Here is a 114036-nt window from a genome sequence, read left to right as displayed (position 1 = left end):
CTCGATCCAGCACGCCATCCGGATGCTGGTCCGAGAGGTCGCAGTGGTGGAAGAGGCGCACGGAGAGCGGACCATCGGCCCTTTTCCGGTTCCGCGCGTACTGCGCCTGGTCCGGTACGTCGTCACCCATTGGCGCTACGCGGCCGGGCGGATGAAGTACAGCAAGCACGGTGTGCTCCGGCGTGACAAGTTCCGGTGCGCGTACTGCGGCCTCGACAATGCCGACACCATGGATCATGTTCAACCCAGATCCAGGGGCGGCCGCACCGAGTGGCTGAACGCCGTGGCCGCCCATGCCACCTGCAACGAGCGGAAGGGCAACCGCACACCCGCCGAGGCCGGCATGCCGCTCCTCTGGCAACCCTGGGTTCCAACCCGCGCAGAGCTCGTCATACAGACATGACGGGCTTTTTTCATGCCCGTTGCCAGGCGCATTGAACTACCGTCCGGACGGCTCCTGGAGATCACCACGGTTGCCGAGCGGCCGGAGCTGGCCGGTGCAGAGGTCGGCGTCGCGGGCTGGCCCGAGTTCATGCGCCACAACCGAGTGTCCGAGGGCTACTTCTGGCAGACGCTCGAGACGTTCCCAACGACGTGCCTGGTGGCGACAAGTGATGGTGTAGTCGTCGGCGACGCCCACGCCGTACAGCTGACGAGTCGCGCGGAGCTCCCGGCCGGAGGGTGGGAGCAGGCGGTTGTCTGGGCGTTCGCGGACGCCCAGCGTGGACTCGAACCGGACGTCGCCTGCGCGCTCAACATCAGCGTCGCCCAAGACCTCCAAGGACAGGGTGTAGCCGGCCACCTCCTGGCCGCCCTCCGGGACGCTGCCACCGACCTTGGACTGGGGCAGCTCCAAGCGCCCGTCCGACCGACCCACAAACACCTCGAACCCGGTACGCCGATGCAGGAGTACGCCGCCCGGACTCGCGCGGACGGCCTGCCGTTCGACCCGTGGCTTCGGACGCATGTCCGGGCCGGTGGGGAGATCGTCGGCCTGGCACCGACGTCCTGGGTAGTCGCCGGGTCGCTGGAGGAGTGGCGTCGATGGACGAGCCTGCCGTTCGACCAGGACGGCCCGGTCGAGGTTCCAGGTGCTCTCGTCTCCGTGCGGTGCGACGTCCAGGCCGGATGTGCTGTGTATGTGGAGCCGAACGTGTGGGTTCGGCATCGGCTGTGATCCCCAGGTTCTCCACAGGTTCGAAGTCGTGGTCCGCGGAGGGGGCTGATCGCGGCAGGTTCTAGGGCATGAATCCTCAACTTGCTGTGATGGCCTCGATTCGGGGCGGCGTGTTCACTCGGGCTGATGCTCGGGCCTGTGGTTACCCCGATCCGGATATCGACTCCTTGCTGGACACCGGCGGCTGGCGCCGGATCCGGCCGGGCACGTATGCCGAGCGCCGGTCGCTCATCCTGATCACTGAAGAAGTCCTGCATCTGCGGAAGGTGTCGCGCGTTCTCCGCTCCGGCGGGCCCAACGTCTACGCCAGTCATCAATCCGCCGCGGCCCTGCATGCCCTACCGGTCTGGGGGCTCGACCTGTCCCGCGTGCACGTGACCGCGCCCGCCGGTCGCCCGGGCTGCGTCGGCGGCGTGCACCGTCACATCCGCGACCCAGTCGGCCCAGGCATCCAGCTGTGGAACAAGCTCCGGATGGTCTCCCCCGCCCGCGCGGTTGCCGAGGTGGCGGCGACCGCGCCCAAGACGCCGGCCGTGGTCCTGGCCGACGCCGCGCTGTACGCCGGTCTCGTCACCAGACGCTCGCTGAAACGCGCAGCCCACGACCACGGCAATGAACGCTCGGTCGAGATCTCGTCCCTCGCCTGCACGAGCTCGGCGTCGGTGGCCGAATCACGTCTGCGCTTCATCCTCGCCGGAGCCGGCTTCCCGACGCCGTCACCGCTTCCTGCCCCGGACGCGGACACACCCGACCCAGGCCAGCCCGAGACCACGTCCCTCTGGTTCCCGGAGGAACGCACAGTGCTCGAGTTCGAGCCGCGCTTCCCCTTCTGGTACGACGAATTCGTGCCGGACGAGGACGAGTCAGCCGCACCCACCCCACTCCCCGACCCGTCCGCCCCGTTGCCGATCGAGCACTGCTGGATCCCCTGGGCCGATCTCAACGATCCACCGGCCGTCATCGACCGCGTCCGTTCCACCTTCGCCCGAGCATCCCGCCGTACCGGCGTCCGCCGGTTCGATCTCGTCCGTGCCCGGATGTGAGTGAGGGGCCCACCGCTCTCGGCGGTGAGCCCCTCGAAACCCCAGATCTGTCAGGAGCAACAGATGTCAGGTGTTCAGTACCGAGCGTCAGGCGTTGATCGCCGTACCCGCCGAGCGGAGGCTCTCGCAGGCCTCCACGACGCGCTTGGCCATACCCTCCTCGGCCGCCTTGCCCCACGCGCGCGGGTCGTAGGCCTTCTTGTTGCCGACGTCGCCGTCGACCTTCAGCACACCGTCGTAGTTCGTGAACATGTGCGCGGCGGCCGGCCGGGTGAATGCGTACTGCGTGTCGGTGTCGACGTTCATCTTGATCACACCGTGGTCGACCGCGGCCCGGATCTCCTCCAGGGTCGAGCCGGAGCCGCCGTGGAAGACCAGGTCGAACGGGCGCTCCTTGCCGACCTTCGCGCCGACCTGGTCCTGGATCTCCTTCAGGATCTCCGGCCGCAGCTTGACCGCGCCCGGCTTGTAGACGCCGTGCACGTTGCCAAAGGTCAGCGCGGTGATGTAGCGGCCGTTCTCGCCGGTGCCCAGCGCCTCGACCGTCGCGAGGCCGTCCTCGACCGTGGTGTAGAGCTTCTCGTTGATCTCGTTGGCGACACCGTCCTCCTCGCCGCCGACGACACCGACCTCGATCTCCAGCACGATCTTCGCCGCGGCCGTCTTGGCCAGCAGATCCTTGGCGATCTCGAGGTTCTCGGTCAGGGGCACGGCCGAGCCGTCCCACATGTGCGACTGGAACAGCGGGTTCTCGCCCCGGGCGACGCGCTCGGCAGAGATCTCCAGCAGCGGCCGGACGAAGAGGTCCAGCTTGTCCTTCGGGCAGTGGTCGGTGTGCAGCGCGATGTTCACGCCGAAGTTCTTGGCGACCTCGTGCGCGTACGCCGCCAGGGCGACCGAGCCGGTCACCATGTTCTTCACGGTCGAGCCGGACAGGTACTCCGCACCGCCGGTGGAGACCTGGACGATGCCGTCCGAGCCCGCCTCGGCGAAACCGCGGATCGCGGCGATCAGCGTCTGCGAGGAGCTGACGTTGATGGCCGGGTAGGCGAAGCGGTTCTGCTTGGCCTTGTCCAGCATCTCGGCGTAGACCTCAGGGGTGGCAATAGGCATGTCTCGCGGTACTCCTCACAACACAGTTCTTGTGGGTCGAGCTCCAGTATTGCCGCCCGGTACCTCGTCGTATCCGGCGGCCCGCCTGCCGGACCGGCCGGGCGGCCGGGGAGCGATCGGCAGGGATGTAGACCAGTTGATGAACAGGACAGATCCAGTTCGTTGCGGCCGGATGTCCGTCGGGGGTCCGGCCGCGGCCACTCAGGCCGACCCGGATCGCGGGCCCCGCGGGGTCAGAGCCATATGCAGCCGGTAGCGATCGGCCCGGTAGGCCGACCAGGACAGCTCCACGACCTTGCGGCCGGCGAAGGTGGTCCGCTCGAGGACCAGCAGGGGTGCCCGCCTGGCCACACCGAGGACCCGGGCGACGTGACCGTCGGCGTTGTCCGCCCGGACGGTCTGCTCACCGGAGGTGACGACGACGTCGTACTCGCTGGCGAAGACGTCGTACAGGGTGCCGAGCTCACGGCCGAGCAGGCCTGGGAAGAGCGCGGACGGGTAGTAGCCGACCTCGTAGGCCATCGGCGAGGCGTCGGCGGTGCGCAGCCGTTCGACCCGGATCACCTTGGTGCCCTTGGCGACCCGGAGACCCTTCGCGGTCTCGTCCGATGCCTCGATCTCGGTGGCCGACAGCACCACCGTGCCGGGCTCCAGGCCACGGGCCCGCATCTCCCGGGAGAACGAGGTGAGGTGCAGTTGGGAGTCGACCTGCGGCCCGGTGACGAAGGTGCCCTTGCCGTGCACGCGTTCCAGCGCGCCGGACTCGACCAGGTCGCTGATCGCCTGCCGGACGGTCACCCGGGAGACGTTCAGTTTGTCCACCAGGGCGCGTTCGGAGGGGATCGGATCTCCTGGATGCAGCTCGACATCGATCAGCCGTTCCAGTACCGATCGGACCTGGGCCCGCTTGGTCGCCACCATAGCTTCTCGATCCTCCAGACCTGGGCGAGCCTCGGGGGTGCCCCGGGGCGCCGCTCACTGCTATCGTGCGCAGCATACCTGTTAAGACCAGATAGGACCAGTGATCGCAGTGGTGTCTGTCCCCGCTCAGGAAACCCAGATGGCGCGCGAGATCGCCGAGCAGCCGGCCGCCCTGGCCGCGACGTTCGAGCATGTGCTGCCGCGGCGGCACGACATCACCCGGCTGGCCGCGGGGCGCCGGCACGTGATCTTCGTGGCTCGCGGATCGTCGGACAACGCTGGCGTGTACGGCCGCTACCTGACCGAGATCCACGCCGGCCGGCAGGCATCACTCGCCGCCCCGTCGGTGGCGACGCTGTACGGCGCCAACCTCGACCTGTCGAACTCGCTGGTCGTCGCGGTCAGCCAGTCCGGTGCGACCCAGGAGATCGTCGACACCGCCGAGTGGGCCAAGCGCAACGGCGCCGCGATCGTCGGGATCACGAACGACGGCGACAGCCCGCTGGCCTCGACCGCCGACGTTGCCCTGATCACCCAGGCCGGCAAGGAGCTCGCGGTGCCGGCCACGAAGACCTACACCACGCAACTCGCGGCGATCACGGTCGCCGTCGATGCGCTCGCGCAGAGGCCGGGCACACTGGACGCGGATATCGCCCGGGTCCCCGACGCCGCGACGAAGATGCTGGAGAACTCCGTCGAGGCCGCTGCGGACCTGCTCGCCGGCGCGCACGACGTACTTGCCAGCGGGCGTGGGCTCACGTTCGGTACGACGCTCGAGGTCGCCCTCAAGCTGGAGGAGACCTGTCTCCAGCCGGTCCGCGGCCTCTCGTACGCCGACCTGAAGCACGGCCCGATCGCGGTCGTCGACGCCGACCTGGTCACCATCCTGGTCGCGGCCGGCGAAGGCCCCGCGCTTCCGGGCATGATCGAGCTGGCCGGCATCGTTCGCGAGAAGGGCAGCAAGATCCTCGGTATCGGCGGCGACCCCACCTTCGCCGCCCGCTGTGACGTCAACCTGCCAGGCCCCGACCTCCCCGAAACCCTGGCTCCCCTGGCCCTGGTCATCCCAGCTCAGCGAGCCATCGAGTCGCTAGCCCGCAAGCTGGGCCTGAACCCCGACGCCCCGCGAGGCCTCCGCAAAGTCACCCAAACCGACTGACCCAGGTCGGCCCCGCAGCTCCTCGGCGACGCAGCTCCTCGGCCCCGCAGCTCCTCGGCGACCTCCTTCGAAGATCTCCTGGAAAAGTGCTCATTTGGTGAGCAGTTTGGCTGAGAGGGTTGTGGTCAAGAGCAACCGAGGAAGGGGCAGGACCATGATGCGAGGGTTTGCGACCGTGAGTTTCTACGCCGACGACGTGAAGGCGGCGCGGGAGTGGTACTCGAAGCTGCTCGGGATCGAGGCGTACTACGCGGTGCCGTCGGCGGAGGAGCCGGCGTACGTCGAGTTCCGGTTCGGGGACTTCCAGTGCGAGCTGGGGATCATCGACGCGAAGTACGCACGGCATGACGTCAGTCACGGCCCCGCCGGCGCGGTCGTCCACTGGCACGTCGACGACCTCGAGGGCGAACTCGAACACCTGCTGGCGCACGGGGCGACCCTGCTCGAAGGAATCGTTGAGCGAGGCAACAACACCGGCTTCCGCACGGCGTTCGTGGTCGACCCCTTCGGCAACATCATCGGCATCATGAACAACCCGCACTACCTCCAAATCCTCGCCGACCTCAAGGCCTGAGCACCCGCCGCGCACCGCGAGCGGGGACCGCGCACCGGGAGCGGCGACCGCGGACATGTCGTGACTTGTCCGAGGTCCCCACTTCCTGTCCGAGCCCTCTGGTCGTCCCGCCCGCGTGCCGGATGCTTGTGCCCTCGATCCTGCTCCCGCCCACTTCCCGTCCCACTTCCCCCGCGCTCCCCGAACCCCCGTTCGCTGGCGAGCCGAGTCGGGACCACGTTCGTCTCGACCCACGTCCCCCGCACTTCCCAGCCCCCCGTTCACTGGCGGGCCGTGGCGGGACCACGTTCGCGTCGACCCACCTCCCCCGCGCTTCCCAGCCCCCGTTCACTAGCCGGCCAGGCCGGGACCGCGTCCGTGTCGACCCACCTCCCCCGCACTTCCCAACCCCCCTTCGCTGGCGAGCCAGGCCGGGACCACGTCCGTGTCGACCCACCTCCCCCGCACTTCCCAACCCCCCTTCGCTGGCGAGCCAGGCCGGGACCACGTCCGTGTCAACCCACCTCCCCCGCACTTCCCAACCCCCCTTCGCTGGCGAGCCAGGCCGGGACCACGTCCGTGTCAACCCACCTCCCCCGCACTTCCCAACCCCCGTCGCTGGCGAGCCAGGCCGGGACCACGTCCGTGTCAACCCACCCCCTGCACTTCCCAACCCCCGGTCACTGGCCGGCCGTGGCGGGACCGCGTTCGTCTTGACCTGGTGCACCAGATCCGCATCTGAGCGGCGATCCGGTACGCACACGGCGCACAAAGTCGAGGATTCCGCCGCGCCGGGCGCCGGCGGGGCTCGGGGCGAGCCGGTGCGGCGGGGGCCGGGGCGGGTCGGCGGGCGGCGGCAGAGCTGCGGCGCGGCGGGGCCGGGGCAGGGCCGGGCTGCGGCGGGGCAGGGCGGGGCCGCGGCGGGTCGGCGGGGCGCGGCGGGGCAGCGCGGCAGGGCAGCGCGGCAGGGGGCGGCGGGGTGGGTTAGAGGTGGCCTCGGTGGGTTAGGGATGTGGTGATTTGGGCGGCGGCTGTCTGGAGGTGGGGGAGGACGTCGGTGCGGAGGGTGGCTGGGGTGGAGCGGGAGGCGTGGGCGGAGACGTTGAGGGCGGCGATGGTTCGGCCGCGGGCGTTGCGGATGGGGGCGGCGATCGAGCGCAGGCCGAGCTCAAGCTCCTGATCGACGAGGGCGTACCCGTCGACGCGGGCGCGGTTGATGCTGTCGCGGAGCTTGTCCGCCGACGTCACAGTCCGGGGGGTGAGCGACTCGGCGTCCAGCGTCGACAGGTAGGTCGTCAGCTCCTCCTCCGGCAGGCCGGCCAGCAGGACACGACCCATCGAGGTCGGGTACGCCGGCAGCCGCGCGCCGACTCCGAGAGCGACGGTCATGATCCGGCTGGTCGGGACGCGGGCGACGTACACGATGTCCGGCAGGTCGAGCGTCGCGATCGAGCACGACTCGCGGGTCTTCGCGGTGAGCTCCTCCATGAACGGTCCCGCAAGCTCGCCGAGATCGAGCGACGACAGGTACGCCCACCCGAGAGCGAGCACCCGCGGGGTGAGCGAAAAGCGCCGGCCGTCGCTGCGGACGTATCCGAGTTCGCCCAGCGTGAGCAGGATCCGCCGTGCCGTCGCCGGCGTGATCCCGACGTCGCGCGCCACCTCGCTGAGCGTCAGCGACGGCGCGTCCGCCGAGAACGCACGGATCACCGCAAGCCCACGCTCGAGCCCCTGCAGGAAGGTCCCGGTAGACGTCTCAGCAGCCATCGGCTAGCCTACTTTTCGTTGAAAGAAGAACTTTTCGCTCAGCGAAATCCTAGCGGAGCCCGCATGCCAAGTCCAGTTCCTCTCAGCGAAGCGATCGCGGCGCACGTCCACGACGGCGACACCGTGGCGCTCGAAGGCTTCACCCACCTCATCCCCTTCGCGGCCGCGCACGAGATCGCCCGGCAGGGCCGGCGCCACCTGACCCTGGTCCGAATGACGCCCGACCTCGTGTACGACCAGCTGATCGGGCTGGGCGTCGCGGACGAGCTCGTCTTCTCGTACGGCGGCAACCCGGGGGTCGGTTCACTGCACCGGCTCCGCGACGCGGTCGAGAAGCACTGGCCGCACCGGCTCGTCGTCCACGAACACAGCCACGCCGGCCTTGCCAATGCGTACGTCGCCGGCGCCGCGCGGCTGCCGTTCGCCGTACTGCGGGGATACCGCGGCACGGATCTCGAGGAGCAGCGGGACATCATCAGCCGGGTCACCTGTCCGTTCACCGGGGAGGAACTGGCCGCGGTGAAGGCGGTCAACCCCGATGTCACGGCGATCCACGCGCAACTGGCGGACCGGGACGGGAACGTCATGCTCTGGGGCATCACCGGGGTGCAGCGCGAGGCGGTGCTCGCGGCGGAGCGGGCGATCGTGACGGTCGAAGAGGTGGTCGACGAGTTCCCCGAGCACACCGGCGCGGTGATCCTGCCGAACTGGGTGCTGTCGGCGGTGAGCGTCGTACCGGGTGGGGCCTGGCCGTCGTACGCCGCCGGGTACTCCGGGCGCGACAACGACTTCTACCAGCGGTGGGACGCGGTGTCGCGGGATCGTGCAGCGTTCCTGCGGTGGGCTGAGGAGAACGGCCTGCCGGCGGCCCAGGAAGAGGTGACCGCGCATGCGTGAGCAAGACACCGTGGCGCAGACATCTAAGTGGAACTCCGCGGACATGATGAACGTGGCGGCAGCCCGGGAGTTGCGGGACGGGGATGTGTGCCTGGTCGGCGTCGGGCCGCCGAATCTGGCCGCCAACCTGGCACGGCGGACGCATGCGCCGAACTGCCGGCTGGTCTACGAATCCGGGGCGATCGACGCGAAGCCGCGCCGGCTGCCGTTGTCGATCGGGGACGACGATCTGGCCGCGACGGCGACTGCGGTGGTGTCGGTGCCGGAGATGTTCAACTACTGGGTCGGGGCCGGACGGATCGACGTCGGGTTCCTCGGCGCGGCGCAGATCGACCGGTTCGGGAACATCAACACGACCGTCATCGGCGAGCACAGCGACCCCAAGACCCGGCTGCCGGGTGCGGGCGGTGCGCCGGAGATCGCGGCGGCGGCCGGGCGGGTGATCGTGATCGTCAAGCAGTCGCCGCGGACATTCGTCGAGCAGGTCGACTTCGTGACCTCGGTCGGGTACGGCCCGACCGGCCGCGAACGCCAGGCTCCCGGCGCCGGTCCGACCCTGGTCATCACCGACCACGGCGTACTCGAGCCCGACCCGGACACCAACGAGCTGACGCTGACCCGTCTGCACCCAGGGGTGACCGCCGAGCAGGCGCGTGCAGCAACCGGCTGGCCGCTGAAGGTTGCCGACAGCATCAAGTCTGTCGAGCCGCCGTCCGAGGTGGAGCTGACAGCACTGCGCAGTCTCCGCGATCGGGAGGCCGCCGATGCCTGAGGCGGTGTACGCCGCAGGGCCCACCGGTGACTGGGGCGGGCGAGGTGGTCGTGGATGACGAGCGACTTCGTGCACACGTTCTTCCCCGGGCGGGTGGTGTTCGGGGCGGGATCGCTCGATCAGGTGGCGGCCGAGGTCGAGTTGCTCGGGGTACAACGAGCCCTGGTGGTGGCGACCAATTCGGCGCGGGACGCGGCTGACGTGGTCGAGGTCGAGCTGAAGGATCGGTTCGCGGGCCGGATCGACGGGGTGACGCAGCACGTGCCGACCGAGGTTGCGGAGAACGCGCGAGCGAAGGCGCGGGAGATCGACGCCGACGGGCTGGTCGCGATCGGCGGTGGCTCGGCGATCGGCCTGGCGAAGGCGGTTGCGCTGACCGGAGAGCTCCCCATCGTGGCTGTTCCTACGACGTACGCCGGATCCGAGATGACCCCGGTCTGGGGCGAGACGTCCGGAGGCAGCAAGACCACCGGCACCGATCTGAAGGTGTTGCCGAAGGTTGTGGTTTACGACGCGGTGCTCAGTCAGCATCTGCCGTTGAAGGTGACGGCCGCCAGCGTGGCCAACGCCATCGCACACTGCGTCGAGGCGGTGTGGACACCCAAGGCCGACCCGATCACCGAGACGACAGCCGTCGAAGGAGCTCGAGCCCTCGCAGCAGGACTGAGAGCGATCCTCCAGGATCCCACCGATATCGATGCCCGGAGCAACCTTCTGTACGGCGCCTGCCTCGGAGGCTCCGCACTGGCGACGGCCGGCACCGGGCTGCACCACAAGCTGTGCCATCTCCTCGGCGGCGCCTACAACCTCCCGCACGCCGAGACCCATGCCGCGGTTCTGCCGCAGGTGACCCGTGTCAAGGCAACAGAAGTACCGCAGGCCATGGCACGGCTCGAGGCGGCGCTCGGCACCGACGACCTGGCGACCGGGCTGTATGACCTATTCACCGACGCCGGCATCTCCACCAACCTGAGGGACCTCGGCCTGACCGAGGACCAGGCTGAGGAAGCCGCGCGCACGTTCCGGGGAGCTCCGCCCGAGCTCCTGCACGACATCCTCACCCGCGCATGGGCCGGTATCCGGCCCGAAGGAGCGACCCGATGAGATCCGCCTTCCTGCTGGACGCGGTCCGCACCCCCGTCGGCAAACTCGGTGGCGCGCTCGCGGCAGCCCGTCCCGACGACCTCGCCGCGGCGACCCTCCAAGAACTCGCCGGCCGCACCGGCATCGACCCGGCCGAGCTGGACGACGTCTTCCTCGGCAACGCCAACGGCGCCGGCGAGGAGAACCGCGACGTCGCCCGAATGGCCGCACTCCTGGCCGGCTTCCCCACCAGCGTCCCCGGTACGACGGTCAACCGTCTCTGCGGATCCGGGCTCGAAGCCGCGATCCAGGCAGCGCGGGCGGTCGAGACGAACGACGCCAGCCTGGTCATCGCCGGTGGCGTGGAGTCGATGAGCCGCGCGCCCTGGGTACTCCCGAAGCCCGAACGCGCCTATCCGCACGGCAGCATGACCGCCGAGTCGACCTCCCTCGGCTGGCGGCTGGTCAACCCGAAGATGCCGAAGGACTGGACGATCTCGCTCGGCGAAGCGACCGAGCGACTGGCCGAGAAGTACGGCGTCACCCGCGAAGCGCAGGACCTGTTCGCGCTCGAGAGCCACGAGAAGGCCGCGAAGGCGTGGGCGGCGGGCGCGTTCGACGCGGAGATCGTGCCGTGGGAGCACCTCGCTATCAAGGGGCAGCCGCTCACCCGCGACGAGTCGATCCGCGACGGCGGCACCCCCGAGGTGATGGCCAAACTCAAGCCGGCCTTCCGCACCGACGGCACGGGGACGGTGACCGCCGGCAACGCATCCACGTTGAACGACGGCGCATCCGCCGTACTGATCGCCGATGAGGACACCGCCGGCCGGCTGGGCCTGGCCCCGATGGCGCGGATCGTCAGCAGGGCAGTACACGCGGTGGATCCGCAGTACTTCGGGATCGGACCGGTCGAGGCGTCGAACAAGGCGCTGAAGAAGGCGGGCATCGGCTGGGACGATCTCACCCTGGTCGAGCTCAACGAGGCGTACGCGGCCCAAAGCCTTGCTTGCCTGCAGCAATGGCCAGACCTGGATCGGGACAAGGTGAATGTGAACGGCGGAGCGATCGCGCTCGGGCATCCACTGGGCAGTTCGGGAACCCGCATTCTGACCACTCTCGCGCACGAACTGAAGCGGCGCGGCGGTGGCTTCGGCCTGGCGACGTTGTGCATCGGCGTCGGCCAAGGCCTCGCGATGGTGATCGAGGCATGAGGAGCAACCGGATGGATCTGCAAGGCGACGACCTGACCGATGCGGTGGTGGCCAGCTTCGACGGCAGCCCGGACCCGCGGACCAAGGCGGTGATGAGCGCGCTGGTGCGGCACCTGCACGAGTTCGCGCGGGAGGTGAAGCTGACCGAGGCGGAGTACTTCACCGCGATCGACTTCCTGACCCGGACCGGGCAGATCTCGACGGGCACCAGACAGGAGTTCGTCCTGCTGGCCGACGTACTCGGGCTCTCGATGCTCACCGTCGGCCTCGGCAATCCGAAGTCGACGGGCGCCACCGAGTCCACTGTTTTCGGGCCGTTCTTCGTCGAGGGCTCGCCCGCGGTCGAACTCGGCGGGGACATCTCGAACGGCGCTCCCGGACATCCGTGCCTGGTGAGCGGCCGGGTCCTGAGCACCAAGGGCGAGCCGATCGCGGGAGCGCTGGTGGAGACCTGGCAGGCCGACGAGGACGGCTTCTACGACGTTCAGAAGGACACCGACGGTCCGCAGAACCGCGGCCATCAGACGACCGATGCCGAGGGCAACTACTCGTTCTGGGCAGTGCGACCGGTTGCCTATCCGATCCCGGACGACGGACCGGTCGGCGGGCTGCTGAGGGCAGGCGGCCGCGGCGCGATGCGGCCGGCGCACGTCCACTTCATGGTGACCGCACCTGGTTACGCCCGACTGATCACGCACGTGTTCGCGAGAGGTGACGAGTACCTCGCGAAGGATGCGGTCTTCGGCGTCAAGGACTCGCTGATCGCCGACTTCGTCGAGCATCCTGCCTGTACGGCGCCGGATGGCAGGACCTTCGACGAACCCTTCTACACCGTCGACTACGACCTGATTCTCGCGACCACCGAGGAGGCCGAGCAGTGATCACGACGGATGTTCTCATCGTGGGCACCGGCCCTGCCGGTGGCGCCGCCTCGCTGTTCCTGTCCACGTATGGCATCGACAACATCGTCCTGACCCGCTACGGCTGGACGGCCAACACCCCGCGCGCCCACATCACGAACCAGCGCACGGTCGAGTTGATGCGCGACATGGGCATCGAGGATCAGATCATCGACAAGGGCACGGCGCATCATCTGATGGGCCAGACCGCGTTCTGCACCAGCCTGGCCGGTGAGGAGATCGGCCGGATCCGCACCTGGGGTACGCACCCGCGCCGGCTGGCCGACTACACCGAGGCGAGCCCGACCCTCCCCTGCGACCTGCCGCAGACGCTCTTCGAACCGATCCTGGTGAGTACGGCGGCAGGCCGTGGTGCGCGAGTCCGGTTCGACACGGAGTACGTGTCGCTGGAGCAGGACGATGACGGAGTCACTGCGACGGTCCGCGACCGGCTGAGCGGAGAGACGTACCAGATCCGTGCCAAGTACCTGATCGGCGCGGACGGCGGGCGCAGCAAGGTCGCACAGGACATCGGGCTGCCGATGGCGGGCGCGATGGACATCGAGGGCTCGATGAACATCGTCTTCGAGGCCGACCTGTCCAAGTACGTCGCCCACCGCCCGAGCGTGCTGTACTGGGTGCTCCAGCCGGGTGCACAGATCGGCGGCATCGGCGCCGGCCTGGTGCGGATGGTCCGGCCGTGGAACGAGTGGCTGATCGTCTGGGGCTACGACATCTCCCAGCCCGCGCCGGTGGTCGACGAGGCGATGGCGACTGAGATCGTGCACAACCTGGTGGGTGACGACACGATCGGCGTGAAGCTGAAGAGTACGTCGGTGTGGAGCGTCAACCACATGTACGCCGAGAAGGCCTCGAACGGCCGCGTGTTCTGCATGGGTGACGCGATCCACCGGCATCCGCCGAGCAACGGACTCGGCTCGAACACGTCCATCCAGGACGCGTACAACCTGGCCTGGAAGCTGGCGCTGGTCCTGCGCGGCCAGGCGGACCCGAGCCTGCTGGAGACGTACGACGCGGAGCGGACGCCGATCGCGCAGCAGATCGTCGAGCGGGCCAACAAGAGCCGCACCCAGTTCGGCCAGATCTTCCGCGCGCTCGGCATGACGCCGGACGCGCCGGCCGGACGGACGATCGAGTCACGTAAGGACGACACCCCGGAGGGCGCCGCGCAGCGCGACGAACTGCGGACCGCGATCGAGCTCAAGGACTACGAGTTCAACGCGCACGGCGTCGAGCTCGGCCAGCGGTACCACTCGGCCGCCGTGATTCCGGACGGTACGCCGGAGCCGGCGTACGAGCGGGATGCTGAGCTGTACTACCACCCGACGACCTGGCCGGGCGCCCGGATCCCGCACTGCTGGCTGACCCGCGGCTCGGAGACCGTCAGCACCCTCGACGTGGTCGGCAAGGGCCGGTTCACGCTGCTCACCGGGATCGGTGGCGAGGCCTGGGTGAAGGCCGCGCAGTCCGTGTCCGAGCATCTCGGCGTACCGATCGAGCCGTACGTGATCGGGCCGGGCCGCGAGCTGGAGGACCTGTACGGCGACTGGTCGCGGGCGCGCGAGATCCCGGACCACGGCTGTCTCCTGGTCCGCCCGGACGCGCACATCGCCTTCCGCGCGTCCGAGCTTCCCGACGACGCCACCGACGCCACCGACGCCCTCCAGCAAGCCTTCACGCAGTTGCTAGGCCGCTGAGGTCGGCTGGGCCTCCCGCAGGATCTGGTCGAGAATCGCCGAGATTTCGGCGGCCTCGGCGTCGAGGAGGGTGATCAGCGCCACCCGCGACGTTTCCGTGCGCGCCTCGAGTGCAGCAGCGCTCAGGGCGCGCACGGTCCCGAGCTCATGAATCAGTTCGTCCCACAGAGAACTCATCAACTACCCCCTGTTCCCGTCACAAACCCAGTACGACACCGACGATGCGTGCCGCCCCGCCCGAGTTGGGGCTGACTTTGGTCGAGAAGCCTCACTTCTGTCACTGGGACAACGCGGCACCCTCGCCGGGGGTTACGCGTTCCGTCAACAATCTCCAGCTGTGCGCCGCCACGGTCAGCGGATCACCGGCCTCCACAGGGAAGTCGTAGGCCTCGTCCGAGACGTTCAGCAGAAGCAGCACCGAGTCGTCGCCACTGCCGGACCGCAGAGCAATCGCCGTGTTGGTCAGGTGCTCGACCTTCGTCCGGCTCCGCGTCAGCCATGCGTGCTGCCGCCGTACGCCGATCAGCCATTGATGCAGCTCGTACGTCGGCCAGCCGGACGGATCCAACTCTGCGGTCGTCGCCGGGAACTCCGGCCGGATCGCGTCGTCGCCTCCCTCGCGATCCTCCTTGAGCCCGCGGAAGGCCTGCTCGTCGCCGTAGTACACGCTCGGCACGCCGGCGACGGTGAACAGGATCGCCAGCGCGTGACCGAGGTGCCGCTCGTCGTCCAGGCGGGTCGCGAGCCGCGTCACGTCATGATTGCCGACGAACGTCTGCGGCACGAACGTGTCCAGCAGCGCATCATGCCGCTCGAGGGCGTAGGCGAGCTCGAAGAAGTTGCCGTCGTTCAGCGAGCTCCAGATCGCCTTCCACAGTTCGTACTGCGTCACCGAGTCGAGCCCGCTCCTCGTGACGTACCCGGAGTAGTCGCCGTGGATCACCTCACCGAAGAACCACGCCTCCGGGAATCGGTCCCGCGGCAGCGCCGCCTGCCAGAACTCGGGCGGTACGGCGTACGCCGCATCCAGCCGCCAACCGTCGACACCTCGCTCGAGCCAGTGACCGAGCACCTCGGAGACGTACTGCGCCACCTCGGGCCGGCTGTGATCCAGCGCGACAAGGTGGTCGTGGCCCTCGAAACTGTCGAGCGATCCGTCCGGACGACGCCGGAACCACTCGTCGGGCCCGTTGAAAGACCGCGCGACGTGGTTGAACACCCCGTCCAGCGCGATCCGCAGACCACGGTCGTGCGCGGCCGCGACCAAGCGGTCGAAGTCCGCTTCGTCACCCAGCCGGGGATCGATCCGGAAGTGGTCGATGGTGTCGTAACCGTGCGTCTCCGCGGCGAACACCGGGCCCAGTAGGAGCCCTGAGCAACCAAGTTCGACCGCGTAGTCGAGCCAATTCTCCAACTGGGGCAGGCGATGCACGACCGACGTACCCGCGGTCTTCTCCGCGCCGGCGAAGCCGAGGGGGTAGACCTGCCACCAGATCACGTGGTCAGCCCACATCAGGTCTCCTGACCGAAGGTGTGGCGACGGACCCACGCGTGCATGGCGATCGCCGCGGCCGCGCTCGCGTTGATCGACCGGGTGGACCCGAACTGCGCGATCGACAGCACGTCGGCGCAGATCTCGTGCGCTTCGGCGGTCAGCCCCGGCCCTTCCTGACCGAACAGCAGCACGCATCCGGCGGGCAGGTCATACGTCTCCAGCGGGACCGAGCCGGGCAGGTTGTCGATCCCGATCACCGGGAGATCCCGCTCGGCGGCGTACGACGCCAGGTCCTCGAGGCGCGGGTGGTGGCGGACGTGTTGGTAGCGGTCGGTGACCATGGCCCCGCGGCGATTCCACTTCCGGTTGCCGACGATGTGTACCTCGGCCGCCAGGAAAGCGTTCGCCGTCCGGACCACCGAGCCGATGTTCAGGTCGTGCTGCCAGTTCTCGATCGCGACGTGGAACGGGTGCCGCTGCTGGTCCAGATCTTCGACGATCGCGTCGAGTGTCCAATAGCGGTACTTGTCGACCACGTTGCGCCGGTCACCGGACGCGAGCAGCTCCGGGTCCAGCCGCGGGTCCTCGGGCCACTCGCCCTGCCACGGGCCGACGCCGACCTCGTTCGGCCCGACCAGGTCGGCTCCGATCAGGTCTCTCTTCTCCTCGCCACTCAGCTCCTGCACAGCTGGGGACGCTACCCTGTCGGCGTGCTTTCTCTTGTCGCGATGCTGATGCCGAACTGGATGGATCCGGAGTACCTGCTGAACTGGCTGGGTGACTGGGCCCTCTGGGGTACGGCCGCGGTGGTGTTCATCGAGTGCGGATTGCTGTTTCCGATCCTGCCCGGTGACTCACTGCTGTTCGCCGTCGGCCTGTTCATCGCGCACGGCACGATCGACGTACCGCTGTGGCTGGCCTGTGTGATCCTGACCGTCGCGGCGTTCGCCGGGAACGTGTCGGGCTACTACATCGGCCGCGCGCTCGGTACGACGTTGTTCAAGAACCCGAATGCGCGGTTCCTGAAACCGAGGTACATCGAGCAGACGCACGAGTTCTTCGAGCGGTACGGGCCGCGCGCGCTGGTGCTGGCGCGATTCGTGCCGATCGTGCGGACCTTCATCACGATCGTGGCGGGCGCCGGCAAGATGGACCCGCGGAAGTTCTTCCTCTGGACCGGTATCGGCGCGGTCCTCTGGGCGACCGGCATCACCCTGCTCGGCCACGCGCTCGGCCGGGTCAAGTTCATCCACGACCACCTCGAGTCGGCGCTGATCCTGCTGGTCCTGATCTCACTGATCCCGATGGTCGTCGAATACATCCTGGCCAAGCGCCGCACCCGCCGCGCCCAGCCCGCCGACGAGACCCCAGCATCCCCGAAGCACGCCGCCACCACCAACCACCTCAACGACTGACGATCAGCCCGAGGCACATTTCCAGCGGGACGGACGGCGCTCCGAGGCCGAGTGCTCCGAACCGCTCCCCCGCCAGCAAGCGCGCGACGTCCCCGGGTGAGATGGGCTCGTGCTGGCCGATGTACGCGAGCTCGGACTCGTGGATGTTTAGGTCGAGGTCGGACATGGCGGCGTGGATTCGGGTGGTGCCGTAGAACTCGGGTTTGCCGCCTTTGTCGAGCCAGCGGGCGAAGCCGAGGACGGTGGTTTCCATGGGAATCTTGCGCATGGCGGGCGTGAGGAGGCCCAGTTCCTCGCGGAGTTCGCGTTCCATGCCGGTGGAGACTGCCTCGGGGAGGCGGGTCTTGCCGATGATGTCCTTCGGCTCCAGGCTTCCGGAGCCGCTGGGGGCGACCAGACCGGGTGACGATCGCGAGCCCAGGCCCTGATGGAGCAGGAGCATCCAGCCGTCGGAGGTGAGTGCGACTGTCGAGACGCCGATCTGGTTGCTGAGGTCGTTCTTGCTCAGTGGGACCAGCCGGCCGTCAGCGGTGAAGAGGTGGTGCGTGATGTCGGCGCTGACTCCGGCCAGCGTGCCGGTCCGCCACTGCTCTCCGGCGAGGTAGGTGGACGCCATCGTGTCGAAGTACTGGACCGGCTGCAGGCGGATCTCGCCACCGGCAGAATCCAGGTCTTCGCTCAGGCCGGCGTTCAGACCGTTGAACGACGGCGCACCCGGGCCTGACCGGTCCAGCGCGACGACCTCGGGCTGGATCGCCGCCAGGTCTGGCGGCAGGACGTACGGCCGCTCAGCAAGTACGACGGGCCTGTCCAGGCTGCGGTCGACCGACGGGCTGGTCACCACCGTGCCGCGGGCGCACCGCACGACGCGCCAGTCACCGTCGACGGTGACTGGCTGGTTGATCGGAGTACTCCTCGGTGGGCGAATCAGTGGGCGAACGGGAAGTGCGGGTCCGACCATACCCAGTCGGTGCTCAGGTCGGTGAGCGTAGCGACCTGCACCGAGCCGGCAGGCAGCGGACCAACCATCTGACCGGAGCCGACCGCGCAGGCGACCCGGATCCGGTCAACCGCCTGGTACCAGACCAGCGCCCCCCGTGGCGCCGCCCCTTCGTGCAGAAGAGCATGGTGGTCGAGCCACCGCACCGCGTCGGCCGAATCCTGCCAGCCGCTGTCGTGCGCATAACCGAAGGCCATCCGCTGGAACTTCAGCGTCCAGTCCTGCCACGCCGTCGATCCCACCCGTTCCAGCTGCCAGTTCAGCGCCGCCTCGGTGTCCCGCGGGTTCGCCACCCGCGGGACGATCCGGCGCTCCACAACTGCCTCCCCCCAGGCCATAGGTTCCATCCCCCGACTCCCCCGAACCCGCCGGCCTGTGCCGTCGTGTGCAAGCGAGTCTGCCGAAGCCGGATACAGCCGCCGTACATTCAGCCGGCGGCCACTCCGGTGTCGAAGGCAGCCAGTTCGCGGCGGCACTCGGCTGCCTGCTCGTCGTTGCCGGCCTGCTGCCACACCCGCGCGGCGCGGTCGAGCGTACGCCGGGCCGAGTCGAGATTGCCCGTGGACACATACAGTTGCCCGAGTTGCTGCGCGGCCTGACCTTCGACGCTGCGATCGCCCAACCGGTGTCCGATATCCATCGCATCCAGCAGCATCTTCCGCGCCGCCGCGACTTCACCGCGCGCCACCAGCGCCTTACCGAGCTCGGCCCGCGTGTACGCCGCACAGTGGTCGTCACCCATGCCGTTGAAGATCTCCAGCGCACGCCTCAACTGACGCACAGCCTGGTCGGACCGCCCTTGTTGCACCCGCAGCGCCGCGATCCGGCGCCGTACCTTCGCCTCACGGTGGCTGTCGACCCGCCGTACCGCGAGCAGGAACGCCTGGGCGAGATAACGGCCGGCAGTGTCGGTGTCGTCGCGGCGCAGCCACATGTTGGCGGCCGCGGTCCGCGCCAGTGCCTCGCCGTTCGCGTTGCCTGCCTCGAGGAACGCCTCGATCGCGGCCTCGTACTGCACCAATGCTTCGTCGCGCCGGCCGCGTTCGCGCAGCCAGGTGCCCATCCCCACCGCGGTGACGCCGGTCCCGAGCCGGTCTCCGATCTCGCCGAACACGCGCGCGGCCTCGTCGAGATGGTGCCAGGCAGTGTCCCAGTCGTCCTGATACAGCGCGAGCTGGCCGAGGTTGCGGTGCATGATCGCCTCACCGCGCCGATCCCCACAGGAGATCGCACTGAGCAGGCCCTGATGGTGCGACCCGTTCCAGTCGTCGAACCCGGCTCGCATGTCCAGGTACGGCGCCCAGGCGCAAGCGATCCGCCAGGCGTAGTCGTGCAGACCGTTCTGCGCCGCCGCACGGATCGACGGCACGAACGTACTGCGCTCGCTGTCGAACCAGGCGATCGCGTCCGTCGCGGTGAACGGCGCGGGATCTGGCGCGTCCAATGGGCCGTAGTGCTCGAGGACACCGAAGTACTCGAAGTTCAAGGCGGCGTTGGCCCGGCGGATCTTGTTCAGAATCGCGTCGAGCACAATCTCGACATCCCGGACCGCCCGCGCCTTCTGCTCCTCGTCACCGACACCGATCGCATGCAGCCGGAGCAGGTCGTGGACCCGGTAGCGCGCCGTACCGCGGTGGTCGACCGAGCTGATCCGGACCAGGTTGACCTCGATCAGGCGATCCAGGCTGCGGCGGACCGAGGCCGGCGAGGCCACCGCCTCCAACGCGCGAGCAGAGAAGACGCCGACGGCGAAGTGACCGATCAGCCGGTACAGCCGGGCCTGTTCCGGACTGAGTGCGTCGTAGCTGAGGTCGGCGCTGGTGCGGACGGCGAGCTCGCCGATGCTCAGCTCGTCCAGGCGCGAGGTCTCGTCGCCCAGCCGCCGGGCGAGCTCTCGCAGGCTCAGGTCCGGCCGCTGCGCCAGCCGGCTGCCGGCGATCCGGATCGCCAGCGGCAGGTTCCCGCAGGCGGTCAGAATCTCCTCGGCAGCAGTCGACGTACGGTCGACCCGGCCGGCACCGGCGACCAGCTCGAGCAGCTCGGCCGCCTCGCCGTCGTCGAAGGTGTCGAGCGGCAGGCTGTCCGCGCCGGCCAGATCCATCAGCCGGTTCCGGCTGGTGACGACCACCGCGGACGCACCGGTACCCGGCATGAGCGGAGTCACCTGGCCGGCCGTCGCGACGTCGTCGAGGATGATGAGCACCCGGCGACTGGCCAGCTCGGACCGCAGCATCGCCGACCGGCGCTCCGGGTCGGCCGGGATCGCGAAGTCGGGCAGGTTGAGGCTGAGCAGTACATCGGTGAGTGCTCCGGCGGGATCACGCGGCTGCGTCGCGCCGTGCATGTCCAGATAGATCTGCCCGTCCGGGAACGAATCCCGGACCAGATGACCCAGCCGGACGGCCAGAGAGGTCTTCCCGGTGCCCGGCGCTCCGGAGATGACGGCGATCGGCGGACGCACCGGATCGCGGCCGCAGACCAGGTCGCGCAGCTGCTCCAGGTGCTCCTCCCGGCCGCTGAAGTCGGCCAGGTCGAGCGGCAACTGGCTCGGCGGCCGGTGCGGATCGGTCAGCTCGGGCGCGGCCATCGGACCCGGTTGTGCGACCTCGGGCTCCGCCGTACGGACCGAGGGAATGCCCGGGTTCGGCCAGTTGGCGGAGCGGCCGTTCTCGGCGCGAGCGCCGGCGGCTTCGAGCTCAGGGCCCGGCTTGATGTCGAGCTCGTCGGCGAGGGTCTGGACCGCCTTGCCGTACGCCGCCCGCGCTTCGCCGACACGACCGGCGGCCAGGAGCGCGTCGACGAGCCGCCGCCACAGCTGCTCGTCGTACGGGTCTTCGGTGAGTCGGGCGCTGAGCAGGACGGCCGCACCACTCGCGTCGCCGTGCTCCAGGCGCAGGTCGAGCAGGGTATCCACCAGGCCGCGATGCTGCGCTTCCAGGCGGGCGATCGAGCCCTCCCAGGCGGCGGGGACCGGCAGGCCCTCGAGTGGCCGTCCGCGCCAGAGCGAGTAGGCGCGGGACAGGACCTGCATGGCATGGCGGCTGTCGCCGGCGTCGCGGAGGTGGCCGCCTTCGGCCAGCAGCGTCTCGAACAGGCTGGCATCGAGCTCGTCGACGCCGACCTCGATGCTGTACCCGGCGGCCGAGGTGTCGATCGGCGCCGGCAGCCCGGCCTCCTGCAGGACGCCGCGGAGCGCCCGGACGTAGGTCCGGATGTTCGCCACGGCGGACCGCGGCGGGCTGTTCTCCCAGAGCGCGTCGGCGATCAGATCGGTCGAGACGAACCGATTGGGGTGCAGGAGCAACGTTGCCAGCAGCTGCCGTGGCTTGGCGGCGCGCAGCGGCTGGCCCTGGACGTGAACAAGGCGCAGGGGTCCGAGGATTGCGTACCTCAGACTGTCCACTGCTGTGCCCTCTCCGTGATGAACCGACCTATGGTTTCATCCCCTGTGCCCGGCGTGAAGGCCGATGTACGCCGGATGTATCTCAGTCGGTCACAGTTGACTCAGGTACCGGGGGGAGGCAGGGCTCGGGAGTGGCGACTTGACCGCCGTCGCACCCGAGCCTGGCACTGGTAGGGAGTCCGGGTTCGGGGGTCCTGGTCTACGGGAAACCGGTGCCTAGTGGCCACCGGTGAACGGCGGCTGTCCGTCCTGCGGGCTGGGGGAACCCGCAGGCGGGCCGCCCACCGGTGGCTGCACCTGCGGCTGGCCCTGGTACGGCGGCTGACCCGGCTGCTGGTAGCCCGGCATCTGCGGCTGGCCCTGATGGTTGCCCTGCTCACCCGGAATCTCCGGCTGGATCTGGCCCGACGACTGCGGCCCGGCCTGCATCTGCGGCGGCGCCTGCTCACCGGCGACCGAGCCGATGGTCCCGAACGACACCTGCGGCACCGACCGCACCTGCTCGTCGCGGACCTCGAAGTACCCGGCCTTCTCGAACTTGAAGCCGTTCGCGATCAGGTTCGACGGGAACGCCTCGACCCGGGTGTTGTAGTCGCCGACGTTCGCGTTGAAGAACCGCCGGCCGGCCGCGATCCGGTCCTCGGTGTCGGTCAGCTCGCGCTGCAGGTTCAGGAAGTTCTGGTTCGACTGCAGCTGCGGGTACGCCTCGACCGAGATCATCATCTGACGCAGCGCACCGGACAGCTCGCCCTCCGCGGCGGCCCGCTGCTCCGGCGGCGCGCCCTGCACGTTCACCGCCTGGGTCCGCAACCGGGCGACCTCCTCGAACACGTGCCGCTCGTGCGCGGCGTACGCCCGGACGGTCTCGACCAGGTTCGGGATCAGGTCGTACCGGCGGTGCAGCTCGACGTCGATCTGCCGCCAGGACTCCTGGATCAGGTTCCGCTGCTTGACGAAGCGGTTGTACGAGACCATCAGCGCGATTCCCAGAATCACGATGATCGCGACGACCGCGATGATGACGAAGGTCATGCCCTGCTCCCGAGTGTCGGTGATGCTGCGTGCGACTCTACGGGTCCTCGGGTCCGCCGTACTGTCAGTAGCCCTGTGGTGGCTGTACGCGAGGGTCGACGCCGGCATAGTCGCGCCAGACGTACGGCGGGACCTGCTCGAGCACCTGTTGCAGCAGGGTGAGGCGGTTCATCACCTCGGTCGGGTTGTGATCGCCCTTGTCCCAGCCGAGCAGCGAGTTGCCCTCGATCCGCCAGCCGATCTCGCCGCGGGCCAGTAGCAGCTCCATCATCCGCGGCGTCACCACCGCGTGCCCGTACCGCTCGTCGTCCGCCTTCACCCGGAACGCGCGGTTGAACTGCTCGCTCTCGAACTGGAGGTCACGGAACCCGAGTGCGTTCGCCACCACGCCGCCGAAGATCCCCTCGTGGGTGACCTCCAGGTGCGGCAGCGCGCCCGGCAACTGCACCACGACCACGCCGAACTTGTGGGTGGTCGTCGTACGACGGCCCTTCGAGTCGGTGGAGTGCGTCTGGTAGCTGTAGTCGAAGGCAACCATCTGATGGCCGTTGTACGCACCGGACAGCACGTTCTTGACCCGCCAGTTGTCACCGGTCTGGAACGGCGTACCCGACCACTGCCCGGCCAGCGCGTTGTTGTCGGGCAGGTAGGACCAGCCCTGCTGCGAGGCGAACCCGGCGAAGAGCTCGCGCCGCTTCTTCGCGGCCAGGTAGTTGAAGTAGAAGATGCCGCCGGCGACGACCAGCGCGACCAGGACGATCAGGACCGGGCTGATGTTCATCAGCCGAGGCCCAGGTCCTCGAGCCCGAACACCGCCCGGTACGGCAGGCCCTCGGCCTCGACCTTCTCCTGCGCGCCGGTCGAGCGGTCGACGATCACCGCGACCGCGACCACCTCGGCCCCGGCCTCGCGCAGCGCCTCGACCGCGGTGAGCACCGAACCGCCGGTAGTGGAGGTGTCCTCGACCGCGAGCACCCGGCGGCCCTTCACCTCCGGACCTTCGATCCGGCGCTGCAGGCCGTGTGTCTTCTCGGCCTTCCGTACGACGAAGGCGTCCAGCGTCCGGCCCTGCTGCGCGGCCGCGTGCAGCATCGACATCGCGACCGGGTCGGCGCCGAGGGTCAGCCCGCCGACGGCGTCGTACTCCAGGTCCTTGGTCAGCTCGAGCATCGCCGGGCCGATCAGCGGCGCGGCGGCCGCGTCCAGCGTGATCCGGCGCAGGTCGACGTAGTAGTCGGCTTCCTTCCCCGACGCCAGCGTCACCCGGCCGTGCACGATGGCCTTCGACTTCACCTGCTCCAGCAGTCCGTCCCGGTCGTAGCTCATAGGCGTCGAGCTTAGATGACGGAGCAGTTCACGATTTCTCGCCGGCCTTCAGGCGGAACAGTATGCAGTTGAACTGCACAGGCTGTGTACGACGTGTCGATGGACGCCGGTGGTTGCCCGGGACGACGATGTGGACGATCGTCGTCAGTGGAGGTGCGCGTGAAGGCGCTGGTGAAGGCTGAGGCCCGGCCCGGTCTGTGGTTGCAGGACGTCCCGGAGCCGAAGATCGAGGCCGACGAAGTACTGATCAAGGTGCTCCGCACCGGTCTGTGCGGCACCGATCTGCACATCCAGAGCTGGGACACGTGGGCACAGAAGAACGTGCCGGTGCCGATGGTGACCGGGCACGAGTTCTGCGGCGAGGTGGTCGAGATCGGCGTCGGTGTCCGCGACGTCGCGGTCGGTGACCTGGTCAGCGGAGAGGGCCACCTGGTCTGCGGCCGCTGCCGCAACTGCCGCGCCGGCCGCCGGCACCTCTGCATCAAGACCCGCGGCCTCGGCGTCCACGTGCCGGGCGCGTTCGCCGAGTACGTCGCCCTGCCCGCGAGCAACGCGTGGGTCCACAAGGACCCGGTCGACCTGGACGTCGCGGCGATCTTCGACCCGTTCGGGAACGCCGTACACACGGCTCTGTCCTTCCCGCTGGTCGGCGAGGACGTGCTGATCACCGGGGCCGGACCGATCGGGGTGATGGCCGCGGCAGTCGCGCTGCACGCCGGTGCGCGCAACGTGGTGATCACCGACCTGTCGGAGTACCGGCTGGATCTGGCCCGCAAGATCGGCGTCACCCGGGCGGTGAACGTGGGCTCGGAGACCATCGCCGACGCGCAGCGGAGCCTGGGCATGCGCGAGGGTTTCGACGTCGGCATGGAGATGTCCGGGAAGCCGGCCGCGCTGCGGGACATGCTGGCGAACATGACGCACGGCGGCCGGATCGCGATGCTCGGGCTGCCGGCGGACGAGATCGCGATCGACTGGAGCACGGTGGTGCTCAACATGCTGACGATCAAGGGCATCTACGGCCGGGAGATGTTCGAGACCTGGTACTCGATGTCGGTGATGCTGGAACGCGGCCTGGACCTGACTCCGGTGATCACCCACCGGTTCGGGTACGCCGACTTCGAGCGGGCCTTCGACGTGGCCCGGCAGGGACACTGCGGCAAGGTGATCATGGACTGGACCACTGAATCCCTGGAGGAGAAGCACTGATGTTCGGGCGGATGCGGGACGACCTGACGGCGGCCATCGGCGAGATCCGGGATGCCGGGCTGTACAAGTCCGAGCGGGTGATCACCTCACCCCAGCAGTCCCTGATCTCGGTTGCCTCGGGCAAGGAGGTGCTGAACTTCTGCGCGAACAACTACCTCGGCCTGGCCGACCACCCCGAGGTGATCGCGGCGGCCCGCGCGGCGCTCGACCAGTGGGGCTTCGGGATGGCATCGGTCCGGTTCATCTGCGGGACGCAGCAGATCCACAAGGACCTGGAAGGTGCCCTGAGCACCTTCCTCGGCACCGAGGACACGATCCTCTACAGCTCCTGCTTCGACGCGAACGGCGGCCTGTTCGAGACCCTGCTCGGCGCCGAGGACGCGGTCATCTCCGACGAGCTGAACCACGCCAGCATCATCGACGGCATCCGGCTGTCCAAGGCCAAGCGCTACCGGTACAAGAACCGCGACATGTCCGACCTGGAGGCGCAGCTCAAGGACGCCGCCGACGCCCGGTACCGGCTGATCGCCACCGACGGCGTGTTCTCCATGGACGGGTACGTCGCTCCCCTCGACGAGATCTGCGACCTGGCCGAGCGGTACGACGCCCTGGTGATGGTCGACGACTCGCACGCGGTCGGCTTCGTCGGATCGGACGGCGCGGGTACGCCGTCCCTGTTCGGGGTGAAGGACCGGGTCGACGTCGTCACCGGCACCCTGGGCAAGGCGCTCGGCGGCGCCTCCGGTGGCTACGTGTCCGGCCGGCGCGAGATCGTCGAACTGCTCCGGCAGCGGTCCCGGCCGTACCTGTTCTCCAACTCCCTCGCACCGTCGGTCACAGCGGCCTCGCTGAAGGCCCTCGAACTCATCGGCGGCTCGAGCACGCTGCGCGACAAACTGGCCGCCAACACCAAGCTCTTCCGCACCAAGATGACCGAGGCCGGCTTCGACGTACTGCCCGGCGAACACCCGATCTCGCCGGTGATGATCGGCGACGCCGCGCAGGCCGGCCGCCTGGCCGACAAGCTTCTCGACCTCGGCATCTACGTGATCGGTTTCTCCTACCCCGTCGTACCGCACGGCAAGGCCCGCATCCGCGTCCAGCTGTCCGCCGCGCACTCCACCGAGGACGTCGAACGCGCCATCGCCGCCTTCATCGAAGCCCGCGCCGCACTGGCCTGAGGACTACCTTCGATTCAGGAAAAGGTTGACACGCTGCCGATCACGTACTGTCGCAGATCAGCTACGATCGCACCGTACTCAACAGCACCGGCGTAGGGAGTTTTTCGATGGCCGACAGCGACGAATCCACCCTGACCGAACGGCTCGGGATGGACCGGCCGCACCCGGCCCGCGTCTACGACTATTTCCTGGGCGGCAAGGACAACTTCGCGGTCGACCGGCAGGCCGCGGAGCATCTGCTGGAGGCGTTTCCCGGGTTCCGTACGGCGGCGATGTCGAACCGGATGTGGATGCACCGCGCGGCCCGCTACGTGGCCGAGCAGGGCGTCACACAGTTCCTCGACATCGGCACCGGCATCCCGACCAGCCCGAACCTGCACGAGGTCGTGCAGGAGACCGTGCCCGCGGCGCACATCGTCTACGCGGACAACGACCCGATCGTGCTGTCCCACTCCCGCGCCCTGATGACGAGCCGGCCCGAGGGCAGGACGGCATACCTCGACGCCGACGTGATCGAACCGCAGTCGATCATGGGTTCGGACGAGGTGAAGGACCTGCTCGACCTGAGCAAGCCGGTCGCGCTGAGCCTGGTCGGCGTCTTCCACTACCTGCCCGACGCGCTCAAGCCGTACGACCTGGTCAAGGAACTGCTCGAGCCGCTGGCGTCGGGGTCGTACCTGATCTTCTCGCACTGCACTCCGGACTTCGCCCCCGACTTGTGGGAGCAGGCGATCCAGGTCTACAAGGCCGACGGCGGCGACGCCCAGGTCCGCAGCAAGGAGGAGGTCTCCCGCTTCTTCGACGGCCTCGAACTGGTCGAGCCCGGCGTGTCCGCCCCCTTCCGCTGGCACCCCGACGACGAAACCGACGCCCTCGTCGCCAAGGGCGTCTTCACCGACATCTCCTGCAGCCTCTGGGTAGGCGTAGCCCGCAAACCCTGACCGGTCTCTCACTCGCTGGGCCGCTCGCAGCCGACCTGCTATCGCAGGTATTTCCTCGCGGTAGCGTGCAGACGTGCTGATGAACCTGAGGCTCACCCCCGAAGCTGCGGCGGCGCTCCAGGCCGAGGCTGAGCGCACCGGCCGGTCCCAGCAGGAGATCGTCCAGGAAGCAGTCGACCGTCATCTGCTCCTGATCGGAGACGAGGCCCGCACGAGCGATCGAGAGCAGGCGAGGGCTTCGCAGGTTGTGCATCCGGCCCGGGTTTCTGATGCGGTTCAGCTTCCACCTACGACGATCGGCTGGCGGATGCTTGTCGTCGCAACTCCCTTGCGGTCGAGTCGCCCGGCCGCGGCTGACGTACGCGGCGGTCGACTGACTTTGTCGATGGGGTCCGGCAGGATGCGGGCATGGTGGTGATGAGTGGGCGGGCTGTGAACCGGGCGACGTTGGCTCGGCAGATGCTGGTTGAGCGGGCGGACGTGTCGGTGGTGGACGCGGTCGGGCGCTTGGTGGGAATGCAGGGGCAGGAGCCGAAGCATCCGTACGTCGGGTTATGGTCGCGCGTCGGTGGGTTCGAGGAGGGGCAACTCGACGCGGCGGTGCAGGAGCGTGAGGTGGTGCGGGCGACCATGTTCCGCGGGACCTTGCATCTGGTGACTGCGGCGGACTACCTGCGGTTCCGGACCACGGTCGCGCCGGTGCTCGAGGCGGGGCTGCGGGTGCTCGGTGATCGGGGCGAAGGACTCGAGCCGGACAAGGTGGTCGCGACGGCGCGGAAGCTGCTCGCGAAGGAGCCGCTGACGTTCACCGAGGTGCGGGACGCACTGCAGCAGAAGTTCCCGGCGGTGAACGAACGGGCACTCGGGTTCTGCACCCGGATGCTGGTCCCGCTGGTGATGTACCCGACCGACGCCCGCTGGAGCTGGCCGGCGAACGCACGCTTCACTCCGGCCGAGGACTGGATCGGCGGGAAGCTCCACGCGAAGGCAGAAGCCCAGGAGCTCGTCACCAGATACCTGCAAGCCTTCGGTCCGGCCACACCCGCCGACTTCCAGACCTGGTCAGGGCTGCAGAAGGCGAAGCCACTCTTCGACGCGCTCGACCTGGAGACGTTCACCGACGAGGCCGGCAAGACGCTGTACGACGTACCGGATGCGCCGCGGCCGGACCCGGACACCGCGGTCCCCGTGCGGTTCCTGCCGGAGTTCGACAATCTGCTGCTGGCACACGCGAAACGCGAGCGGATCATCGCCGACGAGCACCGGCCGGCCGTGTTCACCAAGAACCTGCGGATCAAGTCGACGTACACGGTCGACGGCCTCGTCGCCGGGCTGTGGAACGCCGAGAAGAAGCGCGGTGTGGCCACTCTCACGCTGACGCCGTTCGGCCGCACGCTGAAGAAGACACTGACCGAGCTGGAGCGGGAAGGGACCGCGCTGCTGCGGTTCCTGGAGCCGGACGCGAAGACGTACGAGGTGGTTACGGCGGGTGAATGAGGTTGTTGTCACACGTCGGATGACTGGGCCAGAACCAGTGGACCCGGTGGAATAGACAAATGAACACAGCCCCCACCATCACTCTGGACAACGGCGTCGAGATCCCGCAGCTGGGCCTGGGGGTCTGGCAGGTCGAGGACGAGATCGTCACCGATGTCGTCACGACCGCGTTCGAGACCGGCTACCGGCACATCGACACCGCGGCCGCCTACGGCAACGAGGCCGGTGTCGGGCGAGCGATCGCCGCATCGGACCTGCCGCGCGACGAACTGTTCATCACCACCAAGCTGTGGAACAACGACCAGGGCTACGACACCACCCTGAAGGCGTTCGACAAGAGCATCGACCTGCTCGGCCTCGAGTACGTCGACCTGTACCTGATCCACTGGCAGTCGCTGAAGCGGGACAAGTACGTCGACACCTGGAAGGCGTTCGAGCAGCTGTACGCCGACAAGCGGGTGCGCGCGATCGGCGTCTCGAACTTCCACGAGCCGGCGCTGCGGCGGCTGTTCGACGAGACCAGGATCCGGCCGGCGGTCAACCAGATCGAGCTGCACCCGGCCCTGCCGCAGGACGAACTGCGCGCGTTCAACGCGGAGAACGACATCGTCACCCAGGCGTGGAGCCCGCTGGCGCAAGGCGAACTGCTCTCGCAGCCGGCTCTGCGGACGCTGGCGGACAAGCACGGCAAGACGCCCGCGCAGGTGGTCATCCGCTGGCATCTGCAGCTCGGCAACGTGGTGATCCCGAAGTCGAAGACGCCGAGCCGGATCCAGGAGAACTTCCAGGTCTTCGACTTCCAGCTGGACAACGACGACATGGCCGCGATCGCCGACCTCGAGACCGGCGTACGCACCGGCGGCGACCCCGACGTCTTCGGCTGAGCCTGCTCTCAGAGCACTTCCAGGAACCGGGCCAGCGCCGGTGATCGGTTGTCCGGCGACCAGACTACGGAGAGTTGCCAGGGTGGTAGGTCGTCGGACAACTCGCGGTATACGACCGAATCCGGGTTCGAGGGCGGGGTCGGACTGATCAACAACGAAACGCCGAGCCCGGCGGCGACGAGCGAGACGATCGTCTGCACGCCGGCCGCCTCCTGCTCGACCCGCGGCGTGAACCCGGCCTCCCGGCAGAAGCTGACGATCGTGTCGTGCACCGCTGGTCCGCTGGCCCGCGAGTAGAACACGAACGGCTCCCCGGCGAGCTCCTCCAGGCGCAAACGCTTGCGCTTGGCCAGCCGATGCCGCGCCGGCAGCGCCGCGACCAGCGGATCCAACGACACCACCCGAGACGACAGCCCAGGAGCCAGCTGTACGACGGCCGTCCCGCCATTTCGCTCACCTGACGATCGGTGCGACGTACCTGCCCCAGCCTCGGGTGTGTTCGGACGCAACATGCCGACGTCGATTCGGCCGTCACGCAGGGCCTCGGTCTGGCGCAAGGTCGTCAGCGACTCCAGGTCGAGCACGACCTCGGGGTACGCGGCGCGGAAGGTGCCCAGGATCCGCGGCAGCACTTCGAACGTCGCCGACTGCACGAATCGGATTCGCAACGTCCCCAGCTCCCCGCGCTGCGTGCGTTGCGCCGCCCGCACCGCCTCGTCGGCGCGCCGCAGCAGATCCTTCGCCTCGGCCAGGAAGGTCTCCCCCGCCGCCGTCATCACGAAGCGCCGCCGGACCCGGGCGAACAACTCGACGCCCAGATCGTGCTCCAACGCCGCGATCTGCCGGCTGAGCGACGGCTGGGTGAGGTGAAGCCGGATCGCCGCGCGACCCACGTTCATCTCCTCGGCGACGACCACGAACGACCTGAGTTGGCGTAGCTCCATAAGAAGATCATGCACCAAACACATCAACTCTGCGAAAAGAATCCATTGGACGTATAGAGGGTTTGGTTTCTACCGTTGAAGGGTCGAAAGGAACCCACCATGCACTACGTCCCCTTCTCCGTGGTCAAGTCGATCCACGAGCAGACCCACTCAGCAATGCCGAACGCACCGGTCGTCCCGCACATACGGCGCGGTCCACGCCGGCACCCGCTACGCGCCTTACGGCAGCTGATGCAGCGGCCGACCACCGTGACCAAGGCGGCACCCGTCGCCGAGGTGGCGCCCGTCGCCAAGGTGGAGGCGCCGGCGTTGACGCTGGTCTCATCCACGGCCGGCCCGAACGGGTCTGCCATGGAGCTGTGCGAAGCTGAGGTTCGTGATCGAGGTACGACGACTGCGAGTGCTGCGCGCGCTTGCTGATCACGGCACCGTGACTGCGGCCGCCGAGGTGCTTCACCTGACGCCCTCGGCGGTCTCGCAGCAGTTGGCCGCACTGGAGTCCGAGGTCGGCCAGGAACTGCTCGAACGTCGCGGCCGCCGGGTCGCGATCACCTCGGCCGGCCGCCTGCTGCTGGCCCACACCGATACGATCCTCACCGAGGTCGAACGCGCCGAAGAGGCGATGCGGCTGCACGCGAACGGCAGCACCGGCGAGGTCCGCATCACCGCGTTCGCGACCGCGATCAGTCTGCTGGTCGCGCCCGCCCTCGCCCGGCTTCGCGCAACGAACCCCGGCCTCGACCTCGTCATCCGTGATGCCGAAGGTCATCAAGGCATCACCCAGTTGCTGGACGGCGACGTCGACATCGCGATCGCGGTCGAACACCGCGGCTCGCCACGCCCCGACGACCGGCGCCTGGTCCGGATCCCCTTGTACGCCGAGCCTTTCGTCGCCGTCCTGCCGCCGTCACATCCGGCCGCGGCCCACGACACCATCGAACTGGCGATGCTCGCGGGCGACGACTGGGTGATGACCGCGCCCGGCAATCCGATCCGGGATGTGGTCGTGCTGGCCTGTGAGCAAGCCGGCTTCCAGCCGCGCGTCGTCCATCAGTCCGACGACTTCCGCGCCGTCGCCGCGCTGGTCGCCGCCGGCGCTGGTGTGTCACTGGTCCCACGCCTCGCCGTACCGGCTCCAACCCTCGCCCTCATCCGCCCGCTCCCCGACCCCGTCCCCACTCGGCGGGTGTACGCCGCGGTCCGCCCAGGTCGCGCCGACCACCCACTCGTGACCGCCACCCTCGCCGTCCTCACCGAGGTAGCCGAAAAGCTCTGAGGCATCCCGAGTCGTTGCCGCAGGCCACCAAAGTCAGCGGCGACGGCCGTCCAGACCCACCGTGGAAAGGCGCGCGATGAGCGTGCGCGGGGTGTAGCGGGCGGCGGCCATCAGGAGCTTGTAGCGGAGACTCGGGATCGAGATCGCCTTCCCGCGCATGAGGTCCTTCCAGGCCGCGTCGACCATGTCGGTCGCGTTCAGCCACATGAACGAGGGGATGACCGACTTGTCCATCCCCATCCGGTCGTGGAACTCGGTGTGCACCAGGCCCGGGCACAACGCCATCACCGCGACCCCCTTGGCGTGCAACTGGATCGCCAGGCCGGCCGAGAAGGTCGTCACCCACGACTTGTGCGCACTGTAGGGACCGCGCTGCAGGAACCCGGCCACCGACGACACGTTGATCACCGCACCCGACCCCCGCTCGATCATCGGGAGTACGGCGGCGTGCGTCAGCCGCAGGACGACACGCACCAGCAGGTCGAGCTGCTTCTCCTCGGTCTCGACCGAGTTCGCCCAGAACGGCTTCTTCTGCCCGAAGCCGGCGTTGTTCACCAGTACCTCGATCGGCCCGGTCCGGAACCGCTCCTCCACCCTGGCCAGGTCGTCCCGATCGGTCAGGTCGGCCGCGATCACCTCACAGGCCACGCCATGCAGGCGGGTGAGGTCCGCCGCGACCTCCTTGAGCCGCGCCTCGTCCCGCGACACCAGCACCAGGTCGTATCCCTCCACCGCCAGTTTGTCGGCGAAGGCCCGGCCGATCCCGGTCGCGGGTCCGGTGATGAGCGCAGTCGGCACGTTCGATCCTCCCGTCGGTGACGCACCCAGTCTGTCATTACCCTGGCCAGATGCGGCCGGACCTCGATACCTGGATCCTCGACCTGGACAACACCTTGTACCCGGCGGACTCCGCACTCGCCGCGCAACTCACGCACGGCATCCTGTCGACCGTTGCAGGTTTCTACGGCACCGACCTCATCGGCGCCCGGCGGATCCAGGCCGAACTGGTCGCGCAGTACGGCACCTCACTGCGCGGTGCGATGATCACGCGCGCCATCGACCCGCACGAGTTCCTCGGTTTCGAGCGGCGGATCGACTATTCGGTGCTCACCCCGGACGCGACTCTTGCCACCGCATTGCAGGCGCTGCCTGGGCGTCGGTTCGTCTACACGAACGGCTCGGTCTACCACGCCGAGCAGGCGCTCGATCGCCTCGGGCTGACGACCCACTTCGACGGCGTCTTCGACATCCTGGCCGGCGACCTGATCCCGAAGCCGTATCCGGAGAGCCTCGACGCGTTCCTGACCCGCTTCGCGATCGACCCCACCCGGGCGGCCATGGTCGACGATCTCGAGGTCAACCTCACCCTTCCGCACGAGCGCGGGATGACGACCGTGTGGATGTCGGGCGAGCCGTTCGCGGACGGGACGCCGTACCGGCGGATCGCGTCCCGGCGGTGGCACGCATGGGATCTGCCGGCGCTTCTCCGGTCCATGGTCGCGCCCGCTGACATCTGACGAGTTGGCGTTGCCTCGCCGTACGACCCCCGTTAACCGGGCGATGTGACCGCGAGTGGTCTGAGGACTTACGCTGCACACCTGAGTCTGCGGGGACAGGGGAGGTAGCGAATGGCAGCCACCGACAAGGCGTTGGCCGGCCTGCGTCAGATGATCGCATCAGGCCAGCTCGGGCCGGGGGCGAAGTTCCCGCCGGAGCCGGAGCTGTGCGACCACCTCGGCGTATCCCGCAGCTCGTTGCGTGAGGCGGCGCGTTCGCTGGCGGCGCTTGGCGTGATTGAGTCCCGGCATGGCTCGGGCACGTACGTGTCGGCGCTGGATCCGGCGGAGATCATCAGCCGGTTCTCGTTGTCGGTCGAGCTGATCCCACTGGAGGGGGTGCTCGAGTTGTTGGAGGTACGGCGGGTGCTCGAGGCGCACGCCACCGCCGCGGCGGCCGCGCGGCAGGATCCGGAGCTGGCCGCGCATCTCAGCGACATCCTCGATCGGCTCGAGTCGACCACTGACTCGATCGAGATCCAGCAGCTCGACGCCGAGTTCCACGGCGCGATCTGTACGGCGGGCGGCAACCCGACCGTCACCGCGCTGACCGGCGTGATCCGCGGCCGCGGCGGTCACTACCGCATCTTCGAGCCGGGCGAGGACTTCGCGGCGATCAAGCAGACCAGCGACCGCGGCCACCGCGCCATCCTCGCCGCCATCGCCCGCCGCGACCCCTCGGCCGCCGCCACCGCCGCCTCCGCCCACATAGCCCAGACCGAGCTCTGGCTCCGAGCCCTCCGCCCCGACCCCAAGGTCGAGATCCCCGCCGACTGACAGAAATTTGCTCCCGCCTGTCGACATCTTGCGCAGATCTACATACCCTCCAGGCAATTCGTCCGGAGGGGATCCGCCAATGTCCCGATCACACCTGCGCACCCTGGCTGTCGTACTGACGACCGCCATTCTCGCCGCCGTCCTCACCACCCCAGCGATCGCCACCAGCCCAGCTCCTCACATCACCCGAGCCGGCCTCGACCCCACCCTCGTCGCCGGTCGCGGCGCGCAGGTCCCGTTCCTCGAGCAAGAGGCCGAGAACGCCTACTTCACCGGCGAGAAGATCGGCCCGAGCCGCGAGGCGTACACCCTGCCGGCCGAGGCCTCCGGACGCACCGCCGTACGCCTGCAACCCAAGCAGTACGTCGAATTCACCCTGACTCGACCCGCCAACGCGCTGACCCTTCGCTACAGCATCCCGGACACACCGACCGGCGGCGGCCTCCGCGCCCCACTGGACGTCACCGTCAACGGCAAACACAAGCGCACGATGACACTCACGTCGGAGTACGCCTGGCTGTACGGGATGTATCTGTTCTCCAACGACCCGAACGTCGACCCGATCCCCGGCTGGTGGAAGCCCGAACCGGACCCGGTCGCCAAGCCGTTCCGCCCGAACCACTTCTACGACGAACAACGGCTCCTGCTCGACCACACCTACCAGGCCGGCGACCGCGTCCGATTCGCCGTACCGCGGAACACCCCAGCCGCCTGGTACGTCGTGGACCTGGCCGACTTCGAGCTCGTCGAAGCACCGCTCAAGCAACCGCCCCGATCCCTTTCGGTGCGGCTGTTCGGCGCCGACCCCACCGGCCGGTACGACGCGGCGCCCGCCATCGAACGCACCATCGCAGTGGCGAAGCGCCTCGGTCTATCGGTCTTCATCCCGCCGGGCACCTACCAGGTCAACCGGCACATCGTCGTCGACCAGGTCACCGTCCGCGGCGCCGGCAACTGGTGGACGATCATCAAAGGCAAGGTCCTGCCACTCGATGAACCCGCGCCCGACAAGTCCGTGCACAGCGCCCCGGGCTTCTACGGGAAGTACGCCGGCGACGGCGGCAGCACCGGCGTACACCTGTCCGGCTTCGCGATCGAGAGCGACGTACGGGAACGCATCGACACCGACCAGGTGAACGGGATCGGCGGCGCGATCGGCGGCGGCTCGACGATCGAGAACCTGTACCTGCACCACACCAAGGTCGGCATCTGGCTGGACGGACCGATGGACGGCCTCCTGATCCGGAACAACATCATCACCGACGCCATCGCCGACGGGATGAACCTGCACCTCGGCGTATCGAACGTCCGGGCGACCAACAACTTCGTCCGCAACAGCGGCGACGACGGCCTGGCGATGTGGTCCGAGTCGAACCCTGACGGCCTGGTCAACCACGACAACGTGTACGACCACAACACCGTCCAGACGCCGGTGCTCGCCAACAACATCGCCATCTACGGCGGGCGCGACAACACGGTCACCGACAACCTGGTCGCCGACCCGATCCGCGAGGGCAGCACCTTGCACGCCGGCTCGCGATTCAACGCGACGCCCTTCGAGGGGACGCTGCGGTTCGCACGGAACACCACGGTTCGGGGTGGTCCGCGCGACCTCAACTGGGATCTCGGCCTCGGCGCGATCTGGCTGTACGCCTTGCAATCGACCATGTCCGGCACGATCGAGATCACCGACAGCTCGTTCCTCGACTCGACCTACAACGCGATGATGTTCGTCGTCGACTGGCCGGTGAAGGACGACTACGCGATCACAAACGTTGCCGTGCGCAACATCAAGGTCGACGGCACCGGGACGAACGTGGTGAACGCCAGGGTCGGCGGCTGGGCGACGTTCGAGAATGTCGACGCGCGGAATGTCGGCGCTCCGTTCGTCAACAACTGCGGCACGTTCCACTTCGACGGTCCGCCGGAGTTCGACGTACGTCTGCTGGCCGGGAACGACGGCGGGTGGTCCGGCGCGACCTGGTGCGAGGACCGGCCTACCGTCGTACCGCCTCCGCCACCCTCGGCGTGGAACTGACCCGCTGCCGGAAGGCCAGCGTCAGCACGATCGCCCCGGCGAGAGTGAAGCAGGCGGCTACCACGGCGGCGGTGTGCATCGCGTGCAGGAAGGCGTCGTTCGCGGCGCCGACCAGATCCGGGCGATGGATGACTCCGGCCGCGTGTCGCGTGGCCTCGGCGGACACCGAGGCCGCGTCCCGCGCGTCGGCCGGCAGATCGGTCAGCGACGGGGCGATCGCGTGCTGGTACGTCGACGACACGATCGTGCCGAGTACGGCGACACCGAGAACACTGCCGACCTGGCGGATCGCATTGTTGACCGCCGACCCCGCACCGATGCGATCCATCGGCAGAGTCGCGATCACGGCCGCCGTCGTGGGCGCCACGGTCGCACCGATCGCCAGCCCGGCCAGAGCGCCGACCACACCGATCCACACCAGGGAGGTGTCGACCAGATAGGTGAGGTTGAGCGCGTGACACAGCGCGAACGCGGCCAACGCCGTACCGCAGACCTTCGCGACACCGAAGCGGCCGGCCAGCCGGGCCCCGAGGGGTGAGCCCAGTACGACGCCTGCTGCGCTGGGCAACGACATCAGACCGGCGGACAGCGCACTCATGCCACGCGCACCCTGCAGATAGAAGGCGAGATAGAAGCTCTGACCAGTCAGCGTCAGGAACACTCCGGCGAGCACGAGGTTGCCGGCCGCGAAGCGGCGGTTGCGGAACAGCCGCGGATCGAAGCTCGGCTCGTGCTCACGCCACTCCGAGTAGAGGAATCCGGCCAGCAGGACCATACCGGCGGCGATGCTCGCCCACACCTGCCAGCGACTCCAGCCGCCTTGGTGGCCGCCCTCGATCAGACCGTAGGACAAGCCGAGCAGGCCGAGAGTCGACAGGCCGAGACCGAGCGGGTCGAGCCGGCGTCGCTGCGGGCTTCTGGGGTTCGGGAGGACGAGACGGGCGCCGAGCAGACCGGCCGCGACGATCGGCAGGTTGATCAGGAACACCGATCCCCACCAGAAGTGGTCGATCAGCAGGCCACCGAGCACAGGACCGACGGCCACACCCAGACCGGCTGCCGACGACCAGACGGCGATCGCACCAGCACGCCGCTCGGGCGGGAAGGTCCAACCGATGATGGCCATCGACGTCGGCCCGAGGAGCGCGCCGCCGAGGCCCATGGTGGCGCGGGCGATGATCAGCGAGGTCGGACTGTCCGCCCAGGCCGCCCACGCTGATGAGGCGCCGAACACGACCAGACCGAGCATCAGGACAGTCCGGTGGCCGTAGCGGTCGCCGAGGGCGCCGGCCGCGAAGAGTGCGGTGGCGAAGAGCAGTGAGTAGATGCCGATCGCCCATTGCAGTTGGCCCGGCGTGGCACCGAGACCTTCGACGGGGTCGGCGAGCCGTTCGAGGGCGATGCCCAGAACGGTGGAGTCGATCCAGATGAGAAGGGACGAGACGACAAGGATCGTGAGGATGCGGCGTTGCCGCGCGGGCTCGATCGAGGACACGAAGTCTCCTATGATTGACAGGACCCTGACGAGGATTTCGAGTTTCTCCCGATTGTCAGGAACCTGTCAATCATATTTATCGGCAGAATTGGGTTCATGGACCTCGACGACCCGACCGGCTGCGTGACCTTCCTCGTCCGGCACGCCTGGCTGAGCATGCGCTCCGCGCTCGCCGACGCCCTCGACGAGCACGGGCTGTCCGTGCAGCAGTACGGCGTACTCGTGCTGGTCTCGAAGGTGCCGGGACGGACCGTCGCCGAGGTCGGCCGCGAGGTGGGTACGGCGCGTCAGTCCGCGAACGAACTGATCAGCGGAATGGAGCGCGCCGGGCTGCTCGAACGGCGGCCGAACCCGAAGGACCGGCGGACCCAGCAGGTCCACCTCACCCCGGGCGGCGAGCAACGCCTGATCGACGTGGGTCCGGCCGTCCGTAAGGTCGAGGAGGACCTGGAGGCGTCGTTCAGTGATGCCGACCGCGCGGCCGCGCGCGCCTGGCTGCACCACATGGTCGAGAACGCGGGCTAGCGGCCGCTGCGGACCAGGAGCCGTTCGAACTCGGTCGACGCCGTCAGATCGGTCGGCGGCCGGAAGCCCTCCTCCGCGAAGGACTCACCGAGCATCCTGGTCAGCCCGGAGTGCGCCAGCGCGACGGTCGCGTCGTCGTACCTGATCGATCGGCCGAGGCCGGTGGCGAGATCCCAGCTGTGGATGACGGTCTCGGCGACGAGTTCCTCGACGAGGTGCTCGACCGGGGTTTCGCCGCGGTACGGCATCTCGATCGTGGCCGGGGCTTGGCTGAGGCGGGTGACCAGGTCGGCTTCTCGGAGGTCGCGGGCCGGGTCGTCCGTGAGGGTGTAGGTGGGCGATCCGTCGGCGAGGGGCGGCTCGTGCCCGATCGCGCAGGCCGCGAAGACCTGTTGCCAACCGATGACGTGCTCCAGGAGGCGGCGTACGTCGTACTCGCCGCACGGCGTGGGCCGCGTCAGGTCCGAGGGGCTGAGGCGGTCGAGCAGTTCCTGCGTGATGTGTACGGCGTTCGCCAGGAGGGTCAGCCGCTCGTCGTTCCGCACAGCACGATCTTGCCGCGTGGAGGGGGTTAGGGTCGGGGCATGCGCGAACACGCTGTGCGGTTGGACGGGCTCGGGACGACGATCTTCGCCGAGATGTCGGCGCTCGCGGTGGCGACCGGATCGGTGAACCTCGGGCAGGGATTCCCCGACGCCGACGGGCCCGACTCGCTGCTGGAGGATGCGATCGCGGCGATCCGGGCCGGCGCGAACCAGTACCCGCCGGCGCGCGGCGTCCCCGCGTTGCGGCAGGCGATCGTCGACCACCAGAAGCGGTTCTACGACTTGTCGTACGACCCGGACACCCAGGTCCTCGTCACCACCGGCGCCACCGAGGCGGTCGCGGCCGCGCTGCTCGCGTTCGTCGAACCGGGCGACGAGGTGATCGCGCTCGAGCCGTACTACGACTCGTACGCCGCAGGGATCGCGTTCGCCGGCGGCCGCCGCGTGCCGGTCACGCTGCGCGCCCCCGACTACCGCCTCGACCTGGACGAACTCCGCGCTGCCGTCACGCCGCGCACGAAGGTGCTGCTGATCAACTCGCCGCACAACCCGACCGGCACCGTTCTCACCGACGACGAACTCCGCGGCATCTGCGCGGTCGCGATCGAACACGACCTGGTCGTCATCACCGACGAGGTCTACGAACACCTCGTGTACGACGGCCTACGGCACACACCACTGGCGTCGTACGACGGAATGGCCGAGCGGACCGTGTCGATCAGCAGCGCCGGCAAGACGTTCTCGGTGACCGGATGGAAGATCGGCTGGGTCACCGGTGCGCCTTCGGTCGTGACCGCGGTGACGACCGCGAAGCAGTTCCTCACCTTCACCTCCGGCGCGCCGTTCCAGCCGGCCGTCGCCAACGCGCTTGCCCTGGGCAACGAGTACTTCGACGCCCTGCGCGCCGACCTGCAGTCGCGCCGCGACCTGCTCTGCGACGGCCTCGCCGCCCTCGGCTTCGAGGTCCACCGCCCGGCCGGCACCTACTTCGTCACCACCGACATCCGCCCACTGGGCCACACCGACGGCATCGCCTTCTGCCGCATGCTCCCCGAACGCGTCGGCGTCGTCGCCATCCCCCACCAGGTCTTCTACGACAACCCGGCCCCCGGCCGCCCCCTCGTCCGCTGGGCCTTCTGCAAACAACCCGAAGTCCTCAAAGAAGCCCTAACCCGCCTCCAAAACCTCTGAACCGGATCCCGCATGACATCTGGTGTTGCGGTGTGACACACTGTCATCAGCTCACGAGCGCTGCTCGATCGAGAAGTGAGGCTGGGAACCCCTCCGGATGGTGGGACCCAGCCTTCGCGTTTTCTAGCGCACCACAACGTCGTGCCGAGTGAGGATCTCCTCCAACGGCAGCACCCAGCGCGGTTCCCCCAAGCTGGCAGCAGTCACCGCGCCCGCGATCGCGTCCGGAATCCAGAGCACCGGGTCGTCCTTCGGCCGCGCGAACCTGACCACGAGGCTGTCCGGCACCAGCCCCTTCCGGCGGGCGCTGTCGATCAGTCTGATGTCCCGGCGGTCGGGTACCGCGGATCGCGATTCCATCCACACGTCACCGACTCCGAAGACCGCAAGCTCGTGAAGCAACCTCTCGAGGCAGCAGCGTCGTGCGCGTTCCTGCTTCGGGCCCAGCATCGGCGACCCGACGACCACGACGGCGGCCAGGTCCAAGCTCGCGATGAATGTAGTGACCGCGTCCCGGCGTTTGGGCGACTCGTTGGCCCAATGAAGTCGCCCGGTACGTCCGAGCGTAAGCGCCCGCAATCGGTCTCTGACCTCAGGGCAGGCGGCGAGATCGGCGACCGCCGCGGCCATCGTGTAGGCCCCGTCCGAACCGGTTCGACCGACAATGACCGATTCGTCGACCCAGGCGGTCAGGGCGAAGTCCGGCGGGAGAGCGGTGTGCACCCACGGATTGTGCAGGAAATGGACGTCTGATCGCGGGCTCTGTCCACAGGTGTTTTGGGGCAGGTCGGGGCAGATCGTCAGGGGAGGAAGCGGGAGAGGGTTTCTGGGTCTCGGGCGACGGCGGTGGTGGTGTCGTCGGCGGTGAGGATGGGGCGTTGGATGAGGATTGGGTGGGTGACCATCGCTTCGATCCAGGCGGGGCGGTTGGCGGCGTCTCGGGGGAGGTCGCGGAGCGGTTTGGCGTCGGGTTCGTTGTGGCGGACCAGGTCCCAGGGCTCGAGGTTGAGGCGGGCCAGGACCTCAGTCAGTTCGGCCGCGGTGGGCGGGTCGTCGAGGTAGCGGCGGACCGTGTAGGTGACGCCGGCCTCGTCGAGGGCCTTGGTGGCGGTGCGGCACTTGGAACAGGCCGGGTTGATCCAGATCTCCACGGATGAATTCCTTCGGGGGTGGGGCGTGGACGCGTCAGCGGTGGTGGAACCAGAGCTTGGTCGGCTGCTGGAGCATCAGGAACAGCAGTGTGCCGTGAATCGCCAGCCCGAGGATGCCGCTGGGCAGCGCAACCACTCCACCCACGATGCCGATCGCAGCGACCACGATCAGCATGACTCGGGCCCACGCTCGGCGCTTCCGGACGAAGATCGCCGGCAGGATGTAGACGAAGGCGCAGATCACCGCCGCCGCCACGGCGACGCCCTGCGCATCCTTCGTGCCGGTGAGGACCTCGGAGATCTGCTCACCTGCGGAGGTCAGCGCCAGACCGGCGAGCAGGATGCTCATCACGCCCAGGCCGAGCGAGATGACCGCGGCGATCGTGACCTGCTTGGGCGGAGCCACCGGCGCGTACGCCGTCGGGCCCGCGCCGTACACACCGCCGTACGCTCCCGGCCGATCGCCGTACGCACCAGGTTGGTCACCGTACGGCGTCCCGCCAGGCGATGGCGGACCCGCTACATCTCCGGGTGAGCCGAAGACACCGCGATACGGACCGGGCCCGTGCTCGGCCCGTCCCGGCTCGTCGCCCTGCTGCTCGGTCATGCGCTGAAGACTTCCTTCCACCATCCCCCACCCTGATCCTCGCAGATCGCCCAAAACCTGTTGCCCATCAACGGAGCCGAAGGTGATGGTGGCCGTGTGGATGCTGCCGAATTCGAGCTGCGGAGTGGTGTCGATCCGGGACTCGAGGAGGACCTGGTCGACCGACTGGTCGAGTACAACAAGGAACGGTCCGCGGTGGTCCGGGAGCGGTTCGAGCCGGCGAACCTCAAGTCCGAACCGGTGCACGTGTTCGCCCTCGCACCTGACGGATCACTCCTCGGCGGCTGTGCGGGCCGGGTGGAGCGGAGCTGGCACTGGCTCACGATCGACACGATGTGGGTCGACGCGAACGCCAGAGGCCAAGGCATCGGGACCGCCCTGCTGGAGGCGATCGAGGCGCAAGGCCGAGCGCGCGGTTGCCGGTGGGCCGACGTCACCACCTTCGATTTCCAGGCGCCGGACTTCTACCGCAAGGCCGGGTACGAGCAGTACGGCGTCAAACGCGACTACCCACCCGGACACACAAACCACTTCCTCCGCAAGAACCTCTAGGACTCGCTGAGTGTGATGTCGAGGTGGGGGAAGGTCAGGTGGTTGCGTAGATCGGCTGGCGTGAGTGAGGCGAAGGCTGGGGCGTGGAAGTGGACTGAGGTTCCCGTGGTGCCGTCGGAGTCGACGGGGTCCAGGTCAGTCACCGGTACGCCGTAATCGTAGCGCTGGGTCCACGAGCCGTTGAGGCGGCGGTTGGTGTGGGTGAGGCGATCGCTCAAGGCGGCGACCACTGACATGCCGCGGCGCGGGTGGCCGTCGGGGAGGAGCGGCGCGGCCGGGTCCTCGAAGAAGCGAAGGTCCTGCGTGGCCATGACCGGCTTCTTGATCGGTCGGCCGTGCTCGTCGACCCGGGTGTCCGTCCCGCGCCCGTCGTCCGTGATGGTGATCGAGCCGTCGGCGTGGAGCGTGACTGTGCAGACACCTCGCCGGCCGGCGGATTCGGCCTCGTCGTCAGGGTAGGCAACGACCTCCAGCACGAGGTGGAGCAGACCGCCGGGCGCGTACCGCTCGATGTCGCCGCGGATCTGGGTCAGGTGGTCCCGATCCACCGATTCGGCCCAGTCGTGTGTGGTGTTCACCCAGTCAGCCCGTGTCACCGCACCATTCTCTCCGATTCCTTTGCCGCCGTCCCATGGTCTACACGGGTGAGACGAAACTCCTGGAAGGAGAATCATGCGCAGGATCATCGCGTCGGCCTTGATGACGTTCGACGGTGTGGCCGAGGACCCCGGAGGTTTCGGCGGGGCACCGTTCGGGGGGTGGGCCGGGCCGTACTTCGGTGACGAGGCTGTACGGCGGTCGACGGAGAAGCTGTCGAGCTGTGACTACTTCCTCTGCGGCCGACGTACCTATCAGATGTTCTCCGCCGCGTGGGGGAACGCCGAAGGCCCGTACGCCGAGGCGCTGAACCGCATCCCGAAACTGGTGGCCTCCACAACGCTCACCGGCGAACTCACCTGGAACGCGTCGCTGCTGGAAGGAGACGCGATCGACGCACTGAAGCGGATCAAGGCGGAGCCCGGCAAGGACATCATCATGTACGGCAACCCGACGCTCCTGCAGAGCCTGCTCCGCAACGGACTCGTCGACCAGTTGGACATCATGGTGCATCCGCTCATCCTCGGCACCGGCGCTCGCCTGTTCCCGGACGGCGCACCCCGCACCGAGCTCGAGTTCGTCAGTCAGACCACGCTGTCGAGCGGCGTCATCGCTGTGACCTACAAGCCCGCCTGAGCAAACAAAAGCTGGGCCGGCACACGGCCGGCCCAGCTTCGGGCGGGATCACGCAGGACTGACGTCCAGGGCGTCCTTCGCCTCGTTCAGGGTGACGTTGACGGTGTCACCATCGCGGACAGTGCCGTTGAGCAGACTCCGGGCCAGCTCGTCACCGATGGCGGACTGCACCAACCGGCGGAGCGGACGAGCGCCGTACACCGGGTCGTAGCCGGTCATCGCCAGCCACTCCATCGCGCCCTCGTCGACCTCCAGGGTGATCCGGCGATCGGCCAGACGGCGCTGCAACGCCTTGATCTGCAGGGCGACGATCTGGGTCAGCTCCTCGCTGCCGAGCGCATCGAACAGCACGATCTCGTCCAGCCGGTTGATGAACTCCGGCTTGAACGACTGCCGCACGACCGCCATCACCTGGTCGCGCTTGGCCTTGTCGTCCAGCCCCAGGTCCGCCAGGTACGCCGACCCCAGGTTGCTGGTCAGGATCAGGATCACGTTGCGGAAGTCGACCGTGCGACCCTGGCCGTCGGTCAGCCGACCGTCGTCCAGCACCTGCAGCAGGATGTCGAAGACCTCGGGATGCGCCTTCTCCACCTCGTCGAGCAGGATCACCGAGTACGGACGGCGGCGGACAGCCTCGGTGAGCTGGCCACCCTCCTCGTACCCGACGTAGCCGGGCGGGGCACCGACCAGCCGCGCGACGCTGTGCTTCTCGCCGTACTCCGACATGTCGATCCGGACCATCGCGCGCTCGTCGTCGAACAGGAAGTCCGCGAGCGCCTTGGCCAGCTCGGTCTTACCCACACCGGTCGGACCCAGGAACAGGAACGAACCGGTCGGCCGGTCCGGGTCGGAGATGCCCGCGCGAGCACGCCGTACGGCGTCACTCACGGCCTTGACCGCCTCGCGCTGGCCGATCAGCCGGCGCCCCAGCTCGTCCTCCATCCGGAGCAGCTTGCCGGTCTCGCCCTCGAGCAGCCGGCCGGTCGGGATGCCGGTCCACATCGCGATCACCTCGGCGATCTCGGTCGGGCCGACCTCCTCGTTGACCATCGCGTCCGGTCCCTCGGCGACCTCGGGCTCCTCCGACGCGCTCTCCAGCTCCTTGGTCAGCTCGGGGATCTCGCCGTACAGGATCCGGGAGGCAGTCTCGAAGTCGCCGTCGCGTTGCGCCCGCTCGGCCTGGCCGCGGAGCTCGTCGATGCGCTCCTTGACCTCACCGATGCGGTTCAGGCCGGACTTCTCCTTCTCCCAGCGGGCCTCGAGTGCACGCAGTTCCTCCTCGCGGTCGGCGAGGTCGGCGCGCAGCCGCCCGAGTCGCTCCTGGCTGGACGGGTCCTCCTCGCGCGACAGCGCGAGCTCCTCCATCTTCAGCCGGTCGACAGTACGCCGGAGCGAGTCGATCTCGACCGGGGACGAGTCGATCTCCATCCGCAGCCGGGACGCGGCCTCGTCGACCAGGTCGATGGCCTTGTCCGGCAGCTGGCGGCCGCTGATGTAGCGGTGCGACAGGGTGGCCGCGGCCACCAGGGCGGAGTCGGAGATGGCGACCTTGTGGTGCGCCTCGTAGCGCTCCTTCAGACCGCGCAGGATCGCGATCGAGTCCTCGACCGACGGCTCACCGACGAACACCTGCTGGAAGCGTCGCTCCAGCGCCGGGTCCTTCTCGATCCGGGTCCGGTACTCGTCCAGGGTGGTGGCGCCGATCATCCGGAGCTCGCCACGAGCCAGCATCGGCTTCAGCATGTTGCCGGCATCCATCGAGCTGTCGCCGGTCGCACCGGCGCCGACGACGGTGTGCAACTCGTCGATGAAGGTGATGATCTGGCCGTCGGAGTCCTTGATCTCGGTCAGTACGGCCTTCAGTCGCTCCTCGAACTCACCGCGGTACTTCGCGCCGGCGACCATCGCGCCCAGGTCGAGGCTGATCAGGCGCCGGCCGCGCAGCGACTCGGGCACGTCACCGGCCACGATCCGCTGGGCCAGGCCCTCGACGACGGCGGTCTTGCCGACGCCGGGCTCACCGATCAGGACCGGGTTGTTCTTGGTACGCCGGGACAGCACCTGGACGACCCGGCGGATCTCGGAGTCACGTCCGATCACCGGGTCGAGCTTGCCCTCCTTGGCCCGCTCGGTCAGGTCGACGCCGTACTTCTCCAGCGTCTTGGTGGTGCCCTCGGCCTCCGGGGAGGTGATCCGGCGGTTGCCACGCATCTGGTCGAACGCCTGCAGCAGCGCGTCCGCGGTGACCCCGAGCGCGGTCTTGGCGTTGCCCTCGACGGTGGCCAGCGCGATCAGCAGGTGCTCGGTGGAGACGTACTCGTCCCCGAGCCCGAGAGCCCGCTGCTCCGCCTGGCTCAACACGTCGCTGGTCTTCGGCGACAGGCTCGGCGCCTGCACGCTGCCACCGCTCGCCTTCGGCAGGCGGCTCAGCTGCTCGGCGGTCCGGCGGCGTACCGCGTCGAGGTCACCGCCGGCGGCCTCGAGCAGGCCGACGGTCGTCCCCTCGGGCTGCGCCAGCAGCGCGGACAGCAGATGAATCGGTTCGACGGTCGGATTGCCCGCCGAGGAGGTCTGGCGGATCGCGACCGACAGGGTTTCCCGGGCCAGCGTCGTCAACCGCTGAACGTCCATATGGGTTCCAGCCTTTCAAGCTCAAGCAACAGCAAACACTGGGTACAACCTATCCAAACTTGAGTCCATTCCACTCAACTCTGGGAAATCCCGGGGAAATCTCAGGGTCGGGGCAGAACCTTCGGCCTCGGCACGGCGTCCTCCGTCGTGGAAACCCTTTGCCCGTCCCGCCTCGGAGGCCCTCCCTTGCGAAGACATCGCTGGACCATTCCACTCCTCTGCGTAGCCGTCGCCCTCGGCGGCACCGTCGCCTTGCCCGCGAGCGCCGGGCCGGTCCCTGGGACCGCAGCGACCACCACCCGCATCACGCTGATCACGGGCGATCGCATCCAGGTCACCCAGTACGCCGGACGCCCTCCGGCGATCGTGTTCGAGCCGGACCGCCACAGCAGCTCCGACTCCGCCATCACCACGCTGTCCGGCGGCCACACGTACGTCGTACCGACGGCAGCCGCTGCGGATGTGATCAGCGGCAAGCTCGACCGGACCCTGTTCGACGTCACCACCTTGATCGCGGAGCAGCGTGACGACGCCCACTCGTCCACGATGCCGGTGATCGTCCACTACGCGGGCTCCGAGGCCACCGCGACGGCGCGCGCCAAGAAGGCAACGATCCCGGGAGCGGCCAGGACCAGGACGCTCGACAGCATCGGCGCACGTGCTGCGGCGATCACCAAGACCGAGGCCACCACCTTCTGGAAGAACCCGCAGGTCGAGCGCGTCACGCTGGACCGCAAGGTCAAGGTCAGCCTGGACCAGAGCGTGCCGCAGATCGGCGCGCCGGCGGCCTGGGAGCGTGGCCTGACCGGCAAGGGCTCGAAGATCGCCATCCTGGACACCGGCATCGACGCCGGGCACCCGGATGTCGCCGGCCGCATCGCGGCAGCGCAGAACTTCACTCCCACCGAGGACGCCGGCGACCACTACGGCCACGGCACGCACGTCGCCAGCATCGCGGCCGGAAACGGCGCGGCGTCGGGTGGCAAGTACAAGGGCGTCGCCCCCGAAGCCACACTGCTGAACGGCAAGGTCCTCGACGACTACGGCAGCGGTGAGTTCTCCGGGATCATCGCCGGGATGGAATGGGCCACCGCGCAGGGCGCGGATGTGGTCAACCTCAGCCTGGGCGGCCAGGAGCCGAGTGACGGCACGGACGATCTGTCCCAGGCGGTGAACCGGCTCAGCCGCGACACCGGGACCCTCTTCGTCGTTGCTGCAGGCAACTGCTTCGCAGCTGAGCCCGCCACCGTCACCTCCCCCGCGGCGGCCGACGACGCGCTGGCCGTCGGCAACCTGCTGCGCGACGGTTCGGTCAGCGACAGGTCCTGCCGCGGCCCGAGGTACGGCGACGGCGCACTGAAGCCGGAGATCTCGGCACCGGGCACCGACATCGTCGCAGCCCGCGCTGCCGGGACCAGCCTCGGTGAGCCAGTCGACGACCACTACACCAAGCTGAGCGGCACCTCGATGGCCACGCCACATGTGGCCGGTACGGCGGCTCTGCTCGCGCAAGCACATCCGGATTGGTCGTTCAGCCAGCTCCGCGAACGCCTGATCTCCACTGCGGATCCGCAGCCGAACAACACCGTCGCCGAGCAGGGCGCCGGCCGAGTAGACGCGGACCAGGCCACCGACACCGGCCTGACGGTGGACTCCGGTGAGCTGGAGCTCGGCCGCCTCAGCTGGCCCTACCCGGCTGACGACGAGGTCAGCCGCGTCCTGACCTACCGCAACCCCACGAGTACGGCGGTCTCCCTGCAGCTGACTGCCGGTCCGGCCACCATCAAGCTCAGCGCCGACCACCTCACCGTCCCGGCCAACGGCGAAGCCACAGTGACAGTCACCGCCAACCGCGCTGCCGCTGGACCGGGCACCTTCTCCGGCCGGATCAGCGCCACCGCCGAAGGTACGGACCCCATCGTCACGACGTACGGCTGGTACACGGAGCCCGAGCTCTACAACCTGACCGTCAAGGGCATCACCCGCACCGGCGGACCCGGCGCCGGTCAGGTCGCGATCAGCAGACTCGACGGCGATCCGGTCAACATCCCCGGCGGCGTGATCATGCAGAACGGCACTGCTACCGCCCGGCTCGCACCGGGCAAGTACGAGGCAAGTGTGATGTTCTTCAGCGAAGCGACCGACACAGAGCTGGAGCACTTCGACCTGGCTGTCGGGCCAGAGGCGAACCTCACCAAGGACGCTACGGTCACCCTCGATGCGCGGCGCGGCAAGCCAGTGGACCTGAAGGTCAAGGGCCAGTCGGGTCTGACGGCCCGCGAGCGCGGTGCGGTCTACACCCGGTTCAACACCGCCGGGATTCCCACCGGCGGCAACTCCATCAGCACCACCGGCGCACCGCGGGTCTTCACCGCCACTCCGGTCGGCAAGCCGGCTACGGGGACCAGTGAGTTCGCCACCGCGTCGCGACTGGAGGTTCCGCCGTACCGGATCACTGCCGGCAAGGACCAGTACGCCGTACTCGACTACTACTTCGGTCCGCGGTTCACCGGGGTGAAGGACCTCCAGGTCAGCCAAGACCCGCAGGACGTGCGCGGGAAGCTTGCGGTGATCAAGTTCAAGGACGAGGACTGGAACGGGAAGCTGGTCAAGGCCGCCCAGGACGCGGGCGCAGCGGCTGCACTGCTCTACAACCCCGATGTGCCAGGCGACAACGGGGTCAACGGCTTCTGGGCGACCGGCGAAGGTGAGGCGGCCACCATCCCTGCGATGCGCACCTCTCGGGAGACGGTCCGTCGCCTGCTCGAGCACCAGGGCACGGTCCGGATCGCCGGACAGGCTGCGACGCCGTACGTCTACGACCTGGCGATCCCCTGGCGGAACCAGGTGCCCGCCAACCCGACGGTCACGGCACAGCCCGACCAGTTCGCCCGGGTCGACGAGGTGTTCGGGTCGCACACGGACGGCATGCCCACCTCGGAGACCCGGTACGCGACCACGCCTGCGGGCTTCATCTTCGGTGGGTGGCTCGCACCGACGTTCAGTACTCCGGCCCGGCGTACGTCGTACATCCTCGGCAACGACCAGATCCGCTGGTCGAGCACACTGGCGCTCAACAACGGCGGAGACCAGCTGATGGGCGCGTCCAGCACCGAGCGCGTCTACCGCGCGGGTCAGCACACATCGGCGCGCTGGGTCGCACCGGTGCAGAACTCCGGTCTCCCGGTGGCCGCGACGCCACTTGCCGGAGTACAACGTATGGACGGTGGACTGTCCGTCGTGATCAACCCGTATCGGCACGGATCGGACGAGATGGGTGACATCGACTTCGGTGGCACGGTGCTGACGGTGGAGCGCGATGGTCTCGTGGTCGCGTCGGAGCCGGCCTCCGCACTGTGGGCCGACGTGCCGGCTGACAGCGCCGACTACAAGATCACGATGGATACCGCACGGGAGCACGAGTTCTGGAAGTACTCGACCCGGGTGCAGTCCGAGTGGACATTCCGCTCGCAGGGCGGTGAGGACGAGGTCATGCCGCTCGTCCTGGCCGACCTGGATGCGCCGGCCGCGGATCCGCTCAGCAGGGTGCCGTCCGGCAAGCCCACTGAGATCCGACTCGGTCTGAGACACCAGGCCGGCTCCCAGACGGCGAAGTTCAAGACCGTCCAGCTGGAGCTGTCGTACGACGGTCAGCAGTGGACCCGTCTGCCGTTGAAGCAGACCGGTTCGGCGCAGTACACGACGACTGTCACGGGCACGCAGTCACCGTCGTTCCGCATCACGGCTGTTGATGCCAAGGGCAACAAGCTGGTCCAGGAGATCACCAAGGCCTACGGCCTGAAGTAGTGCGAATGGGGGTGGCTCGCGGCCACCCCCATTCATCGCTGCCCGGCTACTGGTTCACTTGCCGAACTCGGCCGCGCGGATGCGATACACCTGGAGCGTCAGGTCGTAGTACTTCTCGGTCTCGCCGACCCACACCATCCCGAGCCGGGCGGCGGTCGCGATGGCACGCCTGTTGTTCGGGCGGGCGACGGCGAACAGTTCGTCGGTCGAGCCGTCCTTGAACGCCCACCGCATCAACGCGCGACTGGCCTCGGTCGCGTACCCGTTGCCCCAGGCACTCGGCCGCAACTGCCAGCCGATCTCGAGATCCTCCTCGTACGGCGGCAGCAGCCGGATCAGCAGGCCACCGACGACCTCGCCGTCGTCGCGGCGGGTGATCGCCCACCGGCCGGCCGGTGGGACGAAGTTCGGCTGGGCCTCGATCCAGGCCTGCAGGATCATGCGCATGGTGGCCACGTCGGTCACCTTGTCGATGGCCGGCGACAGCCAGGGCGCCACGTCGGGCGAGCCGTAGATCTCGAGCGCGGCGTCGGCGTCGTCTTCTTCCCAGTCCCGGATCAGCAGCCGGTCCGTCTGCAGGCTCAGCGTCACCCCGCCAGGGTATGCCGCCGGGCCAAGGGAAACGAGGGTCGCGGGTGACCGGTAGATGAACGCGAGCAGCCCCCGGACCGGCCGGGGGCTGCTGCTGCGATCGAGCCGCAGGGCGGTCCTGGAACGGACCACCCTGCGGGGGCCGAAGGGTGCTGGGGGAGCACACCTTCGGCGGTGGAGGCGTCGGGGGGACGACGGCCTCCACGGACCGGAGGCTCCGAGGGGGGAGTCGGAACACCTCCGGTGGTCGGAGGGGGTCAGCGGCTGACCCGTGGCCGGGTGGCGGCGCCGGTCAGCGCGGTCCCAGCTCGAGCGGCTGGGTCCGGATCCATCGGGTCGTGGTCTGCTGCCGGCCCATGGCGATCACGTCGCCGGCCGGGCCGGCCGAGAAGACCCGGCTGCTGCTGCTCTGCCGGGACACACCCACACCCCGCTGGACTTCTGCCAGTAGCTGGTTGACCCGCTTGCGCAGGTCCTCCACTTCGGACTGTAGCGCGAGAATGTGCCGAATTCCCGCCAGGTTGACGCCCTCTTCCTGGGACAGGTGCTGGACATAGCGCAGCTTCGCCACGTCGTACGCCGAGTACCGCCGGCCCCGGCCTGACGCCCGGCTCGGCGTGACCAAGCCGAGCCGGTCGTACTGGCGCAGGGTCTGCGGGTGCATGCCGGCCAGCTGGGCCGCCACCGAGATCACATAGATCGGGGTGCGGTCGTCCCAGGTCGGCACCTGGCTGAACGGGAGGCCCATCAGGAACTCCCGAACAGCCCGGCCCGCAGGTCAGGGTGTTCCGAGGCCGAGTTGAACTCCTGCAGCTTGGCGCGCTGCTCCTCGGTCAGTTCGTGCGGCACCTGCACCTCGATGGTGAGCAGCAGGTCGCCCTTCGTACCGTCCCGCCGGACCGAGCCCTTGCCACGGACGCGCAGCTTGCTGCCGTTCGCCGTACCAGCAGGGATCCGGACCGTGACGGGCATACCGTCCAGGGTCGGCACCTTGATCTCGGCACCCAGTGCCGCCTCGGTGAAGCTCACCGGGACGTTCAGCGTCAGGTGCTCGCCCTGGCGGCCGAAGATCCGGTGGGTGTGCACGTGCACGGTGACGTAGAGGTCGCCCGCGGGGCCACCTCGCTCGCCGGCCGCGCCCTTGCCCTTCAGCCGGATCCGCTGACCGTCCTGCACGCCCGCCGGGATGCGGACCTGCATGGTCTTGCTCGACTGGCCTCGGCCGGAACCGTGGCACGTCTCGCACGGCTGGTCGACGACCAGGCCGCGGCCCTTGCACTCGGTGCACGGCTCGGTCATGGCGAACACGCCGCCCTGGACCGAGGTCTGCATGCCCGTGCCTTCGCACTTCAGGCAGACCTTCGGCACGGTGCCGTACTTCGCGCCGGTACCGCGGCAGGTCTTGCACGGCTCGTCACTGGTCATCCGCAACGCCACGGTGACACCGTTCACGGCCTCGGCGAACTCGATCGACGCCTCGGTCTCGATGTCGGCACCGCGCCGCGGCCGCGCCGTCGACGAGGTGGTCGTGGTCCGGCCGCCACCGCCGAACATGCCGCCCAGGATGTCGCCGAGGCCACCACCGCTGCCTCCGCTGCCGCCGCGGTTGAACAGGTCGCCGACGTCGAAGTTGAACCCGCCGCCGCCCTGTCCGCTGCCACCAGGCATCCGGAAGCCGCCGCTGCCGAACAGCCGGCGTGCCTCGTCGTACTCCTTGCGCTTCTTCGGGTCGCCGACGACGTCGTACGCCTCGGAGACCTCCTTGAACTTGGCCTCGGCGCTGGCGTCCCCGGCGTTGGAGTCGGGGTGGTACTTGCGCGCCAGCTTGCGGTAGGCCTTCTTGATCTCATCGGCCTCGGCGGTCTTGGAGACGCCGAGAACCTTGTAGAAGTCCTTCTCGAGCCAGTCCTTCGTGCTCATCCGACGCCTCCCCTCCAGCCGTGTCGCCTACTCCGCGGACTTGTCCGCGGCCTGGTCGTCATCTGCACTCTCCACCGGTACGCCGTCCTGCGCGGCGTCACCAGGTAGTTGCTCGGTCGGTTCCGAGACGGCCACCCGGGCCGCCCGCAGGACCCGCTCCCCGAGGCGGTAACCCGGCTGCATGACCATCGTCGCGGTCGGGCCGTCCACCTCGTCGGAGTAGTTGTGCAGCAGGGCCTCGTGGATGCGCGGGTCGAAGGTGTCACCCGTCTCGCCGAACCGCACCAGGCCGAGCTTCTCGGTGACCCGCTCCAGCGACTCCGAGACCGCCTTGAACGCGCCCTCGAGTTCGCCGGCCTCGCGGGCCCGGCCGATGTCGTCCAGGATCCCGAGCAACTCGGTCAGCACCGTGCCGATGACGAGCTCGCGGCTCGCCTCGCGGTCCCGGTCCACCCGGCGTTTGTAGTTGACGTACTCGGCCTGCAGTCGCTGCAGGTCCGCCGTACGCTCGGCGAGCGCCTCGGTCAACAGAGCCTCCTGGGCAGACGGGCCGATCAAGTCCGAGGGATCCCGCGGCGGCTGCGCGCCCGGGGTGCCCGGCATGCCCGGCTGGGGGCCCGGTGCGGGAGCCTCGGAAGGCTCCCGCAGCGCGCCGGTGTCCGAGTCGATCCGGCGCTTGTCCCGGACGACGGGCTCGCCGTCGCCGAACTCGCTGCCAGTCGGTCGATCCGTCACTTGTCCTCCGTCTTGTCCTGCGGCCGGTCCTCGTCCACGATCTCGGCGTCGACGACGTCGTCGTCGTTGCTGCTGCTGCTGCTCGCCGAGTCGTCCGCCGTCGCGCTCTCCTCGGAGCCGCCGCCGGCAGCCTGGGCGTTCGCGTACATCGCGGCGCCCATCTTCTGGCTGGACTGGGCGAGCTTCTCCGACGCGGCCTTGATCGCGTCGGCGTCCTCACCCTCGAGGGCCTTCTTCAGCTCGGCGACGCCGTCCTTGACCTCGGTCTTGACGTCGTCGGGGACCTTGTCCTCGTTCTCGGACAGGAACTTCTCGGTCTGGTAGACCAGCCCCTCGGCCTGGTTGCGGCTCTCCACCGCCTCGCGGCGCTGGCGGTCCTCCTCGGCGTACTGCTCGGCGTCGCGGACCATCTTGTCGATGTCGTCCTTCGGCAGCGCGGAACCGCCGGTGACGGTCATCCGCTGCTCCTTGCCGGTGGCCAGGTCCTTGGCGTTGACGTGCACGATGCCGTTCGCGTCGATGTCGAAGGTGACCTCGATCTGCGGCACGTTGCGCGGCGCCGGCGGCAGGCCGGTCAGCTCGAAGTTGCCGAGCGACTTGTTGTCGCGCGCCATCTCCCGCTCGCCCTGGTAGACCTGGATCATCACCGACGGCTGGTTGTCCTCGGCCGTGGTGAAGATCTCCGAGCCCTTGGTCGGGATCGTGGTGTTGCGCTCGATGATCTTGGTGAACACGCCACCCTTGGTCTCGATCCCCAGGCTCAGCGGGGTCACGTCGAGCAGCAGGACGTCCTTGACCTCACCCTTCAGCACACCGGCCTGCAGGGAGGCGCCGACGGCCACGACCTCGTCCGGGTTCACGCCCTTGTTCGGGTCCTTGCCACCGGTCAGCTCCTTGACCAGGTCGGCCACCGCGGGCATCCGGGTCGAACCGCCGACCAGGATGACGTGGTCGATCTTCGACACGTCGATGCCGGCGTCCTTGATGACGGCCTTGAACGGGGCGCGGGCGCGCTCCAGCAGGTCGTTGCTCATCTTCTGGAACTCGGCCCGGGAGAGCTTCTCCTCCAGGTGCAGCGGGCCCGACTCGGTCAGGCTCAGGTACGGCAGGTGGATGGTGGTCTCGGCCGCGGCGGACAGCTCGATCTTGGCCTTCTCGGCGGCCTCGGTGAGGCGCTGCATGGCCATCTTGTCGCCGGACAGGTCGGTGCCGTTCTTGTTCTTGAACTGGGTCACCAGCCACTGGACGATCCGGGCGTCCCAGTCGTCACCACCGAGGTGGTTGTCACCGCTGGTCGCCTTCACCTCGAAGACGCCGTCGCCGATCTCCAGCAGCGACACGTCGAACGTGCCACCACCGAGGTCGAAGACCAGGATGGTCTGCTCGGTGCCCTTGTCGAGGCCGTAGGCCAGCGCGGCCGCGGTCGGCTCGTTGACGATCCGGTGCACCTTCAGACCGGCGATCTCGCCGGCCTCCTTGGTCGCCTGGCGCTGCGCGTCGGAGAAGTACGCCGGCACGGTGATGACCGCGTCCGTGACCTGCTCCCCGAGGTACGCCTCGGCGTCCCGCTTCAGCTTCTGCAGCACGAACGCGCTGATCTGCTGCGGGGTGAACTTCTTGCCGTCGATGTTCACGCTCCAGTCCTCGCCCATGTGGCGCTTGACGGAGCGGATGGTGCGGTCGACGTTCGTGGTGGCCTGGCGCTTCGCCACCTCGCCGACCAGGACCTCGCCGTTCTTGGCGAAAGCCACCACCGAGGGCGTCGTGCGCGCTCCCTCGGCGTTGGGGATGACGGTGGGCTCGCCACCTTCCAGTACGGCGATGACGGAGTTCGTCGTACCGAGATCGATACCGACCGCGCGGGCCATGTGCTTACCTCCACACTGAGTGAGTCCGGGGGACGACCCCCGCAACCCCCGGAAACTTGAGTGATGCAGACTCAATGTTGCCGTTCGACCGCCTCGGATTCAAATCCGTGACCGAACAAACTTGAGTACACCTGGCTCAACATTGCACAACCCGTGGGTCATTCCCAAGACGAGCCCCGATTTTCCGGGTCACGGCCAGGGACGGGCCAGGGTGGACCCGAACTGACCCCTGCCGTGGACAAGGCTTTCCGTGGGAGGGTGTTCACCGTGAAGCTCCGCCCGATGACAACCGCTGACGACGCCGCGGTGCTTGCTTTGAATGCCACCGCGGAAGGGTTGGTCGAGCCGCTCGGACCTGCCCGGCTGGACTGGCTCCGCCTGATCGCCGCTCATGCTGTCGTGGTCGAGGAGGACAGCCGCCCGGTCGGCTTCGTCCTCACCTTCACGCCGGGGTCCGCGTACGACGGTCTCGAGTTCGAGTGGTTCGCCGCGACGTACGCGGACCGGTTCCTGCTGGTCGAGCGGATCGTGGTCGCCGAGGAGCGCCGCCGCCGTGGGATCGGCACGGCGGTCTACCGCGCGATCGAGCGGGCCGCGAAGCCGTTCGACCGGGTTGTGGCCCGGGTCCGCTCCGACCCGCCCGACCCGGCCGGCCTCGGCTTCCACGCCTCCCGTGGGTACATCGAGGTGGGCAAGCAGCGCCTGCCCACCGGTGCCACCACGGCGCTGATGGCCAAAGACCTCTGATCACAGCGCCCGGACGTTGAGCAGTGCCCGCAGTGGGAGGTCGTGGCGCAATCTGGCATCGGTGAGGCCATCGACGATGCAGGCCGCACCGATCCACTGCGCGCCGCTGTCCTCCACCAACTGGCGGGCAGTGACCGCGGTCGCACCCGTATCCGCCCAGTCGTCGACCAGAAGCACTCGGTCACCAGCCCGGACCAGGTCCCGCCGGAAGCCGAACACGACGTGGCGGTCGCGGTAGTCCGGTCCCGTCGTCCGCTGCACCCACCGATCGCTGTCGGTCGCCGGCGCGGCGTTCTTCCGCATCTCCACGAACCCGACCCCAAGAGCCGCCGCCGTCAACGCGCCAACCAACGCACCACGCGAAACCGGCCCCACCACGACCGTCGGCGTCACGTCGTACAGACTCCCCAACGCCGGCCCAAGCTCCCGCAACAGCTCAGCGTCGCGCCACCACCCGGTGACGTCGGCGTAACTACTTCACACGCCCCGATCCGTCCGCCACCGAAACGCCGACCGCAACCGCAACCCCAGCTCCCTGTCCATACCCCCAGCGTGACGGCCGCCGCTTCGGCGCGCATCTGGTTTGCGGACCGCCAGGCCATCACAACGGCCGGCCTGGCCGCCTCTGCCACCGGGGACCGCCCGCCGGCCGCCGATTGTGATGGCCTGGCGGTCCGCCTGTGGACAACCTCCGACGGGGCGGGCCGGTTTCCGCGATCCTCGTCGGATGTCCCAGGTCGTTGACGTCCTCCACCGGCGCGCGGGCACTGCGACGTACGCCGAGCTTCGGGCGCTCGTCCCCGCCCGCGCCATCCGCGGTGGCCTGGCCGACGGAGCGATCCGCCGGATCGCGAAGGGGGTGTATGCCCTACCGCCTGTCCCTGACCCGCTCGCCGCAGCGCGGGCCCAGGGCGGGCTGGTGTCGCACCTGAGCGCCGCTGTTCTGCATGGCTTCTCGGTGCTCGACCTGCCGGACAAGCCCCAGGTCACGGTGCCGCGTGGCCAGCACCGCCGGTTGAGCCCGATCCAGTGTGAACTGCACTGGGCAGACGATGTCCCGTCCGAGGACCGGTGCACCGGCAAGCTCCGGACGGTGCTGGACTGCGCTCGTACGCTCCCGTTCGAGGCCGCCCTCACGGTCGCGGACTCGGCACTGCGACTCGGCGCGCTCGATCGGGCGCAGCTGCTGATCGCGGCCGCCGAGCTCGTCGGCCCCGGTTCCCGCCGGGCCCGACGAATCGCAGCCGCCGCGGATGGTCGCGCGGAGTCGCCCTTGGAGTCCGTCCTCCGGTCGATCCTGATCGAGGCGGGTATCGATGGCTTCGTACCCCAGGTCGTCGTCCGGGACGGCACCTTCTCCGCACGGATCGATCTTGGCCACCCTGGTCTGCTCATCGCACTCGAGGCGGACGGCTTCGCGTATCACAGCACGCGGACCGCGCTGACGCGTGACTGCCGCCGGCACGTCAACCTCACGCTCCGCGGTTGGCGGTTGCTCCGGTTCTCATGGGAGGACGTCATGTTCGACCGCGGCTGGGTCGTGGAGGCGATCCGGCAGGCAATGGCCGTATCGCCAGGCCATCACAACGTGCCGCAGAGCGACCTGTTCCTCCGTGATGCGGCGGCCGGGTGACAGTTGTGATGGCCTGGCGGTACGCAGCTCACACCGGCCGGCCGGCCGCGAAGGTTCGGGACACGAGGGGGACGGCGGGGCGGTAGGAGAGGTGTAGGTGGGTGGGGGCGTCGAGGACGGTGAGGTCGGCTTGGGCGCCTGGGGTGAGGTGGCCTATGTCGGTGCGGCGGAGGGACGCGGCGCCGCCGGCGGTGGCGGACCAGAGGGCTTCTTCGGGGGTCATGTGCATCTCGCGGACCGCGAGGGCGATGCAGAAGGGCATCGAAGAGGAGTAGCCCGAGCCTGGGTTGCAGTCGGTCGCGAGGGCGACGGTGACTCCGGCGTCGATGAGGCAGCGGGCATTCGGATACGGCGACCGCGTGGAGAACTCGATCGCCGGGAGGAGCCCGGCGACGACACCACTGGACGCGAGGGCCTCGACGTCCGCGTCGGTGAGGTAGGTGCAGTGGTCAGCCGCGGCAGCGCCGACCGAGCAGGCCAGCTGGACACCAGGGCCCTCGCCGAGCTGATTCGCATGCACTCGAGCCCCCAGACCGCGAGCCAGACCGGCCTCGAGGATCGCCCGGCCCTGGCCCTCGTCGAACGCCCCGCGCTCCACGAACACATCGACCCACTTCGCGTGCCCGGCAGCCGCGTCGAGCATCGGCCCGGTCACCAGCGACACATACCCCGCCGGATCGTCGGCGTACTCGGCCGGTACGACGTGCGCGCCCAGGTACGTCGTCTCGTCCGTGAACTGTCCCGCGATCTCGAGCGCCCGCGCCTCGTCCGCGACGGTCAGCCCGTACCCGGACTTGATCTCGACCGTCGTGGTCCCCTGCCGCCGCATCTCGGTGACCAGCCGGGCAACGTTCGCCGTCAACTGCTCATCGGTCGCCTGCCGGGTCGCCGCGACCGTCGTCCGGATCCCGCCGGCGGAGTACGGCGTACCTGTCATGCGGGCCGCGAACTCCTCGGCCCGGTCACCGGCGAACACCAGATGCGCATGCGAGTCGACGAACCCCGGGATCACCGCGCGCCCGCCGACGTCGATTGCGCCGTCCGCGGCCGGCGCCTCCCGCCGCGACCCGACCCACGCGATCTTGCTGCCCTCGATCACCAGCGCGGCATCCCGCATCTCGCCGAGCAAGCCACCCCGGGCAGGATCGTTGGTCACCAGCGAACTGATGCCGGTCAGCAGCAGCGAGGTCATTCCGTCACCGCCGCGATCGAGACCTCGAGCTCAGCGGCCACGTCCATCGCGGCATGCTTGCCTCCAGCAACGACAAGCCGGCCGCCGGTGATCACGTCCGTCACGTCGGCGGCCGAGGCTGCGAACACCGCCGTCTCCACGGTCCCTCCGGTGCCCGCCGTACGGGCACTGTCCAGCCGTACGGCGACCAGGTCGGCGCGCGCACCCACCTCGATCACGCCCGCGTCGGCGAACCCGAGGGACCGGTGACCATCGGTCGTCGCGGCCTTCAGCAGCTCCGACGCGGACCAATGGCCGCGCTCCCGGGAGGCGAGCCGTTCGTCCAGCTCCACCGCGCGCATCTCCTCGAACAGATCGATCACCGCGTGGCTGTCCGACCCGAGCGTCAACGGCGACCCGGCATCGCGCAGCGCCACAGACGGGCCGATGCCGTCGGCCAGGTCCCGCTCGGTGGTCGGGCAGAAGCAGGAGTACGTCGCCGAGCTGCCCAGCAGGCCGACGTCGACATCAGTCAGGTGCGTCGCGTGGACAGCACTCGTCCGGCCGCTGAGGAACCCGGCTTCGTCGAGCACCTGCGCCGGCGTCCGGCCGTACGCGTCCAGGCAGGCGGCGTTCTCCCCCACCTGCTCGGACAGATGAATATGGAGCGGTACGTCGGGGAACGCCGAGGCGACCGCGCCGAGTTGCTCCTGCGGCACGCCGCGGACGGAGTGGGCGGCCGCGCCGATCACGACGTCGTGGGATCCTGCGAGCAGTGAAACGCGGGCAGCCCAGCTCGCGGCGTCGCCGTCGCTGAAGCGCACCTGGACCGAGTTCAGCGGCTGGTCGATCCCACCGGCGATGTAGCACGTGTCCAGCAGGGTGATGCGCATGCCGACGTCGCGGGCCGCCGCGATCAGCGCCGTACCCATCGCGTTCGGATCGTCGTACCGGCGGCCGCCGGGGGCGTGGTGCAGGTAGTGGAACTCGCCGACGGCGGTGATGCCGGCGAGCAGCATCTCGCCGTACACGGCGCGCGCGAGGGCGTAGTACGACTCCGGGGTCAGCATCGACGCGACGGCGTACATCTGCTCGCGCCATGTCCAGAACGTCCCGCGCTCGGTTTGCGTCCGGCCGCGCAGCGCACGGTGGAAGGCGTGGCTGTGGCAGTTCGCGAGGCCCGGTAGGACGAGGCCGTCGAGCCTCGTCGCGTCGCCTGGGTCCGCGCCGGCCTCGACCGACGTGAAGCGTCCGTCGGCGATGGTCACCAGTACTTTGTCGGCGATGCCGCCCGGGAGCAACGCGCGAGCGCACCAGTACGACGTCACTTCGCGAGATCCCTCAGTACGGCGGCCAGGGCCTCGACGCCGGCCAGACAGTCGTCCTCTTCCGCGTACTCGGCCGGGGAGTGCGAGATGCCGGTCGGGTTCCGCACGAACAGCATCGCGGTCGGGATCCCGGCGGCCGAGAACACGCCGGCGTCGTGGCCGGCGCCGGTTGGGAGCACGGGTGCTCCGTTCAGTACGTCGACCAGGCGGTCGCGGAGGCCGGCTGGGAAGTCCACGATGGGTGAGACGGACTCGGGTGTCACGGTGAGCGTCGTACCGTCCCGCTCGGCACGTTCGGTGGCCTGTTTGGTGATTGCCGCGAGCAACGAGTTCAGGGTTGCATCGTCTGCTGCGCGGGCGTCGAGCCAGGCGGTCACCTGGGACGGTACGGCGTTCGTGCCGTTAGGCTCGACGGAAACTCGGCCGAACGTCGCGCGGGCACCCGCAAGGCGGGCCTGCTTGTTCGCGGCGAGCGCGGTCATCGCGTAGGTGAGCATCGGGTCGTGCCGGTCCTCCATCAGCGTCGTACCGGCGTGGTTGGCCTCCCCGCTGAAGGTGAACCGGTAGCGGCCGTGCGGCCAGATCGAGCTCGCTACCCCCACCGGCGCCGTCAGTCCGCGGCCCTGCTCGACGTGCAACTCGATGAACGTGCCCATCCGGTCGAGGAACGCCGATGGTCCGACCCCGGCCGGATCCGTCCCCGCCGCCTCCAATGCCTGCGCGAGAGTCACGCCGCCGCGGTCCTTCAACCCCAGCGCCTTCTCGGCAGGCAACACTCCAGCCGCTACCCGAGACCCCAGACAGGGCATCCCGAACCGCGACCCCTCCTCCTCGACGAACGCCCCCACCCCGATCGGCACCGACGGCGTGAACCCGTCCTTCCTCAACAGATCCACAGCGGCCAGCGCCGAAACCACCCCCAACGGCCCGTCAAAAGCCCCACCATCGATCACCGAATCCAAATGGCTCCCAGTCACGATGCCTGGCTGGTCGGAAGGACCCCACCAGGCGATGAGGTTGCCTACGCCGTCGGATTCGAGGGTGAGGTTGCGGGCGCCGCACTGGTCCCGGAACCAGTGCGTCGCCGTGCGTTCGGTGGGGGTCCAGCCGCCTCGGTGGTACCCGCCCGTGGACGGGTCCTTGCCGATGGCGGCCAGCGCCGCCCACATCTGTTCGAAGCTCAAGGTCAGGTCAGCGGGTTCTGCGCCAGCCAGTCCTTCGCGACCGCGTCCGCGCTCTCCTTGCCGACGTCGATCCGCTTGACCAGTTCGGTCAGGGAGTCGGTGGTGAGCTTGGCCGAGACCGCGTTCAGCGTGGCCGCGACGTCGTCGGACTTGTGGTCGGTCCGGATCAGCGGAACGACGTTGTTCGGCGGCAGGATGTTCTCCGGGTCCTCGAGCTGGACCAGTCCCTTCTCCTTGATCACCGACTGCGTGGTGAACAGATTGGTCAGCTGGATCTTGTTGTCCAGCAGCGCCTTCTGGCTCAGCGGGCCACCGGCGTCCAGCGGCAGGTACTGCTTGAACTCGACGCCGTACTTCTCCTTCAGGCCCTTCAGACCCGCGTCACGGACCTTGAACTCCGAGCTACCGCCCGCGACCATCTCCTTGCCGACCGGCTTCAGGTCGGCCAGCGACTTCAGGGAGTACTTGTCCGCGGTCGCCTTGGTGACCACGATGGTGTCCTCGTCGGTGGCCGGGGACTTGTCCAGCACCTCCAGGCCCGGGGTGACCGCCTTCTTGAGCGCGTCGTACGCCCCGTCCTCGGTGGTCTCCGTGGAGTTCTTGTCGAAGTACGCCAGCGCGGCGCCGGTGTACTCCGGCACCAGGTCGACGGAACCGTCCTTGATCGCGGCCATGTAGGTCTCGCGGTTGCCGATGTTCGGCTTCTTCTTGACCTCGATACCCTTGCCGGCCAGCGCCTGGCCGTAGATCTCGGCCAGCAGCTGGCTCTCGGAGAAGTCGGCGGAGCCGACGGTGATGCTGCTCACCTTGGACGGCGCGGGCGAGGACCCCGCGTCGTTGTCGCCGAGCTGGTCGCCCCCACCCCCACAACCGGCCAGGCCAAGCACCGCCACCCCGGCGATCGCAGTACGGATGAGTGTGGATCTCAACACGAGAGCCTCCAGTGTCTCGTCAGCCACCGGCAGGTGCCGGTGGATGTTTCGATGGGGCGGTTCATCAGATTCGTCCAGTTCATCAGATACGTCGGACAGTCAGTCGGCCTTGAGGCCGTCGGACACGGCGACCCGGCCGATCAGTGCGAAGAGTGCGTCGATGGCGATGGCGAGCAGGGCCACCAGCAGCGCACCGGTGAACATCTGCGGGAAGTCGCGGAGCTTCAGCCCGTCGACCACGTAGCGGCCGAGCCCGCCGAGCGCCACCAGCGCGGCGATCGTGGCCGTGGACACGATCTGCAGGGCGGCGCCGCGCAGACCGGAGATGATCAGCGGCATCGCGATCGGGATCTCCACCTTGGTCAGGATCTCGCGACCGGTCATCCCCATCCCCCGGGCGGCGTCGATCGTGGCCGGATCGACACCGGACAGACCGGCGTACGTCGAGGCCAGGATCGGCGGCACGCCGAGCGCCACCAGGGCGATCAGCACCGGCACGAAGCCGATCTGGTCGGTGATCAGGACCGCGAGCATCAGCAGGCCGAGGCTCGGCAGCGCGCGGGCGGCGTTGCCGAGGTTGATCGCGAGGAACGCGCCCCTGCGGGTGTGCCCGATCCGCAGCCCGATCGGCAACGCGATCACCGCGGAGATCCCGAGCGCAGCAAAGGTGTACCAGAGGTGCTCCAGAATCCGCGCCCAGATACCTTCGTTCCCGGACCAGTTGTAGGCGTCGGTCAGGTAGCCCCACATGTCAGCCCACCTCCACCGGAGTGGCGGTGATGCGTGCCCACGGCGTCAGCAGCCGTTGCGAGGTGACCAGAACCACATCGGCCACCAGGGCCAGCAGCAGCGAGAGGACCACGCCGACGACGACCGGGGTCAGGAAGTCCTTCTGGAACCCCAGGGTGAACAGCTCACCCAGGCCACCGATGCCGATCACCGCACCGATGCTGACCATCGAGATGTTCGCGACGGTGACGACGCGCAGACCGGCGAAGATCACCGGTACGGCGATCGGCAGGTCGATCGCGATCAGCCGGTGCAGCGGGCTGTACCCGACCGCGACCGCCGACTGTCTGACCTCGACCGGCACGGAGCGGAGTCCGTCGATCACGTTCCGGATCAGCAGCGAGACCGTGTAGATGGTTAGCGCGATGATGATGTTGACCGTGGATAGCACCTTGGTGCCGAGGATCGCCGGGATGACGATGAACAGCGCGATCGACGGCAGCGAGTACAGCACGCCGCCGAACGCGATCAGCGGGTTCGCCAGCCAGTTGAACCGGACCGCGATGTAGCCCAGCGGCACCGAGATCAGCAGCCCGAGGATCACCGGGACGATCGACAGGTAGATGTGCTCGCGCAACTGTTCCCAGATCAGCCCGAGGTTGTCGCCGATCCAGGTCATGGGCGTAGGGCCTCTGCGACGATCGCCTGGTCGACGACACCGATCGCGCGGCCGGCGTCGTCCACGCAGACGCCATAGCCCGACGGCGAGGTGAGGACGGCGTCGAGGGCTGCGCGCAGCGAGTCACCGCGGGTGAACACGGCACCGAGCGGCTGCATCTCGTCCGCGGTCTCGATCCGCCAGCCGACCGGCACGCCGTCGTCGTCCAGGATCAGGTCGGACGGCAACGGTTTCAGCGGCAGGTCGTCAGGGTGCACGAAGGTCAGGGCGCGGTAACCACGGTCCTGCCCGACGAATCCCCGGACGAAGTCGTCGACCGGGTTGGCCAGCAACTCGGCCGGCGGAGAGAACTGGGCGAGCTTGCCGCCGGTGCGCAGTACCGCGACGTTGTCGCCGAGCTTGATCGCCTCGTCGATGTCGTGGGTGACGAACACGATGGTCTTGCCGATGTCGCGTTGCAGCCGGAGCAGTTCCTCCTGCAGCTGGTTGCGCACGATCGGGTCGACGGCGCTGAACGGCTCGTCCATCAGCATGATCGCCGGGTCGGCCGCGAGCGCGCGGGCAACACCGACTCGTTGCTGCTGGCCACCGGACAGCTGGGTCGGATACCGCTCGGCCAGCTTGAGGTCGAGGCCGACGCGCTCCAGCAGCTCCATCGCGGTGGCGCGGGTCTTGCGTTTGTCCCAGCCGAGCAGCTTCGGCACGGTGGCGACGTTGTCCACGACCGTTTTGTGCGGGAACAGCCCCGCGTGCTGGATCACGTAGCCGATGCCGCGCCGCAGTGTCACGGCGTCCTTGCTGTTGATGTCCTCACCGTCGATCGAGATGCGCCCACCGGTGCGCTCGATCGTGCGGTTGATCATCCGCAACGACGTGGTCTTGCCGCAGCCCGAAGGCCCGACGAACACGGTGATCTGACCGCTCGGGATCCGCAGGGACAGGTTGTCAACGGCCACGGTGCCGTCCGGATACCGCTTGGTGACGTCCTCGAACTCGATCATGGCGCCCCTTCGCGCTCGTCGTCGGTCGCCCGAAAGACCCTAGCGGAACCGGAGACCGAAACCACGCGGCCGACCGGTTTCCGGTTCCCCGGGAAAGTGCACCATAACGGTAGAGAATGCCATGGTCGCACGCTGTCACATGATCCGGCTCAGGACTCCTGCATCGGAACCCTGACGCCTTGCTCGGCCGCGACCTCCGCGGCGTTGTCGTAGCCCGCGTCCACGTGCCGGATGACACCCATCGCGGGGTCGTTGGTGAGGACCCGTTCCAGCTTCTGCCGGGCCAGGTCGGTGCCGTCGGCAACCGATACCTGGCCGGCGTGGATGGACCGGCCGATGCCGACGCCGCCGCCGTGGTGGATCGACACCCAGGACGCGCCGCTGGCCACGTTCACCATTGCGTTCAGCAACGGCCAGTCCGCGATCGCGTCCGAGCCGTCGAGCATTCCTTCGGTCTCGCGGTACGGCGAGGCCACGCTGCCGGTGTCCAGGTGGTCCCGGCCGATGACGATCGGGGCCTCGAGTTCACCCGAGGCGACCATGTCGTTGAACCGGACGCCGGCCTTGTCCCGCTCGCCCTGGCCGAGCCAGCAGATCCGGGCCGGCAGACCCTGGAACGCGACCCGCTCGCCGGCCATCTTGATCCAGCGGGTCAGGTGCTCGTTGTCTCCGAACAGATCGAGGATCGCTGCGTCGGTCTTCGCGATATCGGCCGGGTTGCCCGACAGCGCCGCCCACCGGAACGGGCCCTTCCCCTCGCAGAACAACGGCCGGATGTACGCCGGCACGAAGCCGGGGAACTCGAACGCCCGGGAGAACCCGGCCTTGCGGGCCTCGTCGCGGATCGAGTTGCCGTAGTCGAAGACCTCCGCCCCCGCGTCCTGGAAGCCCACCATCGCGGCGACGTGCCGCGCCATCGAGGCCTGCGCGCGTTCGGTGAAGCCGGCCGGGTCCGTCTCCCGGGCGGCGGACCAGTCGTCGAAGTCGATCCCCACCGGCAGGTACATCAACGGGTCGTGCGCCGAGGTCTGGTCGGTGACGATGTCGATCGGCGCGCCCAGCTCGAGCAGCTCCGGCACGATCACCGCGGCGTTGCCCAGGACACCGATCGACAGCGGCCGGCGGGCCTTCTTGGCCTCCTCGGCGAGCCGCAGCGCATCCTCGAGCGAGTCGGCGCGAACGTCGAGGTACCGGTGCTCGATCCGCCGGTCGATCCGGGAGGAGTCGACGTCGATGCAGATCGCCACGCCGTCGTTCATCGTGACGGCCAGCGGCTGTGCGCCGCCCATGCCGCCGAGGCCGGCGGTCAGCGTGATGGTGCCGGCCAGCGTGCCGCCGAACTTCTTCGCCGCGACCGCGGCGAACGTCTCGTACGTGCCCTGCAGGATCCCCTGGGTGCCGATGTAGATCCACGACCCGGCCGTCATCTGCCCGTACATGGTCAGACCCAGCGCCTCGAGCCGGCGGAACTCCTCCCAGGTGGCCCAGTCGCCGACCAGGTTCGAGTTCGCGATCAGTACCCGCGGCGCCCACTCGTGCGTCTGCAGTACGCCGACCGGCCGGCCGGACTGCACCAGCATCGTCTCGTCGTCCTTCAGCGTGGTCAGCGTCCGGACCATCGCGTCGAACGAGTTCCAGTCCCGCGCCGCCTTGCCGGAACCGCCGTACACGACCAGCTCGTCGGGGTGCTCGGCGACCTCGGGGTCGAGGTTGTTCTGCAGCATCCGCAGCGCGGCCTCCTGCTGCCAGCCGCGGGCGGTCAGGGTGGTGCCGCGGGGCGCGCGCACAGGACGGGGTCCGGACATGGGTGATCCAGCCTTTCTATGACAGGGGGCCGGTGACGGTCTCGACTGCGGACAAGTAGGTGCCGTCGGCAACAAGGCGGACGGAGTGCTCGAGTTCGGGAGCGAGGTGCCGGTCGGTGCCCGGCCCGTCGACGTACTCACGCAGGGCGGCCCGGACGGCGGCGGTGGCCGGGGCCGGGGTCAGTGGTGCGCGCAGGTCGAGCGCCCGCGCGCCGGTCAGGATCTCGATCGCAAGGACCCGCTGCAGCCCGTCGATCGCCTTGCGCAGCTTGCGCGCGGCCGACCAGCCCATCGAGACGTGGTCCTCCTGCATCGCACTGCTCGGGATCGAGTCCACGCTGGCCGGTACGGCGAGCCGCTTCAGCTCGGACACGATCGCGGCCTGCGTGTACTGCGCGATCATGTGGCCGCTGTCGACGCCGGGATCGTCGGCCAGGAAGGCGTTCAGCCCATGGTTGCGCGCAACATCGAGGAAGCGATCGGTACGGCGTTCGCTGATGCCGGCGACGTCCGCCACGGCGATCGCGAGGAAGTCGAGCACGTACCCCACCGGGGCGCCGTGGAAGTTGCCGTTCGATTCGACCCGACCGTCGGGCAGGACGACCGGGTTGTCGATCGCGGCGGCGAGCTCGCGGCCGGCGACCGTGGCCGCGTGGTCGGCGGTGTCCCGGGCCGCGCCGTGCACCTGCGGCGAACACCGCAGTGAGTAGGCATCCTGGACCCGGTTGCAGTCCGGGCCGCGATGGCTGGCCACGATGGCGCTGCCGGCGAGGATGGCTCGCAGGTTGGCGGCGGCGAAGGCCTGGCCGGGGTGCGGTCGCAGCGCCTGCAGGTCCTCGGCGAACACCCGGTCGGTGCCGAGTTGCCCCTCGACGCTCATCGCGGCGGCGATGTCCGCGGTCTTGAACAGGCGGTCGAGGTCGGCCAGCGCGAGCACCAGCATGCCGAGCATGCCGTCGGTGCCGTTGATCAGCGCGAGGCCTTCCTTCTCTGCCAGCACAACCGGTGTGAGTCCGCGCGCCGCCAGGGCCTCGCCCGCCGGAAGAAGGTTGCCCTCGGCATCACGCACCGGGCCTTCGCCCATCACCGCGAGCGCGACGTGGGACAGCGGCGCGAGATCACCGGAGCAGCCCAGACTGCCGTACTCGTGGACCACCGGAGTCACGTGCGCGTTGAGAAGGCCGGCGTACGCCTGGGCGGTCTCGACCTTCACGCCGGTGCGGCCGGTGGCGAGGGTGGACAGGCGCAGCAGAGCAAGCGCCCGGACGACCTCGGTCTCGACCTCGGGTCCGGAGCCGGCCGCGTGCGACCGGACCAGGCTGCGCTGCAACTGGGCCCGCAACTCGGGCGCGATGTGCCGGGTCGCGAGCGCGCCGAAGCCGGTCGAGACTCCGTAGTGCGGAGTGTCCGCGTGGGCCAGAGCCTCGATCGCCGCACGCGACTTCGCGATCTCTTCCAGCGCCTGGTCGTCGATCCGTACCCGCGCGCCGTACCGCGCCACCGCGACCACGTCGGCGGGAGCCAGCGGTCCGGTGCCGACGATCACCTCGGCTGTGTTCTTCACCTCGTTCACCTGCTCATTGCACCGCGCGGCACCCGGAACCGACAGCAGCGCCGTACACTTTCTGTCTCGAATCTGAGACATCCATGGACCCCGCGTCCCACTAGAGTCAAGGAATGGTGTTCGAGATCCGGACGGCGAGGCCGGAGGATGCGGTAGGAATCGCCCGGGTCTGGGCCGCTGTGATGCCGCAATTGGTGATGACGCCCCGCGGGGTCGAGGCCGGGCTACGCAACACCTCGACCAGGGTCGTGCTCATCGCCGTCGACGGACCGGACGTGGTCGGCTACGGGAATGTGTACCTCCCCGGTCCTGAGCAGGACAAGCCGCGGGTCCGGATCACGGTGCACGTGCCGCCGGAGCAGCGCCGGCGGGGCATCGGTTCCGCGATGGCCGACGCGATCGGCGCCGAGGCGGCGCGCGTCGGTGCCGCGTCTCTGCTGATCGTGGTCAGCGACGACGACGCGTCGAAGGAGTTCGCGACCAAGCGCGGCTTCGTCATCGGTCGCCGGATGAGCGGTTCCAGCGCCGAACTGAGCGCCGTACCCGAGCCGTTGCCGGCGCCCGACGGTTTGCGGGTCGTCGACTACGACCAGGTGGACCCGCGGCAGATCTGGCTCGCCTCGACCGCCGTCGCCGATGGTGACCCCAGCGGCTTGTCGGACTCACCGGCGTACGACGAATGGCTTGCGGCGCAATGGGATCACCCGGACCTGCGACGCGACCTGAGTGTCGCGGTGCTGGACGGCGACACCGTCCTGTCCTTCGTGACCACCACCGCGGATCCCGAGCGGCAGGTGATCTGGTCGAACCTGACCGGCACGATCCCGTCCGCGCGCGGACGGGGGCTGGCGAAGGTGGTGAAGTCGACGGCGCTGGCGCGAGCCCGGCATGCGGGGTTCGTCACCGCGCACACCGGGAACGACGCAGGCAACGCGCCGATGCTGGCGGTGAACGAGTGGCTCGGCTACCGGGTGACGCGCACCTCCTGGACCGCGGAGAAGGCGCTGTGAACCGGCTGATCATCTCGCTGTCGTTCTTCGCCGTACTGTCGGTCGGCGTCGGGATCATGCTGTCCGGGGCCGACGAGGACATCGACTGGACGATCACCGGCGGGCTGTTCGCGCTCGCGGTCGCCGGCGAGGCAGTGCGGTTCTGGCTGAAGCGGAGCCGCGCCAGGAAGCACCAATCGTCCGGAATCTGAGACCGGGGCGGCTACGCTGCCGTTGTGAGCGGCAACGTTCCCGCCTCGACCCGCACCCTGCGGGTGCTGACGTTCCTGGCCACCCAGCCCGGTCCGGTGCCGATGGAGCGCATCGCCTCCGCGGTCGGCCTGCCGCGCTCGTCGACGTACCACTTGCTGCGGGCAATGATCGACGAAGGCTTCGTGGCGCACCTCCCGGAGGAGAAGCGGTACGGGCTCGGCGTAGCGGCGTTCGAGATCGGATCGGCGTACCTCCGCCACGATCCGCTCGAGCGGCTGGCGCGTCCGCTGCTGGTCCAGCTCGTCGCCGAGGTCGGCCAGACCGCGCACCTCGGCGTGCTGCACGGGCGCGAGCTCGTCTACCTGCTGAAAGAACAGCCGCCGCGTCCGGTCACCCTCGTCACGGACGTCGGCGTACGCCTCCCAGCCACCCTCACCGCCTCCGGCCGCGCTCTGCTCGCCGAGCTCCCGCCGGCCCAGGTCCGCGCACTCTTCCCCAACCCCGAGAGCTTCGTACGCCGGACCGATCACGGACCGCAGACCCTCACCCAGCTGCGCCGACTCCTCACGGATGAGAAACGCCAGGGCTACGCGGTCGAGGACTCCTTCATCACCCCCGGTGTCGCCTCCGTCGCCAGCGCCGCCGTCGACCACGCCGGCCACCCAGCCGCCGCCATCAGCGTCACCTTCCGCACCGACGTCGTACCGTCCTCCGAACGCCACCTCCTGGCCCACCGAGTCCGCCAGGCAGCCACAGCCCTGACCCGCCGCCTCCACGGCTGATTTCTCCGTCCAGCGCAGCGGTTCGACCGTTCGCCGATGACCGGTTGCTCCGCGACGGTGACTGCGGGTGAGATCGAAGAGAACACCTCACGTATCCGCCCAGACGAAGGTGGTCTCATGCGTCGCGTCAAGCAGTTGGTTGTTGCGGTGGCTCTGGTTGTTGTTGCGGTCAGTCCTACGGCCTCGGCCGGGGCGCCCCCGGACTGGGTTGGGAGTTGGTCGGTCGCTGTGACTCCACCGGGTACGTCGGGGATGTCGGCGACCGGGGTCACGGATACGACGTTGCGGCAGGTGGCGCACGTGTCAGTCGGGGGCTCGGAGCTGCGGCTGCGGTTGTCGAACGTCTACGGAACGTCTCCACTCGTTGTCGGCAAGGCGACCGTCACGCCGCGGGCCGACGACCTCGCCGGTACGCCGACGGTCGAGCCGAGCAAGCTGGTCCCGGTGCTGTTCGGCGGCCGCGCGTCGGTCACGATCCCGGTCGGCGCCGAGTGGGTGTCCGATCCGGTGAGCGTCGTCGTACCGGACGACACCGATCTGGTGATCAGCACCTACTTCCCAGGCCCGACCGGTCCGCTCACGCAGCATCCGGCCGGGTTCGCGACCGGCTTCTCCGCCACCGGTGACCAGACCGCCGGCGACGGATCGCAGTACCAGGCGATTCCAGGCGCGGCGCGCTACATCATCGAGGGCGTCGACGTGAAGAGCTCGGTGCGGGGCTCGGTGGTGCTGTTCGGCGACTCGATCACCGACGGCGTGGTGTCGCCGGTCGACCAGAACCTGCGCTACCCGGACCAGTTGGCCGACCGGCTGCTGGCCCAGCCGGCGTCCCGCGAACTCGGCGTCCTGAACGCCGGCATCAGCGGCAACCGCCTGCTCAGCAACGCGGGTACGGCGGGTGACTCGACGCTGGCGCGGTTCGACCGCGACGTGATCGCGCAGGCCGGCGTACGGACCGTTGTCCTGCTGGAAGGCATCAACGACATCGGCGGCAGCCGCGGGGCGACCGACCCGGCCGACCTGATCGCGGTGCACCGGCAGTTCATCCAGCGGGCGCATCAGGCCGGTTTGAAGGCGATCGGCGCGACGCTGACGCCGTACGAAGGGGCCGGCTACTACTCGCCCGAAGGTGAGGCGGATCGGCAGGCGCTGAACACCTGGATCCGGACGTCCGGTGAGTACGACGGCGTGGTCGACTTCGACAAGGCGGTGCGCGATCCCGCGGCGCCGACGAAGATGCTGCCGGCGTACGACGTCGGCGACCACCTGCACCCGAACGCCGACGGCTTCAAGGCAATGGCCGCCGCGTTCAACCTGACGCAGCTCTAGCCCGACTCGGCGGGATGCTCGACCTGGCGATCGCCCCACTGCGTCATCAGACCACGGGCGATCTCCAGGTCCTCCCGCAGCGACCGGTCGGTCAGATCGGGCGGCAACGCGGCGAACGCGTCCGCCAGCCACGGCCCGACCGCGGCTGGAGCAAGATCCTCGGGCGTCAGCCCTGCCAGCCGGATCGCCCGCACCGCGGTGACGAGTTCGCAGGCCAGCACTTCCCGGAGCGCGTCGAGAAGCTGAGCACTCAGTACGGCGGCCTGTGGCGCGAAGCTGGCATGGTGCTCGGCTCCGCGTGACAAGGTCGCCGTACCGAGAGTCGCCGGCTGCGCCGCGGACCGGACCCCGGCCAGCGCGTCGTGGGCGACGTACTCGATCATCATCACGCCCGAGCTCGCCTCCGCACCGCTGGCGAGGAACCGGCTCAGGCCGGTGTACTCCGGGTCGACCAGGTTCGCGACGCGCGACGTGGACAGGGTGGCGACGCTGTGCAGGCTGAGCCGGAGCGAGTCGAGGGCGAGGGCGATCGGCATCGCGTGCCAGTTGCCGTTGTGCAGCACGGTGTCCTCGGCCACCAGCGGGTTCTCGGCCGACGCGTTGATGTCGATCCGCAAACTGTTGCCTAGGGCATCTACGTGGTCGACGGCCGGCCCGAGCACCTGCGCGAAGGCGCGCAGGCCGAAGGGGTCCTGGATCCGGGCCGACGGGATCGGCAGGCCGTCCAGCAGCCCGCGCATCCGGCGGGCCACGCGCACCTGACCGGGTTGCGGGCGGGCCTCGTGCACGCGGACGTCGTACACCTCGGCGTTGCCCCGGAGCGCGACATGCGACAGCGCTCCGACCAGAGGTACGACGTTGATCAGCGTAGAGGCCTCGACGTACGCGAGACAGCACTCGGCCAAAGTGATCGCGTTGCTGGACAGCAGGGGCAGCGCGCTGGTGCCGTCGATGACCTCGCCGAGTGCGAGCCCGAGTTCGGCCAGCGGCCCGAGATCCCCGGTGCCGATCGCACCGCCGCGATGCAGATCCGGCAGCTCACCATCGTTGAGCAGGGCAACGATCGCGTCGGCGACGTCCGGATCGAGCCCGGACCCACCGGCCGCCAGTTGGTTGATCCGGATCAGCAGTCCGAGCCGCACCACGTCCTTTGGGTACGACGTCGTACCGGTGGTGGAATGCGATCCGAGCAAACGGGCGCCGTGCTCGGGATCCGTGGTCAGCACGTCCCGGTTGGCGCCGACCCCGGTGGTCCGCCCGTACACCGGCCGCCATCGGGCCACCTCGACAACGGCCGCCGCGGACTCACTCATCCGCTTCCGGGCGTCGTCGCTCAACCGCACGGCCGTCCGGCGCTGCGCGAGCGCGACGGCCTCCAGCGGCGTCAGCCCAGCACCCGAGAGCTCCACCGGTTCCACAGCCCCAGTCTGGGACCTGACCGCTCGATTCAGCCTGCCACTGACGGCGCTTTCTGTCTCATATTCGAGACAAAAGCCCGCCGCCTCAACGAGGCGACGGGCTGGAAAAGACCAGAGTTACTTCTTCTGGCCGTAGCGCTGCCTGAACTTCTCCACCCGGCCCTGGGTGTCCATCACGCGCTGCTGGCCCGTGTAGAACGGGTGCGTCGCGGACGAGATCTCGACGTCGACCACCGGGTAGGTGTTGCCGTCGTGCCACTCGACCGTCTCGTTGCTCTCGCGCGTCGACCCGGTGAGGAAGCTGAAGTTGCCGGACTTGTCCCGGAAGACGACCCGGCGGTAGTCGGGGTGGATGTCTTTCTTCATGCTGCCGCACTTCCTTCCAGATAAGGGGCGAACGGATCGGTCAAGGGGTGGACCGGTTCATCCGCACGAAAGAGACAACCATCCAGGCGCTCCCGTAATTCCCGGACGTCCAGACCGATGCCGGTGAAGGACAGGTACGACGCCCGGTCGCCGTGCTCGGGGTGCCACTCCAGGGCCGAGCGGGCTTGGTGCTGCTGCCCGACCGTGGACCACCGGTCCGCCGGCAGATCCGCCAGCCATGGACCCAGCACCCCGATCGCGATGTTCGTGCCGAAACTGTCCCAGCTGAGCCGGTGACGGTGCTGGGTCGCGATCCACACCGTCCCCCGGCCGCGCGCCGTACCGGCGACCAGATCCTCGAGGGCGTCGTACAGCCGCTCGGGGTGGAACGGCCTGGCCGACTGCCAGACGAAGGTCTGCACCGACCCACCCTCCAGCGGCGCACTGATCGCACCGGGCTCCGTCGATGTCGCCGCGTCCGGATCATGCAGGCGTACGCCGAGCAGCCCGGCCGGTGTGGTCCGGATGAGTAGCCGAGGGTTGACAGCCTGTACCAGCGCTCGAGCCGTCTCGTCATCGCCACTCAGTACGGCGGCGTCCGCGTATTCCACCTGACGCACGATCACCTCGGCGATCGCCCGGCCGTCCTCGGCGGCGGTCGGGATGCCGCGCTCCTGGATCAACTGCTCCCCGGTCAGGTCGCCGACCACACCGGCCGCGTCGATCGTCGTGATGATCGACACCGTGAGCAGGTCCCCGGCCGCGTCCCGAGCGATCTCAGCGGCCAGCGCCTTGGTGTCCCCGGCGCCCGGGACGGACACGATCGCGACGTCGTACCGCTCGACCGCGGCGATGCTGACCAGCAGCGGAACGAGCGAGTCGCGCATCGCGCAGGACACGCACGGGTGATCCATCCGGATCACCTCGCGGTCGATCACCCCGTCCGCGGTCCGCGCGATCCGGACGACCGACCCACCGGCCAGGTCGCTGACGTCGTACTCGACCAGCACGCCGGCCTGGCCCGCGGCGGCCAGGAGATTGCCGGCCACGGCGGCCCGGAACGGCTCGTCGATGCCCGTCAGCAGCGTCACCGGAATCATTCAGCGTCCCGTCTTGTTGAAAACGATAACCAGCCCAAATTATCCTGAGCTGCGCCGGTAGGAAAGGAACCAGTATGGCCAAGCGCAACGACCTCCGCCCGATCGTCAAGCTCCGCAGTACGGCGGGGACCGGGTTCACCTACGTCACCCGGAAGAACCGGCGGAACAACCCCGACCGCCTGGTGATGCGCAAGTACGACCCGGCGGTTCGCCAGCACGTCGACTTCCGCGAAGAGCGGTAACGACACAAACGTCAACGGCCCTCCACGAATTTCGTGGAGGGCCGTCGTGCGTTCAAGGGCCGGTCAGAGCCGGCCGTAGGCCTTCAGTGTGCTGAGTGCGCCGACGGTGAGGATGCCGCGGTACGCGAGGGTGGCGGCCTGGCTCGGCGGCTCCCAAGTGATCGCCCATCCGCCGTCCGGCTGCTGGTCGGCGATCAGGCGGTCGAGGTGGGCCTCGATCTGTGCGTCGTCGAAGAGCGGCCGCCAGACGCTGTCGGGCGTCGGCGCCAGGTGCAGCGGAGTCACGCCGTACGACGGGTCCGCCGCGTCGGCGCGGAAGTGCTGGAGCTTCGGCAGCCACTCGCGGACGCGGTCGAGGTCGACGTCGTCGGTGTGTTCCAGGAACTCCAGCGCCTCGTGCAGCCCGTGGGCGTCCTCGGGGAGAGCCTCGGCCAATTGAGCCGCGCACCACGCGCCTGCGTGTTCGCGCCACGGGTGCTCGAAGTCGAGCTTGTACAACCGCCCGACCAGGCCCGCGGTCGGGTTGACACTGGGTTGGTACGTCCATTCGGACACGTGCTCGGCGCGCGGATACCCCTCGATGGCCGGCGAGCAGAGCGAGACCGCGCCGTCGGCGGTCGCGGTCGCGGCCAGCCAGTCGACCGCGCGGCGAACCATCTCGTCGTCGCGGGCGCCGGAGGCGAGCAGGGTGTTGAACGCCACCTCCACGTCCAGCGACAGGCTGTCCGGGACCAGCTTGTCCGGCTCGAGTCCGTGGCCGAAGCCGCCGTCGGCGTTCTGATAGCCGCGCAGTGCCTCGACCACCCCTTGCGGATCGGCGTCCTCGAAGACAGCGGCGAACAGCCGATTCTCGACCAGCCGGGCCTCCCGGCGTACGAAATCACGACCAGCGGTGAAGGTGTCCATGGCTCTACCTTCCCGCAGAACCAGCCTTCGGTCTTGAACGAAACGGACATCCGCTGCCGCGTACTGACCGCGTGAGGCGGCTGTTGGAGTTCACGCCGGGGCTGTGAGGATGTCATGAGGGCCGGGTGTCGGAGCGGCCGCGGGGCGTGAGAGTGAGCGGGTGACTGTCACCTCGGACGAACGGCATCGGCTCGGAGTGATCGGTGGTCTGGCGGCGCTGTCGCTGGACGCGATGGCCTCGGTGGCCTACGGGCCGGAGGCGATCGTGCTCGTGCTCGCCCTCGGCGGTGCGACCGCGATCGGGCTGACCCTGCCGGTGACGCTGGCGATCGCCGCATTGCTGCTCGTCCTGGTCCTGTCCTACCGGCAGGTGATCGCCGCCTTCCCGAACGGCGGCGGATCGTACGGCGTCGCGAAGAAGTACCTCGGACGGCGCGCGAGCCTGGTCGCCGGGGCGTCGCTGGTGATCGACTACGTGCTGAACGTCGCCGTGTCGGTCGCGGCTGGGGTCGCCGCGTTGGTGTCCGCCGTCCCGGGACTGTACGGCTACCGGGTCTGGCTCGCGCTCGCGGTCCTGGCCCTGGTCACCGCGGTCAACCTGAAGGGCGTCGCGCACAGCGCGCGGATGTTCGTCCTGCCGACGGCCGTGTTCGTGGCGGCCATCCTGACGGTGATTCTGGCCGGTCTGCTCCGCGGCGAAGCCGCGGTCACCACCACGAGCGCGGAGCAGGCCGGTCAGATTCACACCATCGGTGTTCTCCTGCTGCTGAAGGCGTTCGCGAACGGCTGCGCGGCACTGACTGGGGTCGAGGCCATCGCGAACGCCGTCCCGAGCTTCCGCAAACCGCGGGTGATCCTGGCCCAACGGGCCGAGCTCGCACTCGGCGTTCTGCTCGCGACGATGCTGATCGGCCTCGCGGTACTGATCAAGAAGTTCGAGATCAAGCCGGTCGACGGCGTCACGGTGCTGTCCCAACTCGCCGACGCCGCGCTGGGCCACGGCTTCGGGTACTACGTCGTCCAGGCATCCACCGTGGTCCTGCTGGCGCTCGCCGCCAACACGTCGTACGGCGGACTCCCGGTGCTTGCGCAGTTGCTGGCGAAGGACCATTTCGTGCCGCATGTCTTCAAGCTGCGGGGGCAGCGGCAGGTGTACCGCTACGGGATCGGCTTCCTGACGCTGGTGTCGGCGGTGCTGCTGATCGCGGCGCGCGGCGACATGAACACCCTGGTCCCGCTGTTCGCGATCGGCGTGTTCGTCGGCTTCACGCTGTCCCAGGCCGGCATGGTCCGGCACTGGTGGCACTCGCGTCCCGCCCGCTGGCAGTTCAAGCTGGCGCTGAACGGTTTCGGCGCGATCCTGACCGGTGTGGCCGCGATCGTGGTCACGGCGTCGAAGTTCACCGAAGGCGCCTGGCTGATCGCGGTCACGCTGCCCGCGCTGGTACTGCTGATGCAGATCGTGCAGCGCAACTACCGGCGGATCGGCGAACGGCTCGAGCTCGGCCGGGTGCCGGACCTCCCCGCCGCGCGGCGGTCGCGGGTCGTCGTACCGGTCAACGGCGTCAGCAAGCTGACCCGGGAAGCGATCTCGGTGGCGTCCGGGCTCGGCCACGACGTGGTCGCCGTGCACGCCGTGAACGCGAGCGATCCGGACGACGCACGGGCGTTCAACCGGCTGATCGCCGACTGGGAGCGCTGGAGTCCCGGCGTACCGCTGGTCGCTCTGGCCGATGACCGTCGCCGGCTGACCGACGCGATCATCAAGTACGTCCGGCACACCCAGATCGACACGGTGTTCGTGCTGATCCCCGAGGTGGAACCCGAGCACCTCTGGCAACGCCTGCTGCAGAACCACCGTGGCGCCATGCTCGCCCACGCCCTCCGCCGCGACACCAACGCCGTCGTCTGCCGCATGCGCTTCCGCATCCACGACGACGATCAGGCTCTGCTCCCGCAGCACCCGACCCTGGTCACCATCAGCCGCACCAGCTGACGTGTGATCCGTACCGAAGGACAGGACGTAGTCGTCTACGTATATCCGGTCGGCCGCCTGAGCACAGCTGGCCGGCCGCCACTTGGCCGACTACTACCTGTCCTTATGTACGGATCACGGCTCGAAGCGGTAGCCCATGCCTGGTTCGGTGAGGAGGTGTTTCGGCCGGGCCGGGTCGGCTTCGAGTTTGCGGCGGAGCTGGCCCATGTAGAAGCGCAGGTTGCCGCTCGCGTTCTCGTACCCGGGGCCCCAGACCTCGGTCAGGAGCTGGCGTTGCGACATCAGCTTGCCGGGGTGCCGGACCAGGACCTCGAGCAGGTGCCACTCGGTCGGGGTGAGCCGGATGTCCTCACCGGTCTCCAGGGTGACGCGCTTCGCGGACAGGTCGACCCGGATCCCGCCGACGGTCACCACCGGCTCGTCCTGGGCGATGTTGCTGCGCCGCAGTACGGCGCGCATCCGGGCCAGCAACTCGTCGATCCCGAACGGCTTGGTCACGTAGTCGTCCGCGCCGGCGTCCAGCGCCTCGACCTTGTCCGTGCTGTCGGTCCGGCCGGACAGCACCAGGATCGGCGCCTCGGTCCAGCCACGCAGGCCGCGAATCACGTCGACGCCGTCGAAGTCCGGCAACCCCAGGTCGAGGATGACCAGTTCCGGCGGGTGCTGCGCCGCCACCTTCAAAGCCGCCGTACCGCTGCCGGCCAGGTGCACCTCGTAGCCGCGGGCCTTCAGGTTGATCTGCAGCGCCCGCACGATCTGCGGTTCGTCGTCGACAACAAGCACCCTGGTCATAAGGCCTCCGGCTCGGAGCGTTCGCGCGATCCGGGGATCGGCGCGTCGGCCGGCCGCAGGTTCGCGGTCGGGATCGAGACCACCATCGTCAGCCCACCACCCGGAGTGTCCTCGGGCTGCAGGGTGCCGTGCATCGCCTCGGCGAGGCCACGCGCCAGCGCCAGCCCGAGACCGACGCCGACCGTGTTGTCAGTGTCGCCCAGTCGCTGGAACGGCGCGAACACGCGATCCCGGTCCTCGCGCGGGATGCCCGGTCCGCGGTCGATCACCCGGATCTCGACCGTGTCGCCCAGGGCACTGCCGGTGATCAACGGCGCGCGGCCGACCGGCGAGTGCCGGATCGCGTTGGCGAGCAGGTTCGCGACGACCCGCTCCAGCAGCGCCGGGTCGGCCTCTACCAGAGGCAACGTGTGCGGGATGTCGACGGTGACCTTCTCGCTCTGGTCACCGAGCTCGGCCAGTACGCCGGGCACAATCTCGTCCAGCGCCATCGGCCGGGTGAAGACGGGCAGTACGCCGGCCTGCAAGCGACTGAGGTCGAGCAGGTTGTCCACCAGACGCGACAGGCGGTCCAGCGACTCGTCCGCCGTCTCCAGCAGTTCGGCCCGCTCCGACTCGCTCCAGTCGACATCGTCACTGCGCAGGCTCGTCACGGACGCCTTCGCCGAGGCCAGCGGGGAGCGAAGATCATGGCCGACCGCGCGCAGCAGCGCCGTACGGAGCTTGTCCGCCTCGGCCAGCGGCTTGGCCTCGGCGGCCGCCGCGCTCAACCTGGCCCGGTCGACCAGGGCGGCCGCGTGGGCCGCGAACGCACCGACCAGGCGGCGTTCGTCCGCCGCGAGCTGCCGGCCCTGCAGCACCAGGACCAGGTCGTCCCGCCCCGGGATCTCAGCGTCACCGTCCTCGGGTCGGCGACACGTCGGCGTACCAGCCGAGGCGATCGGCCGCCAGACCTCGGTCAGCTCGTCGTCGTCGACCCGCTCCATCAGGCAGGCGCTCGTCATCCCGAAGGCCTCCCGGACCCGCTCCAGCAGCGCCGGCAGCGCGGTCTCACCGCGCAGCACGGACCCGGCCAAGGTCGCCAGGGTCTCCGACTCGGCTGCCGCCCGGGCTGCCTGTCTGGTCCGGCGGGCGGCCCGGTCGACGACCGAGCTCACCATCGCCGCGACCAGCACGAAGATCGCCAGCGCGAGCACGTTGTTCAGCTCGGCGATCGTGAATGTGCGGGTCGGCGGCGTGAAGAAGTAGTTCAGTACGACGGTCCCACCGACAGCGGTCACCATGGCCGGCCACAACCCACCGACCAGCGCGACCACGATCACAGCCAGCAGGAACGCGAGCACGTTGCTGGTCAGGTTGAGACTGTCCCCGCCGAACCCGAGCAGCAGGGCCAGCAGCGGCGGCAGTACGACGGCCAGCACGAACCCTTCGACCTTGCGCCGGGTGGACAGGCTGCCGCGCAACCGGGGCAGCCGGCCACGGCCCATCTGCGAGTGGGTGACGATGTGAACGTCGATGTCGCCGGAGTCACGGATCGTCGACGTACCGATCCCTGGACCGGTCAGCGCGCCGAACCGGGACCGGCGGCTGCCGCCGAGCACCAGCTGGGTCGCGTTCTCGGCCCGGGCGAAGGTCAGCAGCGCGGCCGGCACGTCGTCGCCGACGACCTGGTGGTACGTACCACCGAGGCTCTCGACCAGAATGCGTTGCTCGGCGAGGCGCTTCGGGTCGGCGCCGGTCAGCCCGTCGGAGCGGGCGACGTGAACGGCGAGCAGGTCTCCACCGGAGGACCGGGCGGCAATGCGGGCGGCACGCCGGATCAGGGTCCCACCCTCGGGGCCGCCGGTGAGGGCGACCACGACACGTTCCCGGGCTTCCCAGGTCGAGTCGATGTCATGCTGGGCACGGTACTGCTGCAGGCCCACGTCCACCCGGTCGGCGAGCCACAACAGTGCGAGTTCGCGCAGGGCGGACAGATTACCGACCCGGAAGTAGTTGCCCAGGGCAGCATCGATCTTGTCCGCCGAGTAGACGTTGCCGTGGGCCATCCGGCGGCGAAGGGCCTCCGGAGTCATGTCGACGAGCTCGATCTGGTCGGCGGCCCGGACCACCCGGTCCGGGACCGTCTCCTGCTGTGGTACGCCGGTGATCTTCTCGACCACGTCGTTGATCGACTCGAGGTGCTGGATGTTGACCGCCGAGATCACATCGATCCCGGCGGCCAGGATCTCGTCGATGTCCTGCCAGCGCTTCTCGTTGCGGCTGCCCGGCACGTTGGTGTGCGCCAGTTCGTCGACCAGCGCCACCTCCGGCCGCCGGGCCAGCACCGCGTCGAGGTCCATCTCGGTGAAACTGGCGCCGCGGTAGTCGATGATCCGCCGCGGCACGATCTCCAGTCCTTCGAGCATCTCCGCGGTGTGCTCGCGGCCGTGGGTCTCGACGAATCCGACCACGACGTCCGTGCCCCGGGTCAGCCGGCGCTGACCCTCGCCCAGCATCTTGTAGGACTTCCCGACGCCGGGCGCGGCACCCAGGTAGATCCGCAGATGCCCACGGCCGCTCTTACTCATACTTCGACTATCTCAGTTCGACGCCAGCGCGTTGTTCAGCGTGACGACATTGACGTACGGCTCACCCAGGAAGCCCAGGGCGCGGCCCTTGGTGTTCTCCTTGACCAGTTGCTGGACCTTGGCGACATCCAGGCCACGCTCCCGCGCGACCCGGTTGACCTGCAGAGCGGCGTACGCCGGGCTGATCGCCGGGTCCAGGCCGCTGCCACTGGCCGTCACCGCGTCCGGCGGGACCTGGGACTCCTGGACACCCTCCAGCGCCGCGACCGTCTTGCGCCGTTCCTCGACCATCGCCAGCAGGTCGGAGTTGTTCGGTCCGAGTTGCGAGGCCGAACTCCCCTTCCCGTCGTAGTCGACCGCGGACGGCCGGGTCTGGAACCACTTCGGGTCCGCGACCATGATCGCGTTGCCGTCGGCGTCCTTCTTCCCACTGTCCTGCGTGTACGCCTGGCCGATCAGGTCCGAGGCGGTGTCCTTGCCTGCGACCTGAACGATCGAACCGTTCGCGTTGCCGTGGAACACCACCTGGGACACACCGGTCATCACCAAGGGGTACGCGAGACCGAGCAGCACCGTGAAGAACAGCAGTGCCCTCAGTGCGACCCCGAACTGCCGGACCGAGCCGGGCAGATTGCTTGCCATGAACAACTACCTCTCAACGCAGACCGGGGATCAGCGAGATCACCAGGTCCAGGAGTTTGATACCGATGAACGGGCTGATCAGGCCGCCGACGCCGTACACCAGCAGGTTGCGCCGCAGCATCGCCGAGGCCGACGACGGCTTGTAGCGGACGCCACGCAGGGCCAGCGGGACCAGCGCCACGATGACGAGCGCGTTGAACACGACGGCGGACACGATCGCCGACTCCGGCGAGTGCAGGCCCATGATGTTCAGCTTGTCCAGCCCCGGGTACGCCGCCGCGAACAGCGCGGGCAGGATGGCGAAGTACTTCGCCACGTCGTTGGCGATCGAGAACGTGGTCAGCGAGCCGCGGGTGATCAGCAACTGCTTGCCGATCTCGACGATCTCGATCAGCTTGGTCGGGTTGGAGTCGAGGTCGACCATGTTGCCGGCCTCCTTGGCCGCCGACGTCCCGCTGTTCATCGCCACGCCGACGTCGGCCTGGGCGAGCGCGGGGGCGTCGTTGGTCCCGTCACCGGTCATCGCGACCAGCCGGCCACCCTCCTGCTCCTTCTTGATCAGCGCCATCTTGTCCTCGGGCGTCGCCTCGGCCAGGAAGTCGTCGACCCCGGCCTCCTCGGCGATCGCCTTCGCGGTCAACTGGTTGTCACCAGTGATCATCACGGTCCGGATGCCCATCGCGCGCATCTGGTCGAACCGCTCCCGCATGCCTTCCTTGACCACGTCCTTGAGGTGGATGACCCCGAGCGCCCGGGCTGTCCCGTTCACGCTCTCGGCGACGACCAGCGGCGTACCGCCGGACGCGGAGATGCCGTCGACGATGTCGCCCAGCTTCGGGTCGGCGGTGCCGCCGTGGGTGTGGATCCAGGCGTTCACCGCACCGGCCGCACCCTTGCGAACCTGCCGGCCGTCCACGTCCACACCACTCATCCGCGTCTGCGCGGTGAACTCGACGAAGGTTGCGTGCGGCAACTCTCCGGTGTGCCGCTCGCGCAGTCCGTAGCCGGTCTTCGCCAGTACGACGATCGACCGTCCTTCCGGCGTCTCGTCGGCGAGGCTGGACAGCTGGGCCGCATCGGCCAGCTCGGTGTCGGTCACGCCCTGGACCGGGATGAACTCCGACGCCTGCCGGTTGCCCAGCGTGATGGTGCCGGTCTTGTCCAGCAGCAGCGTGTTCACGTCACCCGCGGCCTCGACCGCGCGGCCCGACATCGCCAGCACGTTGCGCTGCACCAGCCGGTCCATGCCGGCGATACCGATCGCCGACAGCAGTGCGCCGATCGTGGTCGGGATCAGACAGACCAGCAGCGCCACCAGGATGACGATGCTCAGATCCGTGTGCGCGTACGCCGCGAACGTCGGCAGCGTGACCGTGGCGACCAGGAACACGATCGTCAGGCTCGCCAGCAGGATGTTCAGGGCGATCTCGTTCGGCGTCTTCTGCCGCGACGCGCCCTCGACCAGCGCGATCATCCGGTCGATGAAGCTCTCACCGGGCTTGGTGGTGATCTTCACGACGATCCGGTCCGACAGCACCTTCGTGCCGCCGGTGACCGCACTGCGGTCACCACCGGATTCGCGGATGACTGGCGCCGACTCACCGGTGATCGCCGATTCGTCGACGCTTGCCACACCCTCGACGACGTCGCCGTCGCCGGGGATGATCTGACCGGCCTCGACGACGACCAGGTCGCCGAGCTGGAGCTGGGTCGCGGGGACCTGCTCCTCGCGGTCGCCGAGCAGCCGACGTGCGGTGGTCTCGGTCTTGGCCCGGCGCAGCGTCTCGGCCTGGGCCTTGCCCCGGCCCTCGGCGACGGCCTCCGCGAGGTTGGCGAAGATCACGGTCAGCCAGAGCCACACCACGACCCACCAGACGAACACGCTCGAGTCGGTGAAGGCGAAGATCGTCGATGCGACCGCACCCACCTCGACCACGAACATCACCGGGTTCTTCACCATCACCCGCGGGTCGAGCTTGCGCAGCGCGTCCGGCAGGGATGTCAACAGCATCTTCGGGTCGAACAGACCCGACGCCGCCTTCTTCTCCACCTTCCCGGTGTCGTTCTTGGCACCCGGGGAAGGGGTCTTCACTAGCGTGGTCACAGTCCCTCCGCGAGGGGTCCGAGAGTAAGAGCGGGGAAATACGTCAGGCCGGTCACGATCAGGACGGTGCCGACGAGCAGCGTCACGAACAGGGCCTTGTGGGTGGGCAGCGTGCCCTGGGTCACCGGCACCGGCTGCTGCTGGGCGAGCGATCCGGCCAGCGCCAGCGCGAACACGATCGGGACGAACCGGCCGAGCAGCATCACCAGCCCGAGGGCGGTGTTGTAGAACGGGATGTTCGCGCTGAGACCGCCGAACGCGCTGCCGTTGTTGTTACCGGCCGACGTGAATGCGTACAGCACTTCGGAGAAGCCGTGTGGACTGTCGGTGTTGAAGATCGAGGCCCGCGCCACCGCCAGCCCCATCGCCAGGGAAGCACCGACGAGTACGACGGTCGGAGTCGTCAGGATGTACAGCGAGACCAGCTTCATCTCGCGCGCGGTGATCTTCTTCTTCAGGTACTCCGGCGTCCGGCCGACCATCAGTCCGGCGACGAACACCGCCAGCACGGCGAGGATCAGCATGCCGTAGAGGCCGGTGCCAGTGCCGCCTGGGGTGACTTCGCCCACCATCATGTGGAACAGCGCCGTACCGCCGCCGAGCGGGGTGAACGAGTCGTGCGCCGAGTTGACCGCACCGGTCGACGTACCGGTGGTCGTGGTGGCGAAGAGTGCGGAGGCCCATTCGCCGAAGCGGGTCTCCTTGCCCTCCATCGCGGCACCCGCGGCCTGGGTCGCCGTACCGGCGCCCTGGTTCTCGAAGAAGGTCGCCGAGAAGGTGAAGGCGGCCCAGAGCGTGGCCATCACGCCGAGGATCGCGTAGCCCTGCCGCTTGTCCTTGATCATCAGGCCGAAGGTCCGGGTCAGGGCAACCGGGATGACGAGTTCGAGGAAGATCTCGAACAGGTTCGACAGGCCGTTCGGGTTCTCGAACGGGTGCGCGGAGTTGGCGTTGTAGAAGCCGCCGCCGTTCGTGCCCAGCTCCTTGATGATCTCCTGGCTGGCCACCGGACCGCCGGGGATGGTCTGGGTCTGGCCGACCACCGAGGTCACCTCGTGGCCGCCGGAGAAGTTCTGCACGACGCCCATCGCGACCAGGACCAGGGTGCCCAGGATGGCGATCGGCAGCAGGACCCGCAGCGTGGTCCGGGTCAGGTCGACCCAGAAGTTGCCGAGCCGGTCGGTCTTGGCCCGCGCGAAGCCGCGGATCAGCGCGACCGCGACGGTGATGCCGACGGCCGCGGACAGGAAGTTCTGCACCGCGAGGCCGGCGAACTGGACCAGGTGGCCCATCGTCACCTCGGGCGAGTACGACTGCCAGTTCGTGTTCGCGACGAACGACGCCGCCGTGTTGAACGCCAGTCCCGACTCGACGTTCGGCAGGCCGAGCGACAGCGGCAGATGGCTCTGCAGGCGCTGCATGAGGTACAGCAGGATCAGGCTGAGCGCGGAGAACGCGATCAGGGACCGGGCGTAGACGCCCCAGGTCTGATCGGCCTTCGAGTCGACGCCGAAGATCTTGTACGTCGCCCGCTCGATCCGCAGGTCCTTGTCGGACGAGTAGACCCGGGCCATGTAGCCACCCAGCGGCCGGTAGACAGCCGCCAGGCACAGGATGAGGAAGCCGACCTGCAACAGGCCGGCCGCAGTGTCGGACATCAGAACCTCTCGGGGAAGATCAGGGCGGCGACCAGGTAGAGGACCAGGGCCGCGGCGACCACCAGGCCGGCGATGTTCTCGGCGCTCACAGCTTCTCCACTCCACGCAGCGCGTACCAGATGGCCGCGAAGACGACGACGGTGACGGCGAGATAGATGACGTCAGACATGACGGCGCCGCCTCACAGCTAAAGTGCTCATGAAGCCACTGGACACCGCTCGTTGCCTGCTCAGGAGTGTTCTCGCAGGCCTCTCACACCCGCTCTCACAGCTCTCACAGGCTTCTCACAGGAACGTAGTGCGGACCGGACTTCGCCCGTGGCCGTTCTGTCCGCATACTTACGCCTGGCAATCCCAGATCCGGGCACAGCCCCACGCACAGACAAGGGAAGAACAGCACGTGACTGAAGTCGACATCACCGCCCCCGCAGAGCAGTTCTTCTCCGCGCAGACCCGGGAGGCGCTGGCCGAGGCGAGCCGCCGGCTGGCCGAGCGCCTCCAGGCCCACACCGACGCCCTGCTCGCGATGACCGGCGCCGAGGAGCAGTCCGCGCTCTACGAGCAGAACGCCGCCCTCGAGGAACTCGTCGAGGGCTGGAACGACGCGGTCTTCGAGCACACCGGTACGGCGCCGCTGCTGCTGGAGGACGCGGTCGACGACGAGGACGACGACGAGGCCGAGCAGGATCAGGTGATCAGCGTGGTGTCGCGGTTCGACCTGCGCGTGGTCGACCTGGACGCGCTGCTCGACGCCGGCCGGGCGGCGCAGGAACGGCACCCGGCCGAACTGGACGACGGCGGCGAGGACGAGCCGGTGGACTCGGCCGAGCAGGCGATCTACGAGATCAGCCGCGAGGTCGGCGAGGCCTGGTTCGAGCTCCCCGGCATCGAGATGGTCGCCGGCGCCCGCGCGTACGTCGTACCCGAGCTCCCGTTCGAGCCCTTGGACGCCGACGCCGAGGACGTCGTCACCGAACTGATCGCCCCCAACGGCGTAGCCACCCACGCCGAAACCTGGGCCTAGCCGAGCAGTTCCTGTCTGACGGTCCGCGGGACCGTCAGACAGGACTAGGCCATCGCGATCGCGTCGATCTCGAGGAGCCAGTTCTCGGAGTAGATGTCGCAGATGATCACGGTCAGCGCGGGTGCGTGCTGACCGAGGACCTCTTCGCGGATCTTCGAGTTGAGTGCCCGGAACTGCCGGTCGGACAGGTAGGTCGTCACCTTCACCAGGTTCAGCACTCCCATGCCCGCCTCGGCCAGGACCGAGAGCACGTTGCGCCAGACCATCCGGCACTGCGCCTCGAAACTCTCCGGCACTCGGCCGTGCTCGTTGCCCCACGGCACCTGACCGCTGACGAACACCGTCCGCTCGGCCCCACCGACGACCACGCCATGCGTGTAGTTCCCCGTCGCCGGCGGCAGGATCGCCGGGTTCAACTGCTGGATCGCAAGCTCCGCCACAGTTTCCTTCCCCCTCCCACGTTGCTGCTTGCCCATGTCTACCCTGCGCCGGATTGAACCGCCTAGCCCATCGGCCCGTATCGATGGTGTTCCGCACCTCAACCGACAGGAAAGTGACATGTCGCTTCGCCCGAAGGGCCGTCCACTCGCTGTTGCGACCGCGTTCATCGGTGGTCTCGCGCTGGTCGCCCCGGCGACCGCCAGTGCGCACCAAGACCACCACGAATCCTCGGGGCATCTCGCCGTACAGCAGGTGAACCTCGCCTCCGACCTCCCCGGCAAGGCGGTGTTGACCGACCCGGACCTGGTCAACCCGTGGGGCCTCTCACTCGGCGCGACGACGCCGCTGTGGGTGTCCAACCAGGGGACGTCGAGCTCCACGCTCTACTCGTCCGCGCCGGGCTCGACCACGATCACCAAGGTGCCCACCGTCCGGGTGACGGTGCCGCTGCCGACCGGCCAGGTCTCGAACCCGGGCACCGGCTTCGTCCTCAGCAACGGGACCGTCAGCGCTCCGGCCCGGTTCATGTTCGCGACCCTGACCGGCCAGATCGCCGCCTGGGGCCCGCCGGTCAGCCCGACGATCGGTGCGGCGCAGATCGTCGCCACCACCCCGGGCGCCGCCTACACCGGGCTGGCCGTCGCGACGGCAAGCACCGGTGACCAGCTGTACGCCGCCAACTTCGCGCAGGGCCGGATCGACGTGTTCGACAACGCCTTCAACCCGGTCAAGTTGCCGTGGTGGGCGTTCCGTGACCGCTCGCTGCCGAAGGGTTACGCGCCCTTCAACGTGCAGACGCTGAACGGGAAGATCTTCGTCACCTACGCCAAGCCCGACCCGACGACCGGCCGCAGCGTCCCCGGCCGCGGGCTCGGCTTCGTCGACCAGTACACGGTGGATGGCAAGTTCGTCAGTCGCGTCGCCTCCCGCGACTCGCTGAACGCGCCGTGGGGCCTCGCGCTGGCTCCGGCCGCCTGGGGTCAGCCGGCCGGCACGCTTCTGGTCGGCAACTTCGGCGACGGCCGCATCAACATCCTGCAGCCGAAGTCGCACGGTCGCTACGAGTCCGACGGGCAGGTCCGCACCCCCGCCGGCAAGACGCTCGCGATCGACGGTCTCTGGGCTCTGCTCCAGGGCACCGCGACCACCGGCGGCACCGACGCCCTCTGGTTCTCCGCGGGTCTCGACCAGGAGACCCACGGCCTGATCGGCGTACTCCGCAAGCCGTAGTCCACCTGGTGTCCGGGGAGATCGGGGCCTCCCCGGACACTCAGGGTTCTCAGACGCCCTCTCAGGTCTTGAGCGACTTCTCGAACCAGTGATGGGCGTACGGCTCCGCGTTGAACGCGGACACCTCCTGATAGCCCGACGCGCGATACAGACCGATCGCCTCGGTCAGTGACCGATTGGTCTCCAGCCGTACGACGTTCGCGCCGCGGGCGACTGCCTCGCGTTCGAGCTCGGTGAGCAGCCGGCGTCCGAGCCCCAGACCGCGGGCATCGCGGGAAACCCACATCCGCTTGATCTCCGCGGGCTCCTCGCTGTGCAGCTTCAACGCACCGCAGCCGATCGGCTCCGCATGCAGCGTCGCGACCAGCAGCAGACCGGCCGGCAGTGTCAGCTCGGCGTCCTGCGCCGAAATGCTGCGCGCGTGGTCGAACCCGTTGTCGAACCGCTCGCCCAACTCGTCGAAGTACGAGCGCAGGCACAGCTGTGCCTCCGGCCGCCGCGGATCGACGATGCCGACGTCGACCATCGACGCGGTCAGCAGCCGTGACACATCGTCCATCGCGGCGACGAGCCGATCGCGCTGGCGCTCACTCAACGGCGCCAGGATCGACCCGGCCAACTCGTCGGACCGCCGGTCCAGCAGCCGCCGCTCCTTCGCACCCGTCCTGGTCAGCCGTGCGATCCGCACCCGCGCGTCCGCACCGCTCTGCTCGACCCGGACCAGCCCGTCCTCCTCGAGCGACCGCAGCAACCGGCTCAGGTACCCCGAGTCGAGGCCGAGCCGCGTCCGCAGCGCCCGTACGTCGCACCCGTCCGCGCCGATCTCCCACAACACCCGGGCCTGCCCGAGCGGACGGTCCCGGGAGAGGTAGGCGTCGTTGAGCGCGCCGACGCGCTCGGTGACGATCCGGTTGAACCTTCTGACCGCGCCGATCTCCATTCTCTGACTTTAGTCAGAGAACGTGATCTCAGTCGAGCGGCCTGAGTTCGTCGGCGTAGGAGACGGAGATGCGGCGGAGTACGCCGTCCTTGACCGAGTACTGCCCCATGCGCCACAGCGGCGGGCTGTACGCGTGGACGGTGACGCTGCCCTTGTCCAGGCCGGTGAGGCGATGGATGTGGTCCGGGCCGAAGCCGTAGACGTCGCCGGCCGTCACCTCGGTCTCGACCGAGTCGGTGCCGATCGCGAGGTTGTGCTCGACCAACGTGCCCTTCGCCACCGCGACCGCGCCGGACGAGACGTCGTGATCGTGCCAACCGGTGTCGTTGACCGGCGTCCAGCAGATCAGCCAGACGTCGACGTTCGCGTCCCGATGAAGGGAGGCGAACACGCGCTCCTCGTCGCTGTAGGCGACCTTGTCCTCCCACAGGTGCGGCTGCGCGGCCACCGACGCGGCCAGCTCGGACAACTCTGCGGCATCCAGGTCGCGGCCCGGAAGGTTGTCCAGCGACAGACAGTTGTTGAGATCCACTAGCCGGCTGGGCTGGCGCGCCGGGACGTTCGGAACGTCGGTGATCGGCTGAGCAGTCACTGCACTCCCCTCTCAGGAGATGGTTGCCCGCCCCCGGGGTTGACGCCGTACAGGAGCCGGTGTGGGTTGGCGTGGCGGATCACCGCGGTCGCGGCGTCGCCTTGGCGGAGGTCGGTGATCCCGGCGTACGGCCGGTCGGTGCCGTGCACGACCTGGTCGATGCCGAGGACCCGCGCGACCGCGTCGATCCCCTGCGGGCCGTAGCTCGAGGTGTCGACGTACAGGTTGGGGTCGATGGTGCCGAGCCGGCCACCGCGGGCGGCCAGCCGTTCGTGGTGCACGGGGGCGAGTCCGGCCGCGGCCACGAAGCACAACCGCAACCGCGGGTGCTGGTGGCGGCCGCCGTACGCGTGCCAGGCCCACCATGCGGCCTGGAGTTGACCGGCGTAGTCGACGACGGGCGCCCACCACCCGGGCACCTCGCAGTCGGTCCGGGCCGTGCCCGGGTGGACCAGGATCGGCTTGTCCGACCGCTCGGCGACAGCGAGCAACTCGCCGACCTCGGCCCACCCGGCCGGTGTCGCGAGTACATGCGCCGGCAACTGCAGTCCGAGGAAACCGTCGGCCAGCAGTACGCCGAGGCCGTCGACGTCAGGCTTGATCAGACTCACCGAAGCCCAAGCCCTGAAGGGCTCCGGCAGCGCGGCCGCACCCGCATGCCAGGCGTCGAGCAGCGCGTTGTCGCGGAGCTGCTCGATGCCGAGCGGGCTCGACAGCGACACCGCCGCAAGCGTCGTATCCGTGTCCCGCTCGAGGGCGACCCGCTTGTCCACCGCATGCGCGGCCGGATCGACCTCGTACGGCGCTTCGGTCGCGGTGTGCAGCGTCCAGCCGTCGAGGTACGGCGGCTCGGAGCGGGCCCGGAGGCGGTCGACGAACTCGGCCGGCCAGAGGTGCTGATGAACGTCGATCATCGGCTTCCCCTCCCGGCGGTTTGATCAGATTGAAGCGCTTCAGGACTCTTAGAGTGAAGCGCTTCAATACGACACTTGTCAAGTTTCTGTCCGCCGGGCGGTCTAGGGTGCTGATCATGTCCGGAACCGGCCGCAGGCCAACCCTCAAGGACATCGCCGCGGAGACGGGCCTGTCGATGGCGGCCGTGTCCTACGCGCTGCGCGGCCTGCACGGCACTCCCGAGACCAGGCAGCGGGTCCAGGACGCCGCCGATCGACTCGGCTACCAGGCCGACCCGGTGGCGCGGGCGCTCGCGTCCGGCCGGAGCGGTTCGATCGGCGTACTGTGCGCGTCGCTCGAGGACCTGTGGCAGCAGCGGCTCGCCGCCGCGCTCGGCCGGGAGCTGCTCGCCCCGGACCGGAACGCCTGGATCATCGACTCCGCCGGCGACGCGGATCGCCAGCTGGAGCTCGCCCAGCACCTGGTCGACCACCGCGCTGACGCGATCGTGGTGATCCCGATCAACCCGGCCGCGAAGGGTTGGGCCGCGATCGCGCAGCAGGCGCCGGTGATCGCGATCGGCGACGCACTGCCCGGCGCGAAGGCGAAGTCCGAGGTCGTGTTCGACAACGAGACCGGCGTCAGCATCGCGCTCGGCCGGCTGGCGGGGGCCGGCCACCGACGGGTCGCGGTCCTCAGCCCGACCCGCCGGTTCGAGGTCGAGCGGCCGGCCGAGGAGATCGCTCAGCGCATCGGCGTGGACCTCAAACTGAAGGTCCGCATCCTGCAGTGCCCACACGACTTGGCCGGCGCGACCGAGGTCGCCCGCGAGCTGCTCACCAGCAGCAACCGACCGACCGGCATCCTCGCGCTCGCGGACTCGATGGCTTTCGGTGTGTACGCCGCCAGCCGCGAGCTCGGCCTCCGCGTCCCGGAGGACCTGTCCCTGCTCGGGTACGACGACCAGCCGATGTCGCAGCTGCTCACACCGCCACTGTCCACGTTCCACTGGCCGCTCGACGAGCTGGTCGCGGACGTCGTCGCCCGCGTCACTTCCGCGGTCGACACCAACCGCCGGGTCCGTCGTACGACTGTGGCCCCGACCCTGATCGAGCGCGGCTCGGTCGCCGCGCCGCCCACCTGAGCGGCGCGACGACCTGCCGGCTGCGATCTCCACGCGCTCGAAACTAGACTAATTCACTGCACTTACTGTTCATCGTCCACGATGTGGGAAGGCAGCGGCATGCGGCCGTAGTTCCTCGGTTGCGGCCCAGACGCGCTGCGCCAGGTCTTCGTCGTACGAGATCGCCGACGACCGCACCGACCGGAACCGGTCGTAGTACCCGGTCGGCGCCTCGGGGCCGACGGCCAACCGCACGACCGGCTCGGCACCGCGCCGCGCGGACAGGGCGAAGGCCTGCACGGCCGCGACCTGCAGCCGGGGGAACTGCCGCCCGAGATCCGTCCGAACCACACCCGGATGTACGGCGACCACACTCAAGTCCGGTCGGCGGCGCTGCAACTCATGCGTGAACAGGAGATTGGCCAACTTCGTCCTGCTGTAGGTGAGGAACGGATCGAACTCCGCCGGCCCGTCCGCCAGCCGCCGCGGATCGATCCGGACCGCGCCACCGCGCATCGGCGACCGATGCCCCTCGGAGTTCACGTTGACGATCCGGCCACCCGACGCAAGCAGCGGCAGCAGCAGCGCGGTCGTCGACCACGGCGCCAGGTGATGGACGGCGAGGTTCAGTTCGATGCCCTCGGCACTGACCTGACGAGTAGGCGTCATCACCCCGGCGTTGTTCACCAGTACGTCGATCCGCTCGGTTTCGGCCGTGATCGCCGCAGCCGCCTGTTCGACGCCGGCCCGCACCGACATGTCCGCCGTGACGACAGTTGCCTGCGGCAATCGCCTGGCCAGATCGGTGGCGCGAGCCGGGTCGCGCCCGACCAGGAACAGCCGATGACCACCAGCCGACAACTGCTCGGCTGCTCGCCGCCCCAGCCCCGAGGTGGCCCCGACCAGGACGACGACGCTCACGCCTTGATCCCCTTCAATCCAAGGGCATTGCTCAGCGCTCGCTCCCTCAGTCCGACCGGCAACCTGGTGAGGATCGCCGCCAGCGTGCGTGCGTCACCGACCGTGTAGCGACGCTTGGGCCGCCGCGCCTCGACGGCGCGCACGATGACCTCGGCAACCTTCTCGGCCGGACCGGGCTTGAAGCGAGCGCTCGCCTTCTCATAGGCGGCCAGATGGGCGCCGTACAGCGCCACCCGGTCGCCGTCCGTCCGCTCCAGCGCCTCCTGGGCGGCGGCCCCCGCCTTGGTGAAGATCGCGGATTCCGTTGATCCCGGCTCGACCACCACGACCGGGATGTTCCACGCGGCAAGCTCGAGTCGGAGTGCGTTCGAGAGTGCCTCCAGTCCTGCCTTGCTGGCCGACAGCGCACCGAGCAGCGGCATCGCGACCCGGCCGGTCGGCGCACTCACGTTGATGATCCGGCCCGCTCCGGCGCGGACCAACGGCAGGAACTCGCGAACGACGGAAGCTGGGCCGAGCGTGTTCACCGCGAACTGCCGTCGCCATTCGTCGGCCGGCACCAGCTCGATCGGTCCCTGCACGATCACTCCGGCGTTGTTGATCACCGCCCGCAGGCCGCCGACCTCCCCGGCCACCTGCTTGGCCGCGGCCGCGACGCTCTCCGGATCCGCCACATCCAGCGTGACCTCCCGGACTCCCTCACCGAACCCGGCCCGCCCGCGCACCCCGGCGTACACGGTGAAGCCGCGGCGACGGAGCAGCTCGACCGTCGCTGCTCCGATGCCGCCGGTCGAGCCGGTGATGAGTACTGCACGACTGTCAGACATTCCCACTCCCTCACGATCAATTGGCCCCCAGGACATGTCCCTAGGGACATATGGGAGCATGCACATGTCCCCGGGGACATGTCAAGATGTTCCGACGAGATCGAAGGAGGCGCGCCATGTCGCTGCGGCACGGGCTGCTCGGGCTGCTCGCCGAGGGGCCGGCCAGTGGGTACGACCTGGCCCGTCGGTTCACCGAGGTCCTGGGCTCGATCTGGCCGGCACAGCACCCGAAGATCTACGCCGAGCTCGGCAAGCTCGCTGGCGAAGGCCTGGTCGAGGTCGAGAGCGAGGGACCGCGCCGGCGGAAGGCGTACCGGATCACCGACGCCGGGCTGGCGGAGGTCAAGCGCTGGCTGACCGAGGTCGAGATCGACCACACCATGCGGTTGCAGCCGTTGCTCAGGTCACTGTTCTTCTGGCTGATGGACGCCGACGACCTGCAACGTCACCTCGAGTCCGAGGCACGGTTCTACTCCGAACTGGCCGAGCAGTACCGCCAGTACGCGGCGGCCAAGGACCGCGGCGACTTCGGCTACAGCCCGCAGACCCAGTCGATGCGCGTCACCGTCGAAGCCGGCATCCGCCTGTACTCCGCTCTGGCCGAATGGGCCGAATGGGCCCAGACGGTCCCGCCCGCGAAGCCGTCGAAGGACCACTGAGAACGCCGGAAGGCCGGCCGAGCGGGATGCTCGACCGGCCTTCGCGGGGTGATGCGGGTTACTTCGTACCGAAGACCTGGAGCTCGGTCATGTCGGTGAACTGGCAACCGCTGAAGGCGCCGTCCGGGCAGTTCGTGGCGAAGTCCGGGACCTGCGGGCTGAGCATCCAGAACCGCACGTACTGAACTCCGGTCGCGTTGCCGCTCGGGGTGAGCAGGTTGTACTTCGCCCGGTTTGCCGCGGTGAAGGTCCCCTCCTGGGCGGTCGCCCAGGTGGTGCCGTCGACCGAGGTCTCGATCCGGTACTGACCGGTCGAGGCGCTGCCCGCGTCACCACAGGTGTTCGACGGGTCGACGTTGAAGCCGGTGATGTTCACCGCGGCAGGCAACTTGATGTCGACGTGCTTCGGCACCATCACGTTCGTGGGCGTGCCGTTGTCGTCACCGGTGGTGCTGCCCCAGCCGGTGCCCTGCGCGTTGTCGATCGCGTACGCCGGGCCACAGTCGGGGGTGAAGTCCGGACCGTTGAAGTCGACCACCGAACCGCCGCCAGAGGAAGCGGCCCAGTTGCGGCGCGGTGCGAAGTTCGCCTTCGAGCCACTCTTGGAGACCGTTGCCGACTGCACCAGCAGTTCGTAGCCCGGAGCGGACATGACGACCTTCGGGTAGGTCCCCGGCGCGACACCGGTGATCTTGTACTCGCCCTTCGAGTTGGTCGAGGCGGCGTAGTCGCCGGCGTAGCCGGAGGAGTGACCGCCGACGTAGACCAGCGCGCCGGCCACCGGAGCACCGGTGTCCTTGTCCAGAACCGTGCCGCTGAGCGTCGTGGTCGCGCCCGTCGGCGGCTTGTGGAAGTCCTCCGCCGGGAACGAGTCGCCGCCGTCGATGACGCCGGCGTACCAGCCCATGCCACGGTTGGCGAAGACGGTCCAGATCGTGTCGGCGTTCTTGCCGCCGCTCGCGACCAGGTCGGCCTGCACGATCGCGTTGCGCATGTCGAGCATCGTCGGGTCGGCCGGCGACAGCTCCATCGCCCGGGTGATCAGGCTGACCGCGTAGCTACGGCCGAAGCGCTCGCGCAGGTCCCACAGCGTCTGGGCCCAGACCTCGCCGGAGGCGTGCACCTCGGGCGTACCGCCGATGGTCGGGAAGTCGCCGTAGGTGTAGCCACCCTTCGAACCGTCCGGCTGGATGCAGTTCGGGCTGACCGCCTTCACGCGGCAGTCGATCGCCTGGGTGCGGAACAGTTCACCGGCCGCGACGTACTTGCCCTCGAGGACCTCACCGGGAGCGGTGGTGTCCTTCTCCAGACCGTGCGAGACCAGGTAGTCCATCGCGTAGAAGTCGCTCCACGCCTCGCCCATCGAGCCGGCCTGGATGCTGTTCAGCGTCGAGTTGCCGGTGGCGTCGACGACCAGGCGGTTGGACAGACCGTGGGTGTACTCGTGGTACAGCACGCTCGCGTCGTTCGCACCGCTGGCCGGCACGAACGGGTCCTGCGCGTCCGTCGTCCCCGGGAAGTGCCACAGGTACATCTGCATGGTCGGCGAGATGCCGTCCGGCGGGGTCGACATGTTCGCGTTGTCGATGTGGTTCGCGTCGGGTCCGCCGTTGGCAGCGGTCGCGGCGCCGTCCAGCGCGTTCAGGTGAACCGGGTCGCCGCCCGCGGTGTCGAACGAACCGGCCGCCGGGGTGAAGCTGATCGGCGGCTTGGCCAGCCAGTCGTGGAAGTTGCTGGCCAGGTAGAACGCGTTGGTGACGTCCTGGTTCATGTTCGTCTTCCAGGAGTCCGGCTTGGCCGGATCCCAGGTGCAGACGAACGACGTCGAGCAGAACGAGGAGGCGGTGGTCTGGAACGGCACCAGCTTGTACTCGGCGCCCGTCTTGGTGCCCGGCACCTTGACCGTCTCACCGGCGTTCGGCTGGTTGTCGTCGTTCACGTCCGCGAAGGCGGCCACCGACGTACCGTCGAGCAGCGTCTTCGCGTTCTTCGGCAGCCACTTGTTGAAGATCAGGTTCTCGACCCGCTGCGTGCCGCCCTTCGCGGCGCCCGGGTAGTTGTCCTGCACCAGCGCGTCGCCGTTGCCCTCGCTGACCAGGTCCTTGCGGTAGAGCAGGGCGCCGGTCTGGGCGTCGATGACGTGGCTGTAGATCTTCATGCCGCCGGCGTTGACGTAGGTCAGCCAGCCCTTGCGCAGCCCGTCGGCGGTGTGGAACCACACCTGCTTGGCGGTGTCGCCGTTGCTCCAGGTGGTCGCCGTACCGGCGGACTTCGCGGTCGCGGACTTCGCCGTACCGCCCATGTCCTCGGCGGCGGCGGTACGGGCCGCGGCGGCGGACACCTTCGGCGCGGCCGCGGCGGACCGGGCCTGAGCCTGGCTGGCCAGTCCGGCGACCGGCGCACCCATCAGCGAGATCAGCTGGCCGTTCTTGGTGACATTGGCCTTCAGGCCGTTGCCGAACACCTCGACACCGTCGACCGTCTGGATCCACGAGATGTGGTGGGTACCGAGGTCGTCGACGTAGTCCTTGCGCAACTTGAGCGTGCCCAGGTCCGCGGCGGAGAGCTTGAAGACCTCGGGGTGCGCCTTCACGTAGCCGAGCGCGACGTCGGTCGCCTTCTTCGCGCTCTTGCCGGTCAGGAAGCCGTTCAGCTTGGAGACCTGGGCCGGGGTCCCGGTGTTCGGGTCCAACTCGACGACACCCTGGGCGCCGAGCGAGTTGCGGAACTTCTCCGACGCCGCCGACTCCTGACCCGCGACCTTGGCGGAGCGGGTGGCGGTGGTCTTGGCGTTCGGCGTCCGGGCGTCGTAGTTGCCCTTCCGTTCCTTGCCCTTGGTGTTCTCGGACTGGGCGGCCTTGCCCTTGCCCTCAGTGGGGCCGGCCGTCTGCGCGGCTGTGGCGCCGCCAGCGGCGGTCACGGCCAGCACAGTGGCGGCGGAGACCGCGGTGACTGCCAAGAGCCCCCGCCGTCTGCGTGATGTGGTCACAAAACGCTCCATCAAAAGTGTCTGCGCGGGTCGCCCTCCACGATCCGTCCGCGCCTGACCTTAAGCCTGGCGGACAGTCCGGGGAAGAGATTTCACCGGATTCGCGTGGAGACGAGGGTTGTCCTTCGTGCACGGAACAGTACTAGGAGCGACAGTGAAATCGTCGCACCCAGCCAGCAACCGGTTGCGATGAGTGTCGCACCACCGGGATGGGCGATCGATTCGCCGCGTTCGGCCTGCCAGGTGACCAGCCAGATCAGGCCGGCGTACGACGCCGCAGCGACCGTGACGAGGACGGTGCGGGCACCCTCCGGACGCAGCGCCGGGAAGCGGCGGGCAAGCAGAACGAGGCCCAGGGCAACCAACGGGATCGCCTGCAGTGCGTGCACACCGAGGAAGTGCCCGATCCTCAGATCGCCACCCTGCGTGCTCCATCCGGTGATCGGCAACCCAGGGCCGCCGTCTTCGACGCCGACGCCGTGCGAACCGAGGTGCAGCTGCTGACCGGCCGCGGCCGCTTCGCGTTCCTGTGAGGGGGTGACGCGGAACATCAGATTGCCGAGCAGCATGCCGGCCAGCGTCGTACCGAGGGCGAGCCGGATGCTCCAGCGCAACGCCCGGTCGCCGGGCTTGTCGAACAAGAGCTGGATCGCGATCACCAGGACGGCAGCCCAGACCAGATAGATCGTGCTCGCCATGATGTTGTGGATCAACTGGTCGGCCGGTGTCGACACGTTGAAGTGCAGTTGCCGGCCGCGGACCACGACCTGCCCGATGATGAGGACCATCTCGGCCGCGACGCCGATGGCAACGATCGTGCCCATCCACCAGCCGAGCCGCCGGGCACGCTTCTGCAGGGTCAGCATCCAGGCCAGCGTGCCGCAGTACAGCGCCAGGCTGATCGCGAACTTCAGCGGCTTCATCCAGATCGGGTGACCGAGCAGGATCCGGTCGTCGAACAGCGCGCCGCCGATCGTGACCGGGACCAGCGCGGCGAGTGCGATCGCGACCCAGAGCAACGGCCGATGCAAGCGGGCCGGTCTGTCCGGAAGCGTGGGTACGGCGTTCTGCCGGGCGGTGAGGATCGTCATACATCGATCCTCGGCAGCAGCCGGCGTGAGATCAGGAGCGTCAGCCCCACTGCGGGGGTGGACCTGAGCCCACCCCCGCCCGGTCGATCAGAAGGCCCCGGCGCCGTTCGGCGTACCGAGACCGGTCGGGCCGTCCCAGCCGGCGCGAGCGTTGCACCACTGGGTCGTCGGGCAGCTGCCGTTGCTGCCGCTGGTCACGTCGAACAGCGAGCCCGGGTGGGCGTACGGCAGCGCGTTCGCGTAACCGCTCGTGGTACCGGACAACGCGTAGACCGCGGCGATGATCGGGGCGGCCTCACTCGTGCCACCGAACTGCGCCCACGTCGACGCCGTCTTGCTGGTCGGGTAGTAGATCGCCATCCCGCCCTTGCCCGGGTCGGCGGCCGCGGACACGTCCGCCATCGCCCGCTTCGAGCAGCCGGTGCCGAACGACGCAGCGGCACTCAGCGCGGTGTTGTACGACGAGCAGCCCGAACCGGCGCCTGCCCACACGGTCTCGCTCCAGCCCCGCGAGTTGCTTGCGGCAACAAGCGACGTACCGCCGACGGCCGTCGTGTACGACGACGAGGCCGGGTAGCTGCCGCCCTGGTACCCGTCGTCACCGGTGGATGCGGTGACCGCGATGCCCGGGTGGTTGTAGTACTGACCGTAGCTGGCGTCGGAGGCGTCGCCACCGCCGTAGCTGTTGGAGATGGCAACGACTCCGGCCTGCTTGGAGGCGGTGACGACCGCGGCGCCGAGATCGGCGAAGCTCGCGGACTTGGCCTGGACGACGACGATCTTGGCGTCCGGAGCGGCGGCCGAGACCGCGTCGACGTCGAGCGCCTGCTCACCGGCCCAGCCCGCGTTGAACCTGGGCAGCGAGGTGCCGCCGGTCTGGTCGATGATCCGCAGGCACCCGCTGGCCGTCGTACACGCTGACAGGCCGAACTGGGACCGGTAGACGCCGAGGTCGCGTTCCAGGTTCGGGTAGCCGTAGGCGTCCACGATCGCGACCGTGCGGCCGCCGGCACTCAGGCCGTTGAGCTTGTACGCGTCGCGCAGACCGGACGGAGTGAGTCCGGTCGCCGGAGGCGCCGTGGAGGTCGGTGCGACGCCTGCGGCGTCGACCAGTTTGATCGCGTGGCAGCTTGCGGTGTGCTTGGCGTTGGTGGCCGAGCAGACCTTGGCGGCGTGCTTTCCGACGGTGTACGGGGTGGTGGGGGCCGCGAAGGCCCCTTGTGCTGTCAGCCCTGCGACGGCCAATGCGCCGGCCCCCAGGGCGGATACGAGAATCCGTTGCCTCAACAGAACTCCTCGAGCTGGGCAGGCCTCCGCCCGTGATCCCGTTCGGCGGGGGCGGAGGCCGGCGTGGGTGGGTTCAGGAATCGTCCGCCCGGGCAACGATCGCGGGCCAGCGATCGGACCCACGACAAATGTCATGGGTTCAACCGTGGAGAACGGGGTTTTCCTTGTCCTGACGGGAAGTTCCGCGGCCGGGTGGCGGTGAAGGATTCCCCCTGACTTTTCCGCGGCCCGCCCTTGACACGGTTTCCGCGGCCGGGCCTATGCTGTCGAGAAATCGATTTCCCGCCCCAGGAGGCGCTCCGATGGACCAGTCCCTGCTCAGCCGGCGACGTTTCCTCCAGGCGACCGGCGGTACGGCGCTCGCCGCCGCGCTGGCCGGCTGCGGAGGAAGTGACGGCGGCGGTGGATCGAGCACCAAGGAGTTGTCGTTCGTCTACATGGGGACGGCCGAACAGCAGGCCACCTGGAACAAGCTGTTCGCGAAGTTCAGCGAGAAGCACCCGGAGATCAAGCTCAAGGCCGAGGGCATCCCGCTCTCGAACTGGGGCGACTTCTTCAACAAACTCTCCACCCGGCTGGCCGGCGGCCAGGTGCCGGACGTGATCCAGGTGGCCACCGAGGGCCAGCGGCTGTTCGCGTCCAAGGGTCTGCTGGCTCCGCTCGACGACTACATCAGCAAGGACAAGTCGACGATCGACGAGTACTACGCCGACATGGACCCGAACCTGATCGAGTGGAACAAGAAGTACAGCTCCACCGACGGCAAGACCTACTACCTGCCGGGCGAGTTCAACACCATGTGCATGTGGTACTCCAAGGACCTGTTCGCGAAGGCCGGCGTCCCTGAGCCGACGGCGAAATGGACCTGGGACGACTTCCGGCACGCGTGTGAGCAGATCAAGGCGAAGACCGGCGCGTTCGGGTACGCCGCGGGCCCGGAGTACTTCGCGGCGATCATGCCATGGCTGCTCACCAACGGGACGAGCAGCTTCAGTGACGACTGGTCCAAGCCGACGTACAACGACGCGAAAGCGATCGAAGCGGCCGAGTTCAACCGGGCCCTGGTCGCCGACAAGCTGTCACCGCCGCCCGGTGGGACGTTCGACGCGACGACCGCGGCGGCGCAGGGCAAGCTGGCGATGTTCGGCGGCGGGCGCTGGCCGATCATCAGCATCCGCAACCTGAAGGCGACGGCGAAGATGGGCATCGTGCCCTGGCCGACCAAGGTCGAGCAGGGCTCGCCGGTGGGCTGGAACGGCTACCCGATCATGAAGGCGTCGAAGAAGAAGGACGACGCCTGGACCTTCATCAAGTTCCTCATCTCCACCGAGGGCTCGTCGTTCTTCGCGCAACTCGGCGGCACCATCGTCCCGGCCCGCAAGTCGATCGCGAACAGCCAGTCCTTCCTCACCGACGCGCCGAAGGGGACGGAGTACCTCTACCAGGCGCTCAGCTACGCCACCCCGATCCCGTCGCCGGACAAGGGCGCCGCGGTGCAGAAGGCGGTCGAGGACGGCTGGAAGCAGGTGCTGACCGGGAACGCGTCGCCGGCCGACGCGCTCGGCAAGGCGCAGACCGCGCTCGAAGGACTCGTTTGAAACCTCAGCGGCGAGACTGGTTGCCGGGCTATCTGTTCATCAGTCCCGCCGTACTGCTCTTTCTCGTCTTCGTCGCCGCGCCCCTGGTCGCCGCGTTCGGTCTGAGCTTGTTCCATTGGGACTTGCTGAGTACGCCGGAATTCGCCGGGCTGGACAATTTCCGCCAGCTCGTCACCGATGGTGCGACGATCCGGGCCGTGGTCAACACGTTCGTGTTCGCGATCTCCTCGGTGATCACCCACATCGGCATCGGCATGCTGCTCGCGCTCGGCGTACACCGCACCATGACCCGCGGAACGAAGTACTTCGTCCGGACGGCGTTCTTCTTCCCGTTCCTGGTCTCGTGGGCCGCGGTCGCGTTGATCTGGAAATACGTTCTGGACCCGACCTTCGGTCTGGCGAACTACTACCTCTCGGCGACGACCAACTGGCTGGCGTCGCCGACCTGGGCGCTGCCGACGCTGATCGTGGTCGACTGGTGGCACACCATCGGCTACACGTTCATCATCCTGCTGGCCGGCCTGCAGACCGTGCCGGCCCCGCTGCACGAGGCTGCCCGGGTGGACGGCGCGAACGCGTGGTGGCGGTTCTGGAGCGTGACGCTGCCGGTGATGTCGCCGACCATCTTCTTCGCCACTGTGATCACGTTCATCGGCGCGTTCCAGATCTTCGACCCGATGGTGATCATGACGCAGGGCGGCCCGGACGGCGCGACCCGCAGCATCGTGCAGTACACCTACGAGAAGGGCTTCCAGTCCTTCGAGATCGGGTACGCCGCCGCCCTCTCGCTGGTGCTGTTCGTGGTGATCATGATCGTCACCGGGCTCCAGTTCCGGCTCAGCCGGCGGTGGGTGCACCTGTGAAGGGCCGGCTGCTCGATCTCGTCCTGGTGCTCGGCGGGCTGCTGATGATCGCGCCGCTGGTCTGGCTGATCATCACCGCCCTGGCCGAACCGATCAACGCGTTCCAGTTGCCGCCACAGTGGATCCCGCACCCGCCGACACTGCAGAACTTCCAGCAGGTGCCGGAGCTGATCCCGTTCGCGCAGATGGCCTGGAACAGCCTGCAGATCGCGGTGATCACGACCGCCGGTGCTCTGCTGACCAGTGCGCTGGCCGCGTACGCCTTCTCGCGGTTGCGGTTCCCGGGCCGGGACCAGATCTTCTCGGTGCTGCTGGCGGCGCTCGTCGTACCGGTGCAGCTGACCGTCGTACCGATCTTCATCATGATGCGCTGGTTGCACCTGGTCGACACGAGCGTGGCGATCTGGCTGCCGGCGTTGGTGAACGTGTTCGGGATCTTCTTTCTGCGCCAGTACATCGCGTCGATCCCCCGCGAGCTGGACGAGGCCGCGATCATGGACGGCGCGAGCCACTTCTGGATCCTGTTCCGGGTGATCCTGCCGCTGGCCCGGCCGGGCCTGACCGCGCTCGGGATCTTCGTCTTCGAGGCGTCCTGGAACAACTTCTTCTGGCCGTACATCTTCCTGTCGTCACCGGAGAAGATGACCCTGCCGGTCGGCCTCGTCTCGCTGCAGGGTGCGATGGGCGGCGGCCCGGCCGTGGTGCTGTTCGCGGCCATCACTTTGGTGGTGCTGCCGATCCTCGTGCTGTTCCTGATCTTCCAGCGCTCGTTCATCGCCTCCATCGCGACCACCGGCCTGCGCGCATGACCGACCACCTGCCTGCCGCCTTTCGCGCCCTCTGGCACGAGCTGCCTTTCATTGCTGCGTCCGGAGTACTGGTCTGTACGGCGTTCGGGCTCATGGTGCTGCTGATGCCTGGGCTCTCCCCGGTCAGCGTCCTGCTTGGCGCTGTGTTGGTCGGACCGGTCTGGGCGGCGGTCGTAGCCACCGCCGACTCAGTGGTCCGGGACGGCCGCGGCGGACTGCTCCTCCTACTGCGCAACCTGAAGCACCACGCCGTCGCGGGTCTCGAGGTCGGACTGGTCCCGGCCGCCGTCGGCGCCCTTGCGCTGCTCAACCGACAGCTGTACAACGGTCCGATCTTCGCGATCCCCTTGGCCGTCAGCGGTTGTGCGACCGTCCTCGCCGTGCTCGCCTCGTGCTACGCGTTCAGCCTTCGCGTCACCGGTCGGCTGCGAGGCAAGGCATTGTGGTTCACCGCCCTGAGCCTGGTCGCACGTGCACCACTTGTCCCGCTCGGCGTACTCGCCGTCGCTTTTGTCGCGCTGCTGCTCGGTACGTCGGTGACCGCCTCACTGCTTCTGCTTGCCCCCGGCCCGGTGGCGTTGCTCGCCTCCGCAGGTACATGGACGGAGAATCATGCGCTACACCGGTGACAAACTTCGGCACTTCGCACTGCCCTTGGGCGGTCTGGGCACCGGCACGCTTGCCCTGGCCGGCAACGGTGCGCTGCGGCAGTGGCAACTGCACAACATCGGCAACCACGAGGGACATGTCCCGGACAGCTTCTTCGCGCTGCGGCTCTCGCGGGTCGAGCCGCCGGTGGACGAGATCCGGGTGCTGCAAGGGCCTCCGCTGCAACCGTCCGGCACTCCCCTCGTCACCGACGACGTCGTACCGGCTGGTGAGTCACGCCTGCACGAGCTGCTCGGGCCGATCGGGACTCCAACGGTGACCGCCACCTACCCCGGCGCCCGCGTGGACTTCGACACTGACCTCCCGATCGAGGTCAGCATGGATGTCTTCAATCCACTCGTCCCATCCGACGCGCTTGCCAGCTCCCAACCGGTGGCCGCGTTCACCTTCGCTCTGCGCAACCCCGGCGACATCGCTGTGCACGGCAAGCTCGCCGGAGCGCTGCAGAACTCGGTCGGGTGGGACGGCGTCACCCCGATCGACGGTGTCGCCAACAGCCTGTACGGCGGCAACACCAACCGGGTCCGGCGGCACGACGACTGGACCTCGCTGGTCATGGAGAACACCACACTGCCCGCGGACCACCCCGGCGCGGGACAACTGGTGCTCACCACCGACGGCGCCGGCGCACTGACCTGCGTACAGTGGTCCCGGCCCGGGGAATTCGTTGCCTTCCTCAACGGTCCCGCGACGCCGGTCAGCGGGGCCAGTGCGCCCGGGACGACGTGGAACGGCGGACTGGCCGTGCCGTTCCACCTCGACCCGGGTGGGACGACGCAGGTTCGGTTCCTGATCGCGTGGCACTTCCCGAACCGATATGTCGACTTCAACCAGTTCGGACCGCGGCACGAGTACGGCCACAGCCGCTTCTGGCTCGGCAACGCGTACACCCGTCGTACGCCGGACGCCGTCGCCGTGGCCGAGTCGTTCATCGCACGCTGGCCATCGCTGCAGGCACTCAGTACTGCCTGGGCCGACGCCTTCGAGGCGAGCACGCTGCCTGGTGAGGCGGGATCACGGCTCGCTGCGCTGGCTGCCGACGTACGCAGCCCCACCGTCTTCCAGACCGCCGAAGGAACCGTGCTGGGCTTCGAGGGTGTGCTCGGCGCGTCCACGGTGATGTGGGGCGGCCGGTACGGCGGGTCCTGCCCACTCAACTGCACCCACGTCTGGAACTACGAGCAGACGCTGTCCCGGCTGTTCCCCGCGCTGGAGCGGAACATGCGCGACACGGAGTACGACGTGATGCAGGCACCCGAGGGGTACATCCCGCACCGGGTGATCGCTCCGACGTACCACCGGCAACTGTGGGACGTGGTGATCGGCGGTCCGGAGGAGCCGGCCCTCGACGGCATGCTCGGCAGCGTGCTGAAGACGTACCGGGAAGTGCGGCACGGGGCAGGACTCGAGTGGCTGCGGGACCGCTGGCCGAACGTCCAGCGACTGCTCGCTCACATCCGCACCAAGTGGGACGCGGACGGCACCGGCGTACTGCGTGGCATCCAGCCGAGCACGCACGACATCGACCTGTGTGGCGTCAACTCGTTCATGGGCACGCTGTGGCTGGCCGCACTGCGCTCGGCCGAGGAGATGGCGCTGCTGCTGGGTGAGGACGCGAAGGAGTACCGCACTCTCTTCGAGGCCGGGAGTGCGGCGTACGACGAGCTGCTGTTCACCGGCGAGTACTACCGGCAGGTGTTGTCGCCGGAGGAGAAGCCGGACTTCCAGTGGGGCGACGGATGCCTGGCAGACCAGCTGATCGGTCAGTGGTGGGCTCACCAGCTCGACCTGGGCTACCTGCTGCCGAAGGACCACGTGAAGACCGCGCTGCGCAACGTACTGCGGCACAACCTAGGCACCGGTTTCCGCGACTTCGACCACCCCTACCGGGTCTTCGCCGACGAGGACGACACGGGCCTCCTCATGTGCACCTGGCCACACGGCGGCCGCCCGGACATCCCGACCCGCTACTGCGACGAGGTCTGGACCGGCTCCGAATACCAGGTAGCCGCCCACTGCCTCTACGAAGGCCTGATCGACGAGGGCCTCAGCATCCTCCAAGGCCTCTGGACCCGGTACGACGGCACCCGCCGCAACCCCTTCAACCCCATCGAATGCGGCGACCACTACATCCGCAACGCCGCCGGCTGGTCCGTCCTGGAAGCCCTCACCGGCTACCGCTACAACGCCCTCACCGCCATCCTCACCTTCGCCCCACTCGACATCGCCCGCACCAACAGCGACTGGACCATCCCCTTCGTCACCCCCACCGGCTGGGGCGTAGCCACCAAGTCCGGCCCCACCCTCACCCTCACCTGCCACACAGGCACCATCAACGTCCAGACCCTGCAGGTCGACGGCACCACGCTCCCCCTCGAGCACCCCGTCCTCCCCGGAAACCCGTTGGTGATCGCGACAACCTGACCTCTACCGTCGAGCCATGTCCCTCATCGACCGCGCGCGAGAGCTGCAGGCCGAGGCTCAGGAGCTATTCGAGTGCCTTGACCTGCAGACTGCGTTCCCGTGGCAGCCGGTGCTGATCGGCAGCGCGCTCTCCGGGCTCATGGCCGTGCGAGACCTCGACGTCATGTTCGACGCACCCGATGCGACCGCCGCAAGAGTCCTGACCGGCCTGACGACGCTGGCCCAACGCGTCGAGCTGCGTAGCGTCGACTTCCGGGACGAACGCGACGACCGCCGTCCGACCCCCGCGATCACCGACGAGCGCTTCTACGCCGTCCTGCACACGGACAGCTGGAAGATCGACCTGACCTTCTGGCTGCACGTCGTCGAGCGTCCTCACGTCGCCGATGCCCTCCGGCTCCGCGACTGCACACCCGAGCAGCGCCTCACCATCCTCCGGTTGAAGCAGGAGTGTCCGGACGCAGACAGCTCCGCCATCTACCGCGCCGTACTCGGGGCGTAAGAGCGCCGGCCGAGGCTCTGTATCGGTGAGGGCACAATCACATCTCTGGCGTGACGAGCCCGACACCGACATGACTCGCGGGTAACCAACCAATAACATCGCTGGTATGCAGATCCTCGCCATCGTCGTCTCGCTCGCGGTCACCGCGGTCGGGGTCGCGTTGTTCGGCAAGACGATCGGGCACATGGTGTCCGTCATCAAGCTCGGCCAGCCGGCCGGGCGGACCGACAATCCGGGGCAGCGCACCACCACACTGGTCAAGGAGTCGCTCGGTCATACCCGGATGCTGCAGTGGAGCCACATCGGCGTACTGCACTGGTTCGTCGCGTTCGGCTTCATCGGCCTGTTCCTCAGCCTGGTGACGGCGTTCGGCCAGTTGTTCGACCCGCACTACGCGCTGCCGGTGATCGGCCACTGGTTCGTCTTCGAGTGGGTCAGCGAGTTCCTCACCTGGACCGGCCTGATCTCGATCATCGGGCTGATGGCGATCCGGCTGCGCAACCTGCCGAAGGGCGAGAAGGGTCGCTACAGCCGGTTCTTCGGCTCCACCGCCTGGCAGGCGTACTACGTCGAGTACACGATCCTCGGCGTACTGATCTGCATCCTGTTGCTGCGCGGCCTGGAGTACGAGCTCGGCGCCGGCAGCAAGTTCCACTTCCCGACCACGTTCTTCGTCGGCCAGGCACTCTTCGGCGGACTGAGCGAGTCCGCGTTGGAGAACACGGTCTACCTGGTGGCGATGATCAAGATCCTGATCTCGTTCGCCTGGATGATCACGATCTCGCTGAACGCCACCATGGGGGTCGCCTGGCACCGGTTCACCGCCTGGCCGAACATCTGGTTCAAGCGCAAGGCCGACGGCGGTACGGCGCTCGGCGCCCTGCAGCCGATTATGGTCAACGGCGCGCCGATCGACTTCGAGAACATCGAGGAGCTCGACGAGGACGCGGCTCTCGGTGTCGGCAAGGTCGAGGACTTCACCTGGAAGGGCCTGCTCGACTTCACCACCTGCACGGAGTGCGGCCGGTGCCAGTCGCAGTGCCCGGCCTGGAACACCGACAAGCCGTTGTCGCCGAAGCTGATCATGATGGGCCTGCGCGAACACGCCTACGCCAAAGCGCCGTACCTGCTGGCGTCGTCCGACGACGAGCGCAAGTCGCTGCCCGAGCTGGTGCTGGCGGAGCAGGACAAGCCGTTGGTCGGTCCCGCTGACGTCGCGGTCATCGACGAGGACGCGCTGTGGGCGTGTACGTCGTGCGGTGCGTGCGTGCAGCAGTGCCCGGTCGACATCGAGCACGTGGACGCGATCATGGACATGCGCCGGTACCAGGTGCTGATCGAGTCGTCGTTCCCCTCCGAGCTCAACGGCCTGTTCAAGGGCCTGGAGAACAAGGGCAACCCGTGGAACATGAACCCGTCCGGCCGGATGGACTGGGCCAAGGACCTGCCGTTCGAGGTCAAGCAGGTGGGTGCCGACGTCGAGACGCTGGACGAGGTCGAGTACTTGTTCTGGGTCGGCTGCGCCGGTGCCTTCGAGGACCGTGCGAAGAAGACCACGCAGGCGGTCGCCGAGTTGCTGAACATCGCCGGCGTCAGCTTCGCCGTACTGGGTGACGGCGAGACCTGCACCGGTGACCCGGCCCGGCGGTCCGGCAACGAGTTCGTCTTCCAGCAGCTGGCGATGCAGAACGCGGAGGTCTTCAAGGAGACCGGCGCGAAGAAGGTCGTCTCCACCTGCGCGCACTGCTTCAACACGTTGAAGAACGAGTACTCACAGCTCGGTGTCGAGCTCGACGTCATCCACCACACCCAACTGCTGAACCGCCTGGTCCGCGAGGGCAAGCTGACCCCGGTCGCGCCCGCCGACAGCACCCTCAACGGCCAGAAGATCACCTACCACGACCCGTGCTACCTCGGCCGCCACAACCAGGTGTACGACGCCCCGCGGGAACTGCTCGACATCATCCCGGGCGCGGAGTACGCCGAGATGCCGCGGAACAAGACCAAGTCGTTCTGCTGCGGCGCCGGCGGTGCCCGGATGTGGATGGAGGAGAAGATCGGCAGCCGGATCAACCTGAACCGGACCACCGAGGCGGTCGGCACCGGCGCGGACAAGATCGCCACCGGCTGCCCGTTCTGCCGCGTGATGCTGTCCGACGGCCTCACCGCCCAGCAGGCCGACGGCACCGCCCGCGAGTCCGTCGAGGTCCAGGACGTCGCCCAACTGCTCCTCGCCTCGGTCAAGCGCGGCTGACTGCAGGTAGCTGCAAACAATTTCCCTCACAGGTGGTGCGGGCCGTAGGATCCGGTGCTCGCATCACCTGGGGAGGAAGCAGAATCATGAAGTTCCGTGCCGCTGTGGCCACGGTCGCCACGCTGCCACTGGCCCTCGGCCTGGCCGCCTGCGGCAACAACGACAAGCCCGAAGCCGGCCGCGACTGGGGCAAGATGCCCGCCGCGACGCCGACGGCCACCACCGCCGAGCCGCTCAAGCAGGCGCCGGTGGTGCACCTGAACCGGACGACCTTCGTTCCGGCGATGACCACCGCGCTGTCCAAGCAGAAGTCCTGGAAGATCGTCGGCACGATGACCGCCAACGGCGCGACCGTTATGAGCATGAAGGGCGTGCAGACCTCGAAGCCGGCCGGCATGTCGATGGAGATGACCGGCGCCGCGTTCGGCACCGGGACCGCGAAGATCCTGCTGGTCAAGGGCGTCCTCTACGTGTCGATCCCCGGCACCACGCCGGCCGGCAAGTTCGTGAAGATCGCCAGCAAGCAGACCGGACAGCTCGGCGAACTGCTCGACGGCGGCGACCCGACCAAGATCTACAAGTCGTTCGACTCGAGTATGGCCAGACTGAAGTTCGTCCGCGCCGAGACGATCGGCGGCCAGAAGCTCGACCGGTACGACGTCACCGTCAACACGGCGAAGGCGCTGGCGGCACAAGGCAAGAAGGTCCCGGCAGGCGTCCCGAAGACGCTCACCTACTCGCTCTGGATGGACAAGGCCCACCTGGTCCGCCGGATGTCGTTCGCGCTGATGGGCGTGTCGATGGTGATGACGATGTCGGAGTACAACGAGCCGGTCAGCATCACCGCACCGCCGGCGAGCAAGATCGCGCGCTGAGGCCGGATCCGGTCAGATCACATTCGTCGGTGAGAACTTCTCGTAACCTCATGTTACCCAGGTAGAAACTTACCTGTTCCAGAAGTGATCACCGACGGATGATCGGGTGGGCTGGTGCCGATGAGCTTGCGTGTGGGTAGTACTCGACGAACCTTTCTGACCTTGACCGGAGCGGCGGCCGGACTGGCGCTGACCGGCAGTCTTCCCGAGATCGGGAGCGCCATGGCCGGCGCCACCGGCCGCACCGACCGGCGAGACCCGTTCACTCTCGGGATCGCTTCGGGTGATCCGCTGCCGGACGGGGTGGTGATCTGGACCCGGCTCGCGCCGGATCCGCTCGCGCCGTTCGGCGGGATGGATCGCCGCCCGGTCGAAGTCCAGTGGCAGGTCGCGGAGGACGAGCAGTTCCGCCGGATCGTCCGTCATGGCACGACCCAGGCGCGACCCGAGGCGAGTCACTCGGTGCATGTCGACGTACGAGGACTGCGTCCGTGGCGGCACTACTGGTACCGCTTCCGCGTGGACGGACGGTTCAGCCCGGTCGGCCGGACCAAGACCGCACCGCCGGCGGACGCGAACCTGTCCAGCCTGTCGCTGGCCTTCGCGTCCTGCCAGGCGATCTGGGAAGGCTGGTACACCGCGTACGCCGACATGGCGAAGCGGGACCACGACGTCGTGTTCTTCCTCGGCGACTACATCTACGAGTTCGGCATCGACCGGGGCATCCGGCCGGACTCGAACGAGCCCTACATCACGCAGCAGTGCGTGACGCTGGACGAGTACCGCCAGCGGTATGCGGCGTACAAGCTGGACCCGGACCTGCAGCAGGCCCACGCGGTCGCGCCATGGATCGTCACGCTGGACGACCACGAGGTGGTCGACAACTGGGCCGACGAGGCGCACCCGAGCGCACCGCCCGCGCAGTTCCTGGTACGGCGCGCCAACGCGTTCCGTGCGTACTGGGAACACATGCCGCTCCGCCTCGCCCAGCTGCCGAAAGGCCCGGACATGCAGCTCTACCGGCGGTTCCAGTTCGGCCGGCTCGCGGAGTTCAGCGTGCTCGACACCCGGCAGTACCGCTCGGACCAGGCGAACGGCGACGGCACCAAGGCGCCCGGTCCGGAGAGCAAGGACCCGGCCCGCACGATCACCGGTGCCGCGCAGGAGAAGTGGCTGCTCGACGGCTGGACGGCGTCACGCTCGCGCTGGAACGTGATGGCGCACCAGACTGCGATCGCCCGCCTCGACACCAAAGACGGCCCGGACGTCCTGGTCCCGATGGACACCTGGGACGGCTACGAAGCCTCCCGCGACCGGGTTCTCGGTGGCGCCGCACAACGCAAGGTCCGCAACCTGGTCTCGATCGCCGGCGACCTGCACCGCAGCGTCGCGTCGGACCTCAAGCTCGACTTCACCGATCCGGCGTCCGCAACCGTCGGCGCCGAGTTCGTCGGTACGTCGATCACGTCCGGGATCGACGGCATGGACCTCGACCCCGGCGGCGCGACCCTGCTCAAGGAGAACCCGCACATGAAATACGGGAACTTCCAGCGCGGGTACGTGAGCTGCAGCATCACCCCACAGCGCTGGATCTCCGACTACCGCGTCGTCGACAAGGTCAGCGTCCAGAACGGCGCCGTCAGTACCCGCGCCAAACTCTTCGTCGAGGACGGCCGCCCAGGCATCTCGGAGGTGCAGGCATGAGCATTCGCTGGCAGCCGGCCATCGCCTTCGGAGCCGTGGCGGCGGCAACCCTGATCACGTCCAGCTCGATGCCCCAGGCAACAACCGCCGTACAGGTCAGCACCGATCCGCAGCAGTTGAGCGTGGTCGGCCTGCCCTGCTTTCCCGGCAACCTGACACTGACCATGACCAATACCGGCCGCGAGGATCGGTACGCCGACCTCACTCTGGACCCGTCCGGGCCACTGCAACTGTCCCGGGAACTGTTCTCGTCCTGGCTGCCGGCCGTTGACCCCGACCAGCCGGTGTCCGCACCCGTCGAGGTCCGCGTGCCGCGTGACACCAAGCCCGGCAGCTACACGATCGACCTCGAGGTCGACAAGTCGCGGCTGACCGTCCCGGTCACGGTGAATCCCTTGCCCTCGAAGGACACCGGCAGCAACGTCGCGCTGGGCGAGCAGGCCGCCGCGTCCTCGACGCACGGCAACTTCACGCTCTGCGGCGCGGTCGACGGCGACAAGGACTCCGAACACTGGGACACCCTGACCGGCTGGAACGACGGCACTCGCGCGGCGTTCCCCGACAACTACGACGTCGCGCTGGCCGCGCCGACCACGATCAACCGGGTCGAGCTCTACACGCTCGACTCGACGAAGTACCCGGCCTTGACCAACGGGCTGCGGGACTGGGACGTCCAGGTCCGCAGCGGCAGCGGTGACTGGCAGACCGTCGCCCAGGTCCGAGGCAACACCGCCGGGCACGTGACGTCGACGTTCGATCCGGTCCAGGCGGACGCCGTACGCATCCTCTGCCTGGACAGCAACGACCACGCCTACTCCCGCATCGTCGAACTCGAGGCCTACGGGAGCTAGTGCAGATACGACGCTCCGTTGAAATGGAGGACGGAGCCGCTGGACCAGGTCGCCTGCGGGGACGCGAGCCAGTAGACCGCGTCGGCGACCTCCTCCGCGGTGGCGACGCGGTCGAACGGGCTCTGCGCCCGGATCGCGTCGCCGCCGGGACCGGCCAGGAACGACTCGGTCATGTCTGTGGCGATGAATCCGGGCGCAATTGACGTCACGGTGATGTCATGTGGCGCCAGCGATACCGCCAGCGACTGCCCGAGAGCGTGCAGTCCGGCCTTCGCAGCGCCGTACGCGGGCACGTCAGGCTCGCCTCGGTAGGCACCGCGTGACCCGACGTTGACAATCGCGCCCCGCCGGCCGCCCTCTACTGGCTCCTTGTCCAGCATCTGCCGGGCCACGCACCAGGTCACGTGCGCCGCTCCTTCCAGATTCACCGCGAGAGTACGACGCCAGGCCGCGACCCACTCGTCGTACGGCGTCTCCGCCAGCGGATGCCCAATCCGCCGCGACCCCGCGACCGGCTCGTCGACGAACAACGCCGCGTTGTTCACCAGTACGTCGATCCGGCCGAGCACAGCGGCCGATTCGTCAACCAGGGAAGGAATTGCGGCCGAGTCACCGAGATCTGCGGTGACCACCGCGTGCCCGCTGCCGGGGAGCCCGGCACGCACCTCCTCGGCCCGGTCGACCGCACCTCGGCAGTGCAGCACGACCCGGTCGCCGGCCCGTGCGAACGCCCGCGCGGCCGCGGCGCCGACACCCCTGGACGCGCCTGTGACGAGTACTCCTCTGGACACTGTTCCTCCCTGTCTCCGACTGGCCCACATTCTGCCCTGGCGCCACGATGACGACGCCATGACATCAGAAGAGGTTGACACTGACGTCACGATGACGTCATAGTTCATGGCATGGAACTTGACCACTATCTCGAATCGGTCCGGCGGAGCGTGGAGAACGCCACCGCCCTGGCCGACGATCAAACTCGCTCCGTGGCACAACGCCTCGGGGCCACGCTGGATGACGCGGGCCGCCTGGCCCTCATCTCAGCCCTGTCCGACGCCGCCGGGGAGATCAGCCGCGAGCTGTCCCCCGGTTCGGTCGAGCTCCGGATGGCCGGTGGCCGTCCCGAGTTCGTGGTCACGCCGGCTCCGAGCCAGCTGACCGGCCCCGACGAGGCGGACGACGAGACCGACGACGACACCGAGACCGAGGCCACCGACCAGGTGACCCTGGACGCCGACGAGCCGACCGCGCGGATCACGCTGCGGCTGCCGATGTCGGTGAAGAACAAGGTGGACGAGGCCGCCGCGGCCGAGGGCATCTCCTCGAACGCATGGCTGATGCGCACCGTGATGACCGAGCTGGGCGACCGGAACCGCCGTGGCAACCGCCCGCCCCGCCCCCCGCGCCCGCCGCGTGGTGTGTTCGGCCCGGAGGGCCCTCTCGGTCCGAACGGGCCGCTCGGACCCGACGGAGTCTTCGGACCGGACGGAGTGTTCGGCCCCGGTGGCCCCTTCGGCGAGGAGGGCGTCTTCGGACCCGATCGCAGCCGGCGCGGCCGCGACCGTAACCGTGACGAGCGTGACCGGGACAAGGAGCGCCGTCGCCGTGGCGGCCACGGTCCGGGCCAGCGGATGACGGGGTGGGCCCAGTGAGCGGCTTCAGCCAGCAACTCGTCGAGGACGCGACCAAGATCGAGAAGCTCCGGATCGAGATCGGCTCCGGCCTGGTCGAGATCGTGCCGGCCGACGGCACCGAGACGATGGTCTCGCTCGAGGTCGACAGCGGCACCGAGGACGACGTGGTCGTCGCGGTCCGCGACGGCGAGCTGATCGTCGAGGGCCCGCGCAACGTCCGCCGCGGACCGGAGATCCAGGTCCGGATCGCCACCCCGGCGACCATGGAAGCCCGGATCAAGACCGGCTCCGGTGACATCAGCTCGCGGGCGCCGCTGGCCACCGCGCGACTGTCGACCGGTTCCGGCGACGTCCGGCTCGACCGGGTCGAGGGTGACCTCGCGGTGAACACCGGCAGCGGCGACGTCCGGGCCGAGTACGTCGCGGGCTCCGTCCGGGGCAGCACCGGCTCCGGCGCGATCACCATCGGCGAGGCCGGCGACGCGGTCGGGCTGAGCACCGGCTCCGGCGACGTCCGGGTCGGCGACGTGGCCGGACCCGCCAGCGTCAAGGTCGGCTCGGGTGACATCACCATCGAGCGGATCCGCGACCACTCGGTCGCCACCTCGGGCTCCGGCGACGTCACGGTCGAGGTCGCCGACGCGCCGAGCATCCGGGCCGAGACGGCCCGCGGTGACGTCCACATCGGAGTACTCGACGGCGTCCCGACGTACCTGGACCTGACCGCGAGCCCCGACATGTGCATCAGGATGTCGCGCACCGTCATCTCCCGAGTGGAGTCGCGGAGCGCGCCGTCCGCGAACACCTTCGGGCGGCCG

General features: G+C 68.7%; 108 protein-coding genes (1 of these 108 only partly in view). 52 read left to right on the top strand and 56 right to left on the bottom strand.

Annotation, left to right across the window (positions count from 1 at the left end; genetic code table 11):
- The 3 genes from AB0I34_RS27230 to AB0I34_RS27220 all read left to right on the top strand — a co-directional run.
- Window positions 1-403: the 3' portion of an HNH endonuclease gene (locus AB0I34_RS27230; protein ID WP_131512166.1), read on the top strand. It extends 47 nt beyond the left edge of the window; only the last 403 of its 450 coding nucleotides appear in the window; its start codon lies off the left edge, out of view; its stop codon occupies window positions 401-403.
- A gap of 12 nt (window positions 404-415) precedes the next feature.
- Window positions 416-1177 carry a GNAT family N-acetyltransferase gene (locus AB0I34_RS27225; RefSeq protein WP_360450162.1) on the top strand — a complete coding sequence of 254 codons (762 nt, stop codon included), beginning with the start codon at window positions 416-418 and terminating at the stop codon, window positions 1175-1177.
- Window positions 1178-1266: 89 nt separating this feature from the next.
- Window positions 1267-2220 carry a type IV toxin-antitoxin system AbiEi family antitoxin domain-containing protein gene (locus AB0I34_RS27220; RefSeq protein ID WP_360450160.1) on the top strand — a complete coding sequence of 318 codons (954 nt, stop codon included), beginning with the start codon at window positions 1267-1269 and terminating at the stop codon, window positions 2218-2220.
- An 87-nt stretch (window positions 2221-2307) separates the two neighbouring features.
- Here AB0I34_RS27220 and fbaA read toward each other — a convergent pair whose 3' ends face one another.
- A complete protein-coding gene (gene fbaA, locus AB0I34_RS27215) occupies window positions 2308-3333 on the bottom strand; it encodes a class II fructose-bisphosphate aldolase (RefSeq protein WP_360450157.1) in 1026 nt (341 codons plus the stop codon).
- Between the two features lie 201 nt (window positions 3334-3534).
- Window positions 3535-4254, bottom strand: a complete 720-nt coding sequence (locus AB0I34_RS27210) for a GntR family transcriptional regulator (RefSeq protein WP_132156117.1) — start codon at window positions 4252-4254, stop codon at window positions 3535-3537.
- Window positions 4255-4393: 139 nt separating this feature from the next.
- On the opposite strand from AB0I34_RS27210, the gene AB0I34_RS27205 reads away from it, so the two are divergent.
- Together AB0I34_RS27205 and AB0I34_RS27200 are read left to right on the top strand one after the other, a co-directional pair.
- Window positions 4394-5413, top strand: coding sequence for an SIS domain-containing protein (locus tag AB0I34_RS27205; RefSeq protein ID WP_360450154.1), 1020 nt, complete (start codon window positions 4394-4396; stop codon window positions 5411-5413).
- Between the two features lie 175 nt (window positions 5414-5588).
- A complete protein-coding gene (locus AB0I34_RS27200; protein WP_360450151.1) occupies window positions 5589-5987 on the top strand; it encodes a VOC family protein in 399 nt (132 codons plus the stop codon).
- A gap of 963 nt (window positions 5988-6950) precedes the next feature.
- Here AB0I34_RS27200 and AB0I34_RS27195 read toward each other — a convergent pair.
- On the bottom strand, window positions 6951-7733 hold the full coding sequence (locus AB0I34_RS27195; protein WP_360450148.1) for an IclR family transcriptional regulator C-terminal domain-containing protein: 783 nt from the start codon (window positions 7731-7733) through the stop codon (window positions 6951-6953).
- Window positions 7734-7796: 63 nt separating this feature from the next.
- Here AB0I34_RS27195 and AB0I34_RS27190 point away from each other — a divergent pair, with 63 nt between their 5' ends.
- From AB0I34_RS27190 to AB0I34_RS27165, 6 genes are read left to right on the top strand one after another with little or no spacing between them, the layout of a single operon-like run.
- A complete protein-coding gene (locus AB0I34_RS27190; protein ID WP_360450145.1) occupies window positions 7797-8630 on the top strand; it encodes a CoA-transferase in 834 nt (277 codons plus the stop codon).
- Window positions 8623-9402 (top strand): CoA-transferase, encoded by a 780-nt coding sequence (locus AB0I34_RS27185; protein ID WP_360450142.1) that lies wholly within the window; start codon window positions 8623-8625, stop codon window positions 9400-9402. The genes AB0I34_RS27190 and AB0I34_RS27185 overlap by 8 nt, the downstream gene beginning before the upstream one ends.
- Window positions 9403-9456: 54 nt before the next feature.
- Window positions 9457-10506, top strand: coding sequence for a maleylacetate reductase (locus AB0I34_RS27180; RefSeq protein WP_360450139.1), 1050 nt, complete (start codon window positions 9457-9459; stop codon window positions 10504-10506).
- Complete coding sequence (locus tag AB0I34_RS27175; protein WP_360450136.1) at window positions 10503-11699, top strand: thiolase family protein; 1197 nt, start codon at window positions 10503-10505, stop codon at window positions 11697-11699. The genes AB0I34_RS27180 and AB0I34_RS27175 overlap by 4 nt, the downstream gene beginning before the upstream one ends.
- A complete protein-coding gene (locus AB0I34_RS27170; protein WP_360450134.1) occupies window positions 11696-12580 on the top strand; it encodes a dioxygenase in 885 nt (294 codons plus the stop codon). The genes AB0I34_RS27175 and AB0I34_RS27170 overlap by 4 nt, the downstream gene beginning before the upstream one ends.
- Window positions 12577-14316 carry an FAD-dependent monooxygenase gene (locus AB0I34_RS27165; RefSeq protein ID WP_360450131.1) on the top strand — a complete coding sequence of 580 codons (1740 nt, stop codon included), beginning with the start codon at window positions 12577-12579 and terminating at the stop codon, window positions 14314-14316. The genes AB0I34_RS27170 and AB0I34_RS27165 overlap by 4 nt, the downstream gene beginning before the upstream one ends.
- On the opposite strand, the gene AB0I34_RS27160 is transcribed toward AB0I34_RS27165, so the two are convergent.
- The 3 genes from AB0I34_RS27160 to AB0I34_RS27150 form a co-directional block, all read right to left on the bottom strand.
- Window positions 14305-14493, bottom strand: a complete 189-nt coding sequence (locus tag AB0I34_RS27160; protein WP_360450128.1) for a hypothetical protein — start codon at window positions 14491-14493, stop codon at window positions 14305-14307. The genes AB0I34_RS27165 and AB0I34_RS27160 overlap by 12 nt on opposite strands.
- A 100-nt stretch (window positions 14494-14593) precedes the next feature.
- Entirely contained in the window at window positions 14594-15829 is a 1236-nt protein-coding gene (locus tag AB0I34_RS27155) for an alpha-amylase family protein (protein ID WP_360450126.1), read from the bottom strand.
- Complete coding sequence (locus AB0I34_RS27150) at window positions 15829-16488, bottom strand: TrmH family RNA methyltransferase (protein WP_360450223.1); 660 nt, start codon at window positions 16486-16488, stop codon at window positions 15829-15831. The genes AB0I34_RS27155 and AB0I34_RS27150 overlap by 1 nt, the downstream gene beginning before the upstream one ends.
- Window positions 16489-16521: 33 nt before the next feature.
- Here AB0I34_RS27150 and AB0I34_RS27145 point away from each other — a divergent pair, with 33 nt between their 5' ends.
- On the top strand, window positions 16522-17226 hold the full coding sequence (locus AB0I34_RS27145) for a DedA family protein (protein ID WP_360450123.1): 705 nt from the start codon (window positions 16522-16524) through the stop codon (window positions 17224-17226).
- On the opposite strand, the gene AB0I34_RS27140 is transcribed toward AB0I34_RS27145, so the two are convergent.
- The 6 genes from AB0I34_RS27140 to pyrE all read right to left on the bottom strand — a co-directional run bounded on the left by AB0I34_RS27140 (window position 17216) and on the right by pyrE (window position 23987).
- On the bottom strand, window positions 17216-18067 hold the full coding sequence (locus AB0I34_RS27140; protein ID WP_360450120.1) for a hypothetical protein: 852 nt from the start codon (window positions 18065-18067) through the stop codon (window positions 17216-17218). The genes AB0I34_RS27145 and AB0I34_RS27140 overlap by 11 nt on opposite strands.
- 86 nt (window positions 18068-18153) lie before the next feature.
- Complete coding sequence (locus AB0I34_RS27135; RefSeq protein ID WP_360450118.1) at window positions 18154-18573, bottom strand: hypothetical protein; 420 nt, start codon at window positions 18571-18573, stop codon at window positions 18154-18156.
- Window positions 18574-18653: 80 nt separating this feature from the next.
- Window positions 18654-21629, bottom strand: coding sequence for a BTAD domain-containing putative transcriptional regulator (locus tag AB0I34_RS27130; protein WP_360450116.1), 2976 nt, complete (start codon window positions 21627-21629; stop codon window positions 18654-18656).
- A gap of 216 nt (window positions 21630-21845) precedes the next feature.
- The gene (locus AB0I34_RS27125; protein WP_360450113.1) at window positions 21846-22661 is read right to left on the bottom strand and encodes a LemA family protein; all 816 of its coding nucleotides are present in this window, start codon (window positions 22659-22661) and stop codon (window positions 21846-21848) included.
- Between the two features lie 64 nt (window positions 22662-22725).
- Entirely contained in the window at window positions 22726-23442 is a 717-nt protein-coding gene (locus tag AB0I34_RS27120) for a DUF3137 domain-containing protein (RefSeq protein ID WP_360450110.1), read from the bottom strand.
- On the bottom strand, window positions 23442-23987 hold the full coding sequence (gene pyrE / locus AB0I34_RS27115; RefSeq protein WP_360450108.1) for an orotate phosphoribosyltransferase: 546 nt from the start codon (window positions 23985-23987) through the stop codon (window positions 23442-23444). The genes AB0I34_RS27120 and pyrE overlap by 1 nt, the downstream gene beginning before the upstream one ends.
- 159 nt (window positions 23988-24146) lie before the next feature.
- Here pyrE and tdh point away from each other — a divergent pair, with 159 nt between their 5' ends.
- The 6 genes from tdh to AB0I34_RS27085 all read left to right on the top strand — a co-directional run bounded on the left by tdh (window position 24147) and on the right by AB0I34_RS27085 (window position 29699).
- Window positions 24147-25196, top strand: a complete 1050-nt coding sequence (gene tdh, locus AB0I34_RS27110) for an L-threonine 3-dehydrogenase (protein WP_360450106.1) — start codon at window positions 24147-24149, stop codon at window positions 25194-25196.
- 11 nt (window positions 25197-25207) lie between these two features.
- A complete protein-coding gene (locus tag AB0I34_RS27105; protein WP_360450221.1) occupies window positions 25208-26377 on the top strand; it encodes a glycine C-acetyltransferase in 1170 nt (389 codons plus the stop codon).
- A 107-nt stretch (window positions 26378-26484) separates the two neighbouring features.
- Window positions 26485-27318, top strand: coding sequence for an SAM-dependent methyltransferase (locus AB0I34_RS27100; protein ID WP_360450103.1), 834 nt, complete (start codon window positions 26485-26487; stop codon window positions 27316-27318).
- A 79-nt stretch (window positions 27319-27397) separates the two neighbouring features.
- The gene (locus AB0I34_RS27095) at window positions 27398-27736 is read left to right on the top strand and encodes a ribbon-helix-helix protein, CopG family (RefSeq protein WP_360450219.1); all 339 of its coding nucleotides are present in this window, start codon (window positions 27398-27400) and stop codon (window positions 27734-27736) included.
- On the top strand, window positions 27727-28815 hold the full coding sequence (locus tag AB0I34_RS27090; RefSeq protein WP_360450101.1) for a winged helix DNA-binding domain-containing protein: 1089 nt from the start codon (window positions 27727-27729) through the stop codon (window positions 28813-28815). The genes AB0I34_RS27095 and AB0I34_RS27090 overlap by 10 nt, the downstream gene beginning before the upstream one ends.
- 59 nt (window positions 28816-28874) lie before the next feature.
- A complete protein-coding gene (locus AB0I34_RS27085; RefSeq protein ID WP_360450099.1) occupies window positions 28875-29699 on the top strand; it encodes an aldo/keto reductase in 825 nt (274 codons plus the stop codon).
- An 8-nt stretch (window positions 29700-29707) separates the two neighbouring features.
- On the opposite strand, the gene AB0I34_RS27080 is transcribed toward AB0I34_RS27085, so the two are convergent.
- Window positions 29708-30643, bottom strand: a complete 936-nt coding sequence (locus AB0I34_RS27080) for a LysR family transcriptional regulator (RefSeq protein WP_360450096.1) — start codon at window positions 30641-30643, stop codon at window positions 29708-29710.
- Between the two features lie 99 nt (window positions 30644-30742).
- Here AB0I34_RS27080 and AB0I34_RS27075 point away from each other — a divergent pair, with 99 nt between their 5' ends.
- The gene (locus AB0I34_RS27075; RefSeq protein ID WP_360450093.1) at window positions 30743-31063 is read left to right on the top strand and encodes a hypothetical protein; all 321 of its coding nucleotides are present in this window, start codon (window positions 30743-30745) and stop codon (window positions 31061-31063) included.
- Window positions 31020-31919, top strand: a complete 900-nt coding sequence (locus tag AB0I34_RS27070; protein WP_360450090.1) for a LysR family transcriptional regulator — start codon at window positions 31020-31022, stop codon at window positions 31917-31919. Before AB0I34_RS27075 ends, AB0I34_RS27070 begins: the two co-directional genes overlap by 44 nt.
- Window positions 31920-31952: 33 nt before the next feature.
- Here AB0I34_RS27070 and AB0I34_RS27065 read toward each other — a convergent pair whose 3' ends face one another.
- A complete protein-coding gene (locus AB0I34_RS27065; protein ID WP_131363716.1) occupies window positions 31953-32717 on the bottom strand; it encodes an SDR family oxidoreductase in 765 nt (254 codons plus the stop codon).
- Between the two features lie 50 nt (window positions 32718-32767).
- Here AB0I34_RS27065 and AB0I34_RS27060 point away from each other — a divergent pair, with 50 nt between their 5' ends.
- The 3 genes from AB0I34_RS27060 to AB0I34_RS27050 all read left to right on the top strand — a co-directional run bounded on the left by AB0I34_RS27060 (window position 32768) and on the right by AB0I34_RS27050 (window position 36290).
- Window positions 32768-33436 carry a pyrimidine 5'-nucleotidase gene (locus tag AB0I34_RS27060; protein WP_360450086.1) on the top strand — a complete coding sequence of 223 codons (669 nt, stop codon included), beginning with the start codon at window positions 32768-32770 and terminating at the stop codon, window positions 33434-33436.
- A gap of 111 nt (window positions 33437-33547) precedes the next feature.
- Complete coding sequence (locus AB0I34_RS27055; protein ID WP_360450083.1) at window positions 33548-34252, top strand: FCD domain-containing protein; 705 nt, start codon at window positions 33548-33550, stop codon at window positions 34250-34252.
- Between the two features lie 79 nt (window positions 34253-34331).
- A complete protein-coding gene (locus tag AB0I34_RS27050) occupies window positions 34332-36290 on the top strand; it encodes a glycosyl hydrolase family 28-related protein (RefSeq protein WP_360450080.1) in 1959 nt (652 codons plus the stop codon).
- Here AB0I34_RS27050 and AB0I34_RS27045 read toward each other — a convergent pair.
- Window positions 36250-37785 carry an MFS transporter gene (locus AB0I34_RS27045; protein WP_360450077.1) on the bottom strand — a complete coding sequence of 512 codons (1536 nt, stop codon included), beginning with the start codon at window positions 37783-37785 and terminating at the stop codon, window positions 36250-36252. The two genes, AB0I34_RS27050 and AB0I34_RS27045, sit on opposite strands and share 41 nt — an antisense overlap.
- Window positions 37786-37881: 96 nt before the next feature.
- Between AB0I34_RS27045 and AB0I34_RS27040 the strand changes: the two genes are divergently transcribed.
- Window positions 37882-38310 carry a MarR family winged helix-turn-helix transcriptional regulator gene (locus AB0I34_RS27040; RefSeq protein WP_360450074.1) on the top strand — a complete coding sequence of 143 codons (429 nt, stop codon included), beginning with the start codon at window positions 37882-37884 and terminating at the stop codon, window positions 38308-38310.
- Here the strand turns inward: AB0I34_RS27040 and AB0I34_RS27035 are convergent.
- Window positions 38307-38855, bottom strand: coding sequence for a maleylpyruvate isomerase family mycothiol-dependent enzyme (locus AB0I34_RS27035; RefSeq protein WP_360450071.1), 549 nt, complete (start codon window positions 38853-38855; stop codon window positions 38307-38309). The two genes, AB0I34_RS27040 and AB0I34_RS27035, sit on opposite strands and share 4 nt — an antisense overlap.
- A 39-nt stretch (window positions 38856-38894) precedes the next feature.
- Between AB0I34_RS27035 and AB0I34_RS27030 the strand changes: the two genes are divergently transcribed.
- A complete protein-coding gene (locus tag AB0I34_RS27030; protein ID WP_360450068.1) occupies window positions 38895-40046 on the top strand; it encodes a pyridoxal phosphate-dependent aminotransferase in 1152 nt (383 codons plus the stop codon).
- Between the two features lie 123 nt (window positions 40047-40169).
- On the opposite strand, the gene AB0I34_RS27025 is transcribed toward AB0I34_RS27030, so the two are convergent.
- From AB0I34_RS27025 to AB0I34_RS27015, 3 genes are all read right to left on the bottom strand, one after another.
- On the bottom strand, window positions 40170-40769 hold the full coding sequence (locus AB0I34_RS27025; RefSeq protein ID WP_360450066.1) for a hypothetical protein: 600 nt from the start codon (window positions 40767-40769) through the stop codon (window positions 40170-40172).
- Between the two features lie 77 nt (window positions 40770-40846).
- Window positions 40847-41197: an ArsC/Spx/MgsR family protein gene (locus AB0I34_RS27020; protein ID WP_360450064.1), complete on the bottom strand. Its 351-nt coding sequence runs from the start codon at window positions 41195-41197 to the stop codon at window positions 40847-40849.
- 34 nt (window positions 41198-41231) lie between these two features.
- Window positions 41232-41804: a hypothetical protein gene (locus tag AB0I34_RS27015; RefSeq protein WP_360450062.1), complete on the bottom strand. Its 573-nt coding sequence runs from the start codon at window positions 41802-41804 to the stop codon at window positions 41232-41234.
- 96 nt (window positions 41805-41900) lie between these two features.
- Here AB0I34_RS27015 and AB0I34_RS27010 point away from each other — a divergent pair, with 96 nt between their 5' ends.
- Window positions 41901-42356, top strand: a complete 456-nt coding sequence (locus AB0I34_RS27010; protein ID WP_360450059.1) for a GNAT family N-acetyltransferase — start codon at window positions 41901-41903, stop codon at window positions 42354-42356.
- Here the strand turns inward: AB0I34_RS27010 and AB0I34_RS27005 are convergent.
- Window positions 42353-42952, bottom strand: a complete 600-nt coding sequence (locus AB0I34_RS27005) for a hypothetical protein (protein WP_360450057.1) — start codon at window positions 42950-42952, stop codon at window positions 42353-42355. The genes AB0I34_RS27010 and AB0I34_RS27005 overlap by 4 nt on opposite strands.
- A gap of 76 nt (window positions 42953-43028) precedes the next feature.
- Between AB0I34_RS27005 and AB0I34_RS27000 the strand changes: the two genes are divergently transcribed.
- Complete coding sequence (locus AB0I34_RS27000) at window positions 43029-43589, top strand: dihydrofolate reductase family protein (protein ID WP_360450054.1); 561 nt, start codon at window positions 43029-43031, stop codon at window positions 43587-43589.
- A gap of 48 nt (window positions 43590-43637) precedes the next feature.
- Here the strand turns inward: AB0I34_RS27000 and clpB are convergent, their stop codons facing one another.
- Complete coding sequence (gene clpB / locus AB0I34_RS26995; protein WP_360450051.1) at window positions 43638-46220, bottom strand: ATP-dependent chaperone ClpB; 2583 nt, start codon at window positions 46218-46220, stop codon at window positions 43638-43640.
- 186 nt (window positions 46221-46406) lie between these two features.
- Between clpB and AB0I34_RS26990 the strand changes: the two genes are divergently transcribed.
- Window positions 46407-50027, top strand: a complete 3621-nt coding sequence (locus AB0I34_RS26990) for a S8 family serine peptidase (protein ID WP_360450048.1) — start codon at window positions 46407-46409, stop codon at window positions 50025-50027.
- Between the two features lie 54 nt (window positions 50028-50081).
- Here the strand turns inward: AB0I34_RS26990 and AB0I34_RS26985 are convergent, their stop codons facing one another.
- The 5 genes from AB0I34_RS26985 to dnaK form a co-directional block, all read right to left on the bottom strand.
- Window positions 50082-50618, bottom strand: a complete 537-nt coding sequence (locus tag AB0I34_RS26985; protein ID WP_360450045.1) for a GNAT family N-acetyltransferase — start codon at window positions 50616-50618, stop codon at window positions 50082-50084.
- Between the two features lie 292 nt (window positions 50619-50910).
- The gene (locus AB0I34_RS26980) at window positions 50911-51366 is read right to left on the bottom strand and encodes a helix-turn-helix transcriptional regulator (protein ID WP_131363688.1); all 456 of its coding nucleotides are present in this window, start codon (window positions 51364-51366) and stop codon (window positions 50911-50913) included.
- Window positions 51366-52538: a molecular chaperone DnaJ gene (dnaJ, locus tag AB0I34_RS26975; RefSeq protein WP_131363687.1), complete on the bottom strand. Its 1173-nt coding sequence runs from the start codon at window positions 52536-52538 to the stop codon at window positions 51366-51368. The genes AB0I34_RS26980 and dnaJ overlap by 1 nt, the downstream gene beginning before the upstream one ends.
- 27 nt (window positions 52539-52565) lie before the next feature.
- Entirely contained in the window at window positions 52566-53273 is a 708-nt protein-coding gene (gene grpE / locus AB0I34_RS26970; RefSeq protein WP_360450042.1) for a nucleotide exchange factor GrpE, read from the bottom strand.
- Window positions 53270-55141, bottom strand: coding sequence for a molecular chaperone DnaK (dnaK, locus tag AB0I34_RS26965; protein ID WP_360450039.1), 1872 nt, complete (start codon window positions 55139-55141; stop codon window positions 53270-53272). Before dnaK ends, grpE begins: the two co-directional genes overlap by 4 nt.
- Before the next feature lie 282 nt (window positions 55142-55423).
- Between dnaK and AB0I34_RS26960 the strand changes: the two genes are divergently transcribed.
- Window positions 55424-55888: a GNAT family N-acetyltransferase gene (locus tag AB0I34_RS26960; RefSeq protein ID WP_360450037.1), complete on the top strand. Its 465-nt coding sequence runs from the start codon at window positions 55424-55426 to the stop codon at window positions 55886-55888.
- Here AB0I34_RS26960 and AB0I34_RS26955 read toward each other — a convergent pair whose 3' ends face one another.
- The gene (locus tag AB0I34_RS26955) at window positions 55889-56320 is read right to left on the bottom strand and encodes a phosphoribosyltransferase family protein (RefSeq protein WP_360450034.1); all 432 of its coding nucleotides are present in this window, start codon (window positions 56318-56320) and stop codon (window positions 55889-55891) included.
- Between the two features lie 295 nt (window positions 56321-56615).
- Between AB0I34_RS26955 and AB0I34_RS26950 the strand changes: the two genes are divergently transcribed.
- Window positions 56616-57521, top strand: coding sequence for a DUF559 domain-containing protein (locus tag AB0I34_RS26950; protein WP_360450032.1), 906 nt, complete (start codon window positions 56616-56618; stop codon window positions 57519-57521).
- A 28-nt stretch (window positions 57522-57549) separates the two neighbouring features.
- On the opposite strand, the gene hutI is transcribed toward AB0I34_RS26950, so the two are convergent.
- From hutI to hutH, 9 genes are all read right to left on the bottom strand, one after another.
- A complete protein-coding gene (gene hutI, locus AB0I34_RS26945; RefSeq protein WP_360450029.1) occupies window positions 57550-58713 on the bottom strand; it encodes an imidazolonepropionase in 1164 nt (387 codons plus the stop codon).
- Window positions 58710-60020, bottom strand: a complete 1311-nt coding sequence (locus AB0I34_RS26940; RefSeq protein WP_360450026.1) for a formimidoylglutamate deiminase — start codon at window positions 60018-60020, stop codon at window positions 58710-58712. Before AB0I34_RS26940 ends, hutI begins: the two co-directional genes overlap by 4 nt.
- Complete coding sequence (locus tag AB0I34_RS26935; protein ID WP_360450023.1) at window positions 60017-61204, bottom strand: allantoate amidohydrolase; 1188 nt, start codon at window positions 61202-61204, stop codon at window positions 60017-60019. The genes AB0I34_RS26940 and AB0I34_RS26935 overlap by 4 nt, the downstream gene beginning before the upstream one ends.
- 2 nt (window positions 61205-61206) lie before the next feature.
- On the bottom strand, window positions 61207-62136 hold the full coding sequence (locus tag AB0I34_RS26930) for an ABC transporter substrate-binding protein (RefSeq protein ID WP_360450021.1): 930 nt from the start codon (window positions 62134-62136) through the stop codon (window positions 61207-61209).
- A 99-nt stretch (window positions 62137-62235) separates the two neighbouring features.
- Complete coding sequence (locus AB0I34_RS26925; RefSeq protein ID WP_360450019.1) at window positions 62236-62886, bottom strand: ABC transporter permease; 651 nt, start codon at window positions 62884-62886, stop codon at window positions 62236-62238.
- Between the two features lies 1 nt (window position 62887).
- The gene (locus tag AB0I34_RS26920; RefSeq protein WP_360450017.1) at window positions 62888-63544 is read right to left on the bottom strand and encodes an ABC transporter permease; all 657 of its coding nucleotides are present in this window, start codon (window positions 63542-63544) and stop codon (window positions 62888-62890) included.
- Window positions 63541-64545, bottom strand: coding sequence for an ABC transporter ATP-binding protein (locus AB0I34_RS26915; protein WP_360450014.1), 1005 nt, complete (start codon window positions 64543-64545; stop codon window positions 63541-63543). The genes AB0I34_RS26920 and AB0I34_RS26915 overlap by 4 nt, the downstream gene beginning before the upstream one ends.
- Before the next feature lie 149 nt (window positions 64546-64694).
- Window positions 64695-66350, bottom strand: a complete 1656-nt coding sequence (gene hutU, locus AB0I34_RS26910) for a urocanate hydratase (protein WP_360450012.1) — start codon at window positions 66348-66350, stop codon at window positions 64695-64697.
- 16 nt (window positions 66351-66366) lie between these two features.
- The gene (hutH, locus tag AB0I34_RS26905) at window positions 66367-67923 is read right to left on the bottom strand and encodes a histidine ammonia-lyase (protein WP_360450009.1); all 1557 of its coding nucleotides are present in this window, start codon (window positions 67921-67923) and stop codon (window positions 66367-66369) included.
- A 104-nt stretch (window positions 67924-68027) separates the two neighbouring features.
- On the opposite strand from hutH, the gene AB0I34_RS26900 reads away from it, so the two are divergent.
- The 4 genes from AB0I34_RS26900 (at window position 68028) to AB0I34_RS26885 (ending at window position 71227) form a co-directional block, all read left to right on the top strand.
- The gene (locus tag AB0I34_RS26900; protein WP_360450007.1) at window positions 68028-68924 is read left to right on the top strand and encodes a GNAT family N-acetyltransferase; all 897 of its coding nucleotides are present in this window, start codon (window positions 68028-68030) and stop codon (window positions 68922-68924) included.
- Window positions 68921-69115 carry a hypothetical protein gene (locus AB0I34_RS26895; protein WP_360450004.1) on the top strand — a complete coding sequence of 65 codons (195 nt, stop codon included), beginning with the start codon at window positions 68921-68923 and terminating at the stop codon, window positions 69113-69115. Before AB0I34_RS26900 ends, AB0I34_RS26895 begins: the two co-directional genes overlap by 4 nt.
- Before the next feature lie 24 nt (window positions 69116-69139).
- Window positions 69140-69898 (top strand): IclR family transcriptional regulator, encoded by a 759-nt coding sequence (locus tag AB0I34_RS26890; RefSeq protein ID WP_360450002.1) that lies wholly within the window; start codon window positions 69140-69142, stop codon window positions 69896-69898.
- 117 nt (window positions 69899-70015) lie between these two features.
- Window positions 70016-71227, top strand: coding sequence for an SGNH/GDSL hydrolase family protein (locus AB0I34_RS26885; RefSeq protein ID WP_360449999.1), 1212 nt, complete (start codon window positions 70016-70018; stop codon window positions 71225-71227).
- On the opposite strand, the gene AB0I34_RS26880 is transcribed toward AB0I34_RS26885, so the two are convergent.
- The 3 genes from AB0I34_RS26880 to AB0I34_RS26870 all read right to left on the bottom strand — a co-directional run bounded on the left by AB0I34_RS26880 (window position 71224) and on the right by AB0I34_RS26870 (window position 74111).
- A complete protein-coding gene (locus AB0I34_RS26880; RefSeq protein ID WP_360449996.1) occupies window positions 71224-72645 on the bottom strand; it encodes an aromatic amino acid lyase in 1422 nt (473 codons plus the stop codon). The two genes, AB0I34_RS26885 and AB0I34_RS26880, sit on opposite strands and share 4 nt — an antisense overlap.
- Window positions 72646-72762: 117 nt before the next feature.
- Window positions 72763-73011 (bottom strand): type B 50S ribosomal protein L31, encoded by a 249-nt coding sequence (locus AB0I34_RS26875; protein ID WP_360449994.1) that lies wholly within the window; start codon window positions 73009-73011, stop codon window positions 72763-72765.
- Window positions 73008-74111 carry a GTP-binding protein gene (locus tag AB0I34_RS26870; protein WP_360449991.1) on the bottom strand — a complete coding sequence of 368 codons (1104 nt, stop codon included), beginning with the start codon at window positions 74109-74111 and terminating at the stop codon, window positions 73008-73010. Before AB0I34_RS26870 ends, AB0I34_RS26875 begins: the two co-directional genes overlap by 4 nt.
- Before the next feature lie 74 nt (window positions 74112-74185).
- On the opposite strand from AB0I34_RS26870, the gene rpmG reads away from it, so the two are divergent.
- A complete protein-coding gene (gene rpmG / locus AB0I34_RS26865) occupies window positions 74186-74353 on the top strand; it encodes a 50S ribosomal protein L33 (RefSeq protein WP_360449989.1) in 168 nt (55 codons plus the stop codon).
- A 63-nt stretch (window positions 74354-74416) separates the two neighbouring features.
- Here rpmG and AB0I34_RS26860 read toward each other — a convergent pair whose 3' ends face one another.
- Window positions 74417-75259 (bottom strand): hypothetical protein, encoded by an 843-nt coding sequence (locus tag AB0I34_RS26860; RefSeq protein WP_360449986.1) that lies wholly within the window; start codon window positions 75257-75259, stop codon window positions 74417-74419.
- Between the two features lie 160 nt (window positions 75260-75419).
- Between AB0I34_RS26860 and AB0I34_RS26855 the strand changes: the two genes are divergently transcribed.
- Window positions 75420-77255: an APC family permease gene (locus AB0I34_RS26855; RefSeq protein ID WP_360449984.1), complete on the top strand. Its 1836-nt coding sequence runs from the start codon at window positions 75420-75422 to the stop codon at window positions 77253-77255.
- A gap of 114 nt (window positions 77256-77369) precedes the next feature.
- On the opposite strand, the gene AB0I34_RS26850 is transcribed toward AB0I34_RS26855, so the two are convergent.
- From AB0I34_RS26850 to kdpF, 6 genes are read right to left on the bottom strand one after another with little or no spacing between them, the layout of a single operon-like run.
- Complete coding sequence (locus AB0I34_RS26850) at window positions 77370-78047, bottom strand: response regulator (protein WP_360449982.1); 678 nt, start codon at window positions 78045-78047, stop codon at window positions 77370-77372.
- Window positions 78044-80617 (bottom strand): DUF4118 domain-containing protein, encoded by a 2574-nt coding sequence (locus tag AB0I34_RS26845; protein ID WP_360449979.1) that lies wholly within the window; start codon window positions 80615-80617, stop codon window positions 78044-78046. Before AB0I34_RS26845 ends, AB0I34_RS26850 begins: the two co-directional genes overlap by 4 nt.
- 12 nt (window positions 80618-80629) lie before the next feature.
- Window positions 80630-81259 carry a K(+)-transporting ATPase subunit C gene (gene kdpC, locus AB0I34_RS26840; protein ID WP_360449977.1) on the bottom strand — a complete coding sequence of 210 codons (630 nt, stop codon included), beginning with the start codon at window positions 81257-81259 and terminating at the stop codon, window positions 80630-80632.
- A gap of 13 nt (window positions 81260-81272) precedes the next feature.
- The gene (kdpB, locus tag AB0I34_RS26835; RefSeq protein ID WP_360450217.1) at window positions 81273-83309 is read right to left on the bottom strand and encodes a potassium-transporting ATPase subunit KdpB; all 2037 of its coding nucleotides are present in this window, start codon (window positions 83307-83309) and stop codon (window positions 81273-81275) included.
- A gap of 50 nt (window positions 83310-83359) precedes the next feature.
- A complete protein-coding gene (gene kdpA / locus AB0I34_RS26830) occupies window positions 83360-85021 on the bottom strand; it encodes a potassium-transporting ATPase subunit KdpA (protein ID WP_360449974.1) in 1662 nt (553 codons plus the stop codon).
- Window positions 85021-85110 (bottom strand): K(+)-transporting ATPase subunit F, encoded by a 90-nt coding sequence (gene kdpF, locus AB0I34_RS26825; protein ID WP_130442715.1) that lies wholly within the window; start codon window positions 85108-85110, stop codon window positions 85021-85023. The genes kdpA and kdpF overlap by 1 nt, the downstream gene beginning before the upstream one ends.
- A 310-nt stretch (window positions 85111-85420) precedes the next feature.
- Here kdpF and AB0I34_RS26820 point away from each other — a divergent pair, with 310 nt between their 5' ends.
- The gene (locus AB0I34_RS26820) at window positions 85421-86044 is read left to right on the top strand and encodes a hypothetical protein (RefSeq protein ID WP_360449971.1); all 624 of its coding nucleotides are present in this window, start codon (window positions 85421-85423) and stop codon (window positions 86042-86044) included.
- Between the two features lie 44 nt (window positions 86045-86088).
- On the opposite strand, the gene AB0I34_RS26815 is transcribed toward AB0I34_RS26820, so the two are convergent.
- On the bottom strand, window positions 86089-86484 hold the full coding sequence (locus AB0I34_RS26815; RefSeq protein ID WP_238164468.1) for a RidA family protein: 396 nt from the start codon (window positions 86482-86484) through the stop codon (window positions 86089-86091).
- Window positions 86485-86602: 118 nt separating this feature from the next.
- Here AB0I34_RS26815 and AB0I34_RS26810 point away from each other — a divergent pair, with 118 nt between their 5' ends.
- On the top strand, window positions 86603-87715 hold the full coding sequence (locus AB0I34_RS26810) for a TIGR03118 family protein (RefSeq protein ID WP_360449968.1): 1113 nt from the start codon (window positions 86603-86605) through the stop codon (window positions 87713-87715).
- A 61-nt stretch (window positions 87716-87776) separates the two neighbouring features.
- Here AB0I34_RS26810 and AB0I34_RS26805 read toward each other — a convergent pair whose 3' ends face one another.
- The 3 genes from AB0I34_RS26805 to AB0I34_RS26795 are packed head-to-tail and all read right to left on the bottom strand — an operon-like array spanning window position 87777 to window position 90161.
- A complete protein-coding gene (locus tag AB0I34_RS26805) occupies window positions 87777-88655 on the bottom strand; it encodes a MarR family winged helix-turn-helix transcriptional regulator (protein WP_360449966.1) in 879 nt (292 codons plus the stop codon).
- A 28-nt stretch (window positions 88656-88683) separates the two neighbouring features.
- On the bottom strand, window positions 88684-89247 hold the full coding sequence (locus AB0I34_RS26800; protein ID WP_360449964.1) for a cysteine dioxygenase family protein: 564 nt from the start codon (window positions 89245-89247) through the stop codon (window positions 88684-88686).
- Window positions 89244-90161: an amidohydrolase family protein gene (locus tag AB0I34_RS26795; protein WP_360449961.1), complete on the bottom strand. Its 918-nt coding sequence runs from the start codon at window positions 90159-90161 to the stop codon at window positions 89244-89246. Before AB0I34_RS26795 ends, AB0I34_RS26800 begins: the two co-directional genes overlap by 4 nt.
- A gap of 116 nt (window positions 90162-90277) precedes the next feature.
- On the opposite strand from AB0I34_RS26795, the gene AB0I34_RS26790 reads away from it, so the two are divergent.
- Window positions 90278-91285: a LacI family DNA-binding transcriptional regulator gene (locus AB0I34_RS26790; protein ID WP_360449958.1), complete on the top strand. Its 1008-nt coding sequence runs from the start codon at window positions 90278-90280 to the stop codon at window positions 91283-91285.
- A 69-nt stretch (window positions 91286-91354) separates the two neighbouring features.
- Here the strand turns inward: AB0I34_RS26790 and AB0I34_RS26785 are convergent, their stop codons facing one another.
- On the bottom strand, window positions 91355-92185 hold the full coding sequence (locus AB0I34_RS26785) for an SDR family NAD(P)-dependent oxidoreductase (protein ID WP_360449956.1): 831 nt from the start codon (window positions 92183-92185) through the stop codon (window positions 91355-91357).
- Window positions 92182-93012 (bottom strand): SDR family NAD(P)-dependent oxidoreductase, encoded by an 831-nt coding sequence (locus tag AB0I34_RS26780; protein ID WP_360449954.1) that lies wholly within the window; start codon window positions 93010-93012, stop codon window positions 92182-92184. The genes AB0I34_RS26785 and AB0I34_RS26780 overlap by 4 nt, the downstream gene beginning before the upstream one ends.
- Window positions 93013-93128: 116 nt before the next feature.
- Here AB0I34_RS26780 and AB0I34_RS26775 point away from each other — a divergent pair, with 116 nt between their 5' ends.
- The gene (locus AB0I34_RS26775; RefSeq protein WP_360449951.1) at window positions 93129-93671 is read left to right on the top strand and encodes a helix-turn-helix transcriptional regulator; all 543 of its coding nucleotides are present in this window, start codon (window positions 93129-93131) and stop codon (window positions 93669-93671) included.
- Window positions 93672-93729: 58 nt separating this feature from the next.
- Here AB0I34_RS26775 and AB0I34_RS26770 read toward each other — a convergent pair whose 3' ends face one another.
- From AB0I34_RS26770 to AB0I34_RS26760, 3 genes are all read right to left on the bottom strand, one after another.
- Entirely contained in the window at window positions 93730-96591 is a 2862-nt protein-coding gene (locus tag AB0I34_RS26770) for a M36 family metallopeptidase (RefSeq protein WP_360449948.1), read from the bottom strand.
- 161 nt (window positions 96592-96752) lie between these two features.
- Window positions 96753-97751, bottom strand: coding sequence for a hypothetical protein (locus AB0I34_RS26765; protein WP_360449945.1), 999 nt, complete (start codon window positions 97749-97751; stop codon window positions 96753-96755).
- Between the two features lie 87 nt (window positions 97752-97838).
- A complete protein-coding gene (locus AB0I34_RS26760; RefSeq protein WP_360449942.1) occupies window positions 97839-99038 on the bottom strand; it encodes a hypothetical protein in 1200 nt (399 codons plus the stop codon).
- 302 nt (window positions 99039-99340) lie between these two features.
- On the opposite strand from AB0I34_RS26760, the gene AB0I34_RS26755 reads away from it, so the two are divergent.
- The 10 genes from AB0I34_RS26755 (at window position 99341) to AB0I34_RS26710 (ending at window position 111587) form a co-directional block, all read left to right on the top strand.
- On the top strand, window positions 99341-100636 hold the full coding sequence (locus AB0I34_RS26755; RefSeq protein ID WP_360449940.1) for a sugar ABC transporter substrate-binding protein: 1296 nt from the start codon (window positions 99341-99343) through the stop codon (window positions 100634-100636).
- Window positions 100633-101499, top strand: coding sequence for a sugar ABC transporter permease (locus AB0I34_RS26750; RefSeq protein ID WP_360449939.1), 867 nt, complete (start codon window positions 100633-100635; stop codon window positions 101497-101499). The genes AB0I34_RS26755 and AB0I34_RS26750 overlap by 4 nt, the downstream gene beginning before the upstream one ends.
- Entirely contained in the window at window positions 101496-102308 is an 813-nt protein-coding gene (locus tag AB0I34_RS26745) for a carbohydrate ABC transporter permease (RefSeq protein ID WP_360449937.1), read from the top strand. The genes AB0I34_RS26750 and AB0I34_RS26745 overlap by 4 nt, the downstream gene beginning before the upstream one ends.
- Window positions 102305-102937: a hypothetical protein gene (locus AB0I34_RS26740; RefSeq protein WP_360449935.1), complete on the top strand. Its 633-nt coding sequence runs from the start codon at window positions 102305-102307 to the stop codon at window positions 102935-102937. The genes AB0I34_RS26745 and AB0I34_RS26740 overlap by 4 nt, the downstream gene beginning before the upstream one ends.
- Window positions 102921-105401, top strand: coding sequence for a GH116 family glycosyl-hydrolase (locus AB0I34_RS26735; protein ID WP_360449932.1), 2481 nt, complete (start codon window positions 102921-102923; stop codon window positions 105399-105401). Before AB0I34_RS26740 ends, AB0I34_RS26735 begins: the two co-directional genes overlap by 17 nt.
- Before the next feature lie 16 nt (window positions 105402-105417).
- Entirely contained in the window at window positions 105418-105903 is a 486-nt protein-coding gene (locus tag AB0I34_RS26730; protein WP_360449929.1) for a hypothetical protein, read from the top strand.
- 106 nt (window positions 105904-106009) lie between these two features.
- The gene (locus tag AB0I34_RS26725) at window positions 106010-108157 is read left to right on the top strand and encodes a (Fe-S)-binding protein (RefSeq protein WP_360449927.1); all 2148 of its coding nucleotides are present in this window, start codon (window positions 106010-106012) and stop codon (window positions 108155-108157) included.
- Between the two features lie 86 nt (window positions 108158-108243).
- Window positions 108244-109032 carry a hypothetical protein gene (locus AB0I34_RS26720; protein WP_360449925.1) on the top strand — a complete coding sequence of 263 codons (789 nt, stop codon included), beginning with the start codon at window positions 108244-108246 and terminating at the stop codon, window positions 109030-109032.
- Window positions 109033-109194: 162 nt separating this feature from the next.
- Entirely contained in the window at window positions 109195-110736 is a 1542-nt protein-coding gene (locus AB0I34_RS26715; protein WP_360449922.1) for an alkaline phosphatase D family protein, read from the top strand.
- Window positions 110733-111587, top strand: coding sequence for a discoidin domain-containing protein (locus AB0I34_RS26710; RefSeq protein WP_360449919.1), 855 nt, complete (start codon window positions 110733-110735; stop codon window positions 111585-111587). Before AB0I34_RS26715 ends, AB0I34_RS26710 begins: the two co-directional genes overlap by 4 nt.
- Here the strand turns inward: AB0I34_RS26710 and AB0I34_RS26705 are convergent.
- The gene (locus AB0I34_RS26705; RefSeq protein WP_360449916.1) at window positions 111584-112378 is read right to left on the bottom strand and encodes an SDR family oxidoreductase; all 795 of its coding nucleotides are present in this window, start codon (window positions 112376-112378) and stop codon (window positions 111584-111586) included. The two genes, AB0I34_RS26710 and AB0I34_RS26705, sit on opposite strands and share 4 nt — an antisense overlap.
- 111 nt (window positions 112379-112489) lie before the next feature.
- Between AB0I34_RS26705 and AB0I34_RS26700 the strand changes: the two genes are divergently transcribed.
- Together AB0I34_RS26700 and AB0I34_RS26695 are read left to right on the top strand one after the other, a co-directional pair.
- Window positions 112490-113236 (top strand): hypothetical protein, encoded by a 747-nt coding sequence (locus tag AB0I34_RS26700; RefSeq protein WP_360449914.1) that lies wholly within the window; start codon window positions 112490-112492, stop codon window positions 113234-113236.
- The coding region (locus tag AB0I34_RS26695) for a DUF4097 family beta strand repeat-containing protein (protein WP_360449912.1) at window positions 113233-114036 on the top strand (804 nt) is incomplete at its 3' end. The genes AB0I34_RS26700 and AB0I34_RS26695, both read left to right, overlap by 4 nt.

Origin of the sequence: Kribbella sp. NPDC050281, assembly GCF_040655855.1 — a bacterium.
Lineage (GTDB): Bacteria > Actinomycetota > Actinomycetes > Propionibacteriales > Kribbellaceae > Kribbella.
This window is presented reverse-complemented; position numbering and strand designations above follow the sequence as displayed.

What these genes read in the sequence shown, in the direction of transcription:
- AB0I34_RS27225 (WP_360450162.1), top strand. Translation starts at nt 416, where the DNA reads ATGCCCGTTGCCAGGCGCATTGAACTACCGTCCGGACGGCTCCTGGAG.
- AB0I34_RS27220 (WP_360450160.1), top strand. Translation starts at nt 1,267, where the DNA reads ATGGCCTCGATTCGGGGCGGCGTGTTCACTCGGGCTGATGCTCGGGCC.
- fbaA (WP_360450157.1), bottom strand. Translation starts at nt 3,333, where the DNA reads ATGCCTATTGCCACCCCTGAGGTCTACGCCGAGATGCTGGACAAGGCC.
- AB0I34_RS27210 (WP_132156117.1), bottom strand. Translation starts at nt 4,254, where the DNA reads ATGGTGGCGACCAAGCGGGCCCAGGTCCGATCGGTACTGGAACGGCTG.
- AB0I34_RS27205 (WP_360450154.1), top strand. Translation starts at nt 4,394, where the DNA reads ATGGCGCGCGAGATCGCCGAGCAGCCGGCCGCCCTGGCCGCGACGTTC.
- AB0I34_RS27195 (WP_360450148.1), bottom strand. Translation starts at nt 7,733, where the DNA reads ATGGCTGCTGAGACGTCTACCGGGACCTTCCTGCAGGGGCTCGAGCGT.
- AB0I34_RS27190 (WP_360450145.1), top strand. Translation starts at nt 7,797, where the DNA reads ATGCCAAGTCCAGTTCCTCTCAGCGAAGCGATCGCGGCGCACGTCCAC.
- AB0I34_RS27185 (WP_360450142.1), top strand. Translation starts at nt 8,623, where the DNA reads ATGCGTGAGCAAGACACCGTGGCGCAGACATCTAAGTGGAACTCCGCG.
- AB0I34_RS27180 (WP_360450139.1), top strand. Translation starts at nt 9,457, where the DNA reads ATGACGAGCGACTTCGTGCACACGTTCTTCCCCGGGCGGGTGGTGTTC.
- AB0I34_RS27175 (WP_360450136.1), top strand. Translation starts at nt 10,503, where the DNA reads ATGAGATCCGCCTTCCTGCTGGACGCGGTCCGCACCCCCGTCGGCAAA.
- AB0I34_RS27170 (WP_360450134.1), top strand. Translation starts at nt 11,696, where the DNA reads ATGAGGAGCAACCGGATGGATCTGCAAGGCGACGACCTGACCGATGCG.
- AB0I34_RS27160 (WP_360450128.1), bottom strand. Translation starts at nt 14,493, where the DNA reads ATGAGTTCTCTGTGGGACGAACTGATTCATGAGCTCGGGACCGTGCGC.
- AB0I34_RS27155 (WP_360450126.1), bottom strand. Translation starts at nt 15,829, where the DNA reads ATGTGGGCTGACCACGTGATCTGGTGGCAGGTCTACCCCCTCGGCTTC.
- AB0I34_RS27135 (WP_360450118.1), bottom strand. Translation starts at nt 18,573, where the DNA reads ATGGAACCTATGGCCTGGGGGGAGGCAGTTGTGGAGCGCCGGATCGTC.
- AB0I34_RS27125 (WP_360450113.1), bottom strand. Translation starts at nt 22,661, where the DNA reads ATGACCTTCGTCATCATCGCGGTCGTCGCGATCATCGTGATTCTGGGA.
- AB0I34_RS27120 (WP_360450110.1), bottom strand. Translation starts at nt 23,442, where the DNA reads ATGAACATCAGCCCGGTCCTGATCGTCCTGGTCGCGCTGGTCGTCGCC.
- pyrE (WP_360450108.1), bottom strand. Translation starts at nt 23,987, where the DNA reads ATGAGCTACGACCGGGACGGACTGCTGGAGCAGGTGAAGTCGAAGGCC.
- AB0I34_RS27105 (WP_360450221.1), top strand. Translation starts at nt 25,208, where the DNA reads ATGCGGGACGACCTGACGGCGGCCATCGGCGAGATCCGGGATGCCGGG.
- AB0I34_RS27100 (WP_360450103.1), top strand. Translation starts at nt 26,485, where the DNA reads ATGGCCGACAGCGACGAATCCACCCTGACCGAACGGCTCGGGATGGAC.
- AB0I34_RS27095 (WP_360450219.1), top strand. Translation starts at nt 27,398, where the DNA reads ATGAACCTGAGGCTCACCCCCGAAGCTGCGGCGGCGCTCCAGGCCGAG.
- AB0I34_RS27090 (WP_360450101.1), top strand. Translation starts at nt 27,727, where the DNA reads ATGGTGGTGATGAGTGGGCGGGCTGTGAACCGGGCGACGTTGGCTCGG.
- AB0I34_RS27085 (WP_360450099.1), top strand. Translation starts at nt 28,875, where the DNA reads ATGAACACAGCCCCCACCATCACTCTGGACAACGGCGTCGAGATCCCG.
- AB0I34_RS27080 (WP_360450096.1), bottom strand. Translation starts at nt 30,643, where the DNA reads ATGGAGCTACGCCAACTCAGGTCGTTCGTGGTCGTCGCCGAGGAGATG.
- AB0I34_RS27075 (WP_360450093.1), top strand. Translation starts at nt 30,743, where the DNA reads ATGCACTACGTCCCCTTCTCCGTGGTCAAGTCGATCCACGAGCAGACC.
- AB0I34_RS27060 (WP_360450086.1), top strand. Translation starts at nt 32,768, where the DNA reads ATGCGGCCGGACCTCGATACCTGGATCCTCGACCTGGACAACACCTTG.
- AB0I34_RS27055 (WP_360450083.1), top strand. Translation starts at nt 33,548, where the DNA reads ATGGCAGCCACCGACAAGGCGTTGGCCGGCCTGCGTCAGATGATCGCA.
- AB0I34_RS27050 (WP_360450080.1), top strand. Translation starts at nt 34,332, where the DNA reads ATGTCCCGATCACACCTGCGCACCCTGGCTGTCGTACTGACGACCGCC.
- AB0I34_RS27040 (WP_360450074.1), top strand. Translation starts at nt 37,882, where the DNA reads ATGGACCTCGACGACCCGACCGGCTGCGTGACCTTCCTCGTCCGGCAC.
- AB0I34_RS27030 (WP_360450068.1), top strand. Translation starts at nt 38,895, where the DNA reads ATGCGCGAACACGCTGTGCGGTTGGACGGGCTCGGGACGACGATCTTC.
- AB0I34_RS27015 (WP_360450062.1), bottom strand. Translation starts at nt 41,804, where the DNA reads ATGACCGAGCAGCAGGGCGACGAGCCGGGACGGGCCGAGCACGGGCCC.
- AB0I34_RS27000 (WP_360450054.1), top strand. Translation starts at nt 43,029, where the DNA reads ATGCGCAGGATCATCGCGTCGGCCTTGATGACGTTCGACGGTGTGGCC.
- clpB (WP_360450051.1), bottom strand. Translation starts at nt 46,220, where the DNA reads ATGGACGTTCAGCGGTTGACGACGCTGGCCCGGGAAACCCTGTCGGTC.
- AB0I34_RS26980 (WP_131363688.1), bottom strand. Translation starts at nt 51,366, where the DNA reads ATGGGCCTCCCGTTCAGCCAGGTGCCGACCTGGGACGACCGCACCCCG.
- dnaJ (WP_131363687.1), bottom strand. Translation starts at nt 52,538, where the DNA reads ATGAGCACGAAGGACTGGCTCGAGAAGGACTTCTACAAGGTTCTCGGC.
- dnaK (WP_360450039.1), bottom strand. Translation starts at nt 55,141, where the DNA reads ATGGCCCGCGCGGTCGGTATCGATCTCGGTACGACGAACTCCGTCATC.
- AB0I34_RS26960 (WP_360450037.1), top strand. Translation starts at nt 55,424, where the DNA reads ATGACAACCGCTGACGACGCCGCGGTGCTTGCTTTGAATGCCACCGCG.
- AB0I34_RS26950 (WP_360450032.1), top strand. Translation starts at nt 56,616, where the DNA reads ATGTCCCAGGTCGTTGACGTCCTCCACCGGCGCGCGGGCACTGCGACG.
- hutI (WP_360450029.1), bottom strand. Translation starts at nt 58,713, where the DNA reads ATGACCTCGCTGCTGCTGACCGGCATCAGTTCGCTGGTGACCAACGAT.
- AB0I34_RS26925 (WP_360450019.1), bottom strand. Translation starts at nt 62,886, where the DNA reads ATGTGGGGCTACCTGACCGACGCCTACAACTGGTCCGGGAACGAAGGT.
- AB0I34_RS26920 (WP_360450017.1), bottom strand. Translation starts at nt 63,544, where the DNA reads ATGACCTGGATCGGCGACAACCTCGGGCTGATCTGGGAACAGTTGCGC.
- AB0I34_RS26915 (WP_360450014.1), bottom strand. Translation starts at nt 64,545, where the DNA reads ATGATCGAGTTCGAGGACGTCACCAAGCGGTATCCGGACGGCACCGTG.
- hutU (WP_360450012.1), bottom strand. Translation starts at nt 66,350, where the DNA reads ATGTCCGGACCCCGTCCTGTGCGCGCGCCCCGCGGCACCACCCTGACC.
- AB0I34_RS26900 (WP_360450007.1), top strand. Translation starts at nt 68,028, where the DNA reads ATGGTGTTCGAGATCCGGACGGCGAGGCCGGAGGATGCGGTAGGAATC.
- AB0I34_RS26885 (WP_360449999.1), top strand. Translation starts at nt 70,016, where the DNA reads ATGCGTCGCGTCAAGCAGTTGGTTGTTGCGGTGGCTCTGGTTGTTGTT.
- AB0I34_RS26875 (WP_360449994.1), bottom strand. Translation starts at nt 73,011, where the DNA reads ATGAAGAAAGACATCCACCCCGACTACCGCCGGGTCGTCTTCCGGGAC.
- AB0I34_RS26870 (WP_360449991.1), bottom strand. Translation starts at nt 74,111, where the DNA reads ATGATTCCGGTGACGCTGCTGACGGGCATCGACGAGCCGTTCCGGGCC.
- rpmG (WP_360449989.1), top strand. Translation starts at nt 74,186, where the DNA reads ATGGCCAAGCGCAACGACCTCCGCCCGATCGTCAAGCTCCGCAGTACG.
- AB0I34_RS26860 (WP_360449986.1), bottom strand. Translation starts at nt 75,259, where the DNA reads ATGGACACCTTCACCGCTGGTCGTGATTTCGTACGCCGGGAGGCCCGG.
- AB0I34_RS26850 (WP_360449982.1), bottom strand. Translation starts at nt 78,047, where the DNA reads ATGACCAGGGTGCTTGTTGTCGACGACGAACCGCAGATCGTGCGGGCG.
- AB0I34_RS26845 (WP_360449979.1), bottom strand. Translation starts at nt 80,617, where the DNA reads ATGAGTAAGAGCGGCCGTGGGCATCTGCGGATCTACCTGGGTGCCGCG.
- kdpC (WP_360449977.1), bottom strand. Translation starts at nt 81,259, where the DNA reads ATGGCAAGCAATCTGCCCGGCTCGGTCCGGCAGTTCGGGGTCGCACTG.
- kdpA (WP_360449974.1), bottom strand. Translation starts at nt 85,021, where the DNA reads ATGTCCGACACTGCGGCCGGCCTGTTGCAGGTCGGCTTCCTCATCCTG.
- AB0I34_RS26810 (WP_360449968.1), top strand. Translation starts at nt 86,603, where the DNA reads ATGTCGCTTCGCCCGAAGGGCCGTCCACTCGCTGTTGCGACCGCGTTC.
- AB0I34_RS26805 (WP_360449966.1), bottom strand. Translation starts at nt 88,655, where the DNA reads ATGGAGATCGGCGCGGTCAGAAGGTTCAACCGGATCGTCACCGAGCGC.
- AB0I34_RS26795 (WP_360449961.1), bottom strand. Translation starts at nt 90,161, where the DNA reads ATGATCGACGTTCATCAGCACCTCTGGCCGGCCGAGTTCGTCGACCGC.
- AB0I34_RS26790 (WP_360449958.1), top strand. Translation starts at nt 90,278, where the DNA reads ATGTCCGGAACCGGCCGCAGGCCAACCCTCAAGGACATCGCCGCGGAG.
- AB0I34_RS26780 (WP_360449954.1), bottom strand. Translation starts at nt 93,012, where the DNA reads ATGTCTGACAGTCGTGCAGTACTCATCACCGGCTCGACCGGCGGCATC.
- AB0I34_RS26775 (WP_360449951.1), top strand. Translation starts at nt 93,129, where the DNA reads ATGTCGCTGCGGCACGGGCTGCTCGGGCTGCTCGCCGAGGGGCCGGCC.
- AB0I34_RS26765 (WP_360449945.1), bottom strand. Translation starts at nt 97,751, where the DNA reads ATGACGATCCTCACCGCCCGGCAGAACGCCGTACCCACGCTTCCGGAC.
- AB0I34_RS26755 (WP_360449940.1), top strand. Translation starts at nt 99,341, where the DNA reads ATGGACCAGTCCCTGCTCAGCCGGCGACGTTTCCTCCAGGCGACCGGC.
- AB0I34_RS26740 (WP_360449935.1), top strand. Translation starts at nt 102,305, where the DNA reads ATGACCGACCACCTGCCTGCCGCCTTTCGCGCCCTCTGGCACGAGCTG.
- AB0I34_RS26735 (WP_360449932.1), top strand. Translation starts at nt 102,921, where the DNA reads ATGCGCTACACCGGTGACAAACTTCGGCACTTCGCACTGCCCTTGGGC.
- AB0I34_RS26730 (WP_360449929.1), top strand. Translation starts at nt 105,418, where the DNA reads ATGTCCCTCATCGACCGCGCGCGAGAGCTGCAGGCCGAGGCTCAGGAG.
- AB0I34_RS26725 (WP_360449927.1), top strand. Translation starts at nt 106,010, where the DNA reads ATGCAGATCCTCGCCATCGTCGTCTCGCTCGCGGTCACCGCGGTCGGG.
- AB0I34_RS26720 (WP_360449925.1), top strand. Translation starts at nt 108,244, where the DNA reads ATGAAGTTCCGTGCCGCTGTGGCCACGGTCGCCACGCTGCCACTGGCC.
- AB0I34_RS26710 (WP_360449919.1), top strand. Translation starts at nt 110,733, where the DNA reads ATGAGCATTCGCTGGCAGCCGGCCATCGCCTTCGGAGCCGTGGCGGCG.
- AB0I34_RS26700 (WP_360449914.1), top strand. Translation starts at nt 112,490, where the DNA reads ATGGAACTTGACCACTATCTCGAATCGGTCCGGCGGAGCGTGGAGAAC.